This is a genomic window from Rhizobium sp. FKY42, assembly GCF_005222835.1.
GTDB lineage: Bacteria > Pseudomonadota > Alphaproteobacteria > Rhizobiales > Rhizobiaceae > Neorhizobium.
In genome coordinates this window covers 1-115,343 of the sequence record NZ_STGA01000016.1, presented here as the reverse complement: position 1 = coordinate 115,343, position 115,343 = coordinate 1, and the positions used below count along the sequence as shown (strand labels likewise).

The 115,343-nt window shown below is 58.3% G+C and carries 96 protein-coding genes, 1 pseudogene and 2 CRISPR repeat arrays (1 of these 99 running past the window's edge); of the genes and pseudogenes, 57 read left to right on the top strand and 40 right to left on the bottom strand.

The genetic code is table 11. From position 1 onward, the window contains the following. The 16 genes and pseudogenes from E8M78_RS07455 to E8M78_RS07380 all read left to right on the top strand — a co-directional run. A protein-coding gene (locus E8M78_RS07455) for a hypothetical protein (RefSeq protein ID WP_246658256.1) crosses the window boundary here: on the top strand, positions 1 to 185 show its 3' portion. The gene continues 997 nt to the left of window position 1, outside the view; 185 of the gene's 1,182 nt are visible here — the last part of the coding sequence; its start codon lies beyond the left edge, outside the window; the stop codon is at positions 183 to 185. Positions 186 to 522: 337 nt separating this feature from the next. Beyond that, a complete protein-coding gene (locus E8M78_RS07450) occupies positions 523 to 1,638 on the top strand; it encodes a hypothetical protein (protein WP_137134466.1) in 1,116 nt (371 codons plus the stop codon). 185 nt (positions 1,639 to 1,823) lie between these two features. Further along, complete coding sequence (locus E8M78_RS07445; protein ID WP_137134465.1) at positions 1,824 to 2,330, top strand: hypothetical protein; 507 nt, start codon at positions 1,824 to 1,826, stop codon at positions 2,328 to 2,330. Then, positions 2,323 to 4,215 (top strand): ATP-binding protein, encoded by a 1,893-nt coding sequence (locus E8M78_RS07440; RefSeq protein WP_137134464.1) that lies wholly within the window; start codon positions 2,323 to 2,325, stop codon positions 4,213 to 4,215. The genes E8M78_RS07445 and E8M78_RS07440 overlap by 8 nt, the downstream gene beginning before the upstream one ends. Continuing rightward, on the top strand, positions 4,212 to 4,961 hold the full coding sequence (locus E8M78_RS07435) for an ATP-dependent Zn protease (RefSeq protein WP_137134463.1): 750 nt from the start codon (positions 4,212 to 4,214) through the stop codon (positions 4,959 to 4,961). The genes E8M78_RS07440 and E8M78_RS07435 overlap by 4 nt, the downstream gene beginning before the upstream one ends. A gap of 473 nt (positions 4,962 to 5,434) precedes the next feature. Then, entirely contained in the window at positions 5,435 to 7,879 is a 2,445-nt protein-coding gene (locus E8M78_RS07430; RefSeq protein WP_137134462.1) for a DEAD/DEAH box helicase family protein, read from the top strand. Between the two features lie 14 nt (positions 7,880 to 7,893). Further along, on the top strand, positions 7,894 to 8,943 hold the full coding sequence (locus tag E8M78_RS07425; protein ID WP_137134461.1) for a hypothetical protein: 1,050 nt from the start codon (positions 7,894 to 7,896) through the stop codon (positions 8,941 to 8,943). A gap of 119 nt (positions 8,944 to 9,062) precedes the next feature. Then, on the top strand, positions 9,063 to 10,517 hold the full coding sequence (locus E8M78_RS07420) for a class I SAM-dependent DNA methyltransferase (RefSeq protein ID WP_137134460.1): 1,455 nt from the start codon (positions 9,063 to 9,065) through the stop codon (positions 10,515 to 10,517). Next, entirely contained in the window at positions 10,514 to 12,259 is a 1,746-nt protein-coding gene (locus E8M78_RS07415) for a restriction endonuclease subunit S (protein ID WP_137134459.1), read from the top strand. The genes E8M78_RS07420 and E8M78_RS07415 overlap by 4 nt, the downstream gene beginning before the upstream one ends. Before the next feature lie 22 nt (positions 12,260 to 12,281). Next, entirely contained in the window at positions 12,282 to 13,460 is a 1,179-nt protein-coding gene (locus tag E8M78_RS07410; RefSeq protein ID WP_170973353.1) for a phospholipase D family protein, read from the top strand. Continuing rightward, positions 13,460 to 14,395 carry a restriction endonuclease gene (locus E8M78_RS07405; RefSeq protein ID WP_137134477.1) on the top strand — a complete coding sequence of 312 codons (936 nt, stop codon included), beginning with the start codon at positions 13,460 to 13,462 and terminating at the stop codon, positions 14,393 to 14,395. The genes E8M78_RS07410 and E8M78_RS07405 overlap by 1 nt, the downstream gene beginning before the upstream one ends. Positions 14,396 to 14,731: 336 nt before the next feature. Next, a complete protein-coding gene (gene cas13a / locus E8M78_RS07400) occupies positions 14,732 to 18,982 on the top strand; it encodes a type VI-A CRISPR-associated RNA-guided ribonuclease Cas13a (protein ID WP_137134457.1) in 4,251 nt (1,416 codons plus the stop codon). A gap of 158 nt (positions 18,983 to 19,140) precedes the next feature. Continuing rightward, positions 19,141 to 19,453: direct repeats of the CRISPR family, unit length 37 nt; unit sequence GTTCGGCACGAGGGCCATTTTGAAGGCCCACTGCACC. A gap of 68 nt (positions 19,454 to 19,521) precedes the next feature. Further along, positions 19,522 to 21,498 (top strand): CRISPR-associated endonuclease Cas1, encoded by a 1,977-nt coding sequence (gene cas1, locus E8M78_RS07395; protein WP_137134456.1) that lies wholly within the window; start codon positions 19,522 to 19,524, stop codon positions 21,496 to 21,498. Positions 21,499 to 21,503: 5 nt separating this feature from the next. After that, entirely contained in the window at positions 21,504 to 21,794 is a 291-nt protein-coding gene (gene cas2 / locus E8M78_RS07390; protein WP_137134455.1) for a CRISPR-associated endonuclease Cas2, read from the top strand. Positions 21,795 to 21,989: 195 nt separating this feature from the next. After that, positions 21,990 to 22,450: a CRISPR direct-repeat array (repeat unit 37 nt; unit sequence GTTCGGAACGACGGCCATTTTGACGGCCGACTGCACC). Positions 22,451 to 22,946: 496 nt separating this feature from the next. Then, the gene (locus tag E8M78_RS07385; RefSeq protein ID WP_137134454.1) at positions 22,947 to 24,731 is read left to right on the top strand and encodes a hypothetical protein; all 1,785 of its coding nucleotides are present in this window, start codon (positions 22,947 to 22,949) and stop codon (positions 24,729 to 24,731) included. Between the two features lie 757 nt (positions 24,732 to 25,488). After that, positions 25,489 to 25,931 (top strand): annotated as a pseudogene (locus E8M78_RS07380) (FGGY-family carbohydrate kinase); the annotation flags it as partial. Positions 25,932 to 25,981: 50 nt separating this feature from the next. Here the strand turns inward: E8M78_RS07380 and E8M78_RS07375 are convergent. From E8M78_RS07375 to E8M78_RS07335, 9 genes are all read right to left on the bottom strand, one after another. Then, positions 25,982 to 26,917 (bottom strand): ABC transporter substrate-binding protein, encoded by a 936-nt coding sequence (locus E8M78_RS07375; protein WP_137134453.1) that lies wholly within the window; start codon positions 26,915 to 26,917, stop codon positions 25,982 to 25,984. 94 nt (positions 26,918 to 27,011) lie between these two features. After that, the gene (locus tag E8M78_RS07370) at positions 27,012 to 28,016 is read right to left on the bottom strand and encodes an ABC transporter permease (protein ID WP_062555931.1); all 1,005 of its coding nucleotides are present in this window, start codon (positions 28,014 to 28,016) and stop codon (positions 27,012 to 27,014) included. 26 nt (positions 28,017 to 28,042) lie between these two features. Next, positions 28,043 to 29,548, bottom strand: coding sequence for a sugar ABC transporter ATP-binding protein (locus tag E8M78_RS07365; protein WP_137134452.1), 1,506 nt, complete (start codon positions 29,546 to 29,548; stop codon positions 28,043 to 28,045). Positions 29,549 to 30,029: 481 nt separating this feature from the next. Then, on the bottom strand, positions 30,030 to 30,632 hold the full coding sequence (locus tag E8M78_RS07360) for an SCO family protein (protein WP_137134451.1): 603 nt from the start codon (positions 30,630 to 30,632) through the stop codon (positions 30,030 to 30,032). Continuing rightward, positions 30,629 to 31,129: a copper chaperone PCu(A)C gene (locus E8M78_RS07355; protein ID WP_137134450.1), complete on the bottom strand. Its 501-nt coding sequence runs from the start codon at positions 31,127 to 31,129 to the stop codon at positions 30,629 to 30,631. The genes E8M78_RS07360 and E8M78_RS07355 overlap by 4 nt, the downstream gene beginning before the upstream one ends. A 54-nt stretch (positions 31,130 to 31,183) precedes the next feature. Then, positions 31,184 to 31,840 (bottom strand): helix-turn-helix domain-containing protein, encoded by a 657-nt coding sequence (locus E8M78_RS07350; RefSeq protein WP_170973352.1) that lies wholly within the window; start codon positions 31,838 to 31,840, stop codon positions 31,184 to 31,186. Positions 31,841 to 31,925: 85 nt separating this feature from the next. Further along, positions 31,926 to 32,315: a DUF2946 family protein gene (locus E8M78_RS07345; protein WP_137134448.1), complete on the bottom strand. Its 390-nt coding sequence runs from the start codon at positions 32,313 to 32,315 to the stop codon at positions 31,926 to 31,928. 144 nt (positions 32,316 to 32,459) lie between these two features. Next, on the bottom strand, positions 32,460 to 33,752 hold the full coding sequence (gene rhaI / locus E8M78_RS07340) for an L-rhamnose catabolism isomerase (protein WP_137134447.1): 1,293 nt from the start codon (positions 33,750 to 33,752) through the stop codon (positions 32,460 to 32,462). Positions 33,753 to 33,802: 50 nt separating this feature from the next. Continuing rightward, complete coding sequence (locus E8M78_RS07335; protein WP_137134446.1) at positions 33,803 to 35,899, bottom strand: bifunctional rhamnulose-1-phosphate aldolase/short-chain dehydrogenase; 2,097 nt, start codon at positions 35,897 to 35,899, stop codon at positions 33,803 to 33,805. A 203-nt stretch (positions 35,900 to 36,102) separates the two neighbouring features. Here E8M78_RS07335 and E8M78_RS07330 point away from each other — a divergent pair, with 203 nt between their 5' ends. The 7 genes from E8M78_RS07330 to E8M78_RS07300 all read left to right on the top strand — a co-directional run bounded on the left by E8M78_RS07330 (position 36,103) and on the right by E8M78_RS07300 (position 43,428). Continuing rightward, entirely contained in the window at positions 36,103 to 36,915 is an 813-nt protein-coding gene (locus E8M78_RS07330) for a DeoR/GlpR family DNA-binding transcription regulator (protein ID WP_137134445.1), read from the top strand. Positions 36,916 to 36,969: 54 nt separating this feature from the next. Beyond that, positions 36,970 to 37,974, top strand: coding sequence for a rhamnose ABC transporter substrate-binding protein (gene rhaS / locus E8M78_RS07325; protein WP_137134444.1), 1,005 nt, complete (start codon positions 36,970 to 36,972; stop codon positions 37,972 to 37,974). A 225-nt stretch (positions 37,975 to 38,199) separates the two neighbouring features. After that, complete coding sequence (locus tag E8M78_RS07320; protein WP_137134476.1) at positions 38,200 to 39,726, top strand: sugar ABC transporter ATP-binding protein; 1,527 nt, start codon at positions 38,200 to 38,202, stop codon at positions 39,724 to 39,726. 9 nt (positions 39,727 to 39,735) lie between these two features. After that, on the top strand, positions 39,736 to 40,725 hold the full coding sequence (locus E8M78_RS07315) for an ABC transporter permease (protein ID WP_137134443.1): 990 nt from the start codon (positions 39,736 to 39,738) through the stop codon (positions 40,723 to 40,725). Then, on the top strand, positions 40,722 to 41,732 hold the full coding sequence (locus E8M78_RS07310) for an ABC transporter permease (RefSeq protein WP_137134442.1): 1,011 nt from the start codon (positions 40,722 to 40,724) through the stop codon (positions 41,730 to 41,732). Before E8M78_RS07315 ends, E8M78_RS07310 begins: the two co-directional genes overlap by 4 nt. Then, a complete protein-coding gene (rhaM, locus tag E8M78_RS07305) occupies positions 41,729 to 42,049 on the top strand; it encodes an L-rhamnose mutarotase (protein WP_137134441.1) in 321 nt (106 codons plus the stop codon). The genes E8M78_RS07310 and rhaM overlap by 4 nt, the downstream gene beginning before the upstream one ends. Then, the gene (locus E8M78_RS07300; RefSeq protein WP_137134440.1) at positions 42,046 to 43,428 is read left to right on the top strand and encodes an FGGY-family carbohydrate kinase; all 1,383 of its coding nucleotides are present in this window, start codon (positions 42,046 to 42,048) and stop codon (positions 43,426 to 43,428) included. Before rhaM ends, E8M78_RS07300 begins: the two co-directional genes overlap by 4 nt. Before the next feature lie 28 nt (positions 43,429 to 43,456). Here E8M78_RS07300 and iolG read toward each other — a convergent pair whose 3' ends face one another. Continuing rightward, positions 43,457 to 44,446, bottom strand: coding sequence for an inositol 2-dehydrogenase (gene iolG / locus E8M78_RS07295; RefSeq protein WP_137134439.1), 990 nt, complete (start codon positions 44,444 to 44,446; stop codon positions 43,457 to 43,459). A 127-nt stretch (positions 44,447 to 44,573) separates the two neighbouring features. On the opposite strand from iolG, the gene E8M78_RS07290 reads away from it, so the two are divergent. From E8M78_RS07290 to iolB, 6 genes are all read left to right on the top strand, one after another. After that, positions 44,574 to 45,389 (top strand): MurR/RpiR family transcriptional regulator, encoded by an 816-nt coding sequence (locus tag E8M78_RS07290; protein ID WP_137134438.1) that lies wholly within the window; start codon positions 44,574 to 44,576, stop codon positions 45,387 to 45,389. Between the two features lie 120 nt (positions 45,390 to 45,509). Next, complete coding sequence (gene iolC, locus E8M78_RS07285) at positions 45,510 to 47,438, top strand: 5-dehydro-2-deoxygluconokinase (RefSeq protein ID WP_137134437.1); 1,929 nt, start codon at positions 45,510 to 45,512, stop codon at positions 47,436 to 47,438. Beyond that, a complete protein-coding gene (gene iolD / locus E8M78_RS07280) occupies positions 47,435 to 49,258 on the top strand; it encodes a 3D-(3,5/4)-trihydroxycyclohexane-1,2-dione acylhydrolase (decyclizing) (protein WP_137134436.1) in 1,824 nt (607 codons plus the stop codon). Before iolC ends, iolD begins: the two co-directional genes overlap by 4 nt. Before the next feature lies 1 nt (position 49,259). Then, positions 49,260 to 50,153, top strand: coding sequence for a myo-inosose-2 dehydratase (iolE, locus tag E8M78_RS07275; RefSeq protein WP_137134435.1), 894 nt, complete (start codon positions 49,260 to 49,262; stop codon positions 50,151 to 50,153). 22 nt (positions 50,154 to 50,175) lie between these two features. After that, positions 50,176 to 50,421: a hypothetical protein gene (locus E8M78_RS07270; protein WP_137134434.1), complete on the top strand. Its 246-nt coding sequence runs from the start codon at positions 50,176 to 50,178 to the stop codon at positions 50,419 to 50,421. Next, positions 50,418 to 51,227 (top strand): 5-deoxy-glucuronate isomerase, encoded by an 810-nt coding sequence (gene iolB / locus E8M78_RS07265; RefSeq protein WP_137134433.1) that lies wholly within the window; start codon positions 50,418 to 50,420, stop codon positions 51,225 to 51,227. Before E8M78_RS07270 ends, iolB begins: the two co-directional genes overlap by 4 nt. A 26-nt stretch (positions 51,228 to 51,253) precedes the next feature. Here iolB and E8M78_RS07260 read toward each other — a convergent pair whose 3' ends face one another. The 11 genes from E8M78_RS07260 to E8M78_RS07210 all read right to left on the bottom strand — a co-directional run bounded on the left by E8M78_RS07260 (position 51,254) and on the right by E8M78_RS07210 (position 63,348). Further along, a complete protein-coding gene (locus E8M78_RS07260) occupies positions 51,254 to 52,378 on the bottom strand; it encodes an osmoprotectant NAGGN system M42 family peptidase (RefSeq protein ID WP_137134432.1) in 1,125 nt (374 codons plus the stop codon). Between the two features lie 8 nt (positions 52,379 to 52,386). Then, on the bottom strand, positions 52,387 to 54,183 hold the full coding sequence (gene ngg, locus E8M78_RS07255; protein ID WP_137134431.1) for an N-acetylglutaminylglutamine synthetase: 1,797 nt from the start codon (positions 54,181 to 54,183) through the stop codon (positions 52,387 to 52,389). Between the two features lie 2 nt (positions 54,184 to 54,185). After that, a complete protein-coding gene (locus E8M78_RS07250; protein WP_137134430.1) occupies positions 54,186 to 55,961 on the bottom strand; it encodes an N-acetylglutaminylglutamine amidotransferase in 1,776 nt (591 codons plus the stop codon). Between the two features lie 237 nt (positions 55,962 to 56,198). Then, a complete protein-coding gene (locus E8M78_RS07245) occupies positions 56,199 to 56,840 on the bottom strand; it encodes a TetR/AcrR family transcriptional regulator (RefSeq protein ID WP_170973351.1) in 642 nt (213 codons plus the stop codon). Positions 56,841 to 56,961: 121 nt separating this feature from the next. Further along, positions 56,962 to 57,324: a FlxA-like family protein gene (locus E8M78_RS07240; protein ID WP_137134428.1), complete on the bottom strand. Its 363-nt coding sequence runs from the start codon at positions 57,322 to 57,324 to the stop codon at positions 56,962 to 56,964. Positions 57,325 to 57,447: 123 nt separating this feature from the next. After that, complete coding sequence (locus tag E8M78_RS07235; protein WP_137134427.1) at positions 57,448 to 58,758, bottom strand: L-fuconate dehydratase; 1,311 nt, start codon at positions 58,756 to 58,758, stop codon at positions 57,448 to 57,450. Positions 58,759 to 58,794: 36 nt separating this feature from the next. After that, the gene (locus tag E8M78_RS07230; RefSeq protein WP_137134426.1) at positions 58,795 to 59,640 is read right to left on the bottom strand and encodes a fumarylacetoacetate hydrolase family protein; all 846 of its coding nucleotides are present in this window, start codon (positions 59,638 to 59,640) and stop codon (positions 58,795 to 58,797) included. A 28-nt stretch (positions 59,641 to 59,668) separates the two neighbouring features. Beyond that, positions 59,669 to 60,400, bottom strand: a complete 732-nt coding sequence (locus E8M78_RS07225; RefSeq protein WP_137134425.1) for an SDR family oxidoreductase — start codon at positions 60,398 to 60,400, stop codon at positions 59,669 to 59,671. 96 nt (positions 60,401 to 60,496) lie between these two features. Continuing rightward, positions 60,497 to 61,504 (bottom strand): zinc-binding alcohol dehydrogenase family protein, encoded by a 1,008-nt coding sequence (locus E8M78_RS07220; protein WP_137134424.1) that lies wholly within the window; start codon positions 61,502 to 61,504, stop codon positions 60,497 to 60,499. Positions 61,505 to 61,508: 4 nt separating this feature from the next. Continuing rightward, the gene (locus E8M78_RS07215) at positions 61,509 to 62,330 is read right to left on the bottom strand and encodes an amidohydrolase family protein (protein WP_137134423.1); all 822 of its coding nucleotides are present in this window, start codon (positions 62,328 to 62,330) and stop codon (positions 61,509 to 61,511) included. A 4-nt stretch (positions 62,331 to 62,334) separates the two neighbouring features. After that, positions 62,335 to 63,348 carry an aldo/keto reductase gene (locus E8M78_RS07210; RefSeq protein ID WP_137134422.1) on the bottom strand — a complete coding sequence of 338 codons (1,014 nt, stop codon included), beginning with the start codon at positions 63,346 to 63,348 and terminating at the stop codon, positions 62,335 to 62,337. A gap of 218 nt (positions 63,349 to 63,566) precedes the next feature. Here E8M78_RS07210 and E8M78_RS07205 point away from each other — a divergent pair, with 218 nt between their 5' ends. From E8M78_RS07205 to E8M78_RS07195, 3 genes are all read left to right on the top strand, one after another. Beyond that, positions 63,567 to 64,259 carry a FadR/GntR family transcriptional regulator gene (locus tag E8M78_RS07205; protein WP_137134421.1) on the top strand — a complete coding sequence of 231 codons (693 nt, stop codon included), beginning with the start codon at positions 63,567 to 63,569 and terminating at the stop codon, positions 64,257 to 64,259. A gap of 96 nt (positions 64,260 to 64,355) precedes the next feature. Further along, positions 64,356 to 65,888, top strand: a complete 1,533-nt coding sequence (locus E8M78_RS07200) for an altronate dehydratase family protein (protein ID WP_137134420.1) — start codon at positions 64,356 to 64,358, stop codon at positions 65,886 to 65,888. A gap of 102 nt (positions 65,889 to 65,990) precedes the next feature. Beyond that, complete coding sequence (locus E8M78_RS07195; protein WP_137134419.1) at positions 65,991 to 66,437, top strand: DUF4112 domain-containing protein; 447 nt, start codon at positions 65,991 to 65,993, stop codon at positions 66,435 to 66,437. A gap of 16 nt (positions 66,438 to 66,453) precedes the next feature. On the opposite strand, the gene E8M78_RS07190 is transcribed toward E8M78_RS07195, so the two are convergent. From E8M78_RS07190 to cyoA, 5 genes are read right to left on the bottom strand one after another with little or no spacing between them, the layout of a single operon-like run. Then, positions 66,454 to 67,182 carry an SURF1 family protein gene (locus E8M78_RS07190; protein WP_137134418.1) on the bottom strand — a complete coding sequence of 243 codons (729 nt, stop codon included), beginning with the start codon at positions 67,180 to 67,182 and terminating at the stop codon, positions 66,454 to 66,456. Positions 67,183 to 67,212: 30 nt separating this feature from the next. Continuing rightward, positions 67,213 to 67,620 (bottom strand): cytochrome o ubiquinol oxidase subunit IV, encoded by a 408-nt coding sequence (cyoD, locus tag E8M78_RS07185; protein ID WP_137134417.1) that lies wholly within the window; start codon positions 67,618 to 67,620, stop codon positions 67,213 to 67,215. After that, positions 67,617 to 68,237, bottom strand: coding sequence for a cytochrome o ubiquinol oxidase subunit III (gene cyoC, locus E8M78_RS07180; RefSeq protein WP_137134416.1), 621 nt, complete (start codon positions 68,235 to 68,237; stop codon positions 67,617 to 67,619). Before cyoC ends, cyoD begins: the two co-directional genes overlap by 4 nt. A 5-nt stretch (positions 68,238 to 68,242) precedes the next feature. Next, positions 68,243 to 70,249, bottom strand: a complete 2,007-nt coding sequence (cyoB, locus tag E8M78_RS07175) for a cytochrome o ubiquinol oxidase subunit I (RefSeq protein ID WP_137134415.1) — start codon at positions 70,247 to 70,249, stop codon at positions 68,243 to 68,245. A 29-nt stretch (positions 70,250 to 70,278) separates the two neighbouring features. After that, a complete protein-coding gene (gene cyoA / locus E8M78_RS07170; RefSeq protein WP_137134414.1) occupies positions 70,279 to 71,406 on the bottom strand; it encodes a ubiquinol oxidase subunit II in 1,128 nt (375 codons plus the stop codon). A 335-nt stretch (positions 71,407 to 71,741) separates the two neighbouring features. Here cyoA and E8M78_RS07165 point away from each other — a divergent pair, with 335 nt between their 5' ends. The 5 genes from E8M78_RS07165 (at position 71,742) to E8M78_RS23780 (ending at position 76,441) form a co-directional block, all read left to right on the top strand. Next, on the top strand, positions 71,742 to 73,088 hold the full coding sequence (locus tag E8M78_RS07165) for an MFS transporter (protein WP_137134413.1): 1,347 nt from the start codon (positions 71,742 to 71,744) through the stop codon (positions 73,086 to 73,088). Between the two features lie 148 nt (positions 73,089 to 73,236). Further along, entirely contained in the window at positions 73,237 to 73,986 is a 750-nt protein-coding gene (locus E8M78_RS07160; protein ID WP_137134412.1) for a hypothetical protein, read from the top strand. A 78-nt stretch (positions 73,987 to 74,064) separates the two neighbouring features. Continuing rightward, positions 74,065 to 75,831 (top strand): malto-oligosyltrehalose trehalohydrolase, encoded by a 1,767-nt coding sequence (gene treZ, locus E8M78_RS07155; protein WP_137134411.1) that lies wholly within the window; start codon positions 74,065 to 74,067, stop codon positions 75,829 to 75,831. Next, a complete protein-coding gene (locus tag E8M78_RS23785; protein WP_246658255.1) occupies positions 75,824 to 76,090 on the top strand; it encodes a hypothetical protein in 267 nt (88 codons plus the stop codon). Before treZ ends, E8M78_RS23785 begins: the two co-directional genes overlap by 8 nt. 54 nt (positions 76,091 to 76,144) lie before the next feature. After that, on the top strand, positions 76,145 to 76,441 hold the full coding sequence (locus E8M78_RS23780) for a 4-alpha-glucanotransferase (RefSeq protein ID WP_246658254.1): 297 nt from the start codon (positions 76,145 to 76,147) through the stop codon (positions 76,439 to 76,441). Here the strand turns inward: E8M78_RS23780 and E8M78_RS23775 are convergent. Further along, on the bottom strand, positions 76,380 to 76,562 hold the full coding sequence (locus tag E8M78_RS23775; RefSeq protein WP_246658260.1) for a hypothetical protein: 183 nt from the start codon (positions 76,560 to 76,562) through the stop codon (positions 76,380 to 76,382). The genes E8M78_RS23780 and E8M78_RS23775 overlap by 62 nt on opposite strands. Between E8M78_RS23775 and E8M78_RS07145 the strand changes: the two genes are divergently transcribed. Then, positions 76,479 to 76,811: a 4-alpha-glucanotransferase gene (locus E8M78_RS07145; RefSeq protein WP_348640110.1), complete on the top strand. Its 333-nt coding sequence runs from the start codon at positions 76,479 to 76,481 to the stop codon at positions 76,809 to 76,811. The genes E8M78_RS23775 and E8M78_RS07145 overlap by 84 nt on opposite strands. 22 nt (positions 76,812 to 76,833) lie before the next feature. Here E8M78_RS07145 and cysG read toward each other — a convergent pair whose 3' ends face one another. Next, positions 76,834 to 78,348 (bottom strand): siroheme synthase CysG, encoded by a 1,515-nt coding sequence (gene cysG / locus E8M78_RS07140; protein WP_170973350.1) that lies wholly within the window; start codon positions 78,346 to 78,348, stop codon positions 76,834 to 76,836. A gap of 352 nt (positions 78,349 to 78,700) precedes the next feature. Here cysG and E8M78_RS07135 point away from each other — a divergent pair, with 352 nt between their 5' ends. The 4 genes from E8M78_RS07135 to E8M78_RS07120 all read left to right on the top strand — a co-directional run bounded on the left by E8M78_RS07135 (position 78,701) and on the right by E8M78_RS07120 (position 83,200). After that, a complete protein-coding gene (locus E8M78_RS07135) occupies positions 78,701 to 79,729 on the top strand; it encodes a LacI family DNA-binding transcriptional regulator (protein WP_137134409.1) in 1,029 nt (342 codons plus the stop codon). A gap of 256 nt (positions 79,730 to 79,985) precedes the next feature. Then, the gene (locus E8M78_RS07130) at positions 79,986 to 80,909 is read left to right on the top strand and encodes a nucleoside hydrolase (RefSeq protein ID WP_137134408.1); all 924 of its coding nucleotides are present in this window, start codon (positions 79,986 to 79,988) and stop codon (positions 80,907 to 80,909) included. After that, positions 80,906 to 82,696 carry an adenine deaminase C-terminal domain-containing protein gene (locus tag E8M78_RS07125; RefSeq protein WP_137134407.1) on the top strand — a complete coding sequence of 597 codons (1,791 nt, stop codon included), beginning with the start codon at positions 80,906 to 80,908 and terminating at the stop codon, positions 82,694 to 82,696. Before E8M78_RS07130 ends, E8M78_RS07125 begins: the two co-directional genes overlap by 4 nt. Before the next feature lie 60 nt (positions 82,697 to 82,756). Beyond that, entirely contained in the window at positions 82,757 to 83,200 is a 444-nt protein-coding gene (locus E8M78_RS07120) for a hypothetical protein (protein WP_137134406.1), read from the top strand. A gap of 116 nt (positions 83,201 to 83,316) precedes the next feature. On the opposite strand, the gene E8M78_RS07115 is transcribed toward E8M78_RS07120, so the two are convergent. Beyond that, positions 83,317 to 84,051 (bottom strand): response regulator, encoded by a 735-nt coding sequence (locus tag E8M78_RS07115; RefSeq protein WP_137134405.1) that lies wholly within the window; start codon positions 84,049 to 84,051, stop codon positions 83,317 to 83,319. Between the two features lie 128 nt (positions 84,052 to 84,179). On the opposite strand from E8M78_RS07115, the gene E8M78_RS07110 reads away from it, so the two are divergent. Further along, on the top strand, positions 84,180 to 84,932 hold the full coding sequence (locus E8M78_RS07110; RefSeq protein WP_137134404.1) for a helix-turn-helix domain-containing protein: 753 nt from the start codon (positions 84,180 to 84,182) through the stop codon (positions 84,930 to 84,932). 25 nt (positions 84,933 to 84,957) lie between these two features. Further along, positions 84,958 to 86,871, top strand: coding sequence for a PAS domain-containing sensor histidine kinase (locus E8M78_RS07105; protein ID WP_137134403.1), 1,914 nt, complete (start codon positions 84,958 to 84,960; stop codon positions 86,869 to 86,871). A gap of 22 nt (positions 86,872 to 86,893) precedes the next feature. Here E8M78_RS07105 and E8M78_RS07100 read toward each other — a convergent pair whose 3' ends face one another. The 3 genes from E8M78_RS07100 to E8M78_RS07090 all read right to left on the bottom strand — a co-directional run bounded on the left by E8M78_RS07100 (position 86,894) and on the right by E8M78_RS07090 (position 92,348). Beyond that, positions 86,894 to 89,083 carry an EAL domain-containing protein gene (locus E8M78_RS07100; protein ID WP_137134402.1) on the bottom strand — a complete coding sequence of 730 codons (2,190 nt, stop codon included), beginning with the start codon at positions 89,081 to 89,083 and terminating at the stop codon, positions 86,894 to 86,896. A 106-nt stretch (positions 89,084 to 89,189) separates the two neighbouring features. Continuing rightward, positions 89,190 to 90,944: an ABC transporter ATP-binding protein/permease gene (locus tag E8M78_RS07095; RefSeq protein WP_137134401.1), complete on the bottom strand. Its 1,755-nt coding sequence runs from the start codon at positions 90,942 to 90,944 to the stop codon at positions 89,190 to 89,192. 198 nt (positions 90,945 to 91,142) lie between these two features. Then, positions 91,143 to 92,348, bottom strand: a complete 1,206-nt coding sequence (locus tag E8M78_RS07090) for a pyridoxal phosphate-dependent aminotransferase (protein ID WP_137134474.1) — start codon at positions 92,346 to 92,348, stop codon at positions 91,143 to 91,145. A 286-nt stretch (positions 92,349 to 92,634) separates the two neighbouring features. Here E8M78_RS07090 and E8M78_RS07085 point away from each other — a divergent pair, with 286 nt between their 5' ends. The 4 genes from E8M78_RS07085 (at position 92,635) to E8M78_RS07070 (ending at position 95,894) form a co-directional block, all read left to right on the top strand. Further along, a complete protein-coding gene (locus tag E8M78_RS07085; protein WP_137134473.1) occupies positions 92,635 to 93,408 on the top strand; it encodes an ATP-binding cassette domain-containing protein in 774 nt (257 codons plus the stop codon). Between the two features lie 41 nt (positions 93,409 to 93,449). Beyond that, positions 93,450 to 94,232, top strand: coding sequence for a transporter substrate-binding domain-containing protein (locus E8M78_RS07080; protein WP_137134400.1), 783 nt, complete (start codon positions 93,450 to 93,452; stop codon positions 94,230 to 94,232). A gap of 121 nt (positions 94,233 to 94,353) precedes the next feature. Then, positions 94,354 to 95,085 (top strand): ABC transporter permease, encoded by a 732-nt coding sequence (locus tag E8M78_RS07075; protein ID WP_137134399.1) that lies wholly within the window; start codon positions 94,354 to 94,356, stop codon positions 95,083 to 95,085. Then, positions 95,082 to 95,894, top strand: coding sequence for an ABC transporter permease subunit (locus E8M78_RS07070; RefSeq protein WP_137134398.1), 813 nt, complete (start codon positions 95,082 to 95,084; stop codon positions 95,892 to 95,894). The genes E8M78_RS07075 and E8M78_RS07070 overlap by 4 nt, the downstream gene beginning before the upstream one ends. Here the strand turns inward: E8M78_RS07070 and E8M78_RS07065 are convergent. Both E8M78_RS07065 and E8M78_RS07060 read right to left on the bottom strand, forming a co-directional pair. Further along, positions 95,878 to 97,059, bottom strand: coding sequence for an MFS transporter (locus E8M78_RS07065; protein WP_137134397.1), 1,182 nt, complete (start codon positions 97,057 to 97,059; stop codon positions 95,878 to 95,880). The genes E8M78_RS07070 and E8M78_RS07065 overlap by 17 nt on opposite strands. A gap of 7 nt (positions 97,060 to 97,066) precedes the next feature. Beyond that, positions 97,067 to 98,440, bottom strand: coding sequence for an LLM class flavin-dependent oxidoreductase (locus tag E8M78_RS07060; protein WP_137134396.1), 1,374 nt, complete (start codon positions 98,438 to 98,440; stop codon positions 97,067 to 97,069). Between the two features lie 89 nt (positions 98,441 to 98,529). Here E8M78_RS07060 and E8M78_RS07055 point away from each other — a divergent pair, with 89 nt between their 5' ends. Next, the gene (locus E8M78_RS07055) at positions 98,530 to 99,099 is read left to right on the top strand and encodes an XRE family transcriptional regulator (protein ID WP_137134395.1); all 570 of its coding nucleotides are present in this window, start codon (positions 98,530 to 98,532) and stop codon (positions 99,097 to 99,099) included. A gap of 124 nt (positions 99,100 to 99,223) precedes the next feature. Here the strand turns inward: E8M78_RS07055 and cydB are convergent, their stop codons facing one another. The 3 genes from cydB to E8M78_RS07040 all read right to left on the bottom strand — a co-directional run bounded on the left by cydB (position 99,224) and on the right by E8M78_RS07040 (position 102,684). After that, positions 99,224 to 100,228, bottom strand: coding sequence for a cytochrome d ubiquinol oxidase subunit II (gene cydB / locus E8M78_RS07050; protein WP_137134394.1), 1,005 nt, complete (start codon positions 100,226 to 100,228; stop codon positions 99,224 to 99,226). Beyond that, positions 100,218 to 101,645, bottom strand: a complete 1,428-nt coding sequence (locus E8M78_RS07045) for a cytochrome ubiquinol oxidase subunit I (RefSeq protein ID WP_137134393.1) — start codon at positions 101,643 to 101,645, stop codon at positions 100,218 to 100,220. The genes cydB and E8M78_RS07045 overlap by 11 nt, the downstream gene beginning before the upstream one ends. Before the next feature lie 277 nt (positions 101,646 to 101,922). Beyond that, complete coding sequence (locus tag E8M78_RS07040; protein ID WP_137134392.1) at positions 101,923 to 102,684, bottom strand: endonuclease/exonuclease/phosphatase family protein; 762 nt, start codon at positions 102,682 to 102,684, stop codon at positions 101,923 to 101,925. Positions 102,685 to 102,774: 90 nt separating this feature from the next. On the opposite strand from E8M78_RS07040, the gene E8M78_RS07035 reads away from it, so the two are divergent. Continuing rightward, the gene (locus E8M78_RS07035) at positions 102,775 to 103,725 is read left to right on the top strand and encodes a UPF0104 family protein (protein WP_246658253.1); all 951 of its coding nucleotides are present in this window, start codon (positions 102,775 to 102,777) and stop codon (positions 103,723 to 103,725) included. Here the strand turns inward: E8M78_RS07035 and E8M78_RS07030 are convergent. Both E8M78_RS07030 and E8M78_RS23250 read right to left on the bottom strand, forming a co-directional pair. Beyond that, positions 103,699 to 105,192 carry a phospholipase D-like domain-containing protein gene (locus E8M78_RS07030; RefSeq protein WP_246658252.1) on the bottom strand — a complete coding sequence of 498 codons (1,494 nt, stop codon included), beginning with the start codon at positions 105,190 to 105,192 and terminating at the stop codon, positions 103,699 to 103,701. The genes E8M78_RS07035 and E8M78_RS07030 overlap by 27 nt on opposite strands. An 88-nt stretch (positions 105,193 to 105,280) precedes the next feature. After that, the gene (locus E8M78_RS23250) at positions 105,281 to 105,439 is read right to left on the bottom strand and encodes a hypothetical protein (RefSeq protein ID WP_170973349.1); all 159 of its coding nucleotides are present in this window, start codon (positions 105,437 to 105,439) and stop codon (positions 105,281 to 105,283) included. Between the two features lie 95 nt (positions 105,440 to 105,534). Between E8M78_RS23250 and E8M78_RS07025 the strand changes: the two genes are divergently transcribed. Beyond that, positions 105,535 to 106,041: a ferritin-like domain-containing protein gene (locus tag E8M78_RS07025; protein ID WP_137134390.1), complete on the top strand. Its 507-nt coding sequence runs from the start codon at positions 105,535 to 105,537 to the stop codon at positions 106,039 to 106,041. 5 nt (positions 106,042 to 106,046) lie between these two features. Here E8M78_RS07025 and E8M78_RS07020 read toward each other — a convergent pair whose 3' ends face one another. Continuing rightward, complete coding sequence (locus E8M78_RS07020) at positions 106,047 to 106,238, bottom strand: hypothetical protein (protein WP_137134389.1); 192 nt, start codon at positions 106,236 to 106,238, stop codon at positions 106,047 to 106,049. A gap of 323 nt (positions 106,239 to 106,561) precedes the next feature. Here E8M78_RS07020 and E8M78_RS07015 point away from each other — a divergent pair, with 323 nt between their 5' ends. The 6 genes from E8M78_RS07015 (at position 106,562) to E8M78_RS06990 (ending at position 115,070) form a co-directional block, all read left to right on the top strand. Then, positions 106,562 to 108,349 carry a sensor histidine kinase gene (locus E8M78_RS07015; protein WP_246658257.1) on the top strand — a complete coding sequence of 596 codons (1,788 nt, stop codon included), beginning with the start codon at positions 106,562 to 106,564 and terminating at the stop codon, positions 108,347 to 108,349. Beyond that, complete coding sequence (locus E8M78_RS07010) at positions 108,346 to 109,719, top strand: sigma-54 dependent transcriptional regulator (RefSeq protein ID WP_137134387.1); 1,374 nt, start codon at positions 108,346 to 108,348, stop codon at positions 109,717 to 109,719. Before E8M78_RS07015 ends, E8M78_RS07010 begins: the two co-directional genes overlap by 4 nt. Before the next feature lie 212 nt (positions 109,720 to 109,931). Next, positions 109,932 to 110,912, top strand: a complete 981-nt coding sequence (locus tag E8M78_RS07005; RefSeq protein WP_137134386.1) for a tripartite tricarboxylate transporter substrate-binding protein — start codon at positions 109,932 to 109,934, stop codon at positions 110,910 to 110,912. Positions 110,913 to 111,144: 232 nt separating this feature from the next. Then, positions 111,145 to 111,606 (top strand): tripartite tricarboxylate transporter TctB family protein, encoded by a 462-nt coding sequence (locus E8M78_RS07000; protein WP_137134385.1) that lies wholly within the window; start codon positions 111,145 to 111,147, stop codon positions 111,604 to 111,606. 10 nt (positions 111,607 to 111,616) lie between these two features. Continuing rightward, the gene (locus E8M78_RS06995) at positions 111,617 to 113,122 is read left to right on the top strand and encodes a tripartite tricarboxylate transporter permease (protein ID WP_137134384.1); all 1,506 of its coding nucleotides are present in this window, start codon (positions 111,617 to 111,619) and stop codon (positions 113,120 to 113,122) included. Positions 113,123 to 113,378: 256 nt separating this feature from the next. Continuing rightward, on the top strand, positions 113,379 to 115,070 hold the full coding sequence (locus tag E8M78_RS06990) for a sensor histidine kinase (protein ID WP_137134383.1): 1,692 nt from the start codon (positions 113,379 to 113,381) through the stop codon (positions 115,068 to 115,070). Positions 115,071 to 115,343 lie beyond the last annotated feature (273 nt).

Below are 115,343 nucleotides of genomic sequence, written 5' to 3'. Positions count from 1 at the left end.
GTCTGGATCGCCTCACGGAGCGGTTCGGCGAAACGCTTGAGCGGGCGACAGGCGGGCTGATGGTCGTCAGTCGCGAAACATCCAAGGTCCGCAAGCAGGTCGTGGCGGCTCCGCCGCTGGCAGCGGACGATCTGAACGAAACGCTCCAGGATGAAGTCGCATCCGCACCGGCGGTGACCGCATAAAGCGTCCGACATGCTGGGAGGCCGATCGGTCGGCCTTCCAGCCAAACCTTCAAGGGCTGCTTGTCGGCCCTTTGCTTTGCCCGGCTTCGGCCTCGAGTTTTTTGGCCGCGGGCCGGCGTTCGAACCTCGGCGGATAGCCAGACCGAAGCGACCGTGAGCCCGACGTTAACCTTGTTCCGGTCCTGTTCTCATTTTTGGGCCCAGGGGTCCTTGAGCCCGAGCGCCGGTCCTGCCAGGTTGGGGACGTTCCGGACAGCCGGGACAAAGCGGCCCCTGCCGATGCTGGACACATCGACAAGGGCCTGACCCTCAAGCCTTCTGGAAAAGGAATCGGGCTATGACCACGTTTACCTCTACGATCCCCAATGGGGAAGTTCTCCGTTCCATGATCGACGCGACTGATGCTGCCGCAGCTTCTCGATCCCGCCCGCGCCCGTTCGGCCTTGGCCGCAATGCGGCTCCGACTGCGGTTCGCGAACCGGTGGTCCTGCGCCGTCATCCGCATCTGGTTCGCTTCGCCGATGTCGAGGCCGATCTCGATCTGCTGATCGATCGCGCTATCAACGCCATCATGGACGGCGAACCGACCGACGACGAGATCCTCGGCCATTACGTCCACATCGCCTCGCTGGTGCGGGCCGTCTCGTTCCGCGAAGGCAAGCTTTTGGAGCAGGCCGTCGAGCGTCTGGCGAAAGCCAATCCGAACATCCTCGTCCTGACCCAGTCGTTGAAGCTTCCGCTGGTCAAGGCCGCGATGGAAGCGGTGGCCGGAAACGACTGGTCGAACCTCGACGGCGTGAAGCTCGATTGCGAGGCGCCGGCCAAGGGCAGCTACACGCCGGACCTGATCGTCGTGAACCGCGCCCGGCACACGGCCTATATCCTGGACTTGAAACGGTCGTTGGCATCCTATGGCGACACGAGCCGTCTTGAGGAACTGAAGCTCAAGATGATGGCGTCGGCCATGGTCCTGCCGGATTGGCTCTACAAGAACCAGAAGCGGCTCATGGTCGATGCGGTCGAGGTGGCGATCGTCGACGGCGCCAGCCGCCCGAGCGATCATGCAAATGGTGTCTGGGCGCTCTCCGAGATCGACGACCTGCTGGAGATCGATGGTGTGGCCGCCTGCATGGCCGAGCTGCGCCTGCGCTTCGGCATCCGGGTGCAGCAGCTTCTCGAAGCCGAAGCGCGCAAGGCACTTGGTTTGGACACGGTGCCTGTCACGGATCTGGCAGTGATGACAACGGCCGCGACTGCGGCGCTCCATCCGCGGATCAACCTCAATGGACCGAGCCGGACTTATGAGGAAGATCTGGCTGCCCGGTCTTGCGACGATGACGATCTGCGCGATCGCCTCGATGATGACGGCTTCAGGGACGTCGATGAAACCGAGAATGATGAACCGGTCCCCATGTTTGTGCGGGTTGGCTTTGCCCGGCGCCCTCGGCACTGATCGAGCACGTCACCCGACTGCCGTTGATGCCTGCTGCCTGATGGCCTGACCGCCGCGCCCTGACGCTTGCCGTCAGGCGCCTGATGTCGACCGCCGTGTGTGACCATCAGGCCTCGAGGCCGTGGCTTTCCCTTTCCATCTCCCAATGACGCTGGACCCGAGCGCGGTTCGGCGAAGGAGTTTACATGTCTTCCGACATCACCCCGGATGTGCCGCCGCGCATCCGCTGCGAGGCGATCAAATCGCCCTCGACGTCACAGAACCCTGTCTGCCATCGTTCGCATGGCACCGTACTCCGCTATCCCGGACCTGCTCGTCATGATCCGCCCATCGACGATCCAGCCTTCCTGATCGGACTGGCGCTTGGTCATGTCCGGCAGGGCGATGGTCTGACCGGCACCGTGCCGGACACGGTCATCAGCCGACTGCAGGCGCAGGCCGAGCGTGGCAATCCCGCCTGCCGTCTGATGCTCGACTGGCTCGCGCACCGCAACCGCGATCTCGTGGCTCCGCTTCAGTCGGATACAGACGATCCGAGTCCAGCCAAGCCCCGTCCACGTCGTCACCGGATCCGAGAGCGCCGACAGGCGGGGCCGGGGAGCTTGAAGAAACACACATTAAAGAAGGCGGGGGCGTCCGATCCCAAAACGGCAATTATTGCCGCGATGACGGAGGGCCGGATCGATGAATAAACTCGCCCGTCTTCTGCTGCGCCGTCTCGACCGTGTCGCCCGCCGGGAAGCCCAGCGCAACGCCCATGCCAATGGGCTTCTGTCTCTGAAGATCGTCGAGGTCGATGGTCATATTCTTCGTCGCTACGGTCCCGCATTCGATACCGAGCGAATGGGGGGCGATCGGGATCGGGACCTCGCCTGGATCCGCCGCACCTTCGCGGCCTATCTGTTGCCGCCGCCCCAGCAGTCCGACATTGTGGTGACTGAGGGTAAGGCCTCGACAGCGTTCCTGCCGTCTCTCTACCGGCCAGGTCAAGCCACAGCCGAGGATCATGCCGCAGCAGTCGATCACAGACGCCGTGCCTATGCCGTCGGTCTTGTTGGCCGGGCGGGCAGGGCTCCGTTGGTCAGCAATGTCGTTGCAGCCCTGGTGCTGGCCCGTGCGATCGAGAACACGCGCATGCCGCTTGCCAGGATCATCCAGACGATTGCCATGGCGGCGCCAGTAGTCTGCCTGCACGCACCCGTGCCCGGCTTCGAGCGTGCCATCAGGCGGTTGATCGAATTGCCCGGCTTTCTTCCCGGGGCTGTTCCGAACGGCATCGACGGTGACTATGTCTATGACGATGGCAGCTTCGCCGCCGCCGACGGCACGGGGCGTCCGTACATCCAGTTCATCGGCGGGTCGGTTCATCGCCTGACAGGCGCCACGCTTCAGCGGCGGCTGGTCAACGCGCTGACGCGGGATTATCCGGTTGTGGCGATCTCGGAGACGGCACGGCACATCCCATCCGAAATCAGCATCGCCGCCGATGTCGCCCTGGTCGGCGGGTTCCTCGACTACCCCTTCATCAGCATGATGCTTGAGGCCATGTATGGTGACACCGGTCTGGCGGCGCTCACGCGATGGACCAATGCCTACGACGCGCATTATCTGACGATCGATGACGTCGTGCTGGCGTTCCGGCCGGGTCGCGGCGCGTCCGAGGTGATCGACGTGCTGGCCTCGCTGACCGAGCGCAATCGTGTTGCCGCTCGCGATGGTGATGATGACGACGAAGAGCCACCATCCAAAGCCACGACAAAATCCTCGAAGTCGAAACAGGATGGTGCAGCGGCGGAGAAATCCTCCTCCGGGAAAGACAGTGGCGGCGGATGGAAACGCGAAAAGCCGTCGGGTGCCGAGGTCATCCAGCCGGAGCCCTGGGGGCCGGGGGAAGACGATCGCCCGTCGCTGGTGGTCGAGACGCTCTCCGGATACGGCAAGGCCAAGACCTGGGCGCTGGATCTCAAGGCCGATCTTGCCGATCACAGGGCGGGTTCTCTCGCCTGGTCTGATATGAGCACCAAACTATTGCTGTATGGTCCGCCCGGGACCGGCAAGACGACGTTTGCGCGGGCGCTGTGCAACAGCCTGCAGGTGCCGCTGGTCGCCACATCGGTCTCGACCTGGCTGCAGGGCGGCCACCTCAACGATGTCATAGCCAAGATGGACAAGACATTTGCCGAGGCCCGCGCTCTGGCGCCGTGCATCCTGTTCATCGACGAGATCGATGGCATCGGCAAGCGGCAGCCGGCAGAGCGGGAATATGCGGACTACTGGAATACGGTGGTCAACAAGGCGCTGGAGTTGCTCGATGGGGCCGTGAAATCCGAAGGGCTGATCATCGTCGGGGCCACCAACAGGCCGGACCAGATTGATGATGCGATCAAACGCTCCGGGCGGCTGGAGACGCACATCGAAATCCCGATGCCCGACATCGCAACGCTTGCGGCGATCTTCATGCATCATCTCGGTGACGATGCTGCATTGCTGGTCCGAGAAGCTGGCTCCGACAGTGTCGGAGTCACACAGACGGATAATGAGGACGACCGCATGGCCGGAGAAGGAACCGCACAATGACAACGGCATCGAACGACACTGATCACGCGCTGGCCCAGGCTATCTACGCCGCTCTGAAAAAATTGGCGACACGGGCCATGGGCCTGACCGGAGCCGATATCGAGCGGATCGTTCGGCAGGCACGGCTGAAGGCACGGCGCGAGAAGCGGGCGATCCGATATGCAGATCTGGAGGATGGCATCCGCATGGATCGGCCGCAGCTTCCCTACGATCTCCGGTGGCGTTTTGCCATCCACGAGGCTGGCCATGCGGTCGTGCATCACGCGTTGAGGCTCGGTCCGATCCACGGCCTCAACATCGACACGCCCTCGGGTGGCGGCTACAGCCAGCTTGGCTTCACGGCATCCGGCAGCGATACGCTCGGCTATCGGGAAGACATGCTCGCCATGCTGATGGCGGGCAGGGCTGCCGAGCAGATCGTCGTCGGTGCGGTCTCCTCGGGCTCCGGCGGCGCTGAGAATAGCGATCTGGCGCGGGCCACGAAGATGGCGCTCGCAATGGAGCGCTCCCTGGGCTTCGGCGCGATCCAGCCGCTGCTCTATCGTGACGACAAGGATCCGACCGCCGTACTCGATGGCAATCCGGATCTGGCGGCGCGCATCCATGCAAGGCTGGAAACGGCGCTGGCAAGGGCAGTCGAGGTTCTGAGCAAGAACAGGGACAAGCTCGATGCCCTCATCAAGGCCCTGTTCGACGCCCAGGCGCTGGATGGAGCGCGTGTGAGTGAGATTTTAAGGGATGGTTAATCTGTGAGGCAACGAACTGTCTCCTCTCGAGGGGGGGGCTTTCTCAAGCGCGCCTCTATGCACGCACCCACCATCATCGCCTGAAATGTCGTGAAAACCCGATGCCGCGTCGCCGCCCCTTGGCTTCGGCATTCTTGAGACCCGGCCTCGCATCGCTGCGCGGCCGGAAGTGGGCCACGGCGTCATTTGGTGGAAATGGGGAGGGTATGCCTGATCACATCGAACAAGGTTGAGCCGGTACGATATCAGTTGGTGTGGATGGTACTGCTCTATCTGCCCGTGCCCCTGCCGTACGGCTCGCGTCGCGCTATCCAGTGACGAGATGAGATTAGCGAGCAGGGCCATGGGGGCGCCAGGCTCAAGGACTCAAGAAATTCAGCGCGGCACTTATCGACTGCCCTCAGGGTTGCATTGACGCTGCGAACACTATTCATATTGTGTATTCAATGGGATTGTGGGGGAACGGCATCCGGATGGACAAGCGCTCTTTGACGGAACGCGATATCTGCACCAAGTTCATCTTGCCGGCCGTCAAGCAGGCCGGTTGGGACACGATGCTGCAGGTCCGGGAAGAGGTCTTCTTCACCAAGGGGCGCATCACGGTACGCGGGAAGCTCGTCGCCCGCGGCAACGCCAAGAAGGCCGACGTCGTCCTCTACTACAAGCCCAACATCCCGATCGCGCTCATTGAGGCGAAGGACAACACTCATGCGGTCGGTGATGGACTGCAACAAGGATTGGACTATGCAGAGACGTTGGCGGTCCCCTTCGTTTTTGCCTCGAACGGCGACGGTTTCGTATTCCACGATCGTACCGGCCTGCGGGAGGTGAAAGAGGAAAACCTCCGCCTCGACCAGTTTCCGTCCCCAGATGAGCTTTGGCGGCTCTACAGTCGATGGAAGGGCCTGGATAGCTCTGCCGAAGAGCTTGTGCTCCAGGACTATTATGATGATGGCAGCGGCAAGGCTCCGCGCTACTATCAAGTAAACGCCGTCAACGCCGCGGTCGAGGCCATTGCCAAGGGGCAGGATCGTGTCCTTCTCGTCATGGCTACCGGTACGGGCAAGACCTACACCGCCTTCCAGATCATCTGGCGTCTGTGGAAGGCCAAGCGCAAGAAGCGCATCCTCTTCTTGGCCGATCGCAACGTGCTGATCGACCAGACCATGGTCAACGACTTCCGCCCCTTTGGTGGCGCAATGGCCAAGCTCTCTACCAAGTCGAAGACGATCGAGCGCCCCGATGGAACTGAAGAGTCCGTGCCGCTGGCGCTGGATCGCAAACGCCGCATCGACACCTCGTTCGAAATCTATCTTGGGCTCTATCAGGCCATCACCGGCCCTGAGGAACGACAGAAACTCTTCCGCGAGTTTTCGCCGGATTTCTTCGACCTGATTGTCATCGACGAGTGCCATCGCGGTAGTGCGGCTGAGGATTCCGCCTGGCGGGAAATCCTCGAATATTTCTCTGCTGCCAGCCAGATCGGTTTGACGGCGACGCCGAAGGAAACGGAGTATGTCTCCAATACCGCCTATTTCGGCGAGCCAGTGTTCACCTATTCCCTGAAACAGGGCATCAGCGATGGTTTCCTTGCACCCTACAAGGTGATCAAGGTCCATATCGATCGTGACGTGGAAGGCTATCGGCCGGAAAAAGGCCAATTGGATCGCGACGGCGAGGAAGTCGAAGACCGCATCTACAACGCCAAGGATTTCGACCGTACCCTGGTGCTGGATGACCGCACCAAGCTGGTGTCCGCCAAGGTGACCGAATTTCTGAAGGAGAGCGGTGACCGTTACCAGAAGACCATCGTCTTCTGCGTCGATGAAGAGCATGCAGCCCGCATGCGCCAGGCGCTCATCAATGACAACAAGGACCTTTGCGACGAAAACGCCCGCTACGTCATGCGCATAACCGGAAGCGATACGCTCGGCCAGGCGCAGATCGGCAATTTCATTGATCCGGAATCGCGCTATCCGGTGATCGTCACCACGTCGAGGCTGCTCTCCACCGGCGTCGATGCGCAGACCTGCCGCCTCATCGTGTTGGATCGCCCCGTCGGCTCCATGACCGAGTTCAAGCAGATCGTTGGCCGCGGCACGCGCGTGCATGAGGATACGCAGAAATTCTATTTCACGCTCATGGATTTCCGCGGCGCGACGAACCATTTCGCCGATCCCGAATTCGATGGTGATCCGGTGCAGATTTACATGGCCGGTGAGGATGATCCCATCACGCCGCCAGATGCGGAGCCTCCGGGCTTCGAAGACAATGGCCAGGACGACTACACCACCGAGCCGCCGACCACCGGTGGCGAGGAGGTGACCTTTCCGCTTGGCGGCGGCGAACGCCAGAAGAAGGTCTATGTCGATGGCATCAGCGCAAAGGTCATCGCCGAGCGTGTCGAATACCTTGATGCCAATGGAAAACTTGTCACCGAAAGCCTGCGCGACTTCACCAAGGCAGCGCTGCTTCGCCATTTCGCCAGCCTGGATGATTTCCTGAAGCGCTGGAAATCCGAGGAGCGCAAGGATGCGCTGGTGAAGGAACTGGCGGCCGAGGGCCTGCCGCTGGATGTGATTGCCAAGGAACTCGGCATCGACCTCGATCCCTTCGATCTCGTTTGCCATGTCGCCTTTGACCGCAAGCCGCTGACTCGACAGGAGCGTGCCGACAACGTGAAGAAGCGCGACGTCTTTGCCCGATATGAAGGCAAGGCGCGGGCCGTGCTGGATGTGCTCTTGTCCAAATACGCCGATGAAGGCGTCTTGAACCTCGATGACACCAATGTGCTGCGGATACCGCCCGCTAATTCATTGGGTATGCCGATGGAGTTGTTAAACGCCTTTGGCGGCAAAGCCGCATTTGAACAGGCGGTCCATGCAATGCAGGCCGCGCTTTATCATGAAACCGCTTAGAGGGAGGAGCCGTGATGTCTACACTGAGAATTGCTACGTACAACATCGAATGGATGAATAACCTCTTCTTGAAAGGTGAAGCCAAGCTTCGAACCGAGCCCGCGAAAGGTATGGGACGCTTCCCGACCAATCCGCGCGGTGTCGCCGAACGGATCGCCGGTGTCATAAAGGATTTGGATGCCCACATCATTGGCGTGCAGGAGGGCCCTTCGAAACTCAGCCAGATGCAGTTCTTTTCAGACGAGTTCCTGGACGGGCGCTACACAGCGGCGGGGATCGAGTCCGGTTCGCAAAGTATCTATGCGCTGGTTCGAAACGATTGCCCCATAAAAGCAACGCCCTACGATTCGAGCAGTGTCTATTACAAGAGGCTCATGAAGCCGGTTCAGTTTCAGCCGTGGGGCGAAGTGAACAACGCCAAGAAATACAAGATGGCACGTCCTCCAGCGCTGATCAGGCTTGCAGGCAAAGACGACGGCAAGCCGATACACCTGGTCGTTGCTCACACGAAAAGCCAGTTCACCAGTGGCTTTACCAAGGCCAAGTTTGAAGCGCGAGAGCCAGTAGCAATGCGTGAGGCTATCCTATCACGTCAAAAGCTCAGCGCCGATGTTGCCGCACTGCGACGCCACATAACAAACGTGATCTTGGAGCGGCAGAACGCCAGCGGCGTGATCGTAATGGGTGACTTGAACGACGGTTTCACGCGAAGTGTCTTCGAGCAAGAGTTTCTGATGCAGAGCCTTGTCGATGAACTTCGCGGTAGTTTCCGTCGACAGAGCGCCTTGCTCGACCATGTTCTCGACGAGGCGCAACTGCGCAAGAAGGAGGCCTTCACTGTCGAGTTCAGAAGCCCTGAAAAGCGCGGAATTACGCGCGAATTGATCGACCACATTCTTGTAACGCCAGCACTAAGAGACCCGGCGTTCTGGCTGCAACTGCAGCCGGGATCGGCAACCATTGCCCATGAAATTTCGAAGGCACATACCTCGGGCACTGGCGCAAAGGCGGATGAACGACCGAGTGATCATATTCCGGTCTATGCGGATTTCACCGTCTCATAAACGCCGGGACTTACTTACGCGGGGTAAGATTCCCCGCTGCCATCGCAAAAAGGCTGCGGCGCCCGCAGCGAGCGTGTATCTATCGCCGCGGGTATCAAGAGCCATATGTGAGAATCGCAATGTCAGTCCGTAACACCGTCAAATCCATCCAGGATATCATGCGCCAGGATGCCGGCGTCGATGGCGATGCCCAGCGCATCAGCCAGCTCTGCTGGATGTTTTTCCTGAAGATCATGGACGACCAGGACCAGGAACTGGAGCTTACGCACGATAATTACGTCTCGCCCATCCCGGAGAAATTCCAGTGGCGCAACTGGGCCGCCGACCCGGAAGGCATCACCGGTGAGGCGCTGCTGAATTTCGTCAACAACGAGCTGTTCCCCGCCTTGAAGGCTCTCCCGGCCTCGGCGCAAGCCGGAGACCGCCGCCGCGTGGTGCGCGATCTCTTCGAGGATGCCTATAACTACATGAAGTCGGGGCAATTGATCCGTCAGGTGGTCAACAAGATCAGCGATGTCGATTTCAACAGCCTGACGGAACGCCAGCATTTTGGCGAAATCTACGAACAGATTTTGAACGACCTGCAGTCTGCCGGCAATGCGGGTGAATATTACACTCCGCGCGCGCTGACCTCCTTCATGGTGGAACGTATCGACCCGAAACCTGGCGAAACGCTGTTCGACCCCGCCTGCGGCACTGGCGGATTCCTGACCTGCGCCATCCGCCACATGGAGAAGAACCATGTGCGCACGCCGGAGAGCCGCGAGAAGATGCAGGCCGGTTTGCGCGCCGTGGAAAAGAAGCCGCTGCCGCATATGCTCTGCGTCACCAACATGCTGCTGCACGGCATCGAGGACCCGAGCTTCGTACGCCACGACAACACGCTGGCCCGCCCGCTGATATCGTGGGGTAAGGATGAGCGCGTCGATATCGTGCTCACCAACCCGCCCTTCGGTGGTCGGGAGGAAGACGGTATCGAAAACAACTTCCCGACCTTCCGCACCAAGGAAACCGCAGACCTGTTTCTGGCGTTGATCGTGCGCCTGTTGAAGGATGGCGGCCGCGCCGCCGTCGTCTTGCCGGATGGCTCGCTGTTCGGCGAAGGCATCAAGACGCGGCTGAAGGAGCATCTCCTGGAGGAGTGCAATCTCCACACCATCGTGCGCCTACCCAATTCCGTCTTCAAACCCTATGCCTCGATCGGCACCAACCTGCTGTTTTTTGAAAAGGGCACGCCGACCAAGGATATCTGGTATTGGGAACACCGCGTGCCGGAGGGCCAGAAGGCCTATTCCATGACCAAGCCGATCCGGCAGGAACATCTGCAGGATTGTGTCGATTGGTGGGGCGGGCATGAGCGCAAGGGCCGCGAGGAAGGCCCGCAGGCCTGGCGCGTGACTTTGGAAGACGTAAAGGCGCGCGGCTTCAATCTGGACTTCAAGAACCCGCACATGGTGGCCGATGACCATGGCGACCCAGAGACCCTGCTGGAAGAGCTGACGGCGGCTGAGACAAACGCGGCCCGACTGCGCGACCAGTTGAAGAGCATTCTGGCCGAGGCGCTGGCCCGATGAACGCTGAACGCTTGTTGCAGTATTACGAACAGATTGCCGATGCCCCGGATGCCATTGTCCGGCTGCGGCGGTTCATTCTCGATCTGGCCGTACGGGGCAAGCTTGTGCCGCAGTCTTTCGAAGACGAGCCGGCGTCGGAGTTGTTGAAGCGGATTGCGGAGGAAAAGGCGCGGCTGCTCAAAGCAGGAGAAATTCGAACTCCCAAGCCTCTTGGTGCAGTGGTGGGCGTTCCCTTTTCAATTCCATCGAATTGGACTTGGTCGCAAATCGCTGAAATCGGGATCATTAGCCCGCGAAACGATGCGCCTGACGCACTGGAAGCTTCCTTTGTTCCAATGCCCTTGATCGCGGCCGAATATGGTGTTGCGAACGGACTCGAAGTCCGCACTTGGGGCGAGATAAAGAAGGGGTATACGCACTTCGCCGAGGGCGATGTCGGGCTCGCGAAGATCACCCCTTGTTTCGAAAATGGCAAGTCGACGGTATTCAGGAATTTGACCGGTGGTATAGGCAGCGGAACGACTGAACTTCACGTCGTTCGACCACTGCTGGTCGTGGCAGACTACATTTTGCTCTTTTGGAAGAGCCCTCATTTTATAGAAACCGGCATTCCTAAAATGACGGGAACAGCGGGCCAGAAGCGTGTGCCGACTGACTATTTCGCTAACTCTCCTTTCCCCCTTCCACCCATCGCCGAACAACATCGCATCGTCGCCAAGGTCAAAGAACTGATGGCGCTGTGCGACGAGCTGGAAGCGGCGCGAACGGGGCGGGAGACGAAGCGGGACCGGCTGGCCGTGGCAAGCCTTGCCCGCCTCAACACCCCCGACCCGGAAACCTTCCGCGACGACGCCCGCTTCGCGCTCGATGCCCTGCCGGCACTCACCGCCCGCCCGGACCAGATCAAGCAACTGCGCCAGACCATCCTCAACCTCGCCGTCCGCGGCAAGCTTGTTCCGCAAGACCCGGCGGATGAACCGGCAGAAGTGTTGTTGACGCGCGTTGAAAACAAGCGCTCTGAGTTACTGAAAGCTGGATATCCAAATGCTGGCGAGGCGCGTACCCAGTTAAAAAAACTTACTGAGCAAAACGTGCCGGATGGATTAGAGATGCTACCTAACGGTTGGGCTTGGGCAACCCTCCAGCAGTGTTCCTTGCTTGTGATCGACTGCAAAAACAAAACCGCACCGTACGCAAGTTCGGGCATCCGATTGGTGCGGACCACCAACGTCCGAAATGGTCAGCTTAACGCATACGATCAGAAGTACGTCAGTGATGAAACATACCGTGTCTGGAGCGCTCGGTGCCAACCTGAGCCAGGAGACATCCTGATTACCCGCGAAGCGCCCATGGGGGAGGTATGCCTTATTCCGAATGGCGAAACGATTTGCTTGGGGCAGCGGATGATGCTGGCGCGGTTGGTTCCGGAAACGATCAGCAATGAATTCATGTTGTATTCCTTGCGTGACCCTCAACTCATGGATCGCGTTCAGGATAAACCGATAGGCGCAACGGTTCAGCACCTGAGGGTAGGTGGCGTCGAGACTCTCTTAGTTCCCCTCCCACCCCTCGCCGAACAACACCGCATCGTCGCCAAGGTTGATGAACTCATGGCACTCTGCGATCAGTTGGAAACCAGCCTGACCAGTGCCGACGAGAGGCGGAAAAAACTGCTCGAAGCGCTGCTGGCCGAGGCGCTGGCACCGGTGGATGCCGAGGCGTTGCGGGAGGCTGCGGAGTGAGACCGGCGGCGAGGAAGGGGAGATGACAACACGATTGGTTGATGACGGATGGGCGGCAGAGCTGGAGGCGGCACTTGCCATCGAGAACCGCAACTTTTGCGTCATTTCTCCCTTTCTCAAAAAGCTAGCCGTACAGCGGACGCTAGCGCATGCCCCCAATCCTATCCGTGTCGTAACACGCTTCAACCTTGCGGATTTTGCGGACGGTGTCAGTGACATTGCCGCTTTAAGGAACCTGCTTGCGGCTGGCGCAGAGGTGCGCGGGATCAGGAACCTTCACGCCAAGGCGTATATCTTCGGTGAGAAGCGAGCCATGGTCACCTCTGCCAATCTCACAGAGGCCGCGTTGACGAGAAATCACGAGTTCGGCCTTGTATCCGAAGACCGTGAAATCATTGCTGCAACCAAAGCATATTTTGAAAAGCTGTGGGCATGCGGCGGGTTGAATTTGACCGTTCAGCAACTGGATGATTGGGAGCAGACGGTCGCACAGTATTTGGCCGAGGGAGCGCCCCCGAACGCAACGGGGAGGTTGGATGATTTCGGGGCAACGGGCGCTGGTATATTGGACTTGCCACTTTCATCTGGTGCCATTGAGGCAGAGCAAGCCTATGTGAAATTTCTTGGCGAAGGCAACAACCGAGTTTCGTTGTCTTTCCCGGTGCGAGATGAGGTGGAGAGTGCGCTTTGCCATTGGGCTTTGACGTACCCGGCCAACAAGAGACCGACTGCCGTTAAAGACGGTGCCTTGATGTTTATCAGCCGGCTCACGAGTGACCCGAGGGACATCATTATATTCGGTCGCGCTATAGGCATGAAACATGTGCTGGGGCGAGACGATGCATCTGCCGCCGAAATCAAAGCGCGTGATTGGAAAGACGATTGGCCGCGATACATCCGGGTGCATCACGCCGAGTTTGTTGCCGGCACCATGGCGAATGGTGTTTCGTTGAATGCGCTAATGGATGAGTTGGGCCACGACGCGTTCATCTCGACGCAACGAAATCACGCCTCAGGTGAGGGTAACACCAATCCTTACAAAGCCTACAGACAGCAGGCAGCTGTGCAGCTTTCTTCGCAGGGGCAGAAGTGGTTGACCGGCCGGCTTCAACTTGCCTTGGCTCGGCACGGTAGGTTGCCGCAAGACGAGCTTGATCAGATTGGATGGCCGACTTTGCCGATCGAATGGGCCAAAAACTGATGGCAATTCCCGATTACCAATCCCTCATGCTACCTGTGCTTCGGCTCGCCGCCGATGGCGAAACCCGTGTGCCGGATGCAGCGGAAAAGCTGGCCGACCAGCTTGGCTTGTCCGTGTCGGAGCGGGAGGAGATGCTGCCGAGCGGACGTCAGCGCATTTTCCACAATCGCATCCATTGGGCGAAGTTCTACATGACCAAGGCCGGCCTGATCGACAGTCCGGCGCGCGGTCGCTTCGTGGCAAGCCCGGCGGGCAGGGCGCTGCTCGCCACCAATCCCGTCGGCATCAATGTTGATACGCTGAAAACCTATCCGGCCTTTGCCGAATTCTACGCCTCCAGTACATCGGGCGCCGGCAGCACGGACGCTGCGTCAAGGGGCGCCGGTGAAACTATCGATGCAACGGCTTCCGCGACGCCGGAAGAACAGATCGATGCCGCGCAGGCGGTACTGCATCAGGCCCTGAAGGCGGACCTGCTGCAACGCATTCTGGCGCAAAGCCCGGCATTCTTCGAGCGCGCCATTGTCGATCTGCTGGTCGGCATGGGCTATGGCGGCAGCCATGAAAGCGCCGCCCGCCGACTGGGCAAATCCGGGGACGGCGGCATCGACGGTGTGATCGACGAAGACCGACTCGGCCTCGATCGAATTTATGTCCAGGCCAAGCGCTACGCCTCTCATATCAGCGTCGGCCGGCCAGAAGTCCAAGGCTTCCTCGGCAGCCTTGTCGGAGTCGGTGCCGCCAAGGGCGTCTTTGTCACCACATCCAGCTTCTCCGCTCCGGCCATCGACTTCGTCCGCCACCTGCCTCAGCGAATCGTGCTGATTGATGGTGACCGGCTGGCCGACCTTATGATCGAGCATGGCGTGGGTGTTCGCATTGCCCGCACCGTGGAGGTGAAGCGGCTGGATGAGGATTTCTTCGTCGAGGAGTGATGGTCGTACGTCGCGTGAATGCGGAAATTATTTCCGCATCTGTGGGCTTCAGCGTGTCTGCATACTGCTATGTCTCAAAGAAGCCACTGCGTTTTCGGCGCAAATAGGAGAGCCTCTTTCCAACAGGACGGGCAAAGCTCGCGAAACTGGATCACCGGCCTACAGATTGATCATAGGCACGTCATCGGAAGTGTTGTTCGGTTGTTGTACTACGGCTGCTTCATTGATCTGCGTGTAGTCGAGTGGGTTGGGGGCAAAACTTCTGTATGGCTCCAGGAACTTCAATGCATTGATTCGAAATGATCATGCCGATGAATTCTCTCGGTCTCTGCATATTTGGGGCGAGAATGGTTCTTGCTCCCTTCACCAAAAATTACCAATCTGTCGCCTGTAAACAGGAGGCATTTCATGAAAATCTTGCGTTCAAAAGGCCAGAGTTACACTCAGAAGAGCGCTGCTGTTGGACATGAAGGTGGAGAGCTTGGGCGTGGGTTGAAACCCTTCAACTCCACTGGGTCCTCCGGCGAAATTGATCCCAGTTCGCTCGTAAATTTCATTGTCTCCGATCCCGATTTGGCAATGCGCCAGCTCGTTTCGGCGCTCGACAAGGTCGTCAGGAAGCGGCCACTGAGGGCTTTCAACGTCAATGCCTATGTCGATCGCGTCAAAATCGCTGCCTATCTCTGGCGGCTGTTGAAGCCGCATTTGCCCGAAGAAATCCGCGAACTCGGTCAGACCAACAAAACTTGGATGTCCCGGGTGCATTCCAGCTACGCCACAGACGAAATCGATGAGGCGTCACCCAAGACCGACAAAAATGCCGCGATCATCGAGAAATACGCTGAGAAGGCAAACAACGATTTCAAACTTGGCACGGCCGGCGCGCGGCCAGCCGCGACTCGCGAGAGCCTTCGCGGGATGTGGCACGATTCATTGTGGCGCCCCTCGCACGAGGACACGGCCCAGGCTATCTTCGATCATGTCTTCACGCAGGAAATGCTGATCCGTCGAGCTGAGAAGGACCCGCCGGATAACTTTCGCTCATCAAAGGGGAAAAGTAATGCAAGTGGCCGGGGGCTTGCTGCCGCGCGGGCCGAGAGCATGGCGAAAAGTGTTCATGACCCGAGAGTGAAAAAGGGTGAGGAACCGAAGAAGAAGCGAGACTGGCGCGATGAGCACGCCGAAATCTACTTCAAGAAGCTGCCGCTGACGCCAGAATCAAGTCGGAAGGTGGATGTTGCGGAACGTATCATTCTCGCGTTGCAGGATCATGTGGAGCGAAACGCCGCAAATCTCGGTTCGATCATAGGTCGAGCGATCTTCGAACATTTCGGCGCGTTGAAGGGAACCTATGAAAGGGACGACGAAAACGTTCGTCATTTGGTGAACCTGAACAACGCGGTGCGAACCTTTTATGCCGATCTTGCCGACACGCAGCGGCTTCGGATTGCATTTGATCCCAAGCTGCGTGAGCGCCACAATCAGCGCAAGTTGACTGCCAAGGGTGATCCGGGGGATGCCGGCGATGGGTTCACGCGCCTGCTGCCGGCAGATGCGGGAGCGCTTCGGGAAAAGATGGCTGCGGTGGATGGCAACCGCGACATCAGTCGCTGGATTCGGCTCGGGCGTCTTGTGGTCCACGCGGCCGATGCCGACGACAATTCCAAATTCAACCAAGCGGAGTTCGAACGGCGACTGGACTATTTCGCCACAAGCGCTGGTCAATCCCAAATCAAGCGCAACGAGACCTTTGCGCGAGTCTGGCGGAGCGCGGCAACCATGTCTCTGCGCACGCTCAAAGCTTGGGCTGACCCGGACAACAAGGCGGTTAAGCTTGCAGCGAGTGAGGCGCAAACTGATAATCGAGACATTGCGGCGGAGGAGGTGAGTGAGATTGCTATCAAGAACCTGAACACTCACCACTTCAACGCATTCAATGCAGTCCTATTCGGGGATCGGCTCATAAAAGGGCAATCTCGCGCCAGTTTGTTTACCGCGACAGAAGACTCCAAAGATCAGGCCCAACGCGACATGAGAGCGTTTCTGCGACTCGGCTCGGGTATGCGCAATGCGATTAGTCATCTGATCACAAAACCAAGGCTTGCACGGTTACTCAAGGTGGGCATCGTTTCGGATGCTGGGCATGTACCCAAACACACTGCTGAGAAGCTCAAGAAGCTGTTTACATTCGACAAAAACTTGCGGCGTTACATGATCGCCCAGGAGCTTGATCGCCTGCAGATTGCGCGTTTTGCAAATGAAACGCAGGTCGGGAATTTCATCCAACAATTCTCCATGCTTCCGTTGGCCGAACCAGTTCCAGTTCCTCGCTTTATGTCGGTCCTTGCGAGGGCCAGGGCGCTTGGCGACCATGTCCAGAAAGAAGTGAGTAAGGACCGGAAAGGAACGCAAGTTCGTCTCAATGAGACAATAGATGATGCTTTAAGGGGACTGGCTAAGGTTCAGGTAGACCCGGAGACACAGGCGGGGCAGGGGCCGGAAAGTTGTAAGCTCGGCCTCCTTCGTCACCTTTACGATACCGGCTTCCGGAATTGGCTCGCGCGCGACGGCAGCGGGCGAACAGAAGTCAAGGCCGTGCTGGCAACGCTTGCGAAAAGCAAAGCGCAAAGAGTGAATGCTCACAAGACGGAAAAAAGGCTGCATTTCACGCCGGATGACAGCTTGGTCCAAACCCTGCTCGATGAGGGCTATGACTCATTGCCTGAATTGTTCGCGGAACTTGATGCACGCTCGGCGCAATTGCAGCGCAGCTTCAACCGCTTCAAATCCGACACCAAAGCGCAGAGGCAAAAGTCGGGATGGGTCGACGAATTCAAGCAGGAGCTATTCGCTCATCTCTTTGCTCTTTATATCCAGAAAGCAGGCTTTGACTGGCTCTACAGCCTCACGGCGAGGGATTCTATCTCTAGCGTGAAACCGATCGATCCTGCGACGATCAGTTTGCCCGAACTTCCCAATCAAGAGTGGCATGAGCGGTTCCATGCCTGGTTATACCTGTTGCCGCTGGCGGAAGTATCGAAGCTGCGGCATCAGATGATCAAGAGCCGGGTGCTTGAGATAAAGGGTAGCGACCAGCCGAATGAAGGCGAACAAAAGGTCCTCGCAGAGGCCGACATGCTGATGGCGCTCCATCTTTCAGTTCGGGATGCGGGTTATGCTGGAGAAGAACATAAGCCTCTCCTCGATCTACTGGCAAAGGCTAATCCCAAAACTGACTTTCGCACGTTGGTCTATGGAGATGTCGCAAATTTTGAAAAACTGATGTCGACCGAGAAAGACGATCAGAACTTCAGTCTGGCAGGTACAAGGCGTGGGCTGCGCGACATGTTGCGCGTTGGCAACGCCGCTATTCTCAGCAGTATCTTTAAGTACCATCCCTTAGGTCCCGAAGAAATCGGCCTCTTTGCCGATAAGGCGCAGCGTGATGCGAGCGGAAGGGCTGCTTCTCTGCGCGATGACTTAAAGAAGCAGCTTTTGGATGTGTATCACCAGTGGACGCCCAAAGGGACAGAGGCCGAAACGCAACGCAACGATGCACTGAAGACGCTGGCAAAACACTACCAGGCTGCGGCAACAGATGCGGCGATGAAAGGCTTCTGCTCTCACGCGGCGCGACTGGGGGATCACCTTGCCTTGCATGATCTGATAATGCGCATCTCGGCGCGTCTCGCCGACTACGCGTGGCTTTGGGAGCGTGATCGCGCTTATGTTTATCTGGGCATGCTGTGGGACAATATGGGCGGCCGGCTGGAGATTAGTGTTCAGCCAGGCACAAAGTCAAAAGCGATGACCGTCTCAGTTACGGCCCCACAGAACAAGTCCTTCGCGCTTTGGAACGAAAATGGGGCGTTCGCCACCGATAAGTCTCGGGCGTTCGATCTCAAAAACCTGTCTCCGGAACATGAGGACATCTTTAGGGATCATTTTATCGGCAGGGAGGAGCATCCGAAGGACCGAGCGCGGATCAAGGAGTTGATGAAAGCTGGTACGACTTTCCATGTGCCGCGGGTCTCTCTTGGTCCGGTCCGCATTCGCAACGATTTTGCCCATTTCAACTTTCTGTCCTTTGCCAATCCGAAAGATACCAAGCAGGACAACAATGACGACACGATCAATCGTACACCCAACTTCACGTATCTCGTCAATGCAGCCCGCTCGCTCGTCAGCCATGACCGAAAGCTGAAGAACGCGGTCGCCAAATCCATCGCAGAGATCATTGAGGACGAAGGTTTGGAGATCACCTGGACGCTGGGCCATGAACGGTTGCGAAAGGCCCGTGTGGCACCGCGCCTCATGCCGCATCTTGAATTTCTGCCGCGTGACCTTGATGACTGCCGCTTCGCACTGCCACGTGTCTCGGCGCGATATGCATCAATGGTCAAAGCCTTGTTCGACCATGACCATGGTGGGAACCGGACAAGAGAGAAGACTGGAAAGAAAGATAAGGATGACAAGGACATCTACGCCGCGCGCGGCCCCTTGAAATATCCGGCGTTCCCAAAGGAAAGCCGCGTACCGCCTGAAATCGGCAGTTGGAGTGCCTATCACGGTAGGGATAAGGCCTGATTAGCCTCAGAAATCATGCAAGACGCAGATTTTGTTGTCGTTTTTTGACCGAGTGTGGAGCTGAAGTTCGAGGATATGGAGCTGAAATTTAGCTTGTGGCATCAGCCTTCGAAATATCGTCTGATTGACAAAGCTTTCCATTGCTTTACCGATAGGCAGTTCGGCACGAGGGCCATTTTGAAGGCCCACTGCACCGTGTCTCCTTTAAAAACGTGTCAGTGTATTTCGTTCGGCACGAGGGCCATTTTGAAGGCCCACTGCACCAGAAACGCAAGAGGCCCAACGCCCTTTGCTGTTCGGCACGAGGGCCATTTTGAAGGCCCACTGCACCCCCTGTGGAAAGTGCCCTGTGGGCGGTTGAATTGTTCGGCACGAGGGCCATTTTGAAGGCCCACTGCACCCCTCTCCTGCGGTACGTGTGAAGATAAATCAGTGTTCGGCACGAGGGCCATTTTGAAGGCCCAACGTGGTCTTGCGCCTTGATGTTGGCCTTGGCATTCTGGTCCAATTGGCAAATTTGATATTCCTGAAGGGCATTGATGGACACTTCCGGACCGGACCTCTGGTCGCACATCACTTCGATGGAAGCTCTGCAAGAGGCCTGGGCGCGCGTGGCCATGAACGAGGGCGGTCCGGGCGGTGATGGCATCAGTCTGGAGGAATTCCGGCGTGATCTTTTCGGCAATCTGACGCAATTGCGGGCCGATCTTCTGGCGGGTTCCTGGCGGCCGCTGCCGCACAGAAAGGTAGCAATACCAAAAAAGAAGCCGGGATATCGTGTTCTGACCATCCCCTCCATCCGCGACCGAGTGTTGCATACAGCCATCGCTCAGGCGCTCACGCCCGTGCTTGAGCCGATGTTTGAAGATGGCTCGTTTGCTTACCGTCCGGGCCGAGGCGTGCAGGATGCGGTGCGCCGCATCGAACATTGGCGCAACCGCGGCTATTCAATCGTCATCGAGGCCGACATCGTGTCCTATTTCGACAATGTCGATGTCGAACTCCTGGAAAGCAAGCTGAAGACGGTGCTCGATCCGCTGCCGGGCGGTGCTCCGGTGCATGCATTGATCAGCGCGATACTCGCTGCTGGTGCCGCTGCACTTGCAACACCGGGCAGGGGCATCGTGCAGGGATCGCCCTTGTCGCCACTGCTTGCCAACCTGCACCTTGATGCGCTGGACGAAGAGATCGAAGGTGAGGGCGTGAAAATCGTCCGCTTCGCAGATGATTTCGTCATCCTCTGCAAGTCGGAAAAGCGCGCGGAGAAAGTGCTGCAACGTTGCATCGCCGTCCTGGCCGAACATAATCTTCGCCTTCATGAGGATGGCACGCGTATCGTTAATTTCGATCGCGGATTTGATTTCATTGGCTACCTCTTTCTTCGAACGCTTGCGCTGCAGGATAAAAATCCAGTCGTGCCGGATAAGCCTGCAAAGCCTTTGAAGTCTGAGGTTACAGATGATGGTATTATCAAGCTGGAGGAACGGGACGCCCGGTTCGATACAATCGGGCGTGTTCTCTACCTTGTCGATGCGGATCACCAATTGTCTGTGCGCAATCGTGCTTTCAGTGTGAAGCGAAACGACGGCGCTGAACTGATCGCCATTCCGCACGGCAAGGTCGGGCGTATAGAGATATCGAAGAATGTCGCATTTGATCACGCCGCAATCGATCTTGCGCTTGATGCCGGCATCGAACTCGCTTTCTTTGATGGTTTCGGCCAAACGCGTGGCTTGGTGGCGGGACCTTCGCCTCGTCGGGCGGGTCTGCATCTGGCACAGGCAAGGGCGATTCTCGATCCCACCTTTGCCGCAGCGCTCGCTGCAAAACTGGTGGACGCGCGTATTCGCAACCAGCGTACGCAATTGATGCGTCTTTCCCGCTCCAGGCCATCGACAGCCGTTGATGATGCGCTCAGCGCCATGCTGCGACAATTGCGGCGCGTGCCCCACGAATCAACCGTTTCTGCCCTGCGTGGGCATGAGGGCGCAGCAACGGCTGCCTACTGGCCGGCGCTTGGTGCAACGCTGGAAAACCGGTTGGAAGGTGGCTTCCAGCGACAGCGTCCGGCCAGTGATCCCGTAAACGCTGCGATTAACTATCTGACGGGCATCCTGGAACGTGACATCCGAGCCGCAATTCAAGCCGCATCTCTTCATCCAGGCTTCGCCTGTCTTCACGGTACGCGCGACAGACACGATGGCCTCGTCTTCGACCTGATGGAGCCGTTTCGCGCACCACTGACGGAAGGTCTCGCAGTTTATCTCTTCAACGCGCGCAGGCTGCGGCCAGAGATGTTTTCCGATCGGAACGACGAAGGTCTTCTGATGAATGCTGACGCCCGCAAGGCCTTGATCGTCGGATACGAAGCGGCGGTCGAAAAGCGGATCAATCGCACGGACGGAAAAGGCAAATTGGCCTGGCGGCCGATGATGCGCCTGCAGGCGGCAAGTCTCGCAAGTGCTGTGCTGCAGGCTAATGCCGATCTGTTCATACCCTACCTGATGGAGGCGTAGTTCCTATGAGCCGTTATCAGCAGCTACGAGTGTTCTGCTACGATGTGTCCGACGACAGGCGGCGCCGAAGGGTTGCGAAACTGTTGGAGGAGGAAGCGGTCCGGGTTCAGTATTCTGTGTTTGAAGCGCGAATGAGTGACCGCGCCTCTGCCCGCCTCGCAGCATCCATAGAAGCCGTGCTTGCGGAGAGTGATAGCTTGCGAGTCTACACGATCGGTCGATCCGGTGAGACGAAATGCGACGTAAGAGGCGCCGGGGTACCCATTGAAACGAGTACCGGCTTTTGGATGATGTGAACCAGAACCACGACTTCTGTTGAGCCTAGAGGATGAAATTTGCCTCAGAATTAAATAACAACTTGGAATACAAGAGATTTTTGCGCAAATTCTCACGCTTAGTGAGTGGAATTGGTCGATAACTTGCCTGTTTGCTTTCAGTCTCAGGTTTGTATGCACTTGCGGCAGTATCATCAATGCGTTATCGCATATGGTGTTCGGAACGACGGCCATTTTGACGGCCGACTGCACCGTGCCATAGGGTTCTCCTCTTGTTGGCAACTGTTCGGAACGACGGCCATTTTGACGGCCGACTGCACCGATGCTCCTTGTGGGGTTAAACCCCCTATCATACGTTCGGAACGACGGCCATTTTGACGGCCGACTGCACCATGTGTCATGCGGCGAACCTCCTTAGTTAAGCGCCTGCAACGTTCGGAACGACGGCCATTTTGACGGCCGACTGCACCCCAAGCGGGCGGGGGGTTACGGCAAGGCCGCTTGTTCGGAACGACGGCCATTTTGACGGCCGACTGCACCGCTCCTTTCTTCGGAGGGTTCGCGTTGCGGATGTTCGGAACGACGGCCATTTTGACGGCCGACTGCACCCTGTAGGTTCTCGGCGGTGTCTCGTATGGGTGTTCGGAACGACGGCCATTTTGACGGCCGACTGCATTGCAATTCGCCTCATCAAGCTTCTTCGAGGCAGACGGGTAGTAAATCACAATGTTCGTGTTCAGAATTAAATTTGAGGCAACTTGACAAACATACCTGGCGATGTCCGATTGACCGTAACGATGGAGCAAAGTTTTCTACCCTCTGTTCTCGCGAGATTTCTTCATGGATGGGCAAGCCGGAGAAGCGCTGTTTTTTAGTACCAAGATCGTGTTTGGCAGGCAGAAACCCGGTGAGTTTATACCGCGCCAAGTGGAGGTTGGGATAGGAGATCGACCGGGACTCGTCGGTGACTGCTTATCGCTGAATCACAAGGTCCCTGATGCACCATTGCGATCGGCAACGGAGTTCGTCGCACGAGCAAGCGAGGACGATCTCAATTCGTGGCGGGCCGCAATTCCATTGTTTGGTGCCGAGAAACCGTTTTCTGGATTGACCATAGCTGTTGAGGATGCATCTCCAGACACATGTCTTGCCCTTTACTGCTTAAAGGAACGATTGGCCGGACGTAATCTTCCCGAAGATTGGATCGAATTCGCCTCTGACTGGGAGCAGGGTTATACATCACGCGGAGTAGACGTAGACGGTATGGCAGGTGCGCTCCTCAACGCTCTGACCCATGCAATGTATGATAGCAAAATCGGGAGTGATCCCGCTGTTTCCGATACATTCCGGCCTGTCTTGACAAGTGCGATCGATTACCTTGCAGGGCTTATTGCCGCGGATGCTGACCCTTGGAGTATCCCACGACGGCTTCCATCTAGTGCAGGCACCCGTGCGAGCAATTTGCACGAAGTTGCCCACGCAAGTCTGGCCCGTGAACGGTCACATTACGCGCGTGCGCTTGCCAGCGCCCTCAAGGTCCAACTATCGGTCCCGATTGCTGGTACCAAAAGGCGCATGGATCTCGATGCCGTTTTCATGACGGAAGTCGAGTTTACTGGTATGCTGAAAGTCCTACTTCGGCGTGATACAACCGCCCCGCTTGGCCGCGGCTATCCGATCTGGGGATTGTACAGACCGACATTGAGCGGCACTGGCTTTGACATGACCATTTCCACCGATCCTGCGGTTGGCATTGATCTCAAGCGCCTTTGGATCGAAATTGAACTCGCTGAGGAGAAGGCGTGGTTTGAGTACGAGGAAATGCGTGGACCCGCTTACGGTCGACCTCGGGAACCGGTGCGCTCAAGCATGTACAGTTTTAAGGAGGAGCCACCAATCTGTGTGCCCTCCCGAGAGCCATGGTGGGAGGGGCGTCCGCTGTATTCATTGATCGCAGCGCCAAAGTCAGTCGTGATTGGTGAAGAAAGGCTTCCGGGAACGCGTCTAGAGTGGTCACAGATATTGGAGTTGATTTGGCAGCTCTATGCGCCTGTCCAGAACCTCCCGCTTCGACGCTACGAGAAACCAGACGAGTCAGCCTGGCACCTACTCAACAGTCCGCCGGCTGCCGCCCGTCGTGTTCTGGTTAACGCGCGGACAGAGCTTTACGGGGTAAGATTGTGCCTCTCACCTACTACGGACGGTGCACCCATTGCCTGGTCGCCGGTCGTTGCCGCCAGTCTCGCAGCGTTCGTCGATGTGGGGCGCGTTGATATGGCTAGGCTTCCCACGGCAAACGAGTTCGACGTCATAGAAGCCCGTGGCGGAATTATCATCGTTACGTCGCGTGGTATGCTATTGCTGGAAGTCGCGAGCGGGGCTGACTTCCCCTTACGAGAACTAGATCGAGCTGCGCGAGATGTGGCCGCGACTTTGGACTGTGCAAGGGCAATCGCTGACCACATAGATGACACTATCCGCCCGCTGGTCATCAAGGCCATTGACACCGGTTCCTCCACGTATAAGCGCAAGGCACTCAAAGCAATTTATGGCGCGAAACTGAAAGCTCGACAAGCATGGGCGCAAAGCGCAAGATTCGAGGAGGATGTTCTCGTTCGCCAGTTCCGGGAGCTGTGTGAACGTCGCTGGAATGGATTTGGCCGTCTGACTGCAGCGCTCGACGAGGTCGCTGAACTTGAATCAATGGTCGTGTCTTCCAGCGATGTGAGAGCCGCGGCCACATTGAATGCGATCGCGGTTGTCGGCTTTCCCCTTTCTATATGCGGAAATCTTCTTGGGGGGCTTTTAATTGCCAATGAAGAACTGCGGTCTGTCGATGGCGTGGTATGGCCCGTGCTTGGCATATATTTAGTAGCAAGCGCCGTTATCTTGGCAATTGTCTGGGCAGCCGCGAAGATCAGCGATAGGCAATGGCAACCCGATCGCTACATTGAATAGATGGCTTGGTTGCCTCCCTTCCAGGATGACAGCTCCTGCGGGATGGTGGTCGGGCTACTCCAACAGAACGGAAGGCAGTAATGATGACGAGAGAGGCTCCGCCCGCCCCTTAAAAGAATGAAATAGAGAAGGATGTCCCCTGAAGGTTCGTTTCGGAACCAGAACTGGCGGTCTTAGGATGGCTCCGGCCAATCAGAACGATCGCTCGCTGTTCTGTACGAGCAATTTGATCTGGTGAATGATGCACCACATTTTGCAAGTCTCTGCGCATTCAGGCCCCCGCAACCAGTTCCAGCATGAATCGCTGATCACACCGATATAACAGGTGATTAACCGCCAAATCTCCCACACCGCCTCTGAACATCAGGGGCGGTTTTGCGTTTGTCGGTAAGCGGTAAGGCGACCCCGTCTGACCTGAAGTTCCAGGTGACCTGAGACTCGACTTCCCTCCATTCTTCGGGAGAGTTGACCCTTGCCCCATTGACGTAGCCCTGTTGATTCCTGATTTGGAGCCCTTGGATCAATTCCAAAGGAACGGGCAAAGGAAATTTGAATAGGCAACCCGCTCTCGACCAAAGCTGCCGGCAATAGCCGAGAAGAACGGATGCCATATCTTCTCGAAGTGTGGCGCGACAAGCTTCTTGTAATGAGGATCGTCTCTGAGCAGCTTCCACACGGGTCCTGCGTAGTTCGCCAAGACGAAGTCGATAGCGATTGTTCCTTCCATCGGGGGGTGCATCAGACGGGGCGGATTATCCATGCTCGCGCCGTTATCGCCGGCCTGGGGATGGATCTTGAAAGCCTGGTCGCACTTTATGTCGCTGGCTTATGCGGCATCGGCTACGGACTGCGCCAGATCATCTATACCCAGAAAGCATCCGGCGCTGTCGCGGAACGGGTAGTCATCTGCGGCGGTGCCGGTTCCGATACGCTCGTTCGCCAAATCCTCGCAGATGCCAGCAGAAGCCCGTCACTGCCATTTCTGCGCAAGAGCCGGTTCTGCTCGATTATGCGATCCTCGGCAGCGTTGCGGGCGGCGCGTTTTCTAACGTGCGGGATGCCATGGATGCGCTTTCGCGCGTGGCAGATGAATATCTGCCCGTCGAGACTAAACTCGAGGCGCGCCACAACAGGCGGTACGAGGCGCTCTGGCCGCTGACCTGGTGCCTGACGTCACGCGAAGAACGTGCACGAGGTTGAGGAATGACACGGAGCCGAGGTGGGCGACATCAGTCGCCCACCCTTGTTAATCAATCGTAAAGAACCGCTGCGATCTTTGGATCGTTCATATTGTTCTTGTCGTACCAGTAGTAGCCGGTATCGATAATCTTGGGCAGCTTCTCGCCCTTGACGGCCTTTGCCAGCGAATTGACGACGCATTCGCCGATACCGACCGGGTTCTGGGTGATCGAGCCCAGAAGCGCGCCGCTCTTGATGGCATCCTTCTGGGTTTTGCCTGAGTCAAAGCCGATGCCGACGATCTTTTTGCCCGACTCCTTCAGCGCAACGGCGAGACCGATGGCCGCACCTTCGTTGGAGGCAAAGATACCCTTGATGTTGGGATGAGCCTGCAACATGGCCTTGATATCGTCAGCGGCTTTCAGGGCGTCGTTGGCGTATTGAACTTCGACGACCTTGATATCCGGATACTTCTCCTTGATGCGGTTCAGGAAGCCGTCGCGGCGTCCGATACCGGTTGCGGAAGTCTGATCGTGGATCTCGGCAGCAATTTCGCCCTTTCCGCCAATGGCTTCCGCCATCTTGTCAGCGGCGGCAGCCGCGGCTGTCTTATTGTCCGTCGAGCAGGTGGTGAGCGGCAGATCGCTGTCGACGCCGGAGTCAAACGCCACGATCGGGATGCCCGCGGTTGCAGCCTTTTTCAGAGCTGGGACCTGAGCTTTGGAATCGAGCGCGGCAAAGCCAAGGCCTTGTGGCTTCTTGGCAATGGCTGCGTTCAGGATATCCGTCTGCTTGTCGATCTGCGCCTCGGTTTCCGGGCCTTCGAAGGTAATCTTCACGCCATTGGCCTTGGCAGCCTTGTCCGCACCGGCCTTGACCGCCTGCCAGAACTGGTGGCTGAAGCCCTTGGCGACGATGGGAAAATAGGCTTCCTGTGCTTTTGCACCTGTACTGAACACGCATGCCGCGCTCAAGGCAAGAATGGCTGCGGTGCTGGTTTTCTTCATATCTCGCTCCCATTGATATGTTTGTTTGTTGCAAGAGGCGTCGCATCTTGCGGTTCGATTTCCCAGTCCTGCGAAAGCTCCTCTCTTTCGCCGATCAGGCCCTCCTTCTCAGCATGATGTCGACGAAGACGGCGACGATGATGATGACGCCCGTCACGACGATCTTCCATTCCTCCTGCACTCCCATGATGCGAAGGCCGTTGGTGAGAACGCTCATGATGAAGGCGCCGATAATGGTGCCGAGAATGGTGCCACGCCCGCCGGAAAGCGAGGTGCCGCCGATGACGACTGCGGCAATCGCATCCAGCTCATAGCCAAGCCCGAGCGCCGGCTGCGCCGAATTCAGGCGCGACGATATGATGAGACCGGCAATGCCGCAGATCAGGCCGCTGAGCGCATAGGTCAGAATCTTCCAGAAGTCGACATTGACGCCGGAGAGACGCGCAGCCTCCTCATTGCTGCCGAGAGCAAAGATGTAGCGCCCGAACAGCGTGCGGTTGAGGATGATCGAGGCGATGATGGCGACGATGAACATGATCATCACGCCATTGGGGATTTCGAGCCCCGGGATCAGAAGCGCAAGCGAACTTTCCGGTGAGATCAAGCCATAATTGGGCGTGTCGTTGAAATAGATAGGACGTGTGCCGGAGAAGACGAGTGCAAGGCCGCGCGCGATCTGCATCATGCCGAGCGTGGCGATGAACGGCGGGATCTTGAGCTTGGCGACCGCCGTTCCGGAGATCGCACCCATGACCGCGCCGGAAGCCATTGCCCCCAGAATACCCAGCGGCAGGGGCATGCCGAGATTGGTGAGAATGATGCCGGCCATCACGGCAGTCAGCGTCATCATGGTGCCGACAGCCAGATCGATACCGCCCGAAATGATGACGAAGGTGACCGCCACGCCCAGAACGCCGTTGACGGCGGTGGCCTGCATGATGTTGACGACGTTGTTCCAGGCGGCAAAATTCTCGGTGAAGACGCTGAAGAAGACAAGCAGCGCTATCAGCACCACAAAGGCAACGCCCTTTTGCAGGGTGGAGGTCGAAACGAGGGCCGATTTTGTCTTGCCGGCTTGGTCGAGTGTCAGATCGGTCATGATCGGTTTTTCCTTGTCGAGCCCTGTCAGCGTTGTGTCGCAAGTATCATGATGCTTTCCTGGGTCGCGTCACGCCCCATAAGTTCGCCGGTGATCCGCCCCTCGCACATCACGAGAATGCGGTGTGACAGCCGCAGCACTTCCGGCAATTCGGACGAGATGACGATGATGGCCTTGCCCTGATCGGCCAGCGATTGCAGCAGTTTGTAGATTTCGGCTTTCGCGCCGATGTCGATGCCGCGGGTCGGTTCGTCGAAGATCAGGATATCGCAATCGCGCAGCAGCCATTTGGAAATGACGATCTTCTGCTGGTTGCCGCCGGACAGAAGGCGTGTTTCCTGATCGACCGAGGGCGTCTTGATCCGTAGTTTTTGAACATAGTCATTGGCGGCTTCGCGCATGCGCGCATCGTTCATGAAAAAGCGGCTTCGGGTGAAACGCGGCCAGGACGCCATGGTGACGTTGTCTCCGACGGTCATCGAGGTCACGAGCCCGTAGTGCTTTCGGTCTTCGCTGAGATAGGCCAATCCCAGGCGTACGGCATCCTGCGGACTGCGGATGGCCTGCGTCACCCCATGAATGCTGATCTCGCCACTGTCGATGGGATCTGCGCCGAAAATGGCTCGCGCGACCTCCGTGCGACCCGCCCCCATCAGCCCGGCAAAGCCCAGGATCTCGCCCTTGCGCAGCGAGAAGCTGACATCGCGAATGGCGCGGCCGCTGTTGAGGTTCTTCACATCCAGAACCACATCGCCGCCCTGACCCGTGGCGCGGGTGGCGTCCGCCAGTTCCCGGCCGACCATGAGGGAGATTATCTTGGACATGTCGGTCGTGACGGCAGGCAGGGTATCGATATACTGGCCGTCGCGCATGACTGTCACCCGGTCGGCGATACGCTTCACTTCATCCATCTTGTGCGTGATGTATATGATGCCCACGCCATGGGCCTTCAGATCATTGATGATGGCAAATAGGTGCTCCACCTCCTTGTCATTAATGGCGGATGTCGGCTCATCCATGATCAGGATGCGAGAATTGAAGGAGAGTGCTTTGGCGATCTCCACAAGCTGCTGGCGCGCCACCGTGAGCGTGCCCACTTCGACATCCGGATCGAGATCCACCTTCATGCGGGCAAATAGCGCTGCCGTATCGGCCCGCATTCTCGCTTCATCGACGAACATTCCGAAGCCCTTGCGAGGCTCGCGACCGATGTAGATGTTCTGTGCCGCCGTCAGGTGGTTCATCAGGAATAGTTCCTGATGGATAATGCTGATGCCCAGCGCCTGGGCCGTGCGCGGATCGGACAGGCTTACCTTCTGACCACCCACATGGATCTCGCCCGCATCCGGCTGATAGATGCCGGTCATGATCTTCATGAGGGTGGATTTACCCGCGCCGTTCTCCCCCATCAACGCATGAACTTCGCCCGGACGTAGGTCGAACCGCGCATTCACAAGCGCCTTGACGCCAGGAAAGGATTTGTGAATCGCCTCGACCGAAATCAGCGGAACCGTGTCTGACGTGTTGTGCATGCCATGATCCTGATTGCCATTCTGGCCTGAGAATTGGCCAAGGAAATTCGTTCTCGCCCAGTGGCGAGCGAGTGCAGATTACTTTCATTCTGGCTGGAACCGGCTAATCCAGCGGCGTCCCTACACCCTTACATCAGAGCCAACGGGCTTGCGATGTGCGGACCCAGCGGCGCCGGACGAAAAATCAGCAGTGCAGTTGTCTTGATCTTGGCATTTGTCGTCCTCCCGTCAGCGCATCCATACGACCCGACATCTCCCCAGCCATCGGGTCATCGCTTTCAAGCGCCAGTTCGGCGCCTCGGCCATATAATGCTCAAGAAAACAAGCAATTTTCAATCTATAAAATCATACTTGATGCGGATTTCTTCACTTCAACTGAATTATGTCGAAAAGAGACGTTACTTGTTTCAAATGCGACATTTCGGCATATTCCTCATGAAAGTGTGGCCCGCTGAGGTATGCGCAGCGGGCCGCTTATTCGTCATGAATTTTGCCGAAGGAGTGAGCCGCGTATCTTTTTGAGCGCCTCGTCCTCGTTGATACCGTAGGGCATCATGCCTTTCAGCCGCCCATCGGCTCCGATCAGAAGCAGCGAGGTGGTATGGCTCATGTGATAGTCGCCATCGCTACTGGGAAGTTTCGAGGCGTGGATCATCCAGCCATCGATCACTTTCTTCATCTCCGCTTCGGTGCCTGTAATGCCGGTAATGCGATCCGTGAATGCCGTCACATAGCTTCTCATCACGTCCGGTGTGTCGCGCGCCGGATCGATCGTGAAGAAATAGGCTCGCAGTGATTTGCCATCGGGTCCGAGTTCCTTCAGCCAGTCAGCAACTTCGAACAGCGTTGTCGGGCAAACCTCCGGGCAATGGGTGTAGCCGAAGTAGACAATGGAGGGTGCGCCTTTGAACAGGCTTTGATCGACGGGATTTCCGCGATCATCCACCAGTGAGAAGCGCGCGTTGAACGGGCTGGCTCTCGGCGTGTCTTGTGCGACCCAGGCCATGACGCCAACCAGCGCCGCAACGAAAACGGCAGCCACACCCCCGCCCAGCAGCATGAATGGACTGACGCGTTTCGTCATTTTTTATGTTCTCCAGCGCCGTGGCCGGAGTGATCATTCTTGGCCTCACCACTCGCAGGTCCAACGGCAAATTCCACGTCAACGGATCCGGCCTTTTCGAACACCAGCTTCGCTTTCACCATTTCACCTTCCTTGAAAGGCTGGGCGACATTCATAAACATCAGATGATAGCTGCCGGGCTTCAGTTCAACGGTGCTGTTTGCTGGAACGGCCAGGCCGTTCTTCAACTCGCGCATCTCCATGATACCGCCATCCATTTTCATTTCATGAATCTGGATCGAGGCTGCGCGGTCGGATGAAGCGCTCACGAGGCGATCATCGGCACCGGCGTTCGTGATCTTCAGATAGCCGCCGCCAACTTTTGCACCGGGCAGCATGGCGCGGCTGTAGGGATGGCCGATCTTCAGATCGCCGATCTGAAAACCATGAGCAAATGCGGATGTCACGCCGACGAGTGTCAGGAGCACGGCGACGAGGGAAATCAGTTTCTGTTTCATTGTTTTTCTCTTACGTTGAATTGTTGGACGTGTGCGGCTGGACCGCAGTTGAATTCAGGTGGAGGGCGCCAGTCCGTCCGCGATAGCGCGAAGCGCCGTCTTTTCACGGATGGTAATGCGGTCTGTTCGTTCAAAAGCGATCACGCCCTTGCGTTTGAAGTCGCTCAGACACCGGCTGACGGTTTCGAGCGTCAGGCCTAACCAGTCGGCAAGTTCGTTTCGCATCAGATACAGGGTGAATGAGGGGCGCATCTGCCCACCATTGCCGCAGGCGAACTGATCCGCCAGATCAAGCAGCGCGGTCGCTACCTTTTCCGTGCTTTTCTTGCGGCCCAGCAAAAGAGCGTGCTCATAGGCTCTCTTCATTGCCAGTTGGCGCGCCTCTTCTATTGCATCGCGGTCGGAATGCTCATCCAGTCTTTCGACATTGGTGAATGTCAGGGATCGTGCCTTGGCCGTTCCATGGGCCAGCATGGAGCAGAACAGGATGCGCCCCTGACCCAGCACATCAAGGATCTGTCGGCGACCGTCTGGCAATTCATGGGATACGATCAGGCAGCCCCGACCTATCCTGACTGCAGCGTCACGCCATTGAACTGGGGGGACGAGGGTCATTTGAGGTGCGACCCACCGTTCCTGACGGAACGGGGCCTGGGTATCGGTTAGACGGAACGGAACGGAACCGCCCGCTGGTTCAATGTGCTCTAGCATGAAGCGCAACCCGGAAGGCATTCAGCCTTGACAGGCCGCATGCCGATTGAACGAACACCGTGTCACAACGGTGCATGGCCATTCATCAGGCAGAAGCGGGCGGTGCGCGTGGATTGGCGTTCGGAGGGATCTGCTTGCGATAATGAGCTTCGATCCGCTTCGCGAAAACGAATCTTTCCGCGAATGAAACGATCAGTCCGGTCTGCTCAGAAGGTTCAGGCAGCAGGACGGATGCGCTGAGGCGGCAGGCTTCGCACTCGTTCGAGGCGTGCACATGCGGCTTTGTCTTGCCGTCCTCATCGGAGGAGCAGATGACTGGAATTGAGCCATCTGGCAATGCGATGGCCGAAAGCTCGGCGGTCGTCAGTTGTGCAGCAAGAGCGTCCGGCGGGCTGTGGGCAAAGGACAGCATGACGAGGGCCATCACGCACAGAATGCGTAGCCATGTCGCCCCAATGTGTCCTGAACGTGCCATCCGAAATCCTCTGGGGCAAGATCTATCCGAGAGCATCATTGACCGCAATGCGGCATTTTCGTCTTTGAGGAGGCGCAACAAGGTCACAAAAAAAACGCCCGGACGTTTTGCCGGGCGTTTCTGAATTCGGTCCGAAACGGCGGATCAGACAATACCGCCGGAACCACCTTTGACCGCAGGACGTTCTGCCGCAACGCGGGCCCGGTAGCCGCTGGCGCGATAGGTCGCGACCGGATCAATGGCGCCGCCAGCGCGGCGGCGGGCCTCCGCCAGAATGGCTTCCACATCGGTGCGATAGGCGCGTTTCAGCGTTTCAGTTGCCATCAATGCATCATTGTCGTTCTGGAAGCCTTCCAGGTTAGAGCGGTCAACTAGCAGCGCCTGCGCATAGGCACGGCGAATTTCGTTGGCGGAAGAAATCAGGCTTTCGATCGGGTCCGTCACATTATGGCTCTGGTCGATCATGTGGGCAGGATGGAAGCCCTGCACGCCGCGATGTTCGGCATCCACCAGTTCGTTGAAGACGAGGAACAGGCGGTAAGGCTCGACGGAACCGGCATCCAGATCGTCATCGCCATATTTGGAATCATTGAAGTGGAAGCCGCCGAGCTTGCCGAACTGAATGAGGCGCGCAACGATCATCTCGATATTGGTGTTCGGCGCATGATGGCCGAGATCGACGAGGCAGAAGGCTTTTTCGCCAAGCGTCTGCGCGATCAAATAGTTCGTACCCCAGTCCTGCACGACAGTCGAGTAGAAGGCGGGCTCATACATCTTGTGTTCGGAGAACAGCCGCCAATCATCCGGCAGCGCCTTATAGATGGCGCACATGCTGTCGAGATAGCGCTCGAACTGGCGAGTAAAATTCGACTGACCGGGGAAGTTGGAGCCATCGCCGATCCAGACCGTCAATGCCTTGGAGCCGATGGCCTTGCCGATATCGATGCATTCGAGATTATGCTCGACGGCCTGCGCACGCGTTGCCGCATCCACATGAGACAGCGAGCCATATTTGTAGGACTGCGCCTGATCCGGTGTATCGGAAAAGGTGTTGGAGTTCATGGCATCAAAGCCAAGGCCCAGCGCATCGCCCTTTGCCTTCAGCTCCTTCGGGTCCGCCTTGTCCCACGGAATATGCAGCGAAACGGTTGGCGTGGCCTGCGTCAGTTGATGGATGATGCTGCAATCTTCCAGTTTGTCGAAGATGTTGCGCGGCTCGCCGAGCCCCGGAAAACGGGCAAAGCGCGTTCCGCCGGTGCCGACACCCCAGGAGGGGACGGCCACGAAGAATTCGGCCACCTTCTGGGTGATGGCTTCGATGTCGACATTGCTGCGAGCGAGCTTTTCGCCCAGCGCTGCGTAATCCGACTGGTGGGCGGAAGCGCGCTTGTCGTTCTCGGCGGCGATCAGATCGCCTGCAATTTTCAGATCTGTCATTGGTTCCTCCCGTCAAAAGACCCTGCCCGCGCGAACGGGCAGGGGAGGTCTCAGCGCGTGAAGCTCTGGGCGTTACCGGCATCCACGTTGATGATGTTGCCGGTGGATTTTGCCGAAAGATCGGATGCCAGGAAGTAGATGGCTTCAGCAATATCTTCCGGGAAGACATTCAGCTTCAGCATGGAGCGCTTGCGATAATGCTCTTCCAGATCGGTCACTTCGATCTTGGAAGAAGCCGCACGTTGTTCACGCCACTCGCCGTTCCAGATCTTGGAGCCGCGCAGCACCGCATCCGGGTTGACGGTGTTGACGCGAATGCCAGCCTCTGCGCCCTCCAGTGCAAGGCAGCGGGCCAGATGGATTTCCGCAGCCTTGGCCGTGCAATAGGCGGACGCATTCGGCGACGAAGCCAGACCATTCTTGGAGGCTACGAAAACCACATTGCCACCGAGATTCTGGCGACGGAACAGGCGGAAAGCTTCGCGAGATACGAGGAAATAGCCGGTGGTCAGAATGCTGATATTCTTGTCCCACATGGCAAGCGTGGTTTCTTCCACTGGCGCGGAAGAGGCGATACCGGCATTGGAGACCAGAATGTCCACGCCGCCGAATTCCACGCAAGCTTCTGAGAATGCGGCAGCCACCGCATCTTCCTTCGTGACATCCAGTTGAACGGACCGCACGGTATCGTTGCTGTAGCGCTTGGCGAAATCGCCCTTGGCAGCATCCAGTGCTTCCGCATCGATATCGGCCAGCACCACGCAGGCACCTTCCGCCATCAGGCGTTCTGCGGTTGCGCGGCCAATGCCGCCCGCACCGCCGGTGACGAAGGCCACGCGGCCCGCCATGCTCTTTGGCTTTGGCATGCGCTGCAGTTTTGCCTCTTCCAGTAGCCAGTATTCAATATCGAAAGCTTCCTGCTCGGGAAGGCCCTGATATTCGGAAACCGTGGAAGCACCGCGCATCACGTTGATGGCGTTGACGTAGAACTCGCCAGCAATGCGGGCGGTTGCCTTGTCCTTGGCGAAGGAGAGCATGCCCACACCCGGCACCAGAAAAATGACCGGGTTCGGATCACGCATCTTCGGTGAATTGTCGTGTTTGCAGGTCTCGTAATAGCGTGTGTAATCGGCGCGATACTCTCCCAGCGCCTTGTCCAGACCGGCAATTACGGCGTCGACATCCGGCTTGGCCGGATCGAAATCGACAATCAGCGGGCGGATTTTGGTGCGCAGGAAGTGGTCCGGGCAGGAGGTGCCGAGCGCGCCCAGCGGCTTCAGGTTTTTTGAGTTGACGAATTCGAGCACGGCGTCCTGATCGTCGAAATCACCGAGCTTGCGCTCAAGCTTGCCGATGCGGCCACGGATTTCCGGCATCAACTTCGCCGCAATCGCGCGGCGCTGATCGGCGGGTAGGCTCTGGGTCGCAGCGCCGCCGAAAATGACCTTGCCGTCTGTCTGCGCGGCGAACCACTCGATTGCCTTGTTGATGATTTCAAGCGTCAGTTCGTAGCATTCCTTGGCGTCATTCGCCCAGGTAAACAGGCCATGGCTTTCCAGCACCACGCCCTTGGCGGTGGGGTTCGCCTTTACAAAAGCTTCGAGATCGAGACCGAGTTGGAAGCCGGGGCGGCGCCAGGGCAGCCAGCCGATATCGGCGCCGAAAATCTGTTGCGTCAATTCCTTCGAATTCTTCGAGGCGGCAATCGCAATGATGGCATCCGGGTGCATGTGGTCAACATGCGTGAACGGCACGAAGCCATGTAGCGGCGTGTCGATGGAGGCAGCACGCGGGTTCAGGTTGAATGTGCAATGCGGCAGGAAGCCGACCATGCGGTCTTCATCGTGAACGCCCTGATAGATGCCCTTCAGAGCGTCGAGCTTTTCCTGATAGAGCGTGGCAAAGCCATCAAGCTTGATGGTGCCGACATCGCCGCCAGACCCCTTGACCCAGAGAACCTGCACCTTCTGGCCGGTCAGGGGATCAGTCTCCATCACCTTTGCAGAGGTGTTGCCGCCACCGTAATTGGTGATGCGCTTGTCAGCGCCCAGCAAGTTTGAACGATACAAGAGCTTGCCGGGCTCATCGAGCTTTGCGGCGTAAGCATCATCCCAACGATTATCGAGAAGGCGGGTTTTGCCCGACATGGAACAGGTCCTCCCAGTGTGCGTGTGCTTCCGGTCCCACCGTGAAGCATCTCGTTTGGAGTGAGGATATCGCGCATGGTCAGGTGTGTTGTCAATCACAAACGATCACAAACGTTCATTGTGCGCTGCAATATAATCTTTTTTGATCGTTTGTGATTGACATGATTAATTCGTTTCGAATAAATCGGAACACGGAGGAACCCATGCACGAACGTGAGCGACATCGCATCATCTTGAGCGCCATCCAGGAAAAGCCTGTGGTGACGGTGCAGGATATTGCCGAGCTGACAGAGGCTTCCGAGGCGACAATCCGGCGCGATATTGCCGCGCTTCATGTGCAGGGAAAGCTCCGCCGTGTGCGGGGTGGGGCGGAAGCCGTGCATCCGCCGCAACAGGGCAATCTCGCAGCGCGACCCTTCCGGGTGTCCGAATCCGTCAATATTGATAAGAAACGCGCAATTGCGCGCGCTGCTGTGGAGCTGTGTGAGGAAGGCGATTCCGTTATCATCAATGGTGGCACCACCACTTTCCAGATGGTGCATTTCATGTCGGCGCGGCGCCTGCAGGTCATGACGAATTCCTTCGCCATTGCCGAGCATCTGGTCAAACACTCCAAATGCACGGTTTCAGTGCCTGGCGGCGCGATCTATCGCGACCAGAGCCTGATCCTGTCGCCATTCGAGAATGACGCGATCCGCAATTTCTACGCGCGGCGCATGTTCATCGGCGCGCAGGGCATTTCGTCCCACGGCGTGATGGAGCCGGATGCGCTGGTGATCCAGAGCGAGCAGCGACTGATGCGTCAGGCGGATGAGCTGATCGTGATGGTGGATTCGAGCAAGTTCAATCGTCGCTCCAGCATGATCCTGTGTCCGCTGGAGAATGTCTCGACCATCATCACCGATGATGGCGTGTCAGAAGAGGCGGTCGCCATGCTGGAAGATGCAGGTGTGAAGGTTTTGACGGTGAAGCCCACGGCTTCATCGGCAAAGGAGGATGCTTCTTCCGTCGCGTAAGAGACGCTTCGGGGGGAGGGGAGAAACGGACTTTATCTTTGGGAGGAGTGAAACATGAAACTGACAAGACGTCATTTCGGTGCTGCAGCATTGGCGCTGGCCGCATCGGTTTCCATGGCCAGCATGGCATCCGCCGCGGATGTGAAAATCGCGCTGGTGGTAAAGTCGCTTGGCAACGGTTTCTTTGAAGCCGCCAACAAGGGCGCGGAAGAAGCCGCCAAGGAATTGGGCGGCGTGAAGATCATCTATACCGGCCCGACGTCGACGACTGCCGAGGGCCAGATCGAAGTGATCAATTCGCTGATCGCGCAAGGCGTGGATGCCATTGCCGTTTCCGCCAATGATCCGGATGCGCTGGTACCTGCGTTGAAGAAGGCCGCACAACGCGGCATCAAGGTCATCTCCTGGGATTCCGGCGTTGCCCCTGCGGGCCGCATCATGCACCTCAATCCGTCTTCGAACGCGTTGATCGGCAAGATGTGCCTGACGCTGGCGAAGAATCATCTGCCGGATGGCAAGGGTGATTTCGCAATCCTTTCTGCCACCACCACCTCCACGAACCAGAACACCTGGATCGCGGAAATGAAGAAGCAGCTGAAGGATTTCCCCGGCCTCAACCTCGCTACCACCGTCTATGGTGACGACCTCGCCGACAAGAGCTATCGCGAAGCACAAGGTCTCCTGAAGTCGCAGCCAAACGTGAAGGTTATCGTTGCTCCGACAACAGTTGGTGTTCTCGCCGCCTCGCAGGCTGTGAAGGATGCCGGCAAGATCGGTCAGGTCTATGTCACCGGTCTTGGTCTTCCGTCCGAAATGGCGGGCGCGATCAAGTCGGGTGCGACGAAGGAATTCGCCATCTGGAACCCGATCGACCTCGGCTATTCCGCAACGCAGATCGCCTATCGTCTTGTAAAGGGCGAAGCGACCGGCAAGCCGGGCAGTGAAGTCAAGGCGGGCCGCATGGGCACGATCAAGATTGGCGACAATGGTGAAGCTGCGATGGCCGATCCCTTCGTCTACAATGCGAAGAATATCGATCAGTTCTCGAAGATCTTCTGATTGACGGCGGAAGCCGTACTGGCTGGCTGCAAATCGCGCTCTTCTGCGCTTCCGGTGCTCACGTACGTCTAAGTACGCTCCGCTCCGGTCCTCGAAGTTCACGATTTTCGCTCAACCATTACGGCTTCCGCACCGCACCCTCCTCGCCTTCACCGAAGGCAGGTTCGCAATCTCGAAACAGTGGAGGGGCCTGAGGTGAAATCAACAATGAATGCTGTTGCCCCCATGACCCTGAACACGCCGCTGGCAAACCAAACGCCGAACCTGGCGCCCATTTTGGAAATGCGCGGCATCAGCCAGATCTTTCCGGGCGTGAAGGCGCTGGATCAGGTATCCATCAGCCTCTATCCGGGGCAGGTGACGGCGTTGATCGGCGAAAATGGCGCGGGCAAATCCACGCTCGTGAAAATCCTGACGGGCATTTACCGCCCGACCGAAGGCGAAATTCTGCTTGATGGAAAGCCGGTGCAATTTGCCAGTGCTCAAGCCGCCATCGATGCGGGCGTTACGGCAATCCATCAGGAAACCGTGCTCTTTGACGAACTGACGGTTGGCGAAAACATCTTCCTCGGTCACGCGCCACGCACACGGTTTCGCACCATCGACTGGCGCACCATCAATGCCCGTTCGCGGGAACTGTTGCAGCAGCTGGAAAGCGATATTGACCCGACCATCCGTCTGAAGGATCTCTCCATTGCCCAGCGGCATCTGGTGGCGATTGCCCGTGCGCTCTCCGTCGAAGCACGCATCGTCATCATGGACGAGCCAACGGCGGCCTTGTCACGCAAGGAGATCGACGATCTCTTCCGTATCGTGGAAGGGTTGAAGCGGCAGGGCAAAGCAATCCTGTTCATCAGCCACAAGTTTGATGAGCTTTATGAAATTGCCGAAAATTTTGCGGTCTTCCGCGATGGCAAGGCGGTTGGCCATGGCCGTTTGAAGGAAACGCCTCAAGGCGAAATCGTGCGCCTTATGGTTGGCCGCGACGTGCATGACGTCTTCCCCAAGGTGGAAGCTGAGATCGGTCCTGTCGTTCTCTCCGTTCAAGGCTACAGCCACCCGACGGAGTTTCGCGATATCTCCTTTGAATTGAAGCGCGGCGAAATTCTCGGCGTCTACGGCCTCATCGGTGCCGGTCGTTCCGAGCTTTGCCAATCGCTGTTCGGCATCACACGGCCCTCGGCCGGTCGCCTGACCCTCGAAGGTCAGCCGGTCGAGATCCGCTCCGCTCAGGATGCGATTGCGGCGGGCATTGTCTATGTGCCGGAAGAACGCGGGCGCCACGGTCTGGCGCTGCCTATGCCGATCTATCAGAACATGACGCTGCCATCACTTGCCAAAACCTCGCGCTCCGGTTTCCTGAAGGCTGCCAACGAGTTGGCGCTGGCGCGGCAATATGCGGAGCGGCTGGATCTGCGGGCCGCGGCTCTCTCGGTGCCGGTCGGCACGCTGTCCGGCGGGAACCAGCAGAAGGTCGTCATCGGCAAATGGCTTGCCACCCAGCCGAAGGTGATCATTCTCGATGAGCCGACAAAGGGCATCGATATCGGCTCCAAGGCCGCGGTGCATGGCTTCATTTCCGAACTTGCCTCCCAAGGCCTGTCCATCATCATGGTCTCGTCCGAACTGCCGGAAGTTCTCGGCATGTCGGATCGGATCATGGTGATGCGCGAGGGGCTGATGGCGGGCTTCTATGACCGGTCGGAGGCCACGGCGGAGACGCTGGTGCGTGCCGCGACCGGCAATGCGTGAGTGCGCTTCATGACGAAACTTCTCAAAAGCCGCGAACTGCTGCTGTCCGGCATCATTGCGCTGATGATCGCGGGCTTTGCGACCCGCGCTGAAGGCTTTGCCGAACCCGGCAATCTGGTGAATATCTTCAACGATACGTCGATCCTGATCATTCTGGCGCTTGCGCAGATGACGGTGATCCTGACGAAATCCATCGATCTGTCGGTCGCGGCCAATCTTGCCTTCACCGGCATGGCCGTTGCCATGACCAATGCTGCCTTTCCGGATTTGCCGCTTGTGCTGCTTATCCTCATGGCGCTTGGAATCGGGGCCGCTCTCGGCGCGATCAACGGTTTCCTCGTCTGGATCCTGCAGATCCCGCCGATTGTCGTGACGCTCGGTACGCTCACCATCTATCGCGGCATGGCGTTTGTCTTGTCCGGTGGCGGATGGGTGAATGCGCATCAGATGACGCCGACCTTCCTCAACGTGCCGCGCACGGTGTTTCTCGGCCTGCCCATCCTCTCCTGGGTGGCGATTGCTGTCGTGCTGGGCATGGGCTTTCTGCTGACGCGTACGCCCTTCGGTCGATCGGCTTATGCTTCCGGCGGTAACCCAACGGCAGCTGTCTATGCGGGCATCGATATCGGCCGCACGCGCTTCTTCGCCTTCGTGCTGTCGGGCGCCATGGCGGGACTCTGCAGCTATCTCTGGGTCTCGCGCTATGCGGTAGCCTATGTGGACATCGCCGCTGGCTTTGAGCTTGATAGTGTCGCGGCCTGCGTGATTGGCGGCATCTCGATTGCAGGCGGTATCGGCTCCGTGGCCGGTGCCGTGCTCGGCTCGCTTTTCTTGGGTGTCATCAAGAACGCGCTGCCGGTCATTGGCATTTCGCCCTTCGCGCAGATGGCGATTTCCGGCGTGGTCATCATTCTCGCCGTCGTCTTCAATGCTCGGGCTGAAGCGAAGAAGGGCCGTATCATCCTGCGCGACCGTGCAGCGACCGAGGTGACAGCATGAGCGACGTCAACACAAACGCGACCCGCCGGGTAATACCGGATCGTCTGGGCACCCCCGTCAGTCGCATTTTCTCCAGCTGGGAAGTGCTGCTGTTTGGCGTTGCGGTGCTGATCTTCATCGCCAATTCTTTGGCTTCGCCTTACTTCCTGGACGCGTGGAACCTGTCGGACGCCACCTTCAACTTCACCGAAAAGGCAATGATTGCCTTCGCCATGGCGCTGTTGATCATTGCCGGTGAGATCGATCTGTCGGTCGCAGCCATCATCGCGCTCGCCTCGACGGCGATGGGCGCGGCGGCTCAAGCCGGTGTCGATACACCCGGATTGGTGGCGATCGGCATCGGTGTTGGGCTCGCCTGCGGTGCCTTCAACGGCACGCTGGTTTCCGTGCTGAAGCTGCCGTCCATCGTCGTCACCATCGGCACGATGAGCCTGTTTCGTGGCATTTCCTATCTGGTGCTGGGCGACAAGGCCTATGGTTCTTACCCGGAAAGTTTTGCCTATTTCGGCCAGGGCTATCTTTTCTGGGTCTTTTCTTTCGAGTTCGGCCTGTTCTTGCTCTGTGCCGCCATCTTCGCGGTACTGCTGCACGCCACCAATTTCGGCCGTCAGGTCTATGTGATCGGCAATAATGATTTTGCAGCACGCTTTTCCGGTGTGCCGGTGGAGCGGGTAAAGTTCATCCTGTTCCTGCTGACCGGTCTGATGAGCGGTATCGCTGCCGTCTGCCTCACCTCGCGGCTTGGGTCGACGCGGCCTTCCATTGCGCAAGGCTGGGAGCTGGAAGTGGTCACCATGGTGGTGCTCGGTGGCGTTTCCATTCTCGGCGGCGCGGGCACCATTGCGGGCGTTGTCATCGCTGCCTTTGTCATGGGTCTCGTCACCTTTGGGCTCGGTCTGTTGAATGTGCCCGGCATTGTGATGTCGATCTTCGTTGGCCTTCTTCTCATCGTCACCATCGCGCTGCCCATTCTGGCGCGCCGCATCAAACAGGCATCTAAATCATGACGCTCGAAAAACACGCCTTCAAGATGAAGCTGCACCCCGGCATGCAGGCCGAGTACAAGAAGCGCCATGATGAGATCTGGCCGGAACTGTTGGAACTGCTGCATCAGGCTGGCGTCAGCGACTATTCCATCCACCTCGATCCCGAAACGAACATCCTGTTTGGCGTGCTGACGCGACCGAAAGATCATGGCATGGCCAGCCTGCCAGAGCATCCGGTCATGAAGCGTTGGTGGGCGCATATGACCGATATCATGGAGTCGAATCCCGATAATTCTCCCGTCGCCATCGACCTCGTCCCAGTCTTCTACATGCCATGACTGAAACCCGTCGCATTGCCGTTCTGGATATCGGCAAAACCAATGCCAAGGTTCTGGTGCTGGATTGCGCGACCGGCGAAGAACTGGATGTGCGCCGTCGCCCGAACCAGGTGATCCCAGGTGATCCCTATCCGCACTACGATATTGAGGGTCTTTGGCGCTTCTTCTGCGACGCGCTGCGAGAGCTGAACTCTGGCTGCGGCTTCGATGCGATATCCATCACCACGCATGGTGCGTCTGGCGTTCTGCTGGATGAGGCCGGTGATCTGGCTCTGCCGGCGCTGGATTATGAATATGAGTATCCGGAAGAGATCCGCGCCACCTATGCGCCACTTCGTCCGCCATTTTCGGAAACTTTTTCGCCCGCCCTGGCTATGGGGTTGAACCTCGGCGCACAGATCCACTTTCAGAAGGTGTCCTTTCCGAAAGAATTTGCGCGCGTGCGAACCATCCTCACCTATCCGCAATACTGGGCCTTTCGCCTGACCGGCATTGCCGCGAACGAGGCGACCTCCCTTGGCTGTCATACGGATCTTTGGCAGCCGGGAAAGGGCACATTCTCGTCGCTGGTGGACACACTTGGCATTCGCGACATGATGGCGACTGTTCGCTCCGCCTTCGATGTGCTGGGTGATGTGAAGTCAGCGCTTGCCGCAGAACTCGGGCTTCAAAAGCCGGTGCCGGTCTATTGCGGCATTCATGATTCCAACGCTTCGCTGCTGCCACATCTGGTGGGCCACGAACCACCGTTCGCCGTCGTTTCCACGGGAACATGGGTCATCAACTTTGCCGTCGGCGGCGATCTGGAACATCTCGATCCGGCGCGTGATGCGCTTGCCAATGTGGATGCCTATGGCCGGGCCGTGCCATCTTCGCGGTTCATGGGTGGGCGTGAGTTCGAACTGCTGACCGCGGTGCTCGGGCCTCTTGATGTGGATGCAGCCCTTGCCGCCATGCCTCAAGCCTTGGAGAAACGCGTCCTGCTCACGCCAAACGTCACCTCCGGTTCCGGTCCCTATCCCGGCCAGCAAAGCCGATGGCTGAACGCAGAGGGCGCATCGACCCCGGAAAAATGGGCGGCGTGCTGCCTCTATCTGGCGCTGATGACCGAGACATGCCTCACCCTGATCGGCGCAAAGGGTCCGGTTCTGGTAGAGGGGCCTTTTGCCGCCAATCCCGCCTATCTGGAACCCTTGCAGGCGCTGCTGGGCCGTCAAGTGATTGCCGTTTCCGGTTCCACCGGTACCAGCCAAGGTGCGGGGCTTCTGGCCGGCGTCAAGCTTTCGGCGCAGTCGAAGGAGATTGTCAGCCGACTCGATCCGGCGGCGGTTCAAGCCTATGCGGCGGAATGGGAAGCTAAAACAAGGGCCGCGGGTTAGGCGGCCCTTTATCGTTTGCTGACTTCGCTCAGAGCGAAACGGCTGCGCCTGTCTTGGCGGATTTCAGTGCCGCATCGGCGAGCTTCAGGGCAATCAGGCCATCTTCTGCGGACGGCGAGGCGGCAGCTCCGTTCTCAACCGTATCGATGAAGGCCTTGATTTCAGCCGCATAGGCTTCCGTATAGCGCGTCATGAAGAAGTCATGCAGCGGCGGACGCGTATAGCCGTCCTTGTTGGCCACTTCGATGGAGACCGGGCGCTGGTTTTCAGCGGCAACCGAACCCAGTGCGCCATGTACTTCGATGCGCTGGTCGTAGCCGTAAGTTGCGCGGCGGGAGTTGGAGATCACAGCCTGACGGCCGCTGGCCGTGGTCAGGATCAGGCTGGCGCTATCATAATCGCCCGCTTCTCCGATCTTCGGATCGACCAGTACGGCACCTGTTGCGAAGACGGACTTGATCTCTTCACCCAGCAGGAACCGCGCCATGTCCAGATCGTGGATTGTCATGTCGCGGAAGATGCCGCCGGACACCTTGATATATTCCACCGGCGGCGCACCCGGATCGCGGCTGGTGATCGTCACCATCTCCACCTTGCCGATGGTGCCCTTGTCGATCTCCTTGCGCACGGCCTGGAAATGTGGGTCGAAACGGCGGTTGAAGCCAAGCATGACCTTGGCACCGGTTTCCTTCACCACGTCGATGCAGGCCTGGGCGCGTGCGACGTCCAGATCGATCGGCTTTTCGCAGAAGATCGCCTTGCCAGCACGGGCGAATTTTTCGATCAGATCCGCATGCGTGTTGGTGGGTGTGCAGATGATGACCGCGTCCACATCCTTGTTGGCCAGAACGGCATCAATGGTGCTGACTTCTGCACCTGCCTCATCGGCAATGGCTTTCGCAGCCGCTTCCATGGCATCCACTACGGCCACCAGTTTCGCGCGCGGGTCAGAAGCAATTGCCTTTGCATGCACCTTGCCGATACGTCCTGCACCCAGCAGGGCCAATCTCGTCACCATGGGTTCTCCTCCACTTCGGGATCGATCAGAATTTCAGAATTTTTGTTCCAAATCGAGTTTGGAATATCTATTCCATTTTGCTAGAGTGTAGCCATATTTATGTCAAGCTGATAAAAAGGACGATTGAATGGCGGAGGGTGGCGCACCGGCAAGCGTGGCTGAATTCGAGGAAAAACTGCTCGAAGTCTCCGCCTCTCTCCCCAAGCGACTGAAGCAATGCGCGGATTATGTGGCGGCCAATACAGATCGCATTGCTGTTTCGACTGTCGCTGAAATGGCGGAAGCCGCAGGCGTGCAGCCATCCGCCTTCATGCGCTTCTGTCAGATCATGGGCTTTTCCGGCTATTCGGAAATGCAGCGTCTGTTTCGCGAAAGCTATGTGGGCGGCTGGCCGGATTATTCCACCCGTCTCGACCACCTGCGCGACATGGGAGAGCATAGCGGCCCGCGGCTTCTGGCGGAATTTGTCGAGGCGGGCCGATCTTCGCTTGAGAACCTTCTAAAATCCGTTGATCCACAGGCACTTGAGGAGGCGGTTGAAGTTCTGGCCTCTGCCAATCTGGTTCATATCATCGGCCTACGCCGCTCCTTTCCGGTGGCAAGCTACATTGCCTATGCGCTGGAAAAAATGCAGGTGCCTGCCATGCTGCACAGTGTTGCCGGAAGGCTGGATAGTTCCGCTGCTATCCGTCCGGGCGATGCGCTTCTGGCCATCACCTTCTCGCCCTATTCGGCGGAAACGCTGGAACTGGTGGAGACTGTTCGCGCCCGTGGCGTACCGGTCGTGGCGTTGACGGATACCGCCGTCAATCCACTTCGCAAGATGGGTGCCACCATTCTCATGGTCTCTGAAGTGGACTTTGGCGCTTTCCGTTCGCTTTCGGCCACGCTCTGCGTTGCCATTGCCCTTTCTGCGGCGGTGGGCGCGAAACGCAAGAACTGAATATTCGTGTTGAAAACGCGGAAAATAGAATTTATAGTCCAAAATAATTGATCGGCACGGGAGGTGCCGTCGCGCTGACCCAAAGCGCAATTCGCCATCAGCGGCCAAAGGGAGGGCCTCTTGAAGCCACTCGACGTGATCACGATCGGACGCTCGTCCGTAGACCTTTATGGCGCCCAGGTGGGTGGCCGTCTGGAGGATATGTCCTCCTTCAACAAATATATCGGCGGCTCGCCGACCAATATCGCAGCCGGAGCAGCGCGGCTTGGCCTGAAGAGTGCGTTGATCACCCGTGTCGGCAATGAGCATATGGGTCGCTTCATTCGCGAGCAGCTGGTGCGCGAGGGTGTGGATGTGCGCGGCGTTGTGACCGACCCGGAACGCCTCACGGCGCTGGTGCTGCTTGGCATTCGCGACGAGAACCAGTTTCCGCTGATCTTCTACCGCGAAAACTGCGCCGATATGGCGCTGTGCGAAGATGATATTGATCCGGCCTTCATCGCGGAATCCCGCTGCGTCACCGTTACGGGAACCCATCTTTCACATACCCGTACCGAAGCGGCGGTGATGAAGGCGCTGAAGCTGGCGCGGGAGAATGGCGCGCAGACGGCGCTTGATATCGATTACCGCCCCAATCTCTGGGGCGTCGCCGGTCATGGCGATGGTGAAAGCCGTTTCGTGGAATCGGCCAAGGTCACGGCCAAGCTGCAAAGCACGCTGCATCTTTTTGACCTGATCGTCGGGACGGAAGAAGAGTTCCATATTGCTGGCGGCTCCACCGATACGCTGGAAGCGCTGCGCGCTGTGCGCAAGGTGTCCAAGGCAGCACTTGTGTGCAAGCGCGGCCCAATGGGCGCGGCGGTTTTCGAAGGCGAAATTCCGGACAGTCTCGATAAGGGCCAGACCGGCCCCGGCTTCCCGATCGAAGTCTTCAACGTGCTGGGCGCTGGCGATGGTTTTATGGCAGGGTTGCTGAAGGGCTGGCTGACGGGCGAGGATTGGCCGACGGCGCTGAAATACGCCAATGCCTGCGGTGCTTTCGCGGTGTCGCGCCACGGCTGCACGCCCGCTTACCCAAGCTGGGAAGAGCTGCAATATTTCTTTGCGACGGGCATCAAAAACAAGGCGCTGCGCAAGGATGCAGCCCTTGAACAGGTTCACTGGTCCACCAACCGCAAGGGCGACTGGTCGACCATGCGCGTTTTCGCCTTTGATCATCGCATGCAGCTGGAGGCCATGGCCGAAGAGGCGGGCGTTGCCACGGATCGCATCGGCGCCTTCAAGAAGCTCTGCCTTCAGGCAGCGACGACGGTTGCGGGCGGGCAGGGTGGATATGGCATCCTCTGCGATGGCCGCCTCGGCAAGGAAGCTTTGTACGCCGCTGCGGGAACCGGGCTCTGGATCGGCCGCCCTGCCGAATGGCCGGGCTCGCGCCCGCTGACGCTGGAGCCTGAACTGGGTCTCGATTGCGGCGGGCTTGGCGAATGGGCAGCCGAACATGTGGTGAAGGTTCTCTGCTTCTACCATCCAGACGATTCCGCCGAGGTGAAGGAGAAACAGGAGGAGACGGTGAAGCGCCTTTTCGAGGCGGCTCGTCGCAACCGTCTGGAGTTCCTGCTGGAGGTTATTCCGTCCAAGGTCGGTGCTGTCGATGATGAAACGACGGCCAAGATCATCGACCGTTTCTATCAAATCGGCGTCTATCCAGACTGGTGGAAGCTGGAGCCGATGAAGACGAATGCCGCCTGGGCCAATGCCTGCGCTGCGGTCGAGCGCCACGACAGTAACACGCGCGGCATCGTCGTTCTGGGACTGGATGCGCCGCAGGTTGAGCTTGAGGAAAGTTTCGCCCTTGCCGCCGGCTTCGATCTGGTGAAGGGTTTCGCGGTCGGTCGCACGATCTTCGGCGATGCTGCCCGCAAATGGCTGGGTGGCCAGATCACGGATGAGGCCGCCGTGGAGGATATGGTGGCCCGATACAAGAGCCTGTGCGCGATCTGGGATGGAGCGCGCGCCAAGGCCAACGCAGCCAAGGGAGGAAAGGCATGAAAACGATCCGTCTGACGGCGGCGCAGGCGCTGGTGCGCTACCTCGCCAACCAGCTGAACGAGGATGGCGTTCCCTATATCGCAGGCGTCTGGGCGATCTTCGGTCACGGCAACGTCGCCGGTATCGGTGAAGCACTCTACGGCATTCGCGAGGAACTGCCGACCTATCGCGGCCAGAACGAACAGTCGATGGCACATGCGGCGATTGCCTACGCCAAGCAACTGGGTCGTCGCCGTGCCATGGCGGTCACCTCCTCCATCGGTCCCGGTGCGCTGAACATGGTAACGGCAGCGGCTTTGGCACATGTCAACCGCCTGCCAGTTCTGTTTATTCCGGGTGATGTATTTGCCAATCGTGGTCCCGATCCGGTTCTGCAGCAGATCGAGGATTTCGAAGACGGCACGATTTCCGCCAATGACTGCTTCAAGCCGGTCAGCCGCTATTTCGACCGTATCGAGCGTCCCGAACAGCTTTTGACGGCACTGCCGCGTGCGTTCAGAACGCTGACCGACCCTGCCGATTGCGGCCCCGTCACGCTTGCCTTCTGCCAGGATGTGCAAGCGGAGGCTTACGATTACCCGGAAAGTTTCTTCACACCGAAGACCTGGCGGTTCCGCCGTCCAGAGCCGGATGTGGTGGAACTGGAAGCCGCCATTGCCGCCATCAAGGCCGCGACGAACCCGGTCATCGTTGCCGGCGGCGGCGTGCATTTCTCTGGTGCAACGGAAACGCTGAAAAGCTTTGTAGAGAAACACCAGATCCCGGTTGTCGAAACGCAGGCGGGCAAGTCGGCGCTTGCCTGGGATCACGGTCTGAACTTCGGCCCGGTAGGTGTCACTGGTTGCGAAAGCGCGAACATCGTGTCGGAAAAGGCTGATCTGGTGATCGGCGTCGGCACGCGTTTTCAGGATTTCACAACCGGTTCCTGGGCTTTGTTCAAGAACCCCAATCGCAAGATCCTGGCGCTCAACGTGCAGGCTTACGACAGCGCCAAGCATGATGCGATCCCGCTCGTGGCCGACGCGAAGGTGGGGTTAGAAAAGATTTCGGCAGCTCTTGGCGAGCACCATTTTGCTGCCCCGGATGCGGGCCTCAAGGCCAGTTGGTTTGCCAAGGCCGATGCTGTCACCGCAGCGCCGAAGGACGCCAACACACTGCCGACAGATATGCAGGTCATCGGCGCCGTTCAGCGCGCCTCGCGGGATAACACGGTGGTCATGTGCGCGGCTGGCACCATGCCGGGCGAGCTTCACCAGCTGTGGAAGGCGAAGCTGCCGCTCTCCTACCATATGGAATACGGCTTCTCCTGCATGGGCTATGAGATTGCCGGCGGCCTTGGTATCAAGCTGGCCGAGCCGGAGCGCGATGTCATCGTCATGGTGGGCGATGGCTCCTATATGATGATGAATTCTGAGCTTGCCACGGCTGTTGCCATGGGTGTGAAGATCACTGTCGTCATCACCGATAACCGGGGCTATGGCTGCATCAACCGGCTGCAGATGGGCACTGGCGGTGCAGAGTTCAACAACCTCTATGCCCACACAAATCATGTGAACCCCATCGCCATCGATTTTGCCGCGCATGCGGCGGCCATGGGTGCGAAATCCACCAAGGTGTCGTCCATCGCGGAACTGGAAACCGCGCTTGATGCAGCCCGTGAGGCAACCGTACCGACTGTCGTCGTCATCGATACGGACCCCTATCCGACACCGGGTGCCGGTGGTCACTGGTGGGATGTCGCCGTGCCCGAAGTCTCGGCCAGAGAAGAAGTAAACAAGGCGCGTGCCGCCTATGAAGCTGCCCTGAAGGAAAGAATTTAAGATGATCCTCTTCGGTACAAACCCGATTGCCTGGTCCAATGACGACGACCGCACGCTCGGCGCGCATATCAGCCTGGAGCAGTGCCTGGATGAAACCGCCAAGATCGGTTTCGATGGCATCGAAAAGGGCCACAAGCTGCCAACCGATCCGGCTGGCCTGAAATCCGTTCTGGAGCCGCGCGGCCTGAAATTCGTCTCCGGCTGGCATTCGCTGAACCTGCTGACCAACACGATTGAAGAGGAAAAGGCTGCCATGCAGCCCTTCCTGGACGTGCTGAAGGCCATGGGCTGCAAGGTCATCATCGTCTGCGAAACCTCGAACGCCATCCATGGTGCCGATGATACGGCTCTGGCGGATCGCCCGAAGCTGGCGGACGCCGATTGGGCCAAGTTCGGCGCAGGTGTAGAAGCTCTTGCAGAGTTTTCGGCGTCTCAGGGCATTTCGCTGGTCTATCACCACCACATGGGCACTGTGGTCGAGAGCGAAGAGGAAATCGACAAGCTGATGCAGCACACGGGCCCGCACGCCAAGCTGCTGCTCGATACCGGCCATTGCTATTTCGGCGGCGGCAACCCGGAAGCCGTGGCGAAAAAGTACATGCACCGCGTCGGCCATATCCATGCCAAGAACGTGCGCCCTGTTATTGCCGATCAGGTGCGCAACGAAAAACTCTCCTTCCTGGAAGGTGTGCGCCGTGGCGTGTTCACCGTTCCTGGCGACACTGAAGGCGGCGTAAATTTCCCGCCGGTTCTCAAGATTGCAGCCGAACATGGCTATCAGGGCTGGATCGTCATTGAGGCCGAACAGGACCCGGATGTGCGCAATCCATTCGAATATCAGAGCCTCGGCTTGAAATCGCTGAAGGGCTTCGCCAAGGATGCAGGGCTGATCTGACCTCGTTCCAAGGATAAACACATTGAAGTTGCTCGATCCCACGCATCCCTTCTTCAAGCCGCTGTGGCGGCGGGTTCTAACGGTGGTGTTGCCTGCCCTTTGGGGTGGCGTTGAAGCCCTGAACCAATCGTGGGGTTGGGCAATCCTGTTTTTAGGTGCCGCTGGCTATGCGGCCTATGAACTTCTCATCATGTATGACCGTTCGATTGCGGAGGCGGAAGCCAAGAAGGCTGCCGCTCAAGCTCAGCGGGAAGGAGACGAGGAATGAGCAATCTCCTGCGCAAGCCATCCGGCACATCCGGCAAGGTGCATGACATTACGCCGGAAAGCGCGAACTGGGGCTATGTCGGCTTTGGTCTTTATCATCTGAAGCCGGGTGAAAAGGCTGCCGAGCCGACGGGCGAGACTGAGGTGATCCTCGTTCTGGTGGAAGGCAAGGCAAAGATCTCAGGCTCGGGCAAAGACTTCGGTGAGCTTGGCGACCGCATGAACGTGTTCGAGAAAAAGCCGCCGCATTGCGTCTATGTGCCTGCTGGCTCAGACTGGTCAGCGGAAGCAACGAGCGATTGCACGCTTGCCATCTGCACGGCACCAGCCAAGCCGGGCCGTGAGGCGCAGGTCATTGGTCCAGCTGGCATCAATCTTACGGAGCGCGGCAAGGGTGCTAATACCCGCCACATCTTCCCGATTGCCATGGAAGATCGCGATGTGGCCGATAGCCTTCTGGTCACGGAAGTCTTCACGCCGTCCGGCAACTGGTCATCCTATCCGCCACACCGGCACGATGAGGATAATTACCCGGATATGACCTATCTGGAAGAAACCTATTACCACCGTTTGAACCCGGCACAGGGCTTCGGCTTCCAGCGCGTTTTCACGGAAGACGGTTCTCTGGATGAAACCATGGCGGTATCCAGCGGCGATGTCGTGCTGGTGCCGAAGGGTCATCATCCGTGCGGCTCGCCTTACGGATACGAGATGTATTACCTCAATGTCATGGCGGGTCCGATGCGCAAGTGGCGCTTCCAGAACCACCCGGATCACGACTGGATCTTTAAACGCGATAATCCGTGATCCTCCTCCGCCCGGCCTATTTCTGTTCAGTTCTCTGCCGTGTCGCGGATCGGAAGATGCGTGAAGCCCTCTGGCCCGGACATCTCATTCGCATCCCGTCGGATCTTCACGGGACTGACTGCAAAAGCCGCTGCCAGCCTCGCCACTGAGGTCAGCGCATGTTTATGAATGCGCTCATAACCATGCGAGGCATCGACCCCAAAGGTAACAAGGGCGGTGCGGATATCATGGCCAGCCTCCAGCGCCGAGGCTGAATCGGAGCGATAGTAACGAAACACGTCCTTCTGGTAGGGGATCTGGTTTTCGCGGCAAAGCTCCACCAGCTTGCGCGTCAGGTGGAAATCGAAAGGCCCGGTCTGGTCCGCCATGGCAATCGTCGCGCCGAATTCGGAGGAATTCTGCCCCGGTGCTGTTGTGCCGTTGTCGATGGTCAGCATGGAGGCAATCTCTGACGTGACGATGGAGGAGGCACCAACGCCGACTTCTTCCGCAATCGTAAACAGCCAATGCGTATCAACAGGCGTGCTGGCACCGGCGCGTTCCAGCGCCTCGATGGCTGCGAGCGCAATGGCCACGCCCGCTTTGTCATCCAGATGGCGGGAATTGATGAAGCCGTTTTCCAGAAACTCGCTGCCCGTATCGATGGCGACGATATCGCCGACCTCGATGCCGAGTTTCAGTGTTTCATCGGGCGTGCGGGTCCTTGCGTCGATGCGAACCTCCACATAAGACCAGCCGACAGGCAGCGTGTCCACCTCCTCATTGAACGTATGGCCGGATGCTTTGAGCGGCAGAATGGTGCCGCGATGAATGCCCCCGGTGCCATAGATCGTCACCCGCGCACCTTCGGCAAAACGGGCTGACCAATGGCCGATGGGCACAAGTTCCAGTCGGCCATTGTCCTTGATGGCTTTGACCTGCGCGCCCAGCGTATCGACATGGGCGACGATGGCACGCGCTCCCGCCCTTCGGCTGCCTTGACGGACGGCGCGAATGGCGCCGCGCCGCGTCAGTTCTGGCGAAAGGCCAAGGCGTTTCAGTTCTTCCGCGCAGTAGAGAACCACTTCATCCGTGTAACCGGTGGGACTGTCTATCTGCAGCAGTGCCGCAAGCTGCCGCAGCAGATAGTTTTCGTCGATGGTGATCTGCATGGCTTGGCTCAGATCCGACCCAGCGCGTGACGTGCGGCGCGATGGCCAGACAGCGGAAAAAGGAGATCGAGAAAACGTTCCGCCGTCGGCTGCGGCTCGTGATTGGCCAAGCCTGGGCGCTCGTTCGCCTCGATGAACACGTAGTCCGGCTCTGTCGGGGATTTGATCATGAAGTCGATACCCACCACCGGGATATCGATCGCGCGCGCGGCATTGATTGCCGCTTCCACCAGACACGGATGGACGATCTCGGTGACATCGTGGATCGAGCCGCCGGTGTGAAGATTGGCCGCCTTGCGCACGGCAATCTCGCGACCTTCCTCAAGCACGTCGTCCAGCGTCACGTTGGACATGGAAAGGCAGCGCTCGGTTTCCGCATCAACGGGAATGGTGCTTTCTCCACCGGTCGCAGCGGCGCGGCGGCGCGAAAGCCGCTCGATCAGTTCCCGAACTGTGGAACGCCCATCGCCCACCACATGCGGCGGGCGGCGTACGGCCGCAGCCACCAACTTGAAATCGATGACGACCAGACGCAGATCTTCACCGTCGAAACAGGCTTCGATCAGCACCCGGTCGCACACTTCCCGCGCCGCCTGAATGGCAGTCTTCACCTCGTCCAGAGTAGAAAGACCAACGGCCACGGCGCGGCCCTGTTCGCCACGGGCAGGTTTCACTACCACGCGGCCATGTTTTTCAAGAAATGAGACAAGCGCTTGCTCATCCTCGCCTGCCGTCATCTGTTCTGGAACGATAATACCGGCCCGCTCCACGACACGGCGTGTCACGGCCTTGTCATCACAGATCGACATGGCAACACCGGATGTCAGTTCGGTCAGGCTCTCGCGGCAGTGAACGGAGCGCCCGCCATGGGAAAGCCGGAAGAAGCCACCTTCCGCATCGGTAATTTCCACATGCACGCCGCGGCGGCGGGCCTCGTCTACCAGCAGCCGCGCATAAGGGTTCAGCGCGTCATAGGCTTCCAGCGGGCTGGCATAGAGGCGCTCGTTGATGGAATTCTTGCGCTTGACGGAGAAGGCTGGAATACGGCGAAAGCCAAGCTTCTCATACAGTGCAATCGCCTGTTCGTTGTCATGCAGTACGGATAGATCCATGAAGGCATTGCCACGCGCCTTGAAATGTTCACCCAGTCTACGCACCAGCGTCTCTCCAATACCGGCGTGGCGCGCCTGCGGATCAACGGCAAGGCACCAAAGGGAAGCCCCTTGTTCGGGATCGGAGAAGGCGCGGATATGGTCGATGCCGGTTACGGTGCCGATCACCTCGCCCGTCTGTTCGTCTTCCGCCACCAGATAGGTGATGACGCGATTGTCGCGGTTGGACCAGAAAAAGTCAGGACGAACCGGCACCATTCCGCGAGACGAATAGATGCGGTTGACAGCGCGCGCATCTGCTTCTGAGGTCAGGCGACGCACAAAAAAGCCACGAACGGCGCGACGGCTGGAGCGATAGGTGGAAAGATCCAACCGGAATGTATGCGACGGATCGAGAAAGATCTCCTGCGGCGCTTCGGCCAGAAGAACATGCGGATCGCCCACATAAACCGCGATATCGCGGTGCTCAGGCGCTTCTTCCCTCAATGCGGAGACCAGTTCGACGGAATCGTCAAAGGTCTGGGCGAAGATCAATCGGCCCCAGCCACAATCCACACAGGCAGAAGGCGCGGGGCCATCGTCATAGGTCTGGCCGGTTTTGCGAAGAGATTCGAACCGCTTGCGTTTCAGCCGGTGTGCCACTGCCTTTTCGCTTCGAAACCGCTGCATTCGCTCCGTGGTCTTGGTCGTCATGGTCAAACTCCCTGCGCCTGCAGCCACAATTCCAGAAGGCCCACCTGCCAGAGTTCGGAACCCTGCAGCGGCGTGATGTGATCGGAGGGATTGGCAAACAACCGGTCGAGATAATCCTTGCGGAAAATGCCGCGTTCGCGGGCAGCCTGCGAAGACAGCGCGTCGCGCACCATTTCCAGATAGGGTCCATCGACATATTTCAGTTGCGGAACGGGGAAATAGCCCTTCTTGCGGTCGATCACCTCATTCGGCACGACAAGGCGGGCAGCGTCCTTGAGCACGCCCTTGCCGCCTTCGTTCAGCTTGAATTCCGGTGGAATTTTCGCGGCCAGTTCCACCAGTTCATGATCGAGGAAGGGAACGCGTGCCTCGAGCCCCCAGGCCATCGTCATGTTGTCGACGCGCTTGACCGGATCGTCCACCAGCATGACCTGGCTGTCGAGACGAAGGGCTGCATCCACCGGCGTTGCTGCCTCCGGCTGCGTGAGATGAGCGCGCGCCAGTTCAAGACTTGCATCGTGGTCGGCGATCCAGTCATCACCCAGCTGCGTCTTCAGTGTCGCATGGCTGCGGTCGAAGAACACACGGGCATAGTCGCTCACGACGTCTTTTGAGTTTCCGAGGGGCGGATACCAGTGATAGCCGCCGAAGACCTCATCGGCACCCTGGCCGGACTGCACGACACGGATGTGCTTCGAAACCTCTTTGGCCAGCAGATAGAAGCCCACATTGTCATAGGAAACCATGGGTTCCGACATGGCAGAGATCACACCGGGAAGGGCGGCCATCAACTGGTCGGATGGCACAAAGATTTTGTGATGGTCGGTGCCGAAATGCCTGGCGATCAGGTCCGAATAGACGAATTCATCGCCTTTTTCGCCATTGGCTTCCTCGAAGCCAACAGAGAAGGTCATCAGATCGTTCTGACCCTGCTCAGCCAGAAGGCCGGTGATGATGCTGGAATCCACGCCGCCCGAGAGAAGCACGCCGACTGGCACATCGGCCACCATGCGGCGCTTCACGGCGGTGCGCAGCGAATCCAGCACCAGATCGCGCCAGTCTTCGCGAGAAAGCCCTGCCATGTAAGGGTCGCGCTCGTAGGGCGGGTTCCAGTAACGCGTATCGCTCTCGCGGCCATCGGCTTCGATCACGCGGATTGTTGCAGGCGGAAACTTCTTGATGCCGTTCAGGATCGTGCGCGGCGGCGGCACGACGGCGTGAAAGCTCATATAGTGATGCAGCGCTATGCGGTCGATGGACGTGTCGACGCCGCCGCCTTGAACAAGCGCAGGAAGGAAGGATGAAAAGCGCAGCGCGCCATCGACTTTCGCCAGATAGAGCGGCTTGATGCCGAAGCGGTCGCGGGCCATCACAACACGGTTTGTGTCGCGTTCGTGAATCACGAAGGCAAACATGCCGTGGAAGCGCTTCACGCAATCAATGCCCCAGGCATGCCACGCCTTGAGGATAACCTCCGTATCGCCATGCGAGAAGAAGCGATAGCCGCGCTCTTCCAGTTCCTGACGCAGTTGCGGGTAGTTGTAGATGCAGCCGTTGAAGGCAATCGTCAGACCGAGTTCGCCATCCACCATCGGTTGGCGCGCCTTTTCACTCAGATCAATAATTGACAAGCGCCGATGCGCAAGTGCAGTTGAACCATGAATGACGAGACCCGAACCATCTGGCCCGCGAGGCGCGATCGCCTCCATCATCTGTGCTTGAACCATGGGGGAAGGCTGAGTGCCGTCGAACCGAATTTCTCCGCAGATGCCACACACTGTTCTGTCTTTACCTCGCTGTCTTCATACGCCTTAAGCCCGGAAAATCCGGGCAAAGAGGAAGCAGGCCCGTTGAGAAACGCGCCTGCACAGGAGGCCAAACGACAAAAACCTCATTTGGTTGCGATTTTTCTGGAACAAAATGGTGTCAGACCAAAGTTCGGCGCAGGAATTGGAAGCGTTTTTAAGCGTTCTTTGCCAAGACTGGTCCTCATCCGTCAGTGAAACTCAAACGACTTACGGACGCGTGCCTCGCACGAATATTCCGATCGCCTGCCGCATATGTTGATGCCGTTCCGCCATGTCTTTCCATTTGAAGGGACCGGGTCCAGCGAAGAGAAGATCCATCAGCATTCTCGCCCCATTCATCGGATCATCGAGATGAATTTTGCCCTTGGCCATCTGGCCGGATAACCAATCGGCAAGCAGACGACGAGAGGTTTCCGGCCCCTCCCTGAACAGAATTTCCACAAGGTCAGGCACTTGATGGGCCTCCCGCAGGACCATGTGGATAAAGGCCTCGCGCTCCCGCTCCTGTTGTGCGTCAATGTCGATCAGGAAAATCCGCGCAATCAGGTCCTCCAACGGGCCGTCTTCGTCCTCCGGGCGCGGAAGGTCGAGCATGGTCTGCCGGTGCGCGGCGACAACAGCGATGAACAGGTCCGCCTTGCTGGGAAACAAACGGTAGAGTGTCTGCTTGGAAATTCTACAGCGTGCAGCCACGATGTCGGTGGTGGTCCGCAGCAGGCCGAGCTCCATGAAGGTGCGTCTTGCCATCTCGATGATGGATGTTCGCCTCGCATTGTCTGTCGAAGCTTTGGGCCGGCCTCGCCCTCGTTTCAAGGGCGCAGCCTGTTGGTCGTCTGTCGTGTCGTTCATCCGTGCAGCCATATTGCCGTTTCGGCATCTCATACCAGAATTGGCAGGGCTTACAGATAACTTCTGTCAATCCAAAATTGTAAAACGGGTTCGAGCGGCGGATGGACGGTCAGATAACCGTTCAAACATAGGCTGTGCGCTCACCGAACTCTGTGTTCTCGTCGAAATTCTTCGAACCGATCCGATCGCTTTCACCGGACATTTGCGCAGGCACTTGCTCCGGTTTCTGGTTGGACGAGCCCGTATCCGCAAGCTTCTTGGCCTCGGCAGCCTTGGCGTCGGCAATCTGCTTCTGCAAGGTGGCTATCTGCTCTTCCAGCTCCTTCTTGTCGTCTTCGTCCTCGGTTTTGGCAAGCTCAGACTGCTTGGCGGCCAGCTGTGCTTCCAGAGCGGCGACATCCGTGTTCGAGGAGGAGGAGGTAGATGAAGACGAACTGCTGGAGCTCAGAATCGTTGTGGCAGCACTTGAAATGGCATCGACCATGGGAGACGTCCTGTTATGAATCTAACAACACGCTAAACGTCATCTCTTAATGCGGTATAAATATTGGTACTCAGAAGTACCAATAATAATCCACTTCTGTCGCGATCCCTGCCGGTTCAGGAATCAAGCGCGTGTTTGCGCGCTGGAACTTGTTCTGACAGCTGCAAAAGCAAAGCTCTTCAGCGTTTCTGGTTTCATTTCGATGGAGAAACCCGGCATGGAAGGCGGCATATAGGCGGCGTTTTCGATCCGGCATGGGTCCAGAAAATGCTCGTGCAAGTGATCAACATATTCGATCACGCGGCCTTCCTTGGTGCCGGACACAGCCACATAATCGATCATCGAAAGATGCTGCACATATTCGCAAAGGCCCACACCACCCGCATGCGGCCAGACCGGCAGGCCAAACTTTGCGGCAATCAGCAGCACGGCCAGCACCTCGTTCAGCCCGCCCATGCGGCAGCTGTCGATCTGCACGATGTCGATGGCGCCTTCCGCGATGAACTGCTTGAACATGATGCGGTTCTGGCACATTTCGCCGGTCGCCACTTTCACCGGTGCAATAGACTGGCGGATCTTACGATGGCCGGCCACATCGTCCGGGCTCGTCGGCTCCTCGATGAAGAAGGGCTTGCAGAAGGAAAGCTGCTTCACCCAGTCAATCGCCTGATCAACCTCCCAGACCTGATTGGCATCGATCATCAGATAGCGGTCGGGACCGATTACCTCGCGGGCGATGCGCAGACGGCGAATATCGTCCTCCAGATCGCGGCCGACTTTCATCTTGATGTGGTTGAAGCCTGCATCGATTGCCTCCCGGCAAAGGCGGCGCAGTTTGTCGTCATCATAGCCCAGCCATCCAGCTGAGGTGGTGTAGCAGGCATAGCCTTCCCGTTCGAGAATGGCGATGCGCTCGGCCTTGCCGGCTTCAGCCTTTTTGAGGATTTCAATGGCTTCGTCACGGGTCAGCGCATCGGTGAGATAACGATAATCCACGATATCGGCGATTTCTTCCGGGCTCATCTCCGCCACCAGCCGCCAGACCGGCTTGCCTTCCTGCTTGGCGAGAAAATCCCAGAAGGCGTTGACCACGGCACCGGTTGCCAGGTGCATGGCACCCTTGTCCGGTCCGATCCAGCGCAACTGGCTATCGCCGGTCAGATGCCGCCAGAATTTGCCGGGAGCAGCTTTGAACTCTGCCAGATCCCGCCCGACGACCAGATGGCGCATGGCATCGATTGCCATGCAGCAGATGTCGTTGCCGCGCCCGATGGTGAAGGTCAGGCCATGCCCGGCAAGGCCGGGCACGTCCGTTTCAAGGATCACATAGGCTGCCGAATAGTCCGGGTCCGGGTTCATGGCATCGGAGCCATCAAGGCTCTTGGATGTCGGAAACCTCAGATCCACGATCCGCATGTCGGTAATCCTGGTCATGCTCGATGCTCCGGCAGCTTTATGAGGAAGAGACGATTACGTATCGGCGCGGAAGGTCTGCTTCTGCGTGCCGAGGCCTTCGATACCAAGCTCGACCACATCGCCGGGCTTGAGATAGCGCGGTGGCTTCAGACCCATGCCGACGCCCGGAGGCGTGCCGGTGGAAATGACATCGCCCGGATGCAGGCTCATGAACTGGCTGAGGTAGGAGACGAGGAAGGCAACGCCATACACCATGGTGGCTGTTGAGCCGTTCTGCATGGTCTCGCCGTTCACCTTCAGCCACATGTTGAGATTCTGCGGATCGGTAACCTCATCCTTCGTCACCAGCCAGGGGCCGATTGGGCCGAAGGTGTCGCAGGATTTGCCCTTGGTCCACTGGCCGGAACGCTCCGTCTGGAAGGCGCGCTCGGATACATCGTGGCTCACGCAATAGCCCGCCACATAATCCAGCGCTTCCGCTTCTGAAACGTACTTCGCCTTTTTGCCGATGACGATGCCAAGTTCCACTTCCCAGTCGGTTTTCTCGGAGCCGCGTGGGATCAGAACATCGTCATTCGGGCCGCAGATGGCAGAGCTTGCCTTCATGAAGATGACCGGCTCCGGTGGGACAGCCATGCCGGATTCGGCAGCGTGATCCGAATAGTTCAGGCCGATGCAGATGAACTTGCCGGTATTGGCAACGCAGGGGCCAAGACGCTCCGAGGCTGCCACTTCCGGCAGCGAGGAGGTGTCAAGGGCAGCCAGTTTTGCCAGATTGGCAGGCTCCAGAGTAGAGCCGGAAAGATCTGCTACATGTGCGGAAATATCGCGGATCTTGCCATCGGCATCCACCATGGCAGGGCGTTCGGAACCGGGCGCACCGTAACGAAGCAGTTTCATGGGTCTTCCTTCCTGATGATCGTTCTTGTCAGATGGTCCAGCCGCCATCGATGGCGATGGCCTGGCCGGATGTGTAGGTGGCACCCGCCAGATAGACGGCGAGGTCGGCAATTTCTTCCGGGTCGCCGATGCGGCCAATCGGTTGACGGGCCACGAAGGCGGCACGGGCCTTTTCATAGTCGCCCTGTGCGCGCAACCGCTCCTGTAGCGAGGGACTATCGACCGTGCCGGGGCAGATGGCGTTGCAGCGGATGTTGTGCGCCACATAATCGGCCGCGACGGCCTTGGTGAGACCAATCACGGCGGCCTTCGACACGCCATAGGCAAAGCGGTTGGGAACGCCCTTTATGCTGGAGGCGACCGACGACATGTTGATGATTGCGCCGTCCTTGCGCTCGATCATGCCCGGAAGCACGGCGCGAATGGTGCGGATCATCGCTTTCACGTTCAGATCCATCGCGAAATCAAGGTCGCTGTCCTTCATCTCCAGAATGGAGCCGCCATGCACCACACCGGCGCAGTTAAACAGCACATCCACCTGCCCGATAGCGTCGACGCAGGCCTTCACCGCTGCCTCATCCAGCACATCCAGCATGCGTGTTCGCAAACCTGCAAGCTTGGGCAGTTCAGCTAGTGTCTTTTCGTTGATGTCGGTCGCGTGGACGGTTGCGCCCGCCTTGGCAAAGGCAATCGCGCTGGCGCGTCCAATACCCTGACCCGCGGCGGTGATCAGAACCGTCTTTCCTCTCAAATCGGCCATGTTTGCCTCTTCTCCCGGCCCTTCGGCCTCTTTCTCATACTGGCGCAGATTTTCCCCTCATCCAGCCCTTTGCAAGGCCAAAGAGGGCCAAACCCGTCATACGCTGATCATTGCCTTCACCACGCCGGCAGCAGGGTCGGTCAGGCCGCCGAAAAGCTGCGGTACGTCGGAAAGGGTCATGCGGTGCGTGATCAGCGCATCCGGCACTTCGCCGGCCCGCATGGCCGCCATCACATATTCGAAGTCGGAAATCGTGGCGTTACGGCTGCCGAGCAGTGTCGTCTCGCGCTTGTGGAATTCCGGATCGTTGAAGGTGATGTCCGAGGCGACGATGGAGACAAGAACATAGGTGCCTGCATGGGCAACGAAGCCGAAGCCGCGTTCGATTGCCTTGGGATTGCCGGTGGCATCGAACACAGCTTCGAAGAAATTTCCGTCGGTGATGTCCGATAGCTGCTCCCGGTCACCATCGCCAAGCTTCACCAGCGAGGTTATGCCAAGATGCTGGCTGGCGAAATCCAGCCGGTCCTGACGGCTGTCGATCAGCGTTACTTCAGAACCTTCCAGCTTGGCGAAAAGCGCAACCGCCAGACCAATCGGACCGGCACCTGCAATCAGCACCTTTTCGCCACCGCGCAGGCCCGCACGCCGCACGGCATGGGCACCGATGGCGAGGAATTCCACCATGGCCGCCTGATCCAGCGTCAGGCCATCGGCCTTGATAAGAAATTCTTCCGGTAGGCAGAGATATTCGGTCATGCCGCCATCACGGTGAACGCCCAGCACGCCGATGTTGCGGCAGCAATTGGTGCGGCCCTTGCGGCAGGCATCGCAGGTTCCACACGAGATATAGGGGATGATCGACACCGTATCGCCGGTCTCGAAGCGGCTGCCCTCTGCCGGTTTTACAACGGTTGCGGCGAGTTCATGCCCCATCACACGCGGATAGGAGAGGTAGGGCTGATTGCCGGTAAAGATATGCAGATCGGTGCCGCACACCCCCACGCGGCGAATGCGAATGAGCGCCTCGCCCTCGGCAGGAACGGGTTTTTCCCGCTCGATTGCGGTCAGGGTTCCGGGCGTGTCGCACACAATCGTCAGCATGGTCTTATCCGTTCAGTCGATAGAAATTAATGGCGTTTTCGCCGAAAATGGCTTGATGATGCTCTGCCGAAACAATATCCCGGCACTGGTCATGCCATCTCTGGTAATTGCCAGCCAGGCGCAGGACGGGCCAGTCGCTGCCCCAGAGAGTGCGTGCGGGTCCGAAGAGATCCAGGATGGTTTCCGCATAAGGCCGTATCGATTGAGGTTTCTGGTCGCCCGCTTCGGTCAGCAGGCCGGACAGTTTGCAGGCGACGTTGGGAAGGCGGCTCAGGGCCTCCATGCCTTTGCGCCAATCGCTGATCTTGCCATCTGCGATATAGGGTTTCGCGCCGTGGTCGATGACGATGCGAAGTTGCGAATGCATTTTTGCAAATTCGAGGAAATGCGGCAAATGCGGTGGCAGGATCAGCGCATCAAAGGCCAGGTCATGGGCAGTCATTGCTTCAATGGCCGGATCGACGGCCACGTCACAGATCCAGCGCAGATCACTGATGCCTTGTAACATGGGGCGCAGGCCCTTTAGCTTCGGATGCTTTGCAAACTTGCTAATTCGTTCTGCCGCATCCGTTGCCTTCAGATCCGTCCAGCCGACAACGCCCCTGATGAAGAAATAGTGATCCGCCAGATCCAGCATATAGGCTGTGTCGTCTTCGCTTTCGCGCGTCTGCACCAGCACTGTGCCGTCAACACCTGCGGCCTGCAGCAGGGGTTCAAGATCATCCGGCTCGAAATCGCGAAAGATCGCGGCGAGATCCGATGTCGGCCATTCGCCAATCCGGTCCGCCCTTCGCCAGAAATGCTGGTGCGCGTCAATGACCGGCATAGGTTCAGGCTCCATTACCCGGCACAGGCGCGCCCTCGGCAATCAGGCCCCGCCTTTTCAGGTTGGACCAGAAGGAGGTCGGGATGTCCTCCTCGAACCAGGCGGCATTGGCCTTTAATTGCTCGCCATTGCGCGCGCCCGAGACGATTGTGAGAGAGGCTGGATGGGCCAGCGGAAACTGCAGGGCTGCGGCCTGCATGGTCACACCTTCTTCCTCACAGGCGGCGTGCAGGGAATCCACCCGCGCCAGAAGTTCCGCAGGTGCATCCGTGTAGTTGAACTTCCTGTTGCCAGCCAGAATGCCGGAATTGAACGCCCCGGCGATCACGATGCCGACGCCCTTTTCGGCGCAGTCGTTCATGAAGGAAAGACTTTGCTGTTCCAGAAGCGTATAGCGCCCGGCCAGCATGCAGATGTCGATATCGAACACCTGCATGGCATCGCGGATGATCTCCCACTCGTTGACGCCAAGGCCAATCGCGCGGGTCGAGCCTTCCTCGCGCAGCTTTCCAAGCGCGCGGAAACCGCCGCCTTCGGTCAACTGGTTCCAGTAATGCTGGTGTTTGTCGCCATGGGTCACCGTGCCGATGTCGTGGACATAGAGGATGTCCGGCTTCAGGATGCCCAGACGCTGCTGGCTTGCCTCGAAAGAACGCATGACGCCATCATAGGTGTAATCGAAGACCGGGCGGAATGGCAGCGGTTCGGCATAACCCTGTTCTTCCGGGCCGACGCTCTCATCGGGCGTCATCACACGTCCCACCTTGGTGCTTACGACATAATCTTCGCGCGGAAGATCGGTCAGCATCGTTCCGAGCCGCCGCTCGGACCGGGTGAAGCCGTAAAAAGGGGCTGTATCGAAATAGCGGATGCCGCAGTCCCAGGAAGCGGTAAACGCGCTCTTGGATTCATCGTAAGGGGTCACGCGGTAGAGATTGCCCATCTGGGCGCAGCCGAGACCCATGCCAGTCAGGCTGACACCCGTGCGCGTGTGAACATGTCGATCGGTGATTTTCATCCGAGGTATTCCTCCGGCCCGACGCGTCATATTCGTCAGGCATTCTCCCTTGGGCGCTAGTGGTACGCGCGCTGACGAAACTGGTCAAGCCAATTTCGGAAGCCAGCATACTATCATATTGGTGATCGGTGATACTTCTTGTAAATCAACGCTACAAAGCCGGTCTTGCCAGTTATCCCTTCCATGCCTATGGTAAGGCCAAATCATCGAGAGCCTTCATGAACAGCATCCGGCCCGTCGAAAGACGGCTTTACCAGCAGGTGGCAGACCAGATCCGTGCATTGATCCAGACCGGGCATTTCCGGCTGGGGCAGCGCCTTCCTGCCGAGCGCGAACTGGCGCAGCAATTGGGCGTCTCGCGTCCGTCGCTCCGTGAGGCGCTGATTGCGCTGGAAATCGAAGGTGCGGTCGAAATCCGCATGGGGTCGGGCATCTATGTCAGTTCCAGCACTGAGCGCCGCAGCGTTTCAAGCTCCATCGGCGAAAGCCCGGTCGAACTGATGGAGGCGCGGGCTATGGTGGAGAGTGCCATCGTGGTGCAGGTCTCTGCGCGCATGACGCCAGAGGGTTTGAAATCCATTCGGCAAATTCTTGAGAGTATGCGCGCCGATGTTGCCGAAGGCCGCAAGCCCGTTGAGCTTGATCGTCAGTTCCACCTCACTATCGCACAGCAGGCTGGAAACGGTGTTTTGACCCGTCTTGTCGGGGATCTCTTCGATGAGCGGCACAGTCCACTTGCAACACAGTTGCGCGAACATTTCGAAACGCCGGACACATGGAGTCTGGCTCTTTCCGAACACGAGGCGATTTTTGCCGCGCTGGAAGCGCGCGATCCGCTTCTCGCCCAGGTGGCCATGCACCGCCATCTCGAACAATCCAAACGCCGCTGGCTCGATAGCGAACCGCGTTAGTCAATCTTTTTAACGCATTTCCGGACGCAAAACCGCTCGACACCTTTGCTGGAAATGCTCGCTGAACCAAGGACCTCCGGGGAGGAGGAAGACATCATGAGTGATACTGTTTCCCCTACCATTCTGCTCAACGAGATTGACGACGTCGCTGTGGCCCGCCGCGCTATTCCCGTCGGACAGCCGACCGGCTATCGTGATCTGAATGCGCGCGAACTTATTGCACGCGGTCACAAGGTGGCGATCCGTGCCATTCCGTCCGGTCATGAGGTGCGCAAATATGGCCAGATCATCGGCCTTGCCACGCAGGACATCGAGGCCGGTGCGCATGTGCATCTGCACAATCTCGCCATGCTGCCCTCTGAGCACGAGCATCAATTTTGCGTCGACATCGAAGAAAAGGGCATGGTGCCGGTGGAAGAGCGGCGCACCTTCATGGGCTATGATCGCGGCATTGGCGGCGCTGGCACGCGCAATTACATCGGCATCATCTCCTCGGTAAACTGTTCCGCCACCGTCTCGCGCTACATCGCCGATTACTTCAATCGCATGGGCGGTCTGGAAGGCTTCGAGAATGTCGATGGCGTCGTGGCGCTGACCCATGGCGGCGGCTGTGCGCTGAACAACAAGTCCGAAGGGTATCGCTTGCTTATCCGCACCATCCAGGGCTATGCGCGCCATCCCAATTTCGGCGGCATCCTGATGATTGGTCTCGGTTGTGAAACGAACCAGATCGCGCCGATCCTCGAGCATTACAAAATGGAGGAGGGGGATCGTCTGCGCACTATGACGATCCAGCAATATGGCGGCACGAAGAAAACGATCGATGCGGCCATTGCGATGGTCAAGGAAATGCTTCCATCGGTGAACGCCGCGCAACGCACACCACAGCCGCTTTCCAAGCTGAAGCTGGCGCTGGAATGCGGTGGCTCCGATGGCTATTCCGGCATTTCTGCCAATCCGGCACTGGGCAACGCATCGGATCTCATCGTGCGCCATGGCGGTACGACGGTTCTGTCTGAAACGCCGGAGATTTATGGCGCCGAGCATCTTCTAACGCGGCGTGCAGTAACCCCCGCTGTTGCGCAGAAGCTGCTCGACCGGATTGACTGGTGGCGGGATTACACAGCTCGCAACGGTGATGAGCTGAACAATAACCCCTCCCACGGCAACAAGCTGGGCGGCCTGACCACCATTCTGGAAAAGTCGCTTGGGGCAGTCGCCAAGGGCGGTTCCATGCCGCTCAAGGCCGTCTATGAATTTGCCGAAACGGTAACTGAACCGGGCTTCGTCTTCATGGACACGCCGGGATATGATCCGGTTGCCGTCACCGGTCAGGTGGCAGGCGGCTGCAATGTCATCTGTTTCACCACCGGCCGTGGTTCCGTGTCCGGCTTCAAGCCATCCCCTTGCATCAAGATCGCCACCAATACCGACATGTATGAGCACATGAAGGAGGATATGGATCTCAACTGCGGCGGCATCGTTACAGGTGACGAAACCATCGAACAATCCGGTGAGCGCATCTTCGAACATATTCTGGCCGTTGCGTCAGGCCAGAAGACACTCAGCGAGATCTACGATTACGGCGACAATGAATTCGTGCCGTGGCAGGTCGGGGCTGTCACATGAGTTATCTCTAACATATTAGCCAAGCCTGTTGCAAACGCCTTTTGCACTTCCCACCTCTCTCCTCGCGGTCACATGGCCGCGAAGCTTCTGGAGGCATCATACATGGTAGATGCAGGTGCGAAGGCTCGGTTCGGGTTTTCGTCTCGGAATTCTCGGCGCGCTTATGCCAGGGGCGCCCTGGACGCGGAAAAACTGCGCCGGATCGGACGGCTTGTGCGTCTTGCCCGTGTAATGGATACGGCCATTCGCATTCCTGGTGTCGGCATTCGCTTCGGCGCCGACTCCATTCTCGGGCTTCTGCCAATCGTGGGTGATGCGAGCGGTGCGCTGATCGGCGTTTTCATCATCAATGAGGCACGGCGCCTCGGCCTGCCAAACGAGAAGCTGCTGAAGATGGCGGGAAACATCGGAGCCGATGCAGTGCTCGGCAGCGTTCCAGTGTTGGGTGATGTCTTTGACCTCTACTTCAAGTCCCACCGCCGCAATGTGCAGATGATTCTCGATCATTTTGGCGTTAGCCGGGAGCAGGCTTTGAGAGCATCTCGCTGATCAATTTGAGGTCGGCTTAATTTTCCGTGACCTTGCGTCGCCGCGAAAGAAAATAGACCGCACCCGCAGACATGGCTGCCAGGCTGTACCAGGTCAGCGCATAGACCAGATGGCTGTTGCGAAATTTCACGATCGTGAGCCCACCCACCGGAAAGCCACCAGGGTTGGGTGTCGTATCCGAATCGATGAAATAGGGCGTGACGTTGGTCAGGCTGCGCGCCTTGGCAATTGCCTCCACATCGCGGGAGTACCAGCGGTCGTTTGATGGATCGTTGGCACGAAGGAAGCCGCCTTTCGGCTCACTCATGCGCAGGAGGCCTGTTACCGTAACGGGGGTTTCATATTGGGCTTGCCTGCGTGCCGCAGGATCACGCTTTTCTTTCGGCACGAAGCCGCGATTGATGAGGATGATTCCCTGATCCGCTGTCTGAAGCGGTGTGACCACCCAGAAACCGGGGCCAAGTTCCGTGACAGCCTGAACGAACACTTCCTTGTCGTTCAACAGGCGGCCCGTTGCGGTCACGCGCTTGTATTCGTCATTCGCCGTGCTGATACTTGTCGATGGAGGAGGAGCGGGAACCGGTTCCGCATGGATACGGGCATCGACGCGGGCAATCAGATCCAGCTTCCAGAACAGGCGTTGTACCTGCCAGGTGCCGAGGGCCAGAAAAACGAGAACGAGGCCCGCCATGATGGCCGCAAAGGCTGTATGGCGTTTTGCGGTCGTAGGGCGGGCCTCGGTCATGACTTTCAACTCTGTTGGAAAAACCGCCCGTCAGGGCATGTTCTTCATCATTTCAGGGCTCATCGGCATCATGTTTGTGTTGAGATGGTGCATGACCCACATGGAGCCCGCGAGCATGATGACGACGATGATGATGGTGAAGATCATTGCCAGCATCGTCCACCCGCCTTCCGACTTGGTGTTCATGTGCAGGAAGTAGATCATGTGGACCACCATCTGCACACCACCGAAAATGATGATGATGCCAACGGTCAGCGCGCGGCTTTCCAGCACATCACCCATGACCAGCCAGAATGGAATTGCGGTCAGGATGACGGACAGAATGAAGCCGGTCATGTAGCTCTTGAAGCTACCATGGGCGGCTTCATGACCGTGGCTGTGACCATGATGCGTATTATGGGCGCTCTCATGCGCCGGTGCGTGAGGGTGCGAACTCATCCGAGCACTCCAACCAGGTAAACGAGGGAGAAGACACCGATCCAGATCACGTCAAGGAAGTGCCAGAACATGGAAAGGCACATCAGACGGCGGCGGTTTTCTTCGATGAGGCCGAATTTTGCGACCTGCACCATCAGTGTAACGAGCCAGATGCAGCCGAAGGTGACGTGCAGACCGTGGGTGCCGACCAGCGTAAAGAATGCTGACAGGAAGGCCGAGCGCTGCGGTGTCGCTCCTTCATGGATCAGGTGGTAGAACTCGTAGAGCTCGATGCCCAGAAACGCGAGGCCGAAGAGGCCCGTGATGCCCAGCCACATCAGGGTGCCGCTCTTGTCACCCTTTTCCATCCGCAACATGGCAAAGCCATAGGTGATAGATGAAAACAGCAGCATGGCCGTGTTGATGGCGACCAGCTTCAGGTCGAAAAGGTCTGCCGGGGAGGGGCCGGCCGCATAGCTGCGGCCGAGGACTGCGTAGGTTGCGAAGAGCACTGCGAACATCAGGCAGTCGCTCATCAGGTAGATCCAGAAGCCCAGATTGGTGCTGTTTTCCGGATGATGTTCTTCCGTCAGGTAGAAGACGGGCTTTTCGGACGTCGCCGCTTGTGTGTTGCTCATGGTGATCAGGCCTGTTCCGCAAGCTGCTTGGTCCGGGCGTTCTCCGTTGCAATAACGGTTTCAGCCTGAATGTAGTAGTCACGCTTGTAGTTGAAGGTATGTGCGATCGACACCACCAGAATGGCGAGGAACGACAAGGCTGCCAGCCACCACATGTACCAGATCAGTCCGAAGGCCAGCGTGACGCTGAACGCCGAGAGGATCACACCGGTGCCGGTGTTCTTTGGCATATGGATCGGCTTGAACCCTTCCAGCGGACGCACATAGCCGCTGTTCTTCATGTCATACCAGCCGTCATGATCGTAAACGACGGGCGTGAAGGCGAAGTTGTATTCCGGCGGCGGCGAAGACGTGGACCATTCCAGCGTACGGCCATTCCACGGATCGCCTGTCGTATCCCGCAGCTGTTCGCGCTTGAAGAAGCTGACGACGAGCTGGATCACGAAGGAAGCGATACCTAGCGCGATCAGGAAGGCACCGAAGGCTGCGATGATGAACCAGATCTGCAGGGAGGAATCCTCGAAGTGGTTGACGCGGCGGGTTACGCCCATCAGGCCGAGAACGTAAAGCGGCATGAAGGCGAAGTAGAAGCCGGTCAGCCAGAACCAGAAGGACATCTTGCCCCAGAACGGATCGAGACGGTAGCCGAAGGCCTTCGGGTACCAGAAATTGATGCCCGCCAGCAGGCCGAACACCACGCCGCCGATGATCACGTTATGGAAGTGCGCTATCAGGAAGAGCGAGTTGTGCAGCACGAAATCGGCCGGGGGAATGGCCAGCATGACGCCGGTCATGCCACCGATGACGAAGGTCACCATGAAGCCGATCGTCCAGTACATCGGAACTTCGTAGCGAATACGGCCGCGATACATGGTGAAGAGCCAGTTGAAGATCTTCGCGCCGGTCGGGATAGAGATGATCATCGTCGTAATGCCGAAGAAGGCATTGACGCTTGCGCCCGAACCCATGGTGAAGAAGTGGTGCAGCCACACGATGTAGGACAGGATCGTGATGACGACCGTGGCGTAGACCATCGAGGCATAACCGAAGAGGCGCTTGCCGGAGAAGGTCGAGACGATTTCCGAGAAGATACCGAAGGCCGGCAGGATGAGAATGTAGACCTCCGGATGGCCCCAGATCCAGATGAGGTTCACATACATCATCGGGTTGCCGCCCAGATCGTTGGTGAAGAAATTCGTGCCAACGTAGCGGTCAAGGGTAAGCAGGACGAGGGTTGCTGTCAGGATCGGGAAGGATGCCACGATCAGAACGTTGGTGCAGAGCGAGGTCCAGGTGAAGATCGGCATCTTCATCATGGTCATGCCCGGAGCGCGCATCTTCACGATGGTGGCGATGAGGTTGATACCGGATAGCGTTGTTCCGACACCTGCGACCTGTAAGCCCCAGATATAGTAGTCGACGCCGACGCCTGGCGAGTAATCTGCTCCGGACAGCGGCGGGTAGGCCAGCCAGCCGGTACGGGCGAATTCACCGACGAAAAGCGACATCATGATGATGACGGCGCCCGCCGTGGTCATCCAGAACGAGAAATTGTTCAGGAAGGGGAAGGAAACGTCGCGCGCGCCGATCTGCAGCGGCACCACATAGTTCATGATACCCGTCACCAGCGGCATGGCGAAGAAGAAGATCATGATCACGCCATGGGCGGTGAAAATCTGATCGTAATGATGCGGCGGCAGATAGCCCTGGTTCTCGCCAAAGGCAATCGCCTGCTGGGCGCGCATCATGACGGCGTCGGCGAAGCCACGCATTAGCATGACAAGCGACAGGATGACGTACATGATGCCGATCTTCTTGTGATCGACACTGGTGAACCACTCATTCCAGAGATAGCCCCAGAGGCGGAAATAGGTGATCGCGCCGACGACGGCGCCGCCGCCAAGGACGACGACCACGAAAGTCGCCAGAATGATCGGGTCATGGGTAAAAGCGAGTGAGTTCCATGACAACCGTCCGAAAATGAATTCCATCAGGTTTGTGTTCGTAAACATGGCAGTTTCCAATTACCTATCCAGCCAGATCAAGGCTTCGGGTTCGTGTTGAGCTGGCCTGGTGCTGCGCCGTGGCCTTCATGGCCTTCGGTGGCTCCAGCCGGCGCATTCACGCCTCCAGCTTGCGTCGGCTCCTTGGCACCATGGCCGGTTGCCGGATGTGTCGCGCCAGGGCCTGCATCTGCGGCCCAACGGGTATCGTATTCGAGACGCTTGCGGTTCTCGTGGCTGTCCTTGCCAGCGCCGCCCATCATGTCGATGTGCATCATTTCATTGGCGCACATCTGTCCGGGCTTGACGCAGAGATTGAGGATGGCGTCGTAGAGACCGTTCTCAACCGATGCGAAGTAGGTCACGGGAACGCGGCTGCTCGGGCGTTCCAGCTTCAGATACGCATCACGGTTCAGGGCGGATCCCTGTCCCTTCACACGTGCGACCCATTGTCCGAAATTGTCGTTCGACATGCCGTGGAACTTGAAGCGCATGCCGGAAAAACCGTCGCCGCTGTAGTTCGCCGAGAAGCCTTCGTAGACGCCTTCCTTGTTCATGACGGCGTGCAGCTTGGTCTGCATGCCGGGCATGGCATAGATCTGGCCTGCGAGGGCCGGAATATAGAAGGAGTTCATGACCGTCGAGCCGGTGATCTTGAACTCGATCGGCGTGTCGATCGGGGCTGCAATCTCGTTCACCGTCGCAATGCCCTGTTCGGGATAGAGGAACAGCCACTTCCAGTCGAGCGCTACCACTTCGATCGTGATCGGCTTGGTTTCCGGAGTAACCGGACGGTTGGCGTCTATGCGGTCCAGCGGGCGATAGGGATCGAGCTTGTGCGTGCTGACCCAGGTGACGGCACCGAGCGCAATGATGATGGCAAGCGGCGCTGCCCAGATCACCACTTCCAGACGCGTGGAGTGGTGCCATTCCGGATCATACTTGGCGTTGATGTTCGAGCGGCGATAATGCCACGCGAAATAAAACGTCAGGCAGATCACCGGGATGATGATCAGCAGCATCAGCACCACCGAAACGATGATGAGATCACGCTGTTGCATGGCAATGTCGCCGGACGGTGACATCACGACGAGGTCACAGCCCGACAGGGCGAGGGGTAGGGCGAGGGCACTAAGCCGGCGAATGAGCTTCATCAACCGTGGCATCTTTCAATTTCGAAATTTGCGTTTTGTCTACTTGCGACTAACGCACTGAGGCGAAGCTCCCTATGAGGTCTTTCGTCGCAGTGCAAAAACAATTTAGTGCGGCGCAATAAACATCTGTGGTTCAATGCGCAATACCCTCAACTTACCCTGCAGCGGTTAGTTCAGAACTCAATTCTCTGTGTGAAAGCACAGAAATAGTCCTGAAGTTGCAGGAGGAAAGCGCACTCAACGCACAAATTTGCGGTTTGCGACAAGACCGCACTTGATATGCGGCAAATATGTATCATCCTCACTGTCGGGGAGGCGACTATTCGCCGCATAAGAGGAGTGCATTCATGTCCGTAGCCAGTCATCCGACATCAGCCCATTTCGAGCGGGACGCTCGCCAGATGCACGATGACAAGCCGCTGTCGCCCGGCAGCATTGCCATCGGTGTGATCATTGGCCGCATGTCGGAATTCTTCGATTTCTTCGTGTACGGCCTCGCATCCGTTCTCGTTTTCCCGCGTCTCATCTTTTCCTTCGCCGCCGATCCGGTGACGGCGACGCTGTATTCCTTCGCCGTCTTTTCTCTGGCCTTTATCGCGCGTCCCATTGGTTCGCTGGTCTTCATGTGGGTTGACCGCACTTATGGACGCGGAATGAAGCTGACCATTGCGCTCTTCATTCTCGGTGGGTCGACGGCCTCCATGGCGTTCCTGCCAGGTTATGAATCGATTGGTGTCTGGGCCGTGGCTTTGCTGGCTCTCTTCCGGCTGGGTCAGGGCTTTGCGCTTGGCGGTGCCTGGGATGGCATGGCATCGCTGCTCGCGCTGAATGCGCCGAAATCCGAACGCGGCTGGTGGGCCATGGTGCCACAGCTCGGTGCGCCTATCGGCTTTGCGCTGGCCAGCGCCCTGTTCGGCTATTTCTATACCAGCCTGTCGGATGCGGACTTCCTGTCCTGGGGCTGGCGCTATCCGTTCTTCGTCGCCTTCGCCATCAACGTGGTCGCGCTTTTTGCCCGCCTGCGTATCGTTGCCAGCCGTGAATTCGGTGAACTGTTCGAGAACCATGAACTGCGTCCCAGCCCGGTCCTGGAAACATTGCGTGTGCATGGTCGTGACGTTCTGCTTGGTGCCTTCGCGCCGCTGGCAAGCTTTGCCATGTTCCATCTGGTCACCATCTTTCCGCTTACCTGGGTTTTCCTGCGCGGTGGACAGTCGGCCGGAGAATTCCTCTTCGTACAGATCCTGGGAGCCTTTGTCGGAATCGGTTCCGTTGTCATTTCCGGCGCCATTGCGGACCGTATCGGCCGCCGTCGCCAGTTGATGATCGGTGCCGTTCTCATCGCGATCTTCAGCTTCTCTGCTCCCTTCCTGCTGGAAGCAGGTGGTAAGGGTCAGGATGCGTTCATCATCCTCGGCTTTGCGATCCTCGGCCTCTCCTTCGGTCAGGCGTCCGGCGCCGTCTCCTCGCGGTTCTCCCTGCGCTACCGGTATACGGGCTCGGCCCTGACGTCCGACCTGGCATGGCTGGTCGGAGCCGGTTTCGCCCCACTTGTGGCGCTGGGGCTCGCATCTGAATTCGGCATCATCTTCATCGGTGGCTATCTGATCTCCGGTGCCATCTGCACTTTCGCTGCGCTGACGCTGAGCCGAATTCTAGACAGCTCCGAGCATCAGTCTGCTGCCGAGCGCTGAATCCTTCCAACCTCGACTGAGCAGGCCGCAGAAGGATCGTCTTCTGCGGTCTTTTTGTTGTCTCGACTGTACCGCAAAGGGCGTCATGTGGATTGTCCGTTTGGCAAGGACATGCGAGGAGCAATGAGTTATTTCGGGAGGACGATCCATGAACCAGACATCTGTTTCGCAACATTCCATGCTTGTTGATCGCCTCGCAAACGCGATCCGTTCCGGCTCGGTGATTGAGAAGGATGGTTTGGCCGAACCTGAAGCTGGCGCGTTTTATGCCGCACAAGGCGCTGTAACTTCGGCCTTGGGGGCCGATCTCGGCGGCTACAAGTTTTCGATCCGCGAAGGCGTTCTAATCGGTGCACCTCTGCTGTTCGTGTCGCGTCAGCCGGAATCAGGCTTCGAGAACGAAATCAAGGTCGAGATCGAACTGGCTCTTGTCCTGGGGCGAGATTTGCCGATCCGTTCCGGAGGTTACAGCCGCGCAGAGGTGCAGGAGGCTATCGAAAGCGTTCATATCGGTGTTGAACTGGTTCGCACCCGTTATGTCGGCGGAGCCGGCAGTTCGCTTGGCTTGCTGCTGGCGGATTGCATGAGCAATGTTGGCTATCTGGTCGGTCCTCAGCTGGATCGTGCGCTTCTCGACGAAGGTGCCGATCTCGGCAAATTGTATCTGGAGAACGAAGGGCGCGTGCTGTTCGATGGGGCCGCGGTACATCCCGACGGCGACGTTCTGAAAAGCGTGGTCCGTTGCGCCAATGAGGGTCTGCCAATGGGAGGACACCTGAAAAAGGGGCAGGTCCTGACAACGGGAACGCTGAGTGGTGCTCCTGTGATCGAGAAGCCGTCACACTTTACGACCAAGCTCGGCGGGCAGTCTTTTACCGTCACACTGAAAACTGCCTGATCTCGCTCTTGCTGCGGAAACCTTTTACGCCCGAGGGGAGTTAACGCGTGGCTTCCCCTCGCGCAAAAGGTCATAGCTTTGACAGAGTTCACATTCGGTCCGATCCTCCGTTCCACCGAAACCGAGTTTCGCTTCTGGTCGCCGCAATCGCAAACCGTGCAGCTTGTTGTCGAAGGCGATGCTCCTGTCGAAATGGAGCCGGTCGAGGATGGGTGGTTTTCCTGCACGGTGGTGGGCGCTGCCGCTGGCACGAGGTACGCTTTCCTGCTGCCGGATGGCCTGCAGGTGCCGGATCCCGCCTCACGCTTTCAGCCGGATGACGTTCATGGCGTGAGTGAAGTCATCGATCACGGGGCCTATCGCTGGCGTGCCCGCTCGTGGAAGGGACGACCAGTCGAGGAACTGGTCTTCTACGAAATGCATATCGGAGCCTTTACGGCTGAAGGTACTTTCAAGGCAGCCATCGACAAGCTCGACCACCTGGCGGGTCTTGGCATTACTGCGCTGCAGATCATGCCGATTGCTGATTTTCCGGGGAGTTACGGCTGGGGTTATGATGGCGTCATGCCCTATGCTCCAGAGAGCAGCTATGGCCGGCCGGAAGATCTGATGGCGTTGATCGATGCGGCGCATGAGCGCGGCTTCTGCGTCTTTCTCGATGTCGTCTACAATCACTTCGGGCCTGACGGAAACTATCTGCCTGCCTATGCGCCCATCTTTACCGATCATCATAAAACACCATGGGGCAATGGTATCAATTTCGATGCCGAGCATAGTGATACAGTGCGCAGCTTCATGATCGAGAATGCTGTCTACTGGGTCCGGGATTTCCGCTTCGATGGGCTGCGGCTCGATGCGGTCCATGCCATCAAGGACGACAGCGAGGAGCACCTTCTCAAGGCTCTCGCGCGACGGGTCAGGGCAGAGGCGGGAGACCGCCACATTCATCTGGTCGTCGAAAACGAGAATAACGACAGCGATCTGCTGGAACGGGATGCGGATGGTCGGCCAATCCATTTCACCGCACAGTGGAATGACGACGTTCACCACGTTCTGCACATTGCCGGGACCGGCGAGACCTTCGGCTACTACAAGGATTTTGCCGATGATTCCGCAAAACTTGGTAAAGCGCTGGCGGAGGGCTTCGTGTTTCAAGGCGAGATGATGGAGTATAGAGGCGAGGCGAGGGGCAAGCCAAGCGACCACCTCCCACCGACCGCCTTCGTCTCTTTCATGCAGAACCATGACCAGATCGGCAATCGGGCTTTGGGGGATCGGATGATCGCCTCGCAACCGCTCGACAGGATGAAGGCCCTGGCCGTTTGCTATCTCCTGTCGCCGCAGTTGCCCATGCTGTTCATGGGGGAAGAGTTCGGCGCGAAACAACCGTTTCCGTTTTTTTGCGACTTCAACGAAGAGCTGAACGAGAAGGTGCGCAAGGGGCGACGGGAGGAGTTCTCCCGCTTGCCCGGCTTTGATGCAGACGATCTACCGGATCCAACCGCGCGGGAAACGTTCGAGATGGCGAAGCTCAACTGGACGGAGCTTTCGTCTTCCGTGTCCCGCGAGATCACAGCTTTTTATCGCAATATCCTCAATGTCCGTCACCGGATCGTGGTGCCGCTGCTGGCCAGCGGAAGCACGGCGCCAGCTGTCTATGAGAAGCAGGGGGCTGCGGTGGTTGTTCGCTGGGATTTTGGCGTCAGACAATTGACGCTCTTGGCCAATCTCGCTGACGAGAATGTTTCGTTCGAGCCGCAAGGTGACATGATCTTCCAGTTCGGCGCCGTTTCCTGTGGCAAGGCCGGCCCCTGGTCGGTCGTATGGAGTGTGTCGGATGTCTGACGAGAAACGATCGCGCCAAGCGACAGAAACGGCTGATGCAGCACTCGATGCCCTGGCGCAAAGCCATGGTATCGCGCCCACGAGACCTGAGCCGGATGGTGCGGAGGTTCCCGTTAGCGACGAGACGAAGCGCAAGCTTCTCGCGGCGCTGAATGTGGATATCGAAGCAGCAACGCGCGACGGAAGCGGGTGCTTTTTGCCGGACTTCTTGAGCGATGCTCAGGTCTGGGGTATTTCCATACAGCTCTACGAGCTTTGATCCTCCCGAAACTGGGGAATTGGAGATTTTGCCGATCTGTCAGAGCTTTGCGCCATGGCAGGTGATTGGGGTGCAGACTTCGTCGGTATTAACCCGCTCCATGCTCCTTTCCTCGCAGATCCCGCGCGTTGCAGCCCCTATGAGCCCTCAAACAAGCGCTGGCTCAATCCGCTTTACATCGCCGTTGATAAACTTGAAGGATGGACGGGATCTGAGGAGGAGATGGGCGCCATCGCCGCGCTGAGATGCGCGAACCTTGTCGACTATAGGAGGGTTGCGGAGCTAAAGATCACCGCCCTGCGTCGTTATTGGCGGGACTGGCGCGGATGTTCAGGCCCGGATCGACCATGATCTGGTCCCGGCAGGGCTGGCGCAGAAGGATCTGGACCTGCGCAAGCAGGAGCGGCAGCAGATTTGCGAACTTCTGGAAAGTGCCGGTTTCAACGCGCCGGATCCGCAGAAGTTGAAGCACGATCCGGAAGAACTGGACCGGTTCATCATCGATCTGCATACGCTTCTGGCGCAAAGCCGGAGCCTGCTATTCTCCGTCCGTCTTGCAGACCTGACGAAAGAGCCGCAACCGACCAATATTCCGGGCACCAGCACCAGTCATCCGAACTGGCGCACCCGCCTGTCAGTAACGCTGGAGAATATGGATGAACTGCCACTCGTTCAGGATGTGACGGATACACTGAGGCGCGTGAGGCCGAAGTCATATTAGGTAGAGATGCCGACAGGCAGCGCTACCTTGTGATGGTTCCAAACGTTGCGATGGTGTCGGTCTCTGACTTTTCACCATCGGCGCGCTTCGCCTTGATGAAAGCATCGCCGATGCCGATCAGGACCGGATTGTGATAGCCGATTTCGCCCATGGCCTGTGGCATATCGGACAGCATCCCGACCCAGCGCTGTTCGTCGTCACGCGCAATCGAACTGAGGATCACGGCTGGTGTCGACGGGCTCATGCCGAAGCCCGTCAGTTTTTCTGTGATGGCTCTGGCCGTACGTCCGCCCATGTAAAAGATCGTCGTCACGGATGGGTCAGCCAGCTTTGACCAGTCGAGATCTGTGGGCAGTTCCCCTTTCCGCGAATGACCGGTCACGAAACGCACAGACTGCGCATGATCGCGATGTGTCAGGGACACGCCGAGACGCGCGGCCATGGCCGTGGCGGAGGTGATGCCGGGAACGATCTCGACCGGAATGTTTTCCCGTTCCAGGCTTTCGATCTCTTCGCCCGCGCGCCCAAAAATCATCGGGTCGCCGGATTTCAGGCGCACGACGCGCTTGCCGGATTTGGCAAGTGCAACCATTGTGGCGTTGATGTCTTCCTGCTTGCAGCTCTCTCGACCACCGCGCTTGCCGACCAGCATGCGCTTTGCTTCGCGTCTTGCCAGTTCCAGCACATCGGCTGAGACGAGATCGTCGAAGAGGATGACATCCGCGGATTGAAGGGCGCGCACCGCCTTTAACGTCAGAAGCTCTGCGTCGCCGGGGCCAGCCCCGACCAATGTCACCTTGCCGGTACCGGTCTCCGTTTCGCTTGCCCGTGCAATGGCCTCCGCTTCACGAACGAGCGTATCGCCTATATTTTCAGCAGGCTTTTCGCGGAATACGCGATCTACGAAGCGTTCCCAGAAGGTGCGGCGCTCGGTTCCGGGCTTCAGTCGCTCGTTTATTGCGCCGCGAATCGATTGGGCGATTTCCGCCCAGCTTTTCAGCGTCGGCGGAAGTAATGTCTCGATGCGGCGGCGGATTGCCTGGCCCAGAATAGGCGCTGCTCCATCGGTCGAAATGCCGATGATGACCGGAGAGCGGTTGACGATAGAGCCGAACTGGAACTCGCAGAATGCCGGCTTGTCGATAACGTTGACCGGAACACGCGCCGCCTTGGCCGCGCAGTAGAACGCCTTCGCGTCCTCATCCGTCTCGCAGTCGCCGAGTGCGATCGCCGCTCCCTCGAATGAGGTTATCGACCATGGCCTGTCATGATGCGTCAACCGAGGCTGCTCCAACGCCGCGTCGTTCGCCAGCAGCTGTCGAAAGGTGTCTGAAAGCTCATCGGCCGGACAGTAAACATCGACGAAGGCGCCGCAAGCTACCAGAAGCTCGGCTTTCCAGGCGGCTCCCTCGGAGCCACCCGCCAACACGACCCGTCTGTCGTTCAGGTCCAGGAAGACCGGCAATTTTGCAAGCGGCTCCATCCGGGCAGGCGCTCCCCGGCGGGTATCGTTTTGCAAAGGATGCAGTGCGCTCATTTCAGGTCTCCAGCGGACATTTCTCTCGTTCCTCGCTGCAACGAGTGGCCGGCACGTCTTGATCTTCGTTAATTCCTGCCAGAGGAAGCCACGTCCCGGCAAGAAATAATACTGCAAAAAGCTTGCCATTCATGGAAAACCGCACCGATCACTCCTATGATCCGCCGTTTCCCGTAGGTCCGCAACCCGACCATTGCCCTGGTGAAGCGTTTTGGACCGACTGTGGTTGAGAAGCCGATTGCGTCCTGCACCCCGACGGCTTTAGGAAGAATGGAAGTCTCGGTCACAAGGGGCTGGACAGTTTCAGTATTCCTTATTATCCGATTAAACGATTAACCCGATCCGGTGCGGTATGAAGCCCAAGCCCAAACTTACTCTGCTGGCCGAAACGTTCAACGTCTCCGTGGCGACGGTGTCGAATGCGTTGTCGGGTAAGGGAAGGATTTCGCCTGAGCTTGCGCAACGCATTCGCGACGGGGCCCGTGAAATCGGTTATGTACCCAGCAGCGCTGGGCGGGCGCTCAGAACAGGTCGCAGCGGCGTGTTGGGGCTGGTCCTTCCGGACATTTCCAACCCGCTCTTTCCGCAGATCGCGCAGGCGATCGAGCAGGCCGCATCGACCCGTGGTTACGGTGTCCTGATCGGCGATGCACGAGGCAGCACGGAAGGGCAATCGCAAGCGATCAATCGTCTCCTCGAGCGCGGCGTGGATGGCATGCTGGTGATTCCCAGACGCGGAACCCGGGTAACCGATATCGGACGGCCGCTCGCCATGATCGATTCCCCATCCACGCCCGGCAATACCGTCTCTGCCGATCACCATGACGGCGGCGTTAAGATGGGCACCTATCTCGCCGAACTCGGTCACCAGCATGTGCTGATCGTGGCGATGAGTTCGCGTTCGATCGTGCAGGCGGATCGGATCGAGGGACTGAAGCAGGGTTTGGGTGAACAGGCGCGCGTCGAATTGATCTTCACGGAGGATCTTGCTGAGCAGGACGGAGCCGTCGGCTCTCTTGGGCTTGCGGATTATGTTGCGCGGGGCGTGACTGCCGTCGCAACACTGTCTGACCTGACCGCACTGAGGGTACTGACCGAACTGCAGGGTGCGGGTTTCAGCGTACCGGACCGCGTCAGCGTCACAGGTTTCGACGATCTGATCTGGTCGTCAGCCATCACGCCGGGTCTGACGACGATGCGGGCGGATATGGCCGAAATCGGACGCATTGCAGTCGAAGCGCTTGTGAAGTCGATCGAGCGGCCTGATCAGGCAGAGCGCACGGAAAGCGGAACCGTGAAGGCAAGTCCTGATCGCGTTGCGATGGAACTTCTGGTCCGGCCATCCTCCGGCAAGGCTGGACATTCCGAGGTGACGTCATGAGCAGATCTGTCACTTCGGGCCGGTACGGTCGTATTTTGGCCTTGGTTGTGATTTGTAATACATCTATAGCATTCAGCATCCCCCGAATTAAAGCTGGTCAGGTTCGCGGCCTGTCCCTCATTGCCGGTCCTACTCCGGAAGCGGCGGAGTTTGTCCGGTCGTCGCGCGCGATGCACACGGCATCAGGTCTTTTCCGTGTCATCGTGCGCGGCTTTTTTGCGTGGCATCCAAAACCATCCCTGCCGGGAGCGGCTTGATGGGTGTCTGGATCGACACCGATATGGGTTTTGACGATATCGTTGCCTTGCTGGTCGTCTGTCACAGCACGGAGGCCATCGATGGCGTGTCGTTGGTTTTCGGCAATGCACCGCTAGAGCAGGTGGAAAAGAATGCCGCTGGCGCCGCCCATGTCTTTAACTGGCGCTTTCCCGTTCATCGCGGTCGGTCGCTGCCTGTTCTGAGCGTACTCGAAACGGCGCAGAGTATTCTCGGAACCGGAGGCATGCCGTCAACGGGGCTGCATCTCCCGATGGGAGTGACCCTTGCTGACACGCCTTCCGCTTTCGATGCCTTGTCCGGCTATCTGCAATCGGGCGAAGACCGACGAATTCTTGCGCTCGGGCCACTGACAAATCTGGCTGCACTCGTTCTGGCCCGGCCCGAACTGGCGTGTCGCATCGGCGAGCTTGTCTGGATGGGTGGGGGATTGACGACCGGCAACCATACCGCTTCTGCGGAATTCAACGCGCTTGCTGATCCGGAGGCGCTTGCCATCCTGCTTGCCCAGAATGTTCCGGTCCGGATGGTGGATCTCGATGTGTGCCGCAAGGTGCTGGCCGGTCCCTCCGATGTCCCACCCATCCGTCACGCGGGCGGGAGAAATGCAAAACTGCTCGCAGACCTTCTGGAAGGCTTTATCAACATTGCCATCAGCCGCGGGCGAAGTGCCATGTCGCTCTACGATGCCGTTGCAGCCGTTGCCTTCACGCGGCCGGATCTTGTGTCCTGGCGAGAGGCGAGGCTTGATGTAGAGCTTTCCGGCACCCACACCCGCGGCCGTACCGTGATCGAGACCCGCACCGGCCGGTCACCCTTCAATGCCTTCTTTGCGCAGGATATCAACGTCGATGCCGCGCGCGATCTCATCTTGCAAGTTCTGAAAGTCGAAGCCAGCCTATGACTCGCCCCTTTGAACTGATGGATCTCAACCTGCCGGAACTGCGCCGCAGGGCGGTACAGGCTGCGCGTGGGGAGGTGCCCTTCGACTGTCTTCTGAAAGGCGGTACGGTTCTCGACGTGATCACCGGCGAGAGAAGGCTTGTGGATGTAGGGCTTGTCGGTCCCCTGATCGCAAGTGTCCATGAACCGGGTCGTTTCGAAAACGCCGCTTCCGTTGTCAATGCTACTGGAACCTTTATTGCTCCGGGGCTGATCGACACGCATATGCATATCGAAAGCTCGATGGTGACACCCGCTGCCTATGCCCAGGCCGTCGTGCCACGGGGTGTGACCACAGTTGTCTGGGATCCGCATGAGTTCGGCAATGTCGTGGGAATAGCCGGTGTAAACTGGGCAGCAGATGCGGTGATCGATCTTCCGCTTCGTGTCATGCTGCTTGCGCCATCCTCCGTGCCATCCGCGCCGGGACTGGAGCGGGCAGGCGCCGATTTCGATGCGACCGTGCTGGAGGATCTGCTCGCCCGGCAGGAGATTGCCGGTATCGCCGAAATGATGAACATGCGCGGCATCATCGAAGGCGATGCCCGTATGGAGGGAATAATTCAGGCGGGCCTCACGACGCGCAAGCTTGTCTGCGGTCATGCGCGCGGGCTGTCTGGACCGGATCTTCAGGCGTTCGTTACGGCAGGCGTCTCGTCCGACCACGAGCTGGTTTCTGCCTATGACCTCATGGAAAAGCTGCGCGCCGGTCTGACGATCGAGCTACGGGGAAGTCACGATCATCTGTTGCCGGAGTTCGTCGATGCCCTCAACCGGCTGGGGCATTTGCCGCAAACAGTCACGCTTTGCACCGATGACGTCTTTCCCGACGATCTGCACAAGGGCGGTGGACTGGACGATGTCGTCCGACGTCTGGTCCGCTATGGCATGAAGCCGGAATGGGCGCTGCAGGCTGCGACAATCAATGCTGCACGCCGGCTCGAACGGCAGGATCTTGGTGTGATTGCACCGGGTCGCCGTGCCGATCTCGTGCTGTTCGAGGATCTCGAGAGCTTCGAGGCGCGTCGTGTTTTCGTTTCCGGGCGCGAAGTGGCCGCCGGCGGTGCGCTGCTTCAGCCTGCTCTCGAGGCATCGAGCGAAATTCTGCAGGGGACTGTCAGGCTTTCTCATCTGTCGCCGGATGATTTCCGGGTTGCAGTCGATAGTGCCGATGCGCGGCAGGTGAAAATTGCCACGATCGATCGTCCACGCTTCACGCAATGGGGGGGAGCGACCGCCGACGTGGTCGATGCTCACGTTGTTCCGCCGAAGGGAACGACGCTGATCTCGGTCATCCATCGTCATGGATTGGCTGAGCCAATTGTACGAACGGGCTTTCTCACCGGCTGGGGAGATTGGCGGGGCGCCTTTGCATCCACCGTGTCTCATGATAGTCACAATCTGACTGTCTTCGGCCGGGATCCCGCCGATATGGCGCTGGCGGCTAATGCTGTCATCGATGCCGGTGGCGGTCTCGCGGTCGTTTCGGGCGGCGTCGTGCAGGCGCTGCTTCCGCTTCCGCTGGGCGGGCTTGTGTCGCAGGACCATCTCGGTGAAGTTGCCGCGCAGTTTACCGCAGTCCGTCAGGCTATGGATGCCATTGTCGACTGGCAACCGCCCTATCTGGTGTTCAAGGCCTGTTTCGGCGCGACGCTCGCGTGCAACGCAGGGCCGCACCAGACCGATCTCGGCATCGCAGATGCTGAAACCGGACGTCTCCTGCTTTCCCCGGTCCTTCAGATTTTTTGACCTGCAAATTTGCCGCAGTTGATTCTGCGCAAAGCATGAGGGAATGTTGCAGGCTATCACATGATCGTGGATAAGCGTGCAAGACAGGGTATTGCGCGTGGAGACGAAGGGGCGGTGCCCCTCGAAGGAATGATCATGGATCTTGCCTATCAAGTTGCCGACATGACGATCCCGGAAATCGATCGCGCGTTTCCGCTTGCTACGGCTGGCCGGATTGCAACAGACTTGGCGCAATGGCGAGAGTTCTGCGAAACCATTATCAAGGGTCATGACCAACCTGACCGCAACGAGCGGCTGATCGTTTGCGCCAATGGACGAGGTTATCTCAAGGCGCTGTGCATGACCCGAGTGATGCAGACCGAAGAAGGACCGGTTTTGGACGTTCCGGTGCAGGTGATTGCGACCGTCGTCGACGAAGACGGCGTTCGCCGGGCAATGCATGATGGTCTTGTTGCGCTGGCCTACAAGACGGGTAGCGTGTTACGGGAAACTGTCGCAGCCTGAACGGCCATAGGTCTAAAGCATGGCGCGATCTTTCAGATTCGCTTTTGACGCTTTATCTCTTTGTTCTTTCGCATGTCGTTATCGCAAAACCGCTGCACACTTTTGCGTGCCATGCTCTAGCCGTTGTTCTCACCGGTGAAGATATAACCGACGCCACGAACGGAGCGAATGAAGGTGGGCTGCGCCGGGTTCGGCTCGATCTTCTTGCGTAATCGCGCAATCTGGGCGTCGATGGCCCGGTCATAGGCGTCGAATTGCCGACCGCGGGTCTGGTCCATCAGCATCTCACGCGTCAGTACGCGGCCTGCATTGCGGATCATGACGGTGAGCATATCGAACTCGCCGGTCGTCAGCTCGATTTCCTGCTGCTCGGGATTGAGAAGGCGACGACGGTGAATTTCCAGCCGCCATCCGTCAAATTCAAGTGTCTGACCGGGGTCGGCGTGGCTCTGTGCAGGTTCCGCCAGCTTGCGCCTTCGCAGAATGCTTCTTACTCGCGCGAGCACTTCGCGAAGGTGGAACGGCTTGGGGATATAGTCATCGGCACCGACCTCAAGTCCGATGATCCGGTCCAGCACGTCATCGCGACCAGTCAGCATGACGATCGGCACATCGGATCCTGCCCTGACTTCCCGCGCTAAGGCCAGTCCGTCCTCGCTCTGGGGTAGAACCAGATCGAGCAGAATGAGATCGACGCTGTAATCGGCGAGCGCCTTGCGCATGCCGTTACCATCTGCGGCGCCATGCACGACAAAGCCTTCGTCTTCGAAATAGCGGGTTACCATCTGACGGATACGCGGATCGTCATCAACAATGAGAATCCGTTCCGCACGCTTCTCCATCATCGCCATCCTGCTGACCTGACTGGCATATTATGCTGTTACAAACTGTTACACGATTTCACCAACCGTAACATGACAGGCATCCTTCTGTCACCGCCGCCCGTCATATTGAGGCCATCAATACAGAGGGATAGATCATGTTTTCGACAGCTTCCACCACACAGGCGACGATTGCAGCCATGGCAACCATGAAGCCGCAAATGGCAACGATGGAAGAGCTGTTTTCTACTTCCCCGCGCGAGACGCTGGATGTGGGCGAAGGCCTGTTCTGGGAAGGCGACCGCGCGCAGCACATTTTCGAAATCACGGAAGGCGTATTGCGCATCTTCAAGATTATTGCCGACGGGCGCCGCGTCATTACCGGCTTCCTGTACGCTGGCGACATGGTGGGTCTCTCGCTCAAGAATGTCTACCTCTACAGTGCGGAAGCGGTCACGCCGGTCAAGGTTCGTCGCCTGACACGAAAGGCGTTTCAGGATGCGATCGAGAATTCGCCAGAGCTTCGTCCGCAGCTTTTCTCGCTGATGTGCGATGAGATGGCTGCTGCACAGGATCAGATGGTGCTTCTGTCGCGAAAGAGTGCAGAGGAACGTCTTTGCAGCTTCCTGATGATGCTGGGTCAGCGCCAATCCGGGCAGACCCAGATGCCAAAGACCGTCGAACTGGCCATGAGCCGTCAGGACATGGCCGATTATCTCGGGCTGACCATTGAAACGGTGTCTCGTACCGTCACCAAGCTAATCCAGCGCGGCATCATCACGCCGAACGGTCGCCATGCCTTCGACGTGACCAAGCCGGGAAAACTTCTTGCGCTGTGCGGTGATGGCGATAGTTATGAGAATGTTGGAGATCGTGCCGTGAAAACCCGGCAGGCGGTATGGCCCCACTGATTGAACGAAAGGTTGACTGGCAAGCATGGCAGAGTTTCGAACCCTCGACACCGGCGCGGTTAACAGTGCGGGTTTGTTGTCGCTGCTCGATCCGGTCAATCTCATCGTTCATACGACCCAAGGCGTGATCAGCGACTGGAGCACGGGAAGTGTTGCGCTCTTCGGCTGGACGCGCGACGAGGTTATCGGCTTGCATGTGACCGAACTTCTGTCGCCGAAGCCCGATATTTCGCTTGAGGATATCGCGTCTTCGATCCGAGCGGAAGGATCCTGGAAATCCAATCTCGAATATCGTCACAAGGACGGCCATACGATCTCGGTGCTCAGCCGCTGGATACCGTTCGGACGCGATGAGGACGGTACGGATCTCCTTGTCCAGTTCAACGAGGATTTTCGCGCAGCCGCCACGATCCAGGAGAATCTTGCGGCTCGAGAAGCGCATTTCCGCTCGATCCTGCAAACCGTGCCGGAGGCCATGGTGGTCATCGACGAGGCGGGCACGATCACCTCCTTCAGTACGACCGCAGAAGATCTTTTCGGTTACGAAGCGCATGAGGTCGAGGGCCGCAATGTGCGCATGTTGATGCCGACGCCCGACCGCGACAATCATGACAATTATATCCGCAATTATCTGCGGACCGGACAGCGCCGCATCATCGGCCTCGGTCGTGTGGTCAAGGGGTTGCGCAAGGACGGGTCCACCTTCCCGATGGAGCTGGCGGTCGGTGAGGCGATTTCCAGCGGCAAGCGAATCTTTACCGGCTTCATCCGCGATCTGACGAGCAGGCACAAGATCGAGGAGGAGCTGCGGCAATCCCAGAAGATGGAAGCCATCGGCCAACTGACGGGTGGTCTGGCGCATGACTTCAACAACCTGCTGACCATCATCAGCGGCAATCTGGAAATGCTGGAAATGCGGGTGCGCGATCCCAAGGCGCAGGTTCTGCTGCGAGAAGCGCAGGGTGCGACCGACGACGGCGCGAAGTTGACAGCTCAACTGCTCGCCTTCGGACGCCGCCAGCCGCTCAATCCGCGCCTGACGGATCTTGGGCAGATGATTTCCAGCTTTTCGGAACTCATCCGCCGCACCATCGGGGATCGGGTGGAATTGCGCACGGTTATCCGGGCTGGAGAGAACGAGGCGCTGGTTGACGGGCCGCAGTTGCAGAACGCGCTTCTGAACCTCACTCTCAATGCCCGTGACGCCATGCCGGGCGGCGGTCTATTGACCATTGAGGTCAGCCGTAGTCATCTGGATTTTGACTATGCGCAAATGTATCCGCAGCTTCGGGCAGGCGATTACGTGCTGGTCTCGGTTACAGATACCGGGACTGGCATGACGGATGAGGTGAAGCAGCGCGCCTTCGAGCCCTTCTTCACGACCAAGACCATGGGGGCGGGCACCGGGCTTGGCCTCAGCATGGTCTACGGTTTTGTTCGCCAATCGGGCGGACATATCCAGATCTACAGCGAGCCGGGTCAGGGAACCAGCATCCGGCTGTTTTTGCCTGCGGTGCAAGGAACCGCTGCGTCCGGCCATACAGAAGACATTTCATCGCCTGTCATGGACTATCCGGGTGGCGATGAGGTCATTCTGGCGGTCGAGGATGATCCTCGTGTTCGTCGCGTCGCCGTGGCCCGGCTTGAAAGCATGGGCTACAAGGTCCATGAGGCATCAAACGGCGTCGAGGCACTCGAGTTGCTGGAAAAGCACGACGATGTCGCTCTCGTCTTTACCGATATTTCGATGCCCGGAATGTCGGGAGATCAGCTGGCGGAACGCGTGCGTGAGCGATGGCCCGAGATCCGCATTCTCTTTACGTCGGGCTATGCCGAGCCGGAGGTGGCTGGAAAAGAACTTGCGGCTGACGAAAGCTGGCTGAAAAAACCCTATACGGCGCGCGAGCTTGCCGTGCAGCTGCGCGCCCTGCTGGATTGACGTTTTCCGTCTGAGGGGTTTGTCAGGTTTTTCGGCGGGCCTGTTTGCTTGGCGGCTTGGCGCGCGAGGCAAGCATGGCCTCGATATCTGCCGCGGGAAGGGCTTTTCCGTAGAGATAACCCTGGCCGTAATCGCAACCCATCAAGCGAAGCGCAATCTGCTGATCCAGCGTTTCGACGCCCTCCGCAATCGTCTTCAGGCCGAGATCATGGCTGAGCATGATAAGCGCGCGTGTGATTGCCGAATCTCTCTGGCGTGTCAGAAGATCGCGCACAAAGCCTCGGTCGATCTTCAGCGTCGTAATCGGATAGCGCTGGAGCGAACCGAGCGAGGCATAGCCGGTGCCGAAATCGTCGAATGCGATGCCGATGCCCAGTTCGCGCAATTCACTGATCAGTTCGAAGGATCTACCTTCGTCTTCAAGCGTTGCGGTCTCCGTGATTTCCAACTCCAGCCAGCGTGGATCGACGCCATGATCGCGTGAGAGCTGACTGACCTGTGCCGGAAGATCGCTTCCCCGCATCTGCGACGGAAACAGGTTCATGCCCATCTTGATCGGAGGCAGACCCTTGGCGACCCATGTGCCAAGTTGACGGATAGCCTCGTTCAACACCCATGCGCCGACATCGAGACTGATGGCGCTCTGTTCCAGGGCCGGCAGAAAATGCCCGGGCATCAGGAGGCCTTTTTCAGGATGCTGCCAGCGGATCAGGGCTTCGATGCCCGATAGTTCTCCGGTTTCCAGGAGTACCTGGGGCTGGTAGTGCAGCACGAATTGCTGCTTGCGCAGCGCTTCCAACAGTTCGTCTCGAGCCACACGGCGCTGCTGCGATGTCTGTTCGACATGTCCTTCATAGGCCACGCAGCTGTTGCCGCCGGCCTTTCGTGCATGCGCCAGTGCAAAATCGGCGTTGGCTAGCCACTCGCGCGCATTTGTCGTGTCCTGACGCAAGGCCCAACCGATCGCAGCTCCGAGCTTCAGCTTCATCGAGCCCAGGTCAAAGGGTAAAACAAGCTCGTCCATGGCCGCCTGAGCGAGAGTTCGCGCTTCTTCAACGGTTTGCGCCGACTGGACGAGCAGACCAATCTGTTCCTCGCCAAGCCTTGCGATAACACTTTCCTTGGTCAGGATGCGCGGCAGGCGCACGGCGATATTTTGGAGCAAGGTATCGAATATGTCCTGGCCGAGCCGGTCTCCCGTTTCCTTCAGGCCATCGAGTTCGATCAGCAAGAGTGTACCTGCAACATGTGTCTGGCAATGCTGATCGATAAGCTCATCGAAGCGATGGCGGGTGTTGAAGCCTGTGACGGGATCCTGATTGGCAAGCCGCAGAAGACGCTTGTCGCGTTCCCGACGTTCAGAAATGTCGTTGATGATGGCGCCGACGCCCATTCCGCCATCGTCGTTCCAGGCAGAAAGCGTGATCTCGATCGGGATCTCGCTTCCATCGCTCCGCCGTGCGAACACCTCTACCGTCTTGCCATCAAGCAGCGGACCTTTCTTATCGGACAGTCGTTCGAAACTCTTATGATGGGAGGCACGAAACCGCATTGGGATGATGATTTCAACGTCTCTCCCGATCAATTGGCCACGCTCATAGCCCAACAATTTGAGAAGGCTGTTGTTGACGAACTGGATGCGGCCCTGATGATCCACCGAGATCATGGAGAGTTCGGTCGCATTGATGAAGCTTGCGGCGGTCTGGCCCGGAAAGCCCTCGCGACGCTCTTCATAGTGGTTCATCAACAGGCGTGCGGCCTCTTGCAGACGATCGTAATCCGAGCTTGAAAATTCCGTTCTCGCGCTGGTGTCGGCAATGCAGAGCGCGCCCATCGTCTCTCCGCTGAAGGTTTTCAACGGAGCGCCGGCATAGAAGCGTATCGCAGTATCACCCGTCACGATCGGAAGATTCTTCACCCTGTCATCGGTCTCGGTGTCGAGGATGACGAGAGGGCTGCCCCCTTCGACGGTCAGATTGCAGATGCTATCCTCGCGCGGCATCTTTTTCAGATCTGCGCCGACGCTTGCCTGGATGATCTGCGTCTTGTCATCGATCAAGGAAATGTAGGCGATCGGAGCGCTGCAGAATTTTGCAATGAAGTCGCACAGGGAGCGGGAAAACAAATCGGGATTCGAATCGCCCAGCCGGAACTCTTCGATCAGTTTCCTTTGCAGACGTGACTGCCCTTGTCCATGTTGCTTGCCCGGCATAACGCCCTCAACTCAATCTATGGGTGCCAATTTATCAGCTCAAACCTTATGAAATACATAACGCATTCATCAATTGTCCCGGTATCGCGTCATTCTGCATGGAGTTTTAATAGGGCTGGAGATGGATCAGTCGTGTTGAACTTGGCAGAAATGTCTCTGACCGTCCGACATAAATGACTGTTGCCTCCGACATCATATTCAGGATTGCAAGGAGTTCTGACTGGGTCTCCGTTTCCAGCGCCTCGAATGCATCATCAAGAACGATCCATCGCGGCTTGACCAGCAGCGCATTTGCGATGCGAAGGCGCATCTGATCATCTTCCTGCAGGACACGCTCCCATCTTTCGCGAGCCGACAACTTTTCCGTCAATCGGCCAAGGCCGACTGTTTCAAGGGCATTGCCCATCGCGTCCGGCGTGTAGGTAGCGGCCGGCATCGGGTAGGTGAGAACTTCTTCCAGAGTTGCGTCCGGAAAAAAGCCCTTCTGCGGGACCAGAAGCATCGAGCCGGATTTCGGCAGGCGGATCGTTCCCTTGCCCCAGGGCCACAGCCCCGCAATCGCCTGGAACAAGAGGCGACGGTTGGCCCGGGGATCGCCGTTGACCATGATCCGTTCACCGGGAAAGATCACATATTCTCCATCGAGCCGCAGCCCACGGTCGCTGCCGGAGCTGTTGGGTCTTGGCGACAGGAGCAGATCTTTAAGGGTCAGTTGCTCGGCCTCATCCTGTTCCACCCTCAGTGTTTCCGGTCCTGCATGCTCATTGTCGAGTTCGATCAATGCCCTTCGAAACACCGAAACGCGATAGAGAGCGGCTTTCCAGTCGGCAATGGGACGGAAGTTATCGATATACCAGCGCAGCGCCGTGTTGACCTGATTGAACGCACCGACCGCCATCATAAGACCGCCAAAGGAAAGACCGCCACTGAAATAGACCGGTGCCGCAATCAGGATCGGTGCGATGGTGGTGAGCCAGCCGAACCCGGCAGAAACCCATGTCAGATTGGTATAGGCGAAGGCCAGCCGCCGGATGATGGCGAGAACCTCGCTGATGCCCTGCTGGATCCGCCGCCGCTCGCTGTCTTCGCCATTGGTTAGCGTGATTGCCAACATGTTTTCATTGGTCCGCATGAGCGTGAAGCGTAGCTCGGCTTCCTGTGAGTAGCGCTGCGTGTTCAGTGTCGGCAGCTTTCGGCCAACATAGTTGCTGAGCATCGACGCGGAGCCCGCATAAAGTAGTGCTGCCCAGACCATATAGCCCGGAATGGCGATCTGCCGACCGTTGAAGGTAAAGGCAAAATCGGCAGAAAGCACCCAGAGGACACCGATGAAACTGGCCAGCAGGATGGTGGCATTTACCAGCCCGATGGCAAGCGTCGTCGTCAGTTCCGCGAGATTGCGCGCATCCTCATGAAGCCGCTGATCCGGGTTGATGCCGATCTTGCCAAGGGCTGCCAGTCTTAGAGCCCTTCGCGGATGCATCCACTGATCGACGAGGTCTCGCGTCAATCCTTCGCGCATGAACAGTGCCGTCATCTGGTTCAGCCAGGCCTGGATGACGTTCAGCACAAGCAGAGAACCGGCGATGATGAAGAATACCTTCAATTGCTCAAAAAAACCGTCGAGATCACGTTGCTCAAGCGCATTGTAGAACGGCGTGTTCCAGTAGTTCAGACGGTATTGTGCATAGACAGTGGTCAGGATGATCGTCAGAAGCCCAACGATCAGCAAAAGTACCTTGTTTCTGACTTGAGACGACCAGAATGCACCGGCCATCATTCTCAATTGGCCGCCAAAGGTGAAGGGCGGGTAACCCGTATCCGGGTCTATATGCGATGTTTTCGTCTCGATACTTGCCATTACGCGGTCCGGGCAGAAGCTTCTGCTGCGCCTGTTATCGGGGGCTAAGTGTTAATTCTAAATCACCAAGCTTGCCGCTGACGGACCTGACATCCGTCAAGGTTACCCAATATGCAAGGCGAGCGCAAAAAATGACCGCAACAATGGATGTTCCGGTCAACTCAATCCCGGCTGAGCCGTGTCGAAGGTCACAGGTGGTCAGGCGCCCAGTTGCGCCCGTTCTTCGGCGGGCATGGCAGCCAGCCGTCCTGCAAGGCTTGCCATGCGGCGGACTGCTTGTTCCAGAACATCATCCGGTACGGTCAGCGAAATCCGGATGAACCCCGCCGCCTGATGGCCAAAGGAAGAGCCCGGCATGACGGCCACCTGCTCCTTGCGCAGCAGTTCCCAGGCATAATCGGCTCCGCCGAGGCCTGTCGCCGTCACATCCACTACCACGAACATGCCGCCTTCCGGCATCATGGGTTTCAGGAGGTTGCTTCCGGCCAGCGTTTTCTCGACGATTGCGGCACGGCGGCTGTAATTGTCACGCATGATGCCCGCCGTCTCGAAGGGGCGTGACAGGGCCAGCGCCGTCATATCGGAGATAAAGGGCTGCACGCCGAACAGCATGGTTTCAGAAACGGGTAAAAGCTTTTCGCAGAACTCTTCCGGTCCCGCTGCCCAGCCGCTGCGGAAGCCCGGCGCCGCGTGAGATTTGGAGATCGACGAAACAACAATTGTACGTTCCGCTAGCTCCGGCATGTCGAAAGGAGAGGCGAAGCCTTCGCCGAAAATCAGCTGTTCATAGACTTCGTCGCACACGATCCAGAGGTCGTGCTTGCGGCAGACTGCGCCAATTGCTGCGATTTCCTGTTCCGTGAGGACGGCGCCGGTCGGATTGTGCGGCGTGTTGAGCAGAAGCACGCGCGCTTCCGGCGTGATGGCGCGTTCAAGATCTGCTGCCTGCATATGGAAGCGGTTCTCGGGCCGCAGTGGCACCGGGATGATATGCGCGCCCGTGGAGGCGATGACTCCCTCATAGGTCGCGTAGAGCGGATCGCCCACCAATATGCCGTCGCCTGCTTCGGCCAGCCCCATCATCACTGCGAAAAGTGCGGTCTGAGTACCTGGAAAGCAGAGAAAGTTCTTTTCCGTCACGCCCGGACGTCGATTGGAATACTTGTTTACCAGCGCTTTCAGGACGGCAGGTTCGCCCCGGCCATTGGAATAACGGGTACGGCCCGCATACATGGCGCGGGAGCACTCGGCCAAAAGGTCTTCGTGCGGAGGCATGTCCGGCTCACCGATCGTCAATTCGATGATGGGTTGCCCTTCCGCCTTCATTCGCCGGGCTGCAAGATGCAATGCCCAGCGACCGGAACCAAGATCGGCAAGGCGATCGGTGATGGATGCATAGCGCACGGCAAATCCTCCGTTGAAATCAATGTCAGGCCGTTTAGCGTGATCCTCCGGCCACGGCAATGCGATCATGCAAACTGTTCGTTCTCAGATTTTGTGAGGAGCGGCAGCAAAGCTCTGGATGCCCGCTTCCGAGCCGGGAGCGAGATTTTTAAGTGCTTGAGTAATTTTCGAACAAGTGCAAAAGTTAGTGCTTAATCGCAGCGCCAGCACTGCCTCACAAGAAGAAATGCTGGGGGAACAGTTGGCAAGAGTTGATCGGCAGATAGATGCCGACGGTGAAGGTAATATGACGGACAAGGCGCAAGCCATTGAAGTTCGCGATCTGTACAAGCGTTTTGGTCCGCTGGAGGTTTTGAAGGGGGTTTCCCTCTCTGCCAGCCAAGGGGATGTGATCGCCCTTATCGGTGGGAGCGGATCGGGGAAATCCACCTTTCTCAGATGCATCAACATGCTGGAGCTTCCAACAGCGGGCAGCGTGACCATTCACGGTGAAACGATCGAGATGAAGCAGGATGGCCGCGGCGGGCTGATGCCAGCCAACCGCCGACAAATCCAGCGCATCCGTACCAAGCTTGGCATGGTGTTCCAGAGTTTCAACCTCTGGCAGCATATGACGGTCCTGCAAAACGTCATCGAAGTGCCGGTGCATGTTCTCGGTCAGCCGAAGGATCAGGCGATTGTCGTGGCCGAGGCTCTGCTTCGCCGCGTGGGGCTTTACGAAAAGCGCGATGCCTATCCGGCATTTTTGTCCGGTGGCCAGCAGCAGCGCGCGGCCATTGCACGGGCGCTTGCCATCCAGCCGCTGGTGATGCTCTTCGATGAACCGACATCGGCGCTCGATCCAGAACTGGTCGGCGAGGTTCTTTCCGTGATCGGAGATCTCGCCAAAGAGAACCGCACGATGATCCTCGTAACCCACGAAATGAAATTTGCGCGACAGGTGGCGAGCCACGTCATCTATCTGCATGGCGGCGTTATCGAGGAGCAAGGTCCGCCAGAGGCCATCTTCGAAAACCCTCAATCGGAGCGGCTGAAGAAGTTCATCAGCTCCATTCACTAATGCGTAACAGCAAAATTCAAAAAATCTAGAAAGGGGAAATCATGAAAAACTTTGTCCGTACCACCGCCCTGGCGCTGTGCATGACAGCGGCAGCCTTCGCCTCGGCTTCTGCGCAGGAAGTGAAGGTTGGTGTCGATTCCGGCCCTTACCCGCCGTTCAGCTCGCCGGATGCAAGCGGTAAGTGGGTTGGCTGGGAAGTGGAAATCATGGACGCGCTTTGTGCTGAAGCCAAGCTGAAGTGCGTTTTGACGCCGCTTGCCTTTGACGGCCTCATCCCCGCGCTAACGTCGAAGAAGATCGACGCCATCATGAGTTCGATGTCGATCACCGACGAGCGCAAGAAGACGATCGATTTCTCCGACAAATATTACAACACGCCTTCATCGGTCATTGGCCCTAAGGGCGTAAAGTTCGAGCCTACAGCCGAAGGCCTCAAGGGCAAGATCCTTGGCGTTCAGGTTTCCACCATTCAAGCGGAATATGCGCAGAAATATTTCGGCAAGTCCGTTTCCGAAATCAAGGAATACCAGACGCAGGATGAGGCCAATAGTGACCTCGCCGCCGGTCGCCTGGATGCCATTCAGGGCGATTTGATTACGCTCGACTCGTTCCTGAAGTCTGATGCGGGCAAGGCGTGCTGCGAACTGCGGGGTGACGTGAAGGACGATCCGGCCATTTTGGGCACGGGCATCGGCGTTGGTCTTCGCAAGGAAGACACGGCCATGAAGGACAAGTTCAACGCGGCCATCAAGGCCATCCGTACGAACGGAACCTACGATACTATTTCGAAGAAGTATTTCGACTTCAATATCTACGGCAAGTAAGCAGATCTTCGTTGCAGCCGGGTTTCTTCGACGGGAAGAAATCCGGCTGTGTGCTTATTTCGGATGCAAAACCGGTTTCTACCTTTGCTGGAATTGCTCCTAGCCCTGAAAGCATTTTCCCATGGGCGCAACAAGTTTTGACTTGAGCCTTTTGTCTTTATCTTCCCCCGGCTGGGGTGGCGTGCTGTTGATGGGCCTTCTGAAGTCCCTGCAGGTGGCCATCGGCGGCTATCTACTCGGGCTTTTCATCGGTATTGGCGGCGCGGCGGGCAAGCTCTGGGGCGGCCCCATTCTGCGCGATCTGCTGGAGGTCTACACCACTGTCGTGCGCGGCGTGCCGGAACTCGTGTTGATCCTGATCCTGTACTATGCTGGCACTGATGCGGTGAACCAGCTTATGCAGCTCCTGGGCCTTCCCGCAGTCGACATCAGCGGGCTGACGGCGGGCATTTTCGTGATCGGGGTGGTGCAGGGCGCTTATTCCACCGAAGTTCTGCGCGGCGCCATTCTCGCGGTGCCTCCGGGTCAGCTGGAGGCGGCGCGTGCCTATGGCATGTCGCCTCTGCTTTCGCTTCGCCGCATCACCTTTCCGGCCATGTTGCCCTATGCCATTCCGGGCCTTTCGAACCTCTGGCTGATTGCAACGAAGGATACCGCGCTGCTGGCGGTCGTCGGTTTTGCTGAATTGACGCTCGTGACGCGGCAGGCGGCTGGCACGACCAAGGCCTTCCTCACCTTCTTTCTTGCGGCCGGTGCGCTCTATCTCATGGTGACGCTGGTTTCCAACCTCATCATCGGGATCATTGAAAAGCGGGCGCGTCGCGGTTTCGCGAGACCGGAAGGGGCGGCATGAGCAAAGTCACCGGAATTCCCACCTATCAGGCGCCGAAGGCGCGCAGCCTCTTCGAGCCGCATCGCATTTTTCTGATGGTTCTCTTCGCGGCCATCCTGCTTTCCATGGCCTGGTTCATGCGCTGGGACTGGATACCCAAATACCAGACGCGTCTGCTCTGGGGCATCTGGGAAACCGTCGTCATGCTGTTTTCGACAGCCATTGCCGGGTTCATCCTCGCCGTTCCTCTGGGACTGGTGCAGGTGACGGGACCAAAGCCGCTGGCCTGGCTGGCACGGGGCTTCTGTACGCTGATCCGTGGTACGCCGCTTCTGCTTCAGCTCTGGCTCTTGTATTACGGCCTCGGTTCGCTGTTTGCCCAATATCCGGAAATTCGCCAGTCCTTCCTCTGGCCCTATCTGCGGCAGGCATGGCCCTATGGCTTTGCTGCCTTGACCATCTCGTTTGCGGCCTATGAAGGGGAGGTCATGCGTGGCGCTTTTGCGGGCGTGCCGAAGGGCGAGCTGGAAGCTGCCAAGGCCTATGGCATGGGCCGTTTCACCATGTTCCGCCGCATCTGGCTTCCGCGTGCGATCCAGCGCACGCTGCCGACCCTGACGGGCGAAACCGTGATCCAGCTGAAGTCGACGCCGCTGGTGGCAACCGTGACGGTGGTGGATGTCTACGCCGTCATTTCCAAGGTGCGGCAGGATACGTTCCTGACCTACGAGCCGCTTTTGCTGCTGGCCGCCATCTATCTCATCCTGACCGGCATTCTTGTTTTCTCTTTCCGGCAGTTGGAGAAGCGAATCCCTAACCGTGGCGTCTGATCTTCAACATCGCCCAGGCTCCGAGGAAGGGGCCGGGCGCGAGGAAGGCAAAACACCATTGCCAGCTTCCGAGCAGCGAGGCCATTTTCGGCATAAGCCAAATGCTGACGACTGTCAGGCTAAAGCCGAGGCCCATCTGGAAGGACAGGGCAGTGCCGACGAGGTGCCGCTCTGAGACTTCCGTCGCCGCTGCCGAAAACTGCGCGCTATCGCCGATGACCGTTATACCCCAGAGCAGCACGACGATCATCAGCAGCCAGAAGGGTCCGTTGAACAGGAAGCCGACCAGAAGCGCACAGGTGCCGGAGGCGAGCATGAGGCCGGCCGTAGTTCTGGCGCGTCCGAAACGGTCGGACAGAATGCCTCCTGCAATGCAGCCAATGACGCCTACAGACAGAGCTGCAAATGTTGCGAGCGATCCGACACCCGCAGGACCATTGGCAAATGCTGCTGGTGCCGCCTTGAGATAGGCCAGAAGCCAGGCCCAGAGCGCATAGAGTTCCCACATATGGCCGAGATAGCCAGCATTCACCAGCATCAGATCACGGTTGCGGATGATCTGGCCGATCTGGCGCGGGTCAAACATCGCGCGAGCGAAGGGGTATGGGCCTTCCGCGATTTTCCAGAGCAGGAGGGCTGCGCCGATGAAGGCGGAAAGAGACGATAGGACGACGACCAGTTGCCAGTTCAATCCCGATGTCAGTCCGCGGAACAGATGGGGTAGGGAAGAGCCCGCGGTCAGGGCGCCAATCACGAAGCCAAGTGCCAGTCCACGACCCTGCTGAAACCAAGTGGCGGCCAGTTTCATGGCTGGTGGATAGACACCCGCCAATGCGAACCCGGTGAGGAAGCGGCAGGCTATCGCGCCGACGAAACCCGGTTCCAGGAGCAGTACGGCATTCGCAAGCCCTGCCAGTGCAGCAGATGCGGCGGCGAGCCGGTTCATCCGCACGATATCCGGCAGATTGATGAGACTGGACAGGAGCGCGCCAGTTACGAAACCGATTTGAACGCCATTGGTCAGCCACGCCGAGGAACCTTCCGGAAAAGTGAGCGCCGCGCTCATCTCCGGTGCAACGGCCGTAGCCGAGAACCAACTCGACAACGACAGGACGACCGAAAGGCAGAGCCAACCTAGGAAGTGCCAGCGATTTTCCTGCAGCATTCGCGTTTCAATCTTTCTGGCGGAAGGTCGCAGCTTTATGCCGATCTGGCAGGCGGGGCTCTCCAAACAGTTTTTCGCGCAACGTACCCTCGCGGTAGCTGGTCTTGTAGACCCCACGCTCCTGCAGGATCGGGATGACATGGGCTATGATGTCGTCGAAACATTCCGGCACCACCGTGCGCGACAGGTTGAAGCCATCGATTCCTGCCTGTTGGCCCCACGCCATCAGTTGATCGGCAATCTCTTCCGCAGAGCCGACCATGGGGGGTTGGCGGCTGCCCAGCACCATCTGCTCCAGCAGCTTGCGCTTCGTCCATTGCGGTCCGGCACTGCGGCTGACCGCTTCGACGTTCGAGACAATCGCATTGCTCTTGCCGGTTTCGATCGGTTCGTCGAGGTCATATTTCGCGAAATCGATGCCCAATGAGGCGCTCGCATGCACAAGGGCGGCCTCCGAACTCACATAGCGGCGGTACTCCTCGAACTTTTCCTGCGCGTCCTTTGCTGTTTTGCCCGTGACGATCGTGGCCCCCATGAAGACCTTGATGTCGCTTGCCGAGCGGCCGAGTTCCACGGCTTTTGCCCTGATGTCATCGACGATGGCGCGAACGCCTTCCATCTTCTGACCGTTGACGAAAACGCATTCCGCATGGGTTGCCGCAAATTGCCGTCCTCGCGTGGAAGACCCAGCCTGATAGAGCACTGGCGTTCGCTGTGGCGAGGGGCTGGAAAGATGCATGGCGTTCAAGCGGTATTGCTTGCCCTCATGACGGGTGGCCCGCACCTTTGCCGGATCGGCGTAAACATGATTGTCGCGGTCGAAGCGCACGGCATCATCGGCCCAGCTTTCCTCCCACAGGCGATAGACCACCTGCATATATTCGTCCGCCAGATCATAGCGGTCATCATGGGCGGCCTGCTGGTCCAGCCCTATGGCTTTCGCGGCGCTATCGAGATAGCCCGTCACGATGTTCCAGCCGATACGTCCGTTCGTCAGGTGATCGAGCGTGGACATGCGCCGCGCAAACAGGAAGGGCGCGTCATAGGTTAGGTTCGCGGTGATGCCGAAACCAAGATGTTTGGTGACGGCAGCCATGGCAGGCACCAACAGAAGAGGATCGTTTACCGGCACCTGCGCTGCGCCGCGTAGCGCTGCGTCGGCACTTCCGCCATAGACATCGTTGACGCCGACGACATCGGCCAGGAAGATCCCGTCGAACAGCCCTTCCTCCAGCCGCCGGGCATAGTCGATCCAGTAGGAGATCTCGTTGAAGCGATGCGACTGATCACGCGGATGCGCCCAAAGACCTTGCTGGATATGCCCGACACAGTTCATATCGAACGCGTTGAAGCGAATTTCCTGTTTGACTGGATCTGCCATAAGTCCCTCTGGTGGCGACGAGAAAGGTCGAGCGTTTCTTATAGATTTAATTTCGTCTACTATAGGAGACGATTTTTGAGGATTGCAAGATGGATCTGCGTGAAGAGCAGGCAGCGGCGGCAATTGCAGAGCGTATCCGGTTGGAGCGGGAGGATCGCGGCTGGTCGCTAAGCGAGCTGGCCGAGCGTTCCGGCGTGTCGAAAGCCATGATCAGCAAGATCGAACGGTGCGAGGCAAGCCCGACCGCGACAGTTCTCGGGCGACTTTCCGGCGCTTTCGGCCTGCCGCTTTCACGCCTTCTGGCGCTGGCGGAACAGGCGGGGGAGCGGCTGGTTCGGGCTGCCCAACAGGTGGTCTGGACCGATCCTGAAACCGGTTATACGCGCCGCGCCATCTCTCCGGCGACCGGCAACGGGCTGGAATTGCTGGAGGTTACCCTCCCGGCAGGTGTTCGCATTCCCTATCCGGCATCAGCCTTTGCCTTCCAGCGCCAGCAGATCTGGGTCACAGTGGGGGAACTGGAGTTCATCGAAGGCGAGACGGTTCATCATCTAACCGCCGGAGACTGCCTGGAACTTGGGCCACCGCAGCCGTGCGTCTTCTTCAACCCGGCCGAGGCAGAGGCTCGCTACATCATAGCGCTGACCCGGCGGATCTGACACTGACCCTGACCTCAGGCACCGAGCCAGAGTTTGATGATGAGGCCGACAATGCCGACGGCCAGAACGCCGGCCAGCCACAGGCCGACGAACCAGGCGAGCTGTTTTGCCTTGCCGCTCCGCATCAGTGATAGCCTTCCTCAGGATCGATTTTTCCACGGAAGACCCAATAGGCATAGGAGGTGTAGATCAGGATTGCCGGAACCAGTACGGCTGCCCCTACCAGCAGGAAGCTGAGGCTTTCATTTGGTGCCGCCGCATCCCAGATCGTGACGGATGTCGGCACGATATACGGGTAGAAGCTGATGCCGATGCCGATATAGGCCAGAACGAAGAGGCCGAGTGCGCAGAGAAACGGGCGCGTATCCTTGTTGTGCTGCAACCCGGTGATGATGCCATAGAGGCATCCGCCGACCAGTAGCGGCACGATGACCGTGAAAAGTGCGCCGGGATAGAGGAACCAGCGATCCAGATATTCGGGTTTCAGGTAGGGCGTCCACAGGCTGACAATGCCCATGGCGGCCACGGTGCCGAAGGCCGTTACGAACGAAAACCAGCGCGCCCGCTCGGCAAGTTCTCCCGTCGTTCGCATCACCAGCCAGGTTGCGCCAAGCAGCGCGTAACCGATCAGGAGCGCAAAGCCCGTCATGATGGAGAAGGGTGTCAGCCAGTCCCACCAGCCGCCGGAATAGGCGCGATTGGCGACGGGAATTCCTTGCACGAGCGCGCCAAGCGCCACCCCTTGCGTGAAGGCGGCGACAGTGGAGCCACCGGCAAAGGCCAAGTTCCAAAGCCATTCAGCTCGTTTTGTCCGCCAACGATATTCGAAGGCCACGCCTCGGAAGATCAGGGCCAGAAGCATTGCGATCAACGGCGCGTACAGGGCTGGCAGAATGGTGGCATAGGCAAGTGGAAAGACCGCCAGAAGTCCACCGCCGCCCAGGACAAGCCATGTCTCGTTACCGTCCCACACGGGCGCGACGGAATTCATCATGACATCGCGGTCGTGCTTTTCCGGAAAGAACGGAAACAGGATGCCGACACCGAGATCGAAACCATCCAGCACCACATAGGCGAGAACGGCAAAGGCAATGATGGCCGCCCAGATGAAGGGAAGATCAAGCTCCATGATGGGCACCTCCGTGTTTGGCATGGTTTTCAGCAAGAGCCGGAGCGGGCGTAATGCCCGCGCTGCGAATCGGACCCTGGCCCAGATGCGGTTCAGGATCGCGTGGGAGGCGGCCCATCAGGCGCAGGATGTAGAAGGTGCCGGCACCGAAGACGAGGAAATAGACGATGACAAAGGCCAAAAGCGATGCTCCCACGGCGGGGGCGGAAATTGGCGAGATCGAATCCGCCGTCAGCAAATGGCCATAGACCGTATAGGGCTGGCGACCGACTTCGGTGGTGATCCATCCGGCAAGAACGGCGACAAAGCCTGCCGGACCCATGACGAGTGCAAAACGGTGTAGCGATTGGCTCTGGTAAAGGGTTCCGCGGAAGCGACAGTAGAGGCTGAACAGGCCAAGGCCCAGCATGGCAAAACCCAGTGCAATCATGACCCGGAACGACCAGAACACGACCGCGACCGGCGGCTGTTTGTCACGCGCAACGGTATCCAGTCCGTTCAGCGGCGCGTTCAGGTCATGCTTCAGGATCAGGCTCGAAAGCTTCGGGATCTGCACAGCATAATCGATCCGCTGGTTGTCCTGATCGGGGAGACCGAACAGAATGAGCGGCGCTCCATCCGGATGGCTCTCGAAATGGCCTTCCATGGCCATGACCTTGGCGGGCTGGTGTTCCAGCGTATTCAGGCCGTGCATATCTCCGGCGAAAATCTGGATCGGCGCGACGACGGCAATCATTCCCATGGCCATGGAGAACATGGTTCCGGCCCGAAGCGGCGCCGTGCGACGCAACAGATGCCAGGCACCGACGGCACCGACGACCAGCGCCGTGGTGAGATAGGCAGCCAGAACCATGTGCGTGAAGCGGTAGGGAAAGGACGGGTTGAAGATGACCGCCCACCAGTCGGTCGGCACGAACTGTCCCTTGTCATTCATCGCAAAGCCCGCAGGCGTCTGCATCCATGAGTTCACCGACAGAATCCAGGTCGCGGACATCAGCGTGCCGAAGGCCACCATAAGGGTTGCGAAAAAATGGAGGCCGGGGCCAACACGCTTTCTGCCGAACAGCATGACGCCAAGGAAACCCGCCTCCAGGAAGAAGGCGGAAAGCACCTCATAGCCCATCAGTGGCCCGATCACCGGCCCCGCCTTGTCGGAAAAGACGCTCCAATTGGTGCCGAACTGATAGGACATGACAATGCCGGAGACGACGCCCATGCCGAAGGCCAGCGCGAAAATCGTTTTCCAGAAATCGAAGAGCTCCAGGTAAACCGGCTTTTTCGTCCACAGATACAGGCCTTCCAGAACGGCCAGATAGCTTGCAAGCCCTATGGAAAAGGCTGGAAAGATGATGTGGAAGGATACGGTGAACGCGAACTGGATTCGCGCCAGAAGCGTTGCGTCAAAGTGCTCGAACATTGTCTCGCCCTCATTATGGACCTCGTCCCCCGAAATCCTGTTGATGAGAGCTATGTGGCCGCCGTTTGACGTTTAGCAATAGGAAGTTTGGCCGCAGGCGCGAATGGTCGCACGTATTGCGATATGTCAAAGAAAGGGCGCCTCCTCGATCAACGAGGGGACGCCCAAGGGGGAGGTTCTATGACGCTGCCGCTCCAACTCTCGCCTGTGCGACATCCTGAAAATGGCTAGGCGGCATCATTGTTCCGTATCTTGTACGATTAATCAGCATGGTTAATCAGGCGGGGACTTCCACGATTGCCAGCAAGGGCAAATGATCGGAGGCGATACGGGTCGCTGCATTCCGGACGGCTTCAGCGGACAGGATGCGCGGGCCATTCGCGGTAAAGATATGGTCCAGTCTCAACAGCGGAAAGCGCGAGGGAAATGTCGGGTCGGGGCGTCGCCCAGTCTGTTGCTTGGAATCCTGCAGAGGTTTCAGGAGATTACGATAGGCTGCGGATGACGGAATGGAATTGAAGTCGCCCATTACGATGAGAGGCTTATTCGCGCAGTCGCGATGACCGATCCAGTCTGGACCGGTCAGTTCCTGCGCTTGTCGCAAACGATCGCGTCGCAACAGGCCGAGATGGGTGTTGAAGACGTTGACCTTGACCGCACCCATCTCGACCTCAGACCATATTGCTCCGCGCGGTTCCCCGTAGGATTTCAGGCCGCCCGCCCGGACCAGCCGCACCGGCAGTGCGGTCAGAAGCGCATCTCCGTAGAGTTCTTCCTCAACACTGAGAGCCGGGTGGAAATGAAAGTTCATCTTCAGCCGATTGGCGATGACTTCCGCCTGGTCGATGCCGCCGCTGCGACGCCGGCGAACATCCAGCTCCTGCAGGCCGATGATATCCGGCTTCAACGACGCGATCACGTCCGCAACGCGGCCGGGGTCGAGCCTGCGGTCGGTGCCCACGCAGCTGTGAACGTTATATGAGAGAATTCGAATGGTCCGGCTGCTCCGTGGCGCCGTATTGATGTCAGGTTCGATCATGACGCGGGGAACCCCTTGAGGCTGCGTTTCGTTCCCTCAAACCCTGCAACTGCGGTCCTTTGCGACGAAACGGAAGGACGAGGAGACATCGTGAGACGGCATCTTCTTCGTATACTCATTCTGCTGATCATCTGTGTGGCGCTCGTTCTGGTGTATCGCAGTCTCAGTCGCTATAGTCTGGACGACATTACGTCCTCACTGGCGCAAATCCCGTCCTATCGGATCATGACCGGCTTCCTCTGTGTCATCGCATCCTACGTCTGCCTTTCGCTCTTCGATTATCTAGGGTTGCGCTATGTCGGAAAGGGTCAGGCTTATCCAAGGGCGGCGCTAGCATCTTTCTGTGCACTGTCGATCGGCCACAATGTCGGAGGGGCCGCACTTTCGAGCGGCGCCGTGCGGTATCGGTTCTACACGCGCTGGGGACTGAGCGGGGACGAGGTGGCGAAAGTCATTCTGTTCTGCGGTGCGACCGTTCTGCTCGGCCTCAGCATGCTGGCAGGTATTGCGCTGCTGCTGATGCCACCCACAGGAGAGACAATCCTGCAGCTGGATCCGGGCCCTCGCAAGTTGCTGGGGCTGGCATTTCTAGCCTATCCGGTTGCCTATGTCATTTGCTCGATCTGGGGGCGGCCACCTCTGAAATTCCGCTCTTTCCGTATGGAAATGCCGACCACGCCCATGTGTATCGCGCAGATTGCTGTGGGGACGGTCAACTTCGGTTTCGTGGCTGCCGCCCTGCATCAATTGCTCTCAGCCTTTACCGATGCGGGCTATCTGCAAGTCGCAACCGCCTATGTGACGGCAACGATTGCTGCCATGCTGAGTCACGTTCCGGGAGGGCTGGGGGTTCTGGAGGCAACCATGCTGATGGTGCTGCCTGCCGGCGCATCCATTGGCTCTCTGGTCGCGTTCCGGGTGCTCTATTACTTCGTTCCGCTTCTGATCGGCGCGCCGCTGTTTTTGTTGACAGAAATTCTGGCGCGCCGCGAAGGTCCGGGTCGTTCCGAGCCTTCAGGTGAAGCTGCGCATCAGGCGTGACAATGCCCAGCGCGTGCCGACCTTTAGCTGGCGGAATGGCCAGAAGGGTCGGCGCGGATCGATCAGCGAGGTGCCGATCAGCGAATCCGTTTCTCCGTGCAGAACGTCGACGTTGAAATGACGTAAGCCCCGACGCTGATTGTTCAGCCGTTCGATGGTACGGATCAACGATCCGGTTTCTTCGACAAGGCTGGCAACGGTTTCCGACGTCGAGCCAAGATGTTCAGCGAGGAGATCGTGACGAAGATCGAGGACTGCCTTTCTATCCTCTGCCTTCTCGGGTTCGAACGCCAGGTCGGATTCCGTATCCAGACCTTCGGAGCGGTTGTTCAGGTTCGATGATCCGATGCGGATGAAACGGTCATCGATGATGACCAGCTTGGCATGGACGATGATTTCCGTCTCCTTGCCTTCCTCATCCTGCGTCACCGAGTAATAGACGCGCAGGCGATTATAGCGGTCATGACGTTTCATCCGCCGGATGAGCCGGGTCCGATTATGGCCCATCATCAGCTTTTCGAGGAAACCGTGCGATTCCTGGGTCACGAGAATGATGATCTCAGGGCCGTCTGCTTCCGCAAGCCTATCCATAATCGTGCGCGCGACGGCAAAGGAGGCGAGATATTGCGATTCCAGATAGATGTGGCTCCGCGCGGCGCGTAGGGCATCGTGCGTCAGTTGGATGGCTTCGCGTCGTCCGCGGCGGCCGTTCCACTTCAGCGGTTCAGTCAGTGCAAGGGCGACCGGGCAATCGGTCAAAACCGGTGCCAGGTCCACTGGCCAGAGATCGTCAGAATGTGGCTGGCCAGGTGCCAGCTCCTGTTTCGTCGCCCATTTCCAGCGCTTGCGGCATGCGTCGCCGACCAGCCTCGCGGCATCGCCGGTTACGATTGATTGCGCATCGTGAACCGGGCCGTAGCAGGTTCCATCGGGCGAGCAGCGCAGCTTGTTTGGAATGGCATGGTTGCGATAATCCCAGCGGCGGGCAGTCAGGTCTATGCCGCCGAGGAAGGCGACCGTATCGTCGACGCAGACCATCTTCTGGTGGTGGCTGGCGCGGATCGGGTGGCGGAAGTCGAATTCCATGAGGATGCGGGGGTGATCATTCCAGCCCGTCTTCCGGAATATCTTCAGGCTCTTGCCAGAATAGACCGGACCCATGCCCCAGACCAGAATTCGGACGACGAGATCCGGCTGGGAGTCCACGCGCTGACGAAGGATTTGGCCGAGCGTCGGGCTTCCCGGTATCTCGGGCTGAAGGCGGATATGAGGGTTGAAGTCCCAACCGACGATGAAGATCGAATGACGAGCCTTGTGGAGAACCTGCTCGAGCCTGCGATAGTATTCCGCACCGTCGATCAGGAATGCAGCCTTGTCGCATCTTGAACTGCGCCAGGCATTGCGGCCAGGCTGGACGATGCTGCCGCTTGCCGATGTATCCGTTTCTGCCGACGATCTGTAATCCACAGCATTCACCCCTTCGCTATCCGTGCCGCAACAACGCATCGGCCGCGCGCGGGTTCCGTGGCGGCCGATGGTGGGCAGCGAAGGGGGGTCAGCGGACTTGCATGGGGGGATCGCGCGTCTCATCCGGGTTGGGAACCGGTTCTTCGTCTGGCAGATGGTCGGGTTCCGGTTCTTCGATCGGAGGTTCGGGCACCCAGGTTGGCGCCGGCATCGGAGGCTGCTCGCTGGGCTCGTGGGGGTCGGACATCCCTTTTCCTCTTGGTTTCTGCTGACACCAACCCACATCAGTGGAAATGGTTCCGACCGAACGCTGGTTGGCGGGTTCGGGAAAAGGAGAATGCAATGACCCATGCTCGAGATCATTTCGCCGTCTGGCTTCGTGATGCGCATGCCATGGAGGTTCAGGGCGCGACCATGCTGCGCAGCCAGATCGGCCGTATCGAGAACTATCCGGACCTGCGCGAGCGATTGCAGGAGCACCTTGCGGAGACTGAAGACCAGGCCCAATCTTTGCGGGAGTTGATGGAACGTGCGCCCGGTCCGCAATCAGTGCTTAAAGATGTCGCCAGCAAACTGTCGGGGACCGCACAAGGGCTCACCAGCCTGCTTGCCAGTGACGAGATCGTGCGTATCTGCACCAGCATCTACAGCTTCGAGCATACTGAAATCGCCACCTATCGCGTACTCTTCGCAGCCGCCGACGAAATCGGCGACGGCAAGGCTGTCGATGTATTGGGTAAGATCCTCGATCAGGAGAAAGCCATGGCTGGCTGGGTGGAGAGCTATCTGGATGGCATGACCCGTCTTTATCTCATGCGCGAGGAACGCGACCTCATCGCGAAGCGATGACGTCATCACATATTGAAACGCTGGGTCAACTCATCCGGATCGCGCACACCGGACTGATACAGTTCGATGATCTGCGCTGCGATTTGGCTTGCATCGCTTGACCGGATTTCTATGCCTTTTGTTTGTCTGATGCTGTCGACGACCGACTGCAAAAACTCCAGATCGCTTGGTTCGAGTGTTATTTTCTCTGAATTCATGTCTCGCCTCCATGAGGAGGGCGAAAGTCACCGGACGCATGGGTCACGGTCTTCCAGCCGCCGATGCCCGTTCAATCAATCGGCGGTAATATCAGTGTATGCTTATGAACGAGGAATGCAACCGGATGCATCTTCACGAAATCAGAAGTGTTCGTGAACATCTGGTGCCTGCGTTGCAGCCTTACTCTCATCAAACCGTCTGCTGCGCCAATTGATCCCGCTTCCAAAGCAACTTGTATCTGCCTGAAATTTCAGCCACCCTTCAGGCCGGACCAGGAGGATAAGGGTTGGGTAAGCGGTATCTGTCGGCATTGGTCGGCTTCATCCTGATTGGTGTCGTTTTCGCCATCCACGGCGGTGACATCATCAAGGCGCGTTATCTTGCCGAAGCGACAACGCAGGGCGGTACCACCTTGAGGCTTGCCGTGTCGGCGCTCGAGGGGCACCTCAAGCGCTATGAGGCACTACCGGCGTTGATTGCGGAGCAGCCCGACATCGAGGCTTTGATCCTACAGCCGGATAACCTGATCCGCCGTCATTCTACCAATCTCTATCTCGCCAACATCAATGCGCTTCTGAAATCCTCAGACATCTATATGTTGACAATGGACGGCGAGACGATCGCCGCCAGCAACTTCGACCTGCCCACCAGCTTCGTCGGCCAGAATTTCAGCTACCGTCCCTATTTCCAGGAGGCGGTCAAGGGCAAGCAGGCCCGCTTCTATGCGCTGGGCACCACATCTGCCAAACGCGGCTATTATTTCTCTTCGCCCATCGAGATCGGCGGCATCGTACGGGGCGTCATCGTCTTCAAGGTCGATATCGATGTGCTGGAAGCCTCATGGGAAGGGGGCGACGCACGCATCTTCGTCTCCGATCCCGAAGGCATCATCTTCATGACGGGCAGCCCGCACTGGCTCTATCATTCGATCCTACCGCTCACCGAGGAGAGAATTGCGCGGACCTCCGCCTCACGCCGTTACTCCGATGCCGTGCTCAAACCGCTTCTCTTCACCGAACGGGTCGAAGAGGGTCACAGGATCATGAGCGTTGCCGAAGCCGGTGGAACGCGGGATTATCTGGTGCTTTCCCAAAGCATGCCTGATGCGGACTGGACGGTGAATGTGCTGACGGACACCGCCTCAGCCCGGGCGCAGGCGCAAACCGTGATTATTGCTGGACTGCTGGTCCTGTGTTTGGTCGGCCTTGGTGTTGCAATCCTGATGCAGCGCCGCGCGCGGCTGGATGAGCGACTGCATCTGCAGGAGGCCGCACAGGTGGAACTGGAGCGTCGGGTAGAGGAGCGCACGGCTGATCTCGCGCGGGTCAACACCCGCATCGAGGAAGAGATTGCCGAACGCCGCGCGACCGAACTTCAATTGCGGCAGACACAGGCGGACCTCATCCAGGCCGGAAAGCTTGCGGGGCTTGGCCAGATGTCGGCAGCACTTTCGCACGAATTCAACCAGCCGCTCGCGGCAGCCAAGACCTATTCCGACAGTGCGGACGTCCTGATCGAGCGTGGCCGGCTGGAAGAGGCGCGCGATAACATCCGGCGTATTTCAGCGCTCATCGACCGGATGGCCTCCATCTCGCGTCACCTGCGCAATTTTGCGCGCAAACCGAATGAGAAACTGAGCGGCGTGGCGCTGGATGACGTCATCCGCGATACGCTGGAGATTGTCTCGACACGTCTGAAGAGCGCACAGGCGGAAATCGAGACTTCGCTTCCCCGTGACATGCCTCCCGTGCTTGCCGGGTCCATTCGCCTGCAGCAGGTTCTGGTCAATATCATCACCAATGCAGCGGATGCGGTCGAAGGTCTCGACGACAGGCACATCGAACTGACGGTCGATGTGGATGAGAGGGTGCATATTCGCGTACGCGACCGTGGTGCGGGTGTTGCGGCGGCGATCAGCGAGCGCATTTTCGATCCGTTTTTCACCACCAAAGGCGTTGGCAAGGGCTTGGGACTTGGTCTGTCCATATCCTATAACATCATCAAGGATTTCGGTGGCAGCCTGAGCGTTGTGAACCACCCGGATGGCGGGGCGGTCTTCACGATCTCGCTCACGGCGGCAACCGGGCAGGTGGGCCTAGCGGCGGAGTGAGTATGCAGCGTGTATTACTGGCGGATGACGAGGAGGAGCTTCGCCGTTCCACAGCCCAGGCGCTGGAACTCTCCGGCTTTGAGGTCCAGACCCTTGCCAGTGCCGAACAGGTTCTGGAGCTTATCGGCTATTCCTTCGAGGGCGTGATCGTCAGCGACATTCGCATGCCCGGCATGGACGGCATGACCCTGATGCAGCGTGTCCGCGAACTGGATGCCGAAATCCCGGTCATTCTGGTTACCGGTCATGGCGATGTGCAACTGGCCGTCAAGGCCATGCGGGAGGGCGCCTATGATTTCATCGAGAAACCATTCACGACGTCGCATCTGGCTGGCGTGTTGCGCCGTGCCCAGGACCGCCGCAATCTGGTGCTGGAAAACCGGCGGCTTCGGGCCGTTGCCGGCAAGCGCGACGATATCGAAACCCGGCTGCCCGGACGCACGCAAGTGATGATCGATCTCCGCTATCAAATCCGCGCCATTGGTGCAGCCGATGCCGATACCCTGATCATTGGTGATACAGGCGTTGGCAAGGAGGTGGTTGCCCGCGCACTGCATGATGTCAGCCCGCGCGCCAACCGTCCCTTCATCGCCATCAATTGCGCCTCCTTGCCTGAAACCCTGATCGAGAGCGAGCTGTTCGGCCATGAGGCAGGAGCTTTTCCCGGTGCGCTTCGGCCTCGCTACGGCAAGTTTGAGCATGGACGGGGCGGCACGATCCTACTGGACGAAATCGGGTCCATGCCTATCGATCTCCAGGCGAAGTTCCTGCGCGTCCTGCAGGAAAGGGTCATCACCCGGCTGGGCTCCAATGAGCCGGTGGGACTCGACGTGCGCTTCATCGCGACCAGCAAGGTGGATCTGGAGGCAGAGGTTGCCGCGGGCCGCTTCCGCGCCGATCTCCTATATCGATTGAACGTCGTGACCCTGCGGGTCCCCTCACTGGCACAACGCCGGGCAGATATCCCGCTTCTGTTTCTGCAGCTCGTTCGCGAGGCAGCGGCTCGCTATGGCCGGGAAGACATGGATGTGCCGCAGGAGGTGGTCATGTCCGTTGCGCAACGGGACTGGCCGGGAAACGTGCGCGAGCTGCGCAATGCGGCCGACCGTCTCGTCCTCGGCCTCGACATGCGTCCCGGTGATGGCGGCGCGTTGGTCAAGCCGGGAAGTAGTCGCCTGGCCGACCGTGTTGCAGCGTTCGAACGGAACATCATCGCCGCTGCAATCTCAGCCAATGGCGGCGCATTGAAGCCCGTTTATGAGCAACTGGGAATCAGCCGGAAGACGCTTTACGAGAAAATGCAGAAGTATGGTCTCGACAAGAAACTTCTGTCTCCGGACGGGCTTGCGGAACTGGGTGAAGAGGTCTGACGCGTCCGTTGAAGATATGATGGGTGGAAATCCACACATGGCCTGATGGGCTTGGGGCGGAATCCACCCATGATCACGTATGGAGAGTCACACTTGTGACCATCCGGTGGCAGGAAGCGGTTGCTCGTGCCATCAATCCTCAGCCACATAGTCGCCATCCGGTCGTTGCGGGAGGAGCCGCGACACCGTAGATTGTCATGAGGAGGATGACCATGAAGCTTTTTAAGGCTCTCGCTTGCGCAACTGCATTTGCCGCCGTTGCTTTCTCGTCCGTTGCACAGGCTGCCGGTTACCCTGAGCGGTCGATTACCATGATCGTACCGTTCTCTGCAGGTGGCCCGACCGATACGGTTGCACGCCTCGTTGCAGAATCCATGTCGAAGGATCTCGGTCAGCAGATCATCATCGAAAACGTCGGCGGTGCTGGCGGAACACTCGGTGCCGGTCGCGTGGCGAAGGCGGATGCGGATGGTTACACGCTGCTTCTTCACCACATTGGCATGGCAACCAGCGCGACCCTCTATCGCAAGCTGCCCTATGATACGCTGAAGGACTTCGAATATGTTGGTCTCGTCACCGACGTTCCGATGACCATTGTGACCCGCAAGGACATGGCGGCAAAGGATCTCAAGGGTCTGATCGAATTCGCCAAGGCCAACAAGGACAAGGTGACGGTTGCCAATGCGGGTATCGGTGCCGCATCGCATCTTTGCGGCATGATGTTCATGAGCGCGATCCAGACCCCTCTGGTCACGGTGCCTTACAAGGGTACGGGTCCTGCGATGACCGATCTTCTGGGCGGTCAGGTCGATATCATGTGCGACCAGACGACCAATACGACGAAGCAGATTCAAGGCGGTACGATCAAGGCCTATGCCGTTACGTCACCCAAGCGTCTTGACGTCCTGAAGGATGTACCGACGGCTGTCGAAGCAGGATTGGCCGGCTTTGAGGTGGGCATCTGGCACGGCGTCTACACGCCGAAGGGAACGCCTGCCGCTGTCAACGAGCGTCTGTCCAAGGCGCTGAAAGTGGCGCTGAAGGATCCGAATGTTGCTGCCCGCTTTGCTGAACTCGGCACTGTGCCTTCCTCTGACGCGGAGGCTACGCCCGCTGCCCTGAAAGCCAAGCTCGAGAGCGAGATTGCTCGCTGGCAGCCGGTGATCAAGGCTGCAGGCCAGTACGCGGACTGACGTCGACCTGATTGCCGCACACACTGAAAATGGGTGTGCGGCACTTCTTTTCTTGCGGCTGGCTCGAACTGTGTGTCGTGTGTATCATGACGCTTGCCGGCCGCCTGCCACGTCTGACACATCTGTATCAGGATAGGCATCCATGTCCTGAAAGGCACGATGCGGGGAGCTTCAAAGGGTTAGAGCGTCGCCAGTGTGTCCGAAAGGAAGCCGTGCGTTCTGGGGAGGCATCATGAAATCTATCGAATTTGACAAGACAAACGCCGTCTGTGGCGCGCTGTTTGTTGGCATAGGGCTGTTTTTCGGCTTCGAGTCGCTGAATCTGGAACTGGGCACCGCGTTTCGCATGGGGCCGGGGTATTTTCCGTTTCTGCTGGCCTGCGCGCTCGTGCTGCTGGGTGGCATCATTCTGTTTCAGGCGTTTCGCGTCGAACATGAGGGTATCGGTCCGATTGCATGGCGAGGACTTCTCTTGATCCTGCCGTCTGCGATCTTCTTCGGCCTGACCATTCGCGGTCTTGGTTTCGTGCCGTCGCTGTTCCTGACGGCCTTTATTGCAAGTTTTGCATCATCCAGAATGACGCCGATTCTGGCGATCCTGCTCTCGGCCGGTTTGACCGTCTTTTCAGTCCTGGTGTTCGAATACGGCCTTGGCCTTCCATTCCGCACTTTCGGCCCCTGGCTTGGCTTCTAGGAGATAGCCGATGGATCTTTTTAATAATCTTGCCCTTGGTTTCTCCACTGCAACGTCGCTGGAAAACCTGTTCTTCTGCCTCATCGGTGTTCTTCTCGGAACCCTGATCGGCGTCCTGCCGGGCATTGGTGCGACCGCGACGATTGCGATGCTGTTGCCCATCACGTTCCAGTTGGAGCCGGTTTCCTCGCTCATCATGCTTGCCGGCATCTATTACGGCGCACAATATGGTGGCTCCACCACGGCCATCCTCATCAACATGCCGGGCGAAAGCTCGTCAGCCGTGACCGCCATCGACGGCTACCAGATGGCCCGCAAGGGGCGTGCAGGGGCAGCCCTGGCAATCGCTGCGCTCGGCTCCTTCTTCGCCGGTACGGTCTCCACTTTCCTGGTTGCCATCTTCGCGCCACCGCTGACAAAGATCGCCTTGCAGTTTGGTGCTGCGGAATATTTCTCGCTGATGGTGGTCGGCCTCGTCTCGTCCATCGCGCTTGCATCCGGCTCCATCATCAAGGCGCTTGCCATGGTGGTTCTCGGTCTGCTGCTCGGGCTTGTGGGAACAGACATCTACTCCGGCACGCCACGCTTCACGCTGGGCATTCGCGAATATTCGGACGGTCTGAACTTCGTTGCCGTCGCTGTCGGCGTCTTCGGTATCGCGGAAATTTTGCGCAATCTTGAAGGCGAGAAGAACAGAACCGTACTGATGTCGAAGGTCAGCGGTCTTCTGCCGACCAAGGCGGACTTCAAGGCAATGTTTGCGCCGGTGCTTCGCGGAACGGCCATCGGTTCGGCGCTCGGTATTCTGCCCGGCGGCGGTGCCATCCTGGCCGCCTTTGCATCCTACACGGTGGAAAAGCGTGTTTCGAAGAAGCCGGAGGAATTCGGCCATGGTGCGATTGCAGGTGTGGCAGGTCCGGAATCGGCCAACAATGCCGGTGCCCAGACATCTTTCATTCCACTTCTGACGCTTGGCATTCCGGCAAACCCGGTCATGGCGCTGATGGTAGGCGCAATGATCATCCAGGGCATCGTTCCCGGTCCGAACGTCGCGACTGAGCAGCCCGCCCTGTTCTGGGGCATCATCGCCTCCATGTGGATCGGCAACCTGATGCTGGTCGTGCTCAACCTGCCGCTTATCGGGCTTTGGGTGAAGCTTCTGACGATCCCGTACTACGTGCTCTTCCCCATCATCATGGCTTTCTGCTCCATCGGGGTCTACAGCGTCAACTCGAACGTGTTCGATCTCTATGCGGTCGCCTTCTTCGGCTTCATCGGTTACGTGCTCGTGAAGTTGCGGTGCGAACCGGCGCCCCTTCTGCTCGGCTTCGTGCTGGGGCCGCTTCTGGAGGAAAACCTGCGCCGCGCCATGATCTTGTCGCGTGGTGATCCGACGACGTTCCTGACGAGGCCCATCAGCGCGACACTGCTGGTGATTGCCCTGGGTGTTCTGGTCGTCGTGCTGCTGCCGAGCGTGCGCAAGAAGCGCGAAGAAGTGTTCCAGGACGAAGAATAGTCTGCCGGACGTCAAACAACCCGCCGCCGCTCTTTTTCCGGAGTGGCGGCGTTTTTGGTTTACAGGTAGGAGTTGCGGTGCATTTGAACCAATGCGTTGTCACATTGTATCCTGTACGGTGAACGTCTCTTGGTTCCGTGAGCAAACTCGGATAGAAGTAGTGAATGGGTCGCCGGAAGCGCCACTGCGGGGGATAGAGACGATGATCGCCATGATGGTGATGTTCAGCCAAGGCTTCAGGACGTAACCTCTCCACATGAAGAGGTTTTCGGGACTTCTGCCGACTGCTCCGATTGGAGCCTACCTTGTTGCATTGGCGGCTGTCATTGCCCTGCCGTTGATTGCCTTCGTGATCTTCCTCATTCTGCGGCTGGAAGCGCAGCAACGCGCTATTCTCAACACGGACACGCAGGACGATGCCCGCACCATTGCGCGCGCCATCGATCAGGAGTTGCGGGATGCGGTCACGACTCTCAAGCTGATCTCCACATCCCCGGACCTTGATGCCAACGATCTCCAGAGTTTTCATAACAGGACGCAGGTGAGTCTTCGGGGAAGCTCTCGCTATGTTCTGGTTGCCGACGAGAAAGGCCAGCAGCTTCTCAATACCCGCGTCGACTATGGAACGCCCCTGCCCATGTTGTCGGACCAGGAGACTTTTACGCTTGCAAGGCAGACGGAGCGGATCCAGGTTTCCAATATCCTGTTCGGCAATACCAGCAAGCGATGGGTCTTCAACGTTATCCTGCCGCTTGGCGGAGCTGCCCGTGCCTCCGGGGCTGCTGCACTGATCCTCACCCAGAATGCGGAGGACCTGCAGAGGTTGATGTCGACGGATGGTTTGCCAAAGGGGTGGTCTGTCAGCGTCCTGGACAGGCGTGGCAATGTCGTGACTGCGACCAATGCCGGAGCCGGTGAACCGTCGCCAATTCCCCCACTGACGCAGGAACTCATGACCGGCAATAGCGGGACGATCGAGGACGTAAACGGCATGGACCGTCTGATGTACGGTTATGCCAGGCTTTTGCCCTGGGACTGGAAGATCGTGGTTTGGGGGCCAATCAGTACGGCTCAGGCAACCATCGTTTCGACCTGGCGCTACTTCGTCATCGGCAGCGCCAGCTTCCTGACTGTCGGTTTGTTGATTGCCTATCTACTCGGGCGCCAGTTGCGGACGCCCATCCGGCAAATCGCGGAAATGGCGGAGCGGATCGGTCGGGGTGAAATCGTCTCGCCTGTAGAGACGCGCATAGCTGAGGCGAACCAGGTTGCAATTGCACTGTCCAATGCCTCGTTCGATCGCAGCGAGGCCGAAGATCGCGCGCATCTGGTCATGCGAGAGCTTGTGCACCGGACGAAGAACATCATGACGCTGATCCAGGCGATGATGCGGCAGTTGGCGCGCAAGGAAACAAATATCAATGCGTTTCAGAGCGCCATTGGCGAGCGGTTGCAGGGACTGGGTCGATCTATCGAGATGCTGGCGCAGGAACAATGGGCAGGCGTTCCCTTGATGCGGGTTGTGGCGTTGCATCTTGAAGCCTTTGCCGAAGCACAAAGCAGGGTGGATGTCTCAGGTCCGGACTTTGTGTTGCGTGCTGAAGCTGTTCAGAACCTTGGCCTCATCCTTCACGAACTGGCGACCAATTCGGTCAAGTACGGTGCCTTGTCGGTGCCGGAAGGGCGGGTTTCGCTGAGCTGGAGGGTTGATGAGGCCACGGAGGGGGAGCCACGCATCATCATAGACTGGACGGAGCACAATGGTCCGCCTGTGCACGAGCCTGCAACGACCGGCTTCGGAACGACAATCATCAAGCGACACGCGGCGGCGGCCTTTAGCGGGCATGTCGAGGTCGATTATTCGCACCACGGGTTCCGCTGGACATTGACCGGCCCACGGCGCGTTTTCGAACGGTGCCCGACTGAGGCTCAAAAGGAAGAGGCCTGATTTGCGGTGACGTTGCGTTCCTGAAGCTGTCGAACGCAGAGTGACTAAGTTATATTACAGCATGTCGCGTTCAATCATCCTCGATTGAACGATAACGTACATGCGGCAAGAAAAGATCGAAAGCGCGGCTCTATTGAATCCAATAAGGTGCGCCGCGCTTTGAAGAGAACGGTACGAAAAAGGCCGCTACAGAAGCGGCCTTTCATTGCAATCAAAGTAAACCTCCACCTACGGTGGAGGACTGGACGAGTTCTACATCGTAGTGGAGAGACC

Excerpts from the sequence above, each read along its gene's own strand:
- E8M78_RS07450 (WP_137134466.1), top strand. The coding sequence starts at position 523 with ATGACCACGTTTACCTCTACGATCCCCAATGGGGAAGTTCTCCGTTCC.
- E8M78_RS07445 (WP_137134465.1), top strand. The coding sequence starts at position 1,824 with ATGTCTTCCGACATCACCCCGGATGTGCCGCCGCGCATCCGCTGCGAG.
- E8M78_RS07440 (WP_137134464.1), top strand. The coding sequence starts at position 2,323 with ATGAATAAACTCGCCCGTCTTCTGCTGCGCCGTCTCGACCGTGTCGCC.
- E8M78_RS07435 (WP_137134463.1), top strand. The coding sequence starts at position 4,212 with ATGACAACGGCATCGAACGACACTGATCACGCGCTGGCCCAGGCTATC.
- E8M78_RS07430 (WP_137134462.1), top strand. The coding sequence starts at position 5,435 with ATGGACAAGCGCTCTTTGACGGAACGCGATATCTGCACCAAGTTCATC.
- E8M78_RS07425 (WP_137134461.1), top strand. The coding sequence starts at position 7,894 with ATGTCTACACTGAGAATTGCTACGTACAACATCGAATGGATGAATAAC.
- E8M78_RS07420 (WP_137134460.1), top strand. The coding sequence starts at position 9,063 with ATGTCAGTCCGTAACACCGTCAAATCCATCCAGGATATCATGCGCCAG.
- E8M78_RS07415 (WP_137134459.1), top strand. The coding sequence starts at position 10,514 with ATGAACGCTGAACGCTTGTTGCAGTATTACGAACAGATTGCCGATGCC.
- E8M78_RS07410 (WP_170973353.1), top strand. The coding sequence starts at position 12,282 with ATGACAACACGATTGGTTGATGACGGATGGGCGGCAGAGCTGGAGGCG.
- E8M78_RS07405 (WP_137134477.1), top strand. The coding sequence starts at position 13,460 with ATGGCAATTCCCGATTACCAATCCCTCATGCTACCTGTGCTTCGGCTC.
- cas1 (WP_137134456.1), top strand. The coding sequence starts at position 19,522 with ATGGACACTTCCGGACCGGACCTCTGGTCGCACATCACTTCGATGGAA.
- cas2 (WP_137134455.1), top strand. The coding sequence starts at position 21,504 with ATGAGCCGTTATCAGCAGCTACGAGTGTTCTGCTACGATGTGTCCGAC.
- E8M78_RS07375 (WP_137134453.1), bottom strand. The coding sequence starts at position 26,917 with ATGAAGAAAACCAGCACCGCAGCCATTCTTGCCTTGAGCGCGGCATGC.
- E8M78_RS07370 (WP_062555931.1), bottom strand. The coding sequence starts at position 28,016 with ATGACCGATCTGACACTCGACCAAGCCGGCAAGACAAAATCGGCCCTC.
- E8M78_RS07365 (WP_137134452.1), bottom strand. The coding sequence starts at position 29,548 with ATGCACAACACGTCAGACACGGTTCCGCTGATTTCGGTCGAGGCGATT.
- E8M78_RS07360 (WP_137134451.1), bottom strand. The coding sequence starts at position 30,632 with ATGACGAAACGCGTCAGTCCATTCATGCTGCTGGGCGGGGGTGTGGCT.
- E8M78_RS07355 (WP_137134450.1), bottom strand. The coding sequence starts at position 31,129 with ATGAAACAGAAACTGATTTCCCTCGTCGCCGTGCTCCTGACACTCGTC.
- E8M78_RS07350 (WP_170973352.1), bottom strand. The coding sequence starts at position 31,840 with ATGCTAGAGCACATTGAACCAGCGGGCGGTTCCGTTCCGTTCCGTCTA.
- E8M78_RS07345 (WP_137134448.1), bottom strand. The coding sequence starts at position 32,315 with ATGGCACGTTCAGGACACATTGGGGCGACATGGCTACGCATTCTGTGC.
- rhaI (WP_137134447.1), bottom strand. The coding sequence starts at position 33,752 with ATGACAGATCTGAAAATTGCAGGCGATCTGATCGCCGCCGAGAACGAC.
- E8M78_RS07335 (WP_137134446.1), bottom strand. The coding sequence starts at position 35,899 with ATGTCGGGCAAAACCCGCCTTCTCGATAATCGTTGGGATGATGCTTAC.
- E8M78_RS07330 (WP_137134445.1), top strand. The coding sequence starts at position 36,103 with ATGCACGAACGTGAGCGACATCGCATCATCTTGAGCGCCATCCAGGAA.
- rhaS (WP_137134444.1), top strand. The coding sequence starts at position 36,970 with ATGAAACTGACAAGACGTCATTTCGGTGCTGCAGCATTGGCGCTGGCC.
- E8M78_RS07320 (WP_137134476.1), top strand. The coding sequence starts at position 38,200 with ATGACCCTGAACACGCCGCTGGCAAACCAAACGCCGAACCTGGCGCCC.
- E8M78_RS07315 (WP_137134443.1), top strand. The coding sequence starts at position 39,736 with ATGACGAAACTTCTCAAAAGCCGCGAACTGCTGCTGTCCGGCATCATT.
- E8M78_RS07310 (WP_137134442.1), top strand. The coding sequence starts at position 40,722 with ATGAGCGACGTCAACACAAACGCGACCCGCCGGGTAATACCGGATCGT.
- rhaM (WP_137134441.1), top strand. The coding sequence starts at position 41,729 with ATGACGCTCGAAAAACACGCCTTCAAGATGAAGCTGCACCCCGGCATG.
- E8M78_RS07300 (WP_137134440.1), top strand. The coding sequence starts at position 42,046 with ATGACTGAAACCCGTCGCATTGCCGTTCTGGATATCGGCAAAACCAAT.
- iolG (WP_137134439.1), bottom strand. The coding sequence starts at position 44,446 with ATGGTGACGAGATTGGCCCTGCTGGGTGCAGGACGTATCGGCAAGGTG.
- E8M78_RS07290 (WP_137134438.1), top strand. The coding sequence starts at position 44,574 with ATGGCGGAGGGTGGCGCACCGGCAAGCGTGGCTGAATTCGAGGAAAAA.
- iolD (WP_137134436.1), top strand. The coding sequence starts at position 47,435 with ATGAAAACGATCCGTCTGACGGCGGCGCAGGCGCTGGTGCGCTACCTC.
- iolE (WP_137134435.1), top strand. The coding sequence starts at position 49,260 with ATGATCCTCTTCGGTACAAACCCGATTGCCTGGTCCAATGACGACGAC.
- iolB (WP_137134433.1), top strand. The coding sequence starts at position 50,418 with ATGAGCAATCTCCTGCGCAAGCCATCCGGCACATCCGGCAAGGTGCAT.
- E8M78_RS07260 (WP_137134432.1), bottom strand. The coding sequence starts at position 52,378 with ATGCAGATCACCATCGACGAAAACTATCTGCTGCGGCAGCTTGCGGCA.
- ngg (WP_137134431.1), bottom strand. The coding sequence starts at position 54,183 with ATGACGACCAAGACCACGGAGCGAATGCAGCGGTTTCGAAGCGAAAAG.
- E8M78_RS07245 (WP_170973351.1), bottom strand. The coding sequence starts at position 56,840 with ATGAACGACACGACAGACGACCAACAGGCTGCGCCCTTGAAACGAGGG.
- E8M78_RS07240 (WP_137134428.1), bottom strand. The coding sequence starts at position 57,324 with ATGGTCGATGCCATTTCAAGTGCTGCCACAACGATTCTGAGCTCCAGC.
- E8M78_RS07235 (WP_137134427.1), bottom strand. The coding sequence starts at position 58,758 with ATGACCAGGATTACCGACATGCGGATCGTGGATCTGAGGTTTCCGACA.
- E8M78_RS07230 (WP_137134426.1), bottom strand. The coding sequence starts at position 59,640 with ATGAAACTGCTTCGTTACGGTGCGCCCGGTTCCGAACGCCCTGCCATG.
- E8M78_RS07225 (WP_137134425.1), bottom strand. The coding sequence starts at position 60,400 with ATGGCCGATTTGAGAGGAAAGACGGTTCTGATCACCGCCGCGGGTCAG.
- E8M78_RS07220 (WP_137134424.1), bottom strand. The coding sequence starts at position 61,504 with ATGCTGACGATTGTGTGCGACACGCCCGGAACCCTGACCGCAATCGAG.
- E8M78_RS07215 (WP_137134423.1), bottom strand. The coding sequence starts at position 62,330 with ATGCCGGTCATTGACGCGCACCAGCATTTCTGGCGAAGGGCGGACCGG.
- E8M78_RS07210 (WP_137134422.1), bottom strand. The coding sequence starts at position 63,348 with ATGAAAATCACCGATCGACATGTTCACACGCGCACGGGTGTCAGCCTG.
- E8M78_RS07205 (WP_137134421.1), top strand. The coding sequence starts at position 63,567 with ATGAACAGCATCCGGCCCGTCGAAAGACGGCTTTACCAGCAGGTGGCA.
- E8M78_RS07200 (WP_137134420.1), top strand. The coding sequence starts at position 64,356 with ATGAGTGATACTGTTTCCCCTACCATTCTGCTCAACGAGATTGACGAC.
- E8M78_RS07195 (WP_137134419.1), top strand. The coding sequence starts at position 65,991 with ATGGTAGATGCAGGTGCGAAGGCTCGGTTCGGGTTTTCGTCTCGGAAT.
- E8M78_RS07190 (WP_137134418.1), bottom strand. The coding sequence starts at position 67,182 with ATGACCGAGGCCCGCCCTACGACCGCAAAACGCCATACAGCCTTTGCG.
- cyoD (WP_137134417.1), bottom strand. The coding sequence starts at position 67,620 with ATGAGTTCGCACCCTCACGCACCGGCGCATGAGAGCGCCCATAATACG.
- cyoC (WP_137134416.1), bottom strand. The coding sequence starts at position 68,237 with ATGAGCAACACACAAGCGGCGACGTCCGAAAAGCCCGTCTTCTACCTG.
- cyoB (WP_137134415.1), bottom strand. The coding sequence starts at position 70,249 with ATGTTTACGAACACAAACCTGATGGAATTCATTTTCGGACGGTTGTCA.
- cyoA (WP_137134414.1), bottom strand. The coding sequence starts at position 71,406 with ATGCCACGGTTGATGAAGCTCATTCGCCGGCTTAGTGCCCTCGCCCTA.
- E8M78_RS07165 (WP_137134413.1), top strand. The coding sequence starts at position 71,742 with ATGTCCGTAGCCAGTCATCCGACATCAGCCCATTTCGAGCGGGACGCT.
- E8M78_RS07160 (WP_137134412.1), top strand. The coding sequence starts at position 73,237 with ATGAACCAGACATCTGTTTCGCAACATTCCATGCTTGTTGATCGCCTC.
- E8M78_RS23785 (WP_246658255.1), top strand. The coding sequence starts at position 75,824 with ATGTCTGACGAGAAACGATCGCGCCAAGCGACAGAAACGGCTGATGCA.
- E8M78_RS23780 (WP_246658254.1), top strand. The coding sequence starts at position 76,145 with ATGGCAGGTGATTGGGGTGCAGACTTCGTCGGTATTAACCCGCTCCAT.
- cysG (WP_170973350.1), bottom strand. The coding sequence starts at position 78,348 with ATGAGCGCACTGCATCCTTTGCAAAACGATACCCGCCGGGGAGCGCCT.
- E8M78_RS07135 (WP_137134409.1), top strand. The coding sequence starts at position 78,701 with ATGAAGCCCAAGCCCAAACTTACTCTGCTGGCCGAAACGTTCAACGTC.
- E8M78_RS07130 (WP_137134408.1), top strand. The coding sequence starts at position 79,986 with ATGGGTGTCTGGATCGACACCGATATGGGTTTTGACGATATCGTTGCC.
- E8M78_RS07125 (WP_137134407.1), top strand. The coding sequence starts at position 80,906 with ATGACTCGCCCCTTTGAACTGATGGATCTCAACCTGCCGGAACTGCGC.
- E8M78_RS07120 (WP_137134406.1), top strand. The coding sequence starts at position 82,757 with ATGATCGTGGATAAGCGTGCAAGACAGGGTATTGCGCGTGGAGACGAA.
- E8M78_RS07115 (WP_137134405.1), bottom strand. The coding sequence starts at position 84,051 with ATGGCGATGATGGAGAAGCGTGCGGAACGGATTCTCATTGTTGATGAC.
- E8M78_RS07110 (WP_137134404.1), top strand. The coding sequence starts at position 84,180 with ATGTTTTCGACAGCTTCCACCACACAGGCGACGATTGCAGCCATGGCA.
- E8M78_RS07105 (WP_137134403.1), top strand. The coding sequence starts at position 84,958 with ATGGCAGAGTTTCGAACCCTCGACACCGGCGCGGTTAACAGTGCGGGT.
- E8M78_RS07100 (WP_137134402.1), bottom strand. The coding sequence starts at position 89,083 with ATGCCGGGCAAGCAACATGGACAAGGGCAGTCACGTCTGCAAAGGAAA.
- E8M78_RS07095 (WP_137134401.1), bottom strand. The coding sequence starts at position 90,944 with ATGGCAAGTATCGAGACGAAAACATCGCATATAGACCCGGATACGGGT.
- E8M78_RS07085 (WP_137134473.1), top strand. The coding sequence starts at position 92,635 with ATGACGGACAAGGCGCAAGCCATTGAAGTTCGCGATCTGTACAAGCGT.
- E8M78_RS07080 (WP_137134400.1), top strand. The coding sequence starts at position 93,450 with ATGAAAAACTTTGTCCGTACCACCGCCCTGGCGCTGTGCATGACAGCG.
- E8M78_RS07075 (WP_137134399.1), top strand. The coding sequence starts at position 94,354 with ATGGGCGCAACAAGTTTTGACTTGAGCCTTTTGTCTTTATCTTCCCCC.
- E8M78_RS07070 (WP_137134398.1), top strand. The coding sequence starts at position 95,082 with ATGAGCAAAGTCACCGGAATTCCCACCTATCAGGCGCCGAAGGCGCGC.
- E8M78_RS07065 (WP_137134397.1), bottom strand. The coding sequence starts at position 97,059 with ATGCTGCAGGAAAATCGCTGGCACTTCCTAGGTTGGCTCTGCCTTTCG.
- E8M78_RS07060 (WP_137134396.1), bottom strand. The coding sequence starts at position 98,440 with ATGGCAGATCCAGTCAAACAGGAAATTCGCTTCAACGCGTTCGATATG.
- E8M78_RS07055 (WP_137134395.1), top strand. The coding sequence starts at position 98,530 with ATGGATCTGCGTGAAGAGCAGGCAGCGGCGGCAATTGCAGAGCGTATC.
- cydB (WP_137134394.1), bottom strand. The coding sequence starts at position 100,228 with ATGGAGCTTGATCTTCCCTTCATCTGGGCGGCCATCATTGCCTTTGCC.
- E8M78_RS07045 (WP_137134393.1), bottom strand. The coding sequence starts at position 101,645 with ATGTTCGAGCACTTTGACGCAACGCTTCTGGCGCGAATCCAGTTCGCG.
- E8M78_RS07040 (WP_137134392.1), bottom strand. The coding sequence starts at position 102,684 with ATGATCGAACCTGACATCAATACGGCGCCACGGAGCAGCCGGACCATT.
- E8M78_RS23250 (WP_170973349.1), bottom strand. The coding sequence starts at position 105,439 with ATGTCCGACCCCCACGAGCCCAGCGAGCAGCCTCCGATGCCGGCGCCA.
- E8M78_RS07025 (WP_137134390.1), top strand. The coding sequence starts at position 105,535 with ATGACCCATGCTCGAGATCATTTCGCCGTCTGGCTTCGTGATGCGCAT.
- E8M78_RS07020 (WP_137134389.1), bottom strand. The coding sequence starts at position 106,238 with ATGAATTCAGAGAAAATAACACTCGAACCAAGCGATCTGGAGTTTTTG.
- E8M78_RS07005 (WP_137134386.1), top strand. The coding sequence starts at position 109,932 with ATGAAGCTTTTTAAGGCTCTCGCTTGCGCAACTGCATTTGCCGCCGTT.
- E8M78_RS07000 (WP_137134385.1), top strand. The coding sequence starts at position 111,145 with ATGAAATCTATCGAATTTGACAAGACAAACGCCGTCTGTGGCGCGCTG.
- E8M78_RS06995 (WP_137134384.1), top strand. The coding sequence starts at position 111,617 with ATGGATCTTTTTAATAATCTTGCCCTTGGTTTCTCCACTGCAACGTCG.
- E8M78_RS06990 (WP_137134383.1), top strand. The coding sequence starts at position 113,379 with ATGAAGAGGTTTTCGGGACTTCTGCCGACTGCTCCGATTGGAGCCTAC.